At 49.1% G+C, this 95,545-nt stretch carries 72 protein-coding genes and 1 CRISPR repeat array; of the genes, 45 read left to right on the forward strand and 27 right to left on the reverse strand.

From position 1 onward, the window contains the following. Nucleotides 1–11: 11 nt before the first annotated feature. The 14 genes from BZG78_RS06260 (at nt 12) to BZG78_RS06325 (ending at nt 17,681) form a co-directional block, all read left to right on the forward strand. Nucleotides 12–251 carry a type II toxin-antitoxin system ParD family antitoxin gene (locus BZG78_RS06260; protein ID WP_077660733.1) on the forward strand — a complete coding sequence of 80 codons (240 nt, stop codon included), beginning with the start codon at nt 12–14 and terminating at the stop codon, nt 249–251. 187 nt (nt 252–438) lie between these two features. After that, nucleotides 439–1,410, forward strand: coding sequence for a type I-F CRISPR-associated endonuclease Cas1f (cas1f, locus tag BZG78_RS06265; protein ID WP_077660690.1), 972 nt, complete (start codon nt 439–441; stop codon nt 1,408–1,410). Then, a complete protein-coding gene (cas3f, locus tag BZG78_RS06270) occupies nt 1,407–4,853 on the forward strand; it encodes a type I-F CRISPR-associated helicase Cas3f (protein WP_077660691.1) in 3,447 nt (1,148 codons plus the stop codon). Before cas1f ends, cas3f begins: the two co-directional genes overlap by 4 nt. Nucleotides 4,854–4,891: 38 nt before the next feature. After that, complete coding sequence (gene csy1 / locus BZG78_RS06275) at nt 4,892–6,241, forward strand: type I-F CRISPR-associated protein Csy1 (RefSeq protein ID WP_077660692.1); 1,350 nt, start codon at nt 4,892–4,894, stop codon at nt 6,239–6,241. Next, complete coding sequence (gene csy2, locus BZG78_RS06280; RefSeq protein WP_077660693.1) at nt 6,241–7,233, forward strand: type I-F CRISPR-associated protein Csy2; 993 nt, start codon at nt 6,241–6,243, stop codon at nt 7,231–7,233. Before csy1 ends, csy2 begins: the two co-directional genes overlap by 1 nt. A gap of 16 nt (nt 7,234–7,249) precedes the next feature. After that, nucleotides 7,250–8,233: a type I-F CRISPR-associated protein Csy3 gene (gene csy3 / locus BZG78_RS06285; RefSeq protein ID WP_077660694.1), complete on the forward strand. Its 984-nt coding sequence runs from the start codon at nt 7,250–7,252 to the stop codon at nt 8,231–8,233. Nucleotides 8,234–8,242: 9 nt separating this feature from the next. Beyond that, a complete protein-coding gene (gene cas6f / locus BZG78_RS06290) occupies nt 8,243–8,890 on the forward strand; it encodes a type I-F CRISPR-associated endoribonuclease Cas6/Csy4 (RefSeq protein ID WP_077660695.1) in 648 nt (215 codons plus the stop codon). A gap of 150 nt (nt 8,891–9,040) precedes the next feature. Further along, nucleotides 9,041–9,968: direct repeats of the CRISPR family, unit length 28 nt; unit sequence GTTCACTGCCGCACAGGCAGCTTAGAAA. 302 nt (nt 9,969–10,270) lie between these two features. After that, nucleotides 10,271–11,527 carry a type III-B CRISPR module RAMP protein Cmr1 gene (cmr1, locus tag BZG78_RS06295; RefSeq protein ID WP_077660696.1) on the forward strand — a complete coding sequence of 419 codons (1,257 nt, stop codon included), beginning with the start codon at nt 10,271–10,273 and terminating at the stop codon, nt 11,525–11,527. A 3-nt stretch (nt 11,528–11,530) separates the two neighbouring features. After that, nucleotides 11,531–13,381 carry a type III-B CRISPR-associated protein Cas10/Cmr2 gene (gene cas10 / locus BZG78_RS06300; RefSeq protein WP_077660697.1) on the forward strand — a complete coding sequence of 617 codons (1,851 nt, stop codon included), beginning with the start codon at nt 11,531–11,533 and terminating at the stop codon, nt 13,379–13,381. Between the two features lie 2 nt (nt 13,382–13,383). Beyond that, a complete protein-coding gene (locus BZG78_RS06305; RefSeq protein WP_077660698.1) occupies nt 13,384–14,526 on the forward strand; it encodes a type III-B CRISPR module-associated protein Cmr3 in 1,143 nt (380 codons plus the stop codon). Between the two features lie 23 nt (nt 14,527–14,549). Beyond that, on the forward strand, nt 14,550–15,419 hold the full coding sequence (cmr4, locus tag BZG78_RS06310) for a type III-B CRISPR module RAMP protein Cmr4 (RefSeq protein ID WP_077660699.1): 870 nt from the start codon (nt 14,550–14,552) through the stop codon (nt 15,417–15,419). Further along, on the forward strand, nt 15,420–15,842 hold the full coding sequence (cmr5, locus tag BZG78_RS06315) for a type III-B CRISPR module-associated protein Cmr5 (protein ID WP_077660700.1): 423 nt from the start codon (nt 15,420–15,422) through the stop codon (nt 15,840–15,842). Nucleotides 15,843–15,844: 2 nt separating this feature from the next. Next, on the forward strand, nt 15,845–16,948 hold the full coding sequence (gene cmr6 / locus BZG78_RS06320; protein WP_077660701.1) for a type III-B CRISPR module RAMP protein Cmr6: 1,104 nt from the start codon (nt 15,845–15,847) through the stop codon (nt 16,946–16,948). Nucleotide 16,949: 1 nt separating this feature from the next. Beyond that, complete coding sequence (locus BZG78_RS06325; protein ID WP_077660702.1) at nt 16,950–17,681, forward strand: DUF6602 domain-containing protein; 732 nt, start codon at nt 16,950–16,952, stop codon at nt 17,679–17,681. 44 nt (nt 17,682–17,725) lie between these two features. Here BZG78_RS06325 and BZG78_RS06330 read toward each other — a convergent pair whose 3' ends face one another. The 6 genes from BZG78_RS06330 to BZG78_RS06355 all read right to left on the reverse strand — a co-directional run bounded on the left by BZG78_RS06330 (nt 17,726) and on the right by BZG78_RS06355 (nt 25,374). Continuing rightward, nucleotides 17,726–18,073 carry a type II toxin-antitoxin system RelE/ParE family toxin gene (locus BZG78_RS06330; RefSeq protein ID WP_077660703.1) on the reverse strand — a complete coding sequence of 116 codons (348 nt, stop codon included), beginning with the start codon at nt 18,071–18,073 and terminating at the stop codon, nt 17,726–17,728. Then, nucleotides 18,042–18,278, reverse strand: a complete 237-nt coding sequence (locus tag BZG78_RS06335; RefSeq protein WP_077660704.1) for a hypothetical protein — start codon at nt 18,276–18,278, stop codon at nt 18,042–18,044. Before BZG78_RS06335 ends, BZG78_RS06330 begins: the two co-directional genes overlap by 32 nt. A gap of 2,165 nt (nt 18,279–20,443) precedes the next feature. Continuing rightward, on the reverse strand, nt 20,444–21,340 hold the full coding sequence (locus BZG78_RS06340) for a DMT family transporter (protein WP_025744670.1): 897 nt from the start codon (nt 21,338–21,340) through the stop codon (nt 20,444–20,446). 169 nt (nt 21,341–21,509) lie between these two features. After that, the gene (locus tag BZG78_RS06345) at nt 21,510–21,992 is read right to left on the reverse strand and encodes a DUF2780 domain-containing protein (protein ID WP_077460594.1); all 483 of its coding nucleotides are present in this window, start codon (nt 21,990–21,992) and stop codon (nt 21,510–21,512) included. Nucleotides 21,993–22,095: 103 nt separating this feature from the next. Then, nucleotides 22,096–23,700: an ABC-F family ATPase gene (locus BZG78_RS06350; protein WP_077660705.1), complete on the reverse strand. Its 1,605-nt coding sequence runs from the start codon at nt 23,698–23,700 to the stop codon at nt 22,096–22,098. Between the two features lie 186 nt (nt 23,701–23,886). Further along, nucleotides 23,887–25,374 (reverse strand): carboxypeptidase M32, encoded by a 1,488-nt coding sequence (locus BZG78_RS06355; protein ID WP_077660706.1) that lies wholly within the window; start codon nt 25,372–25,374, stop codon nt 23,887–23,889. A 110-nt stretch (nt 25,375–25,484) separates the two neighbouring features. Between BZG78_RS06355 and BZG78_RS06360 the strand changes: the two genes are divergently transcribed. Continuing rightward, on the forward strand, nt 25,485–26,054 hold the full coding sequence (locus tag BZG78_RS06360; protein WP_077660707.1) for a gamma-glutamylcyclotransferase family protein: 570 nt from the start codon (nt 25,485–25,487) through the stop codon (nt 26,052–26,054). Between the two features lie 99 nt (nt 26,055–26,153). Here BZG78_RS06360 and BZG78_RS06365 read toward each other — a convergent pair whose 3' ends face one another. Then, entirely contained in the window at nt 26,154–27,167 is a 1,014-nt protein-coding gene (locus BZG78_RS06365; RefSeq protein WP_077577205.1) for an outer membrane beta-barrel protein, read from the reverse strand. A gap of 314 nt (nt 27,168–27,481) precedes the next feature. Continuing rightward, nucleotides 27,482–28,183, reverse strand: a complete 702-nt coding sequence (locus BZG78_RS06370) for a DUF2786 domain-containing protein (RefSeq protein ID WP_021023265.1) — start codon at nt 28,181–28,183, stop codon at nt 27,482–27,484. 221 nt (nt 28,184–28,404) lie between these two features. Here BZG78_RS06370 and BZG78_RS06375 point away from each other — a divergent pair, with 221 nt between their 5' ends. After that, the gene (locus tag BZG78_RS06375; RefSeq protein ID WP_077660708.1) at nt 28,405–30,771 is read left to right on the forward strand and encodes a DNA polymerase II; all 2,367 of its coding nucleotides are present in this window, start codon (nt 28,405–28,407) and stop codon (nt 30,769–30,771) included. A 99-nt stretch (nt 30,772–30,870) separates the two neighbouring features. After that, nucleotides 30,871–31,134, forward strand: a complete 264-nt coding sequence (locus tag BZG78_RS06380; RefSeq protein ID WP_077660709.1) for a DUF1289 domain-containing protein — start codon at nt 30,871–30,873, stop codon at nt 31,132–31,134. Between the two features lie 227 nt (nt 31,135–31,361). Here the strand turns inward: BZG78_RS06380 and BZG78_RS06385 are convergent, their stop codons facing one another. From BZG78_RS06385 to BZG78_RS06400, 4 genes are all read right to left on the reverse strand, one after another. Further along, complete coding sequence (locus BZG78_RS06385) at nt 31,362–32,087, reverse strand: complement resistance protein TraT (RefSeq protein ID WP_077660710.1); 726 nt, start codon at nt 32,085–32,087, stop codon at nt 31,362–31,364. A 225-nt stretch (nt 32,088–32,312) separates the two neighbouring features. Further along, a complete protein-coding gene (rplY, locus tag BZG78_RS06390; RefSeq protein ID WP_021023262.1) occupies nt 32,313–32,594 on the reverse strand; it encodes a 50S ribosomal protein L25 in 282 nt (93 codons plus the stop codon). Between the two features lie 140 nt (nt 32,595–32,734). Continuing rightward, nucleotides 32,735–34,534: a DEAD/DEAH box helicase gene (locus tag BZG78_RS06395; RefSeq protein ID WP_077660711.1), complete on the reverse strand. Its 1,800-nt coding sequence runs from the start codon at nt 34,532–34,534 to the stop codon at nt 32,735–32,737. A gap of 111 nt (nt 34,535–34,645) precedes the next feature. Beyond that, the gene (locus BZG78_RS06400) at nt 34,646–35,107 is read right to left on the reverse strand and encodes a GNAT family N-acetyltransferase (protein WP_077575970.1); all 462 of its coding nucleotides are present in this window, start codon (nt 35,105–35,107) and stop codon (nt 34,646–34,648) included. 286 nt (nt 35,108–35,393) lie between these two features. Here BZG78_RS06400 and rsuA point away from each other — a divergent pair, with 286 nt between their 5' ends. From rsuA to BZG78_RS06435, 7 genes are all read left to right on the forward strand, one after another. Beyond that, a complete protein-coding gene (rsuA, locus tag BZG78_RS06405) occupies nt 35,394–36,086 on the forward strand; it encodes a 16S rRNA pseudouridine(516) synthase RsuA (RefSeq protein WP_021023259.1) in 693 nt (230 codons plus the stop codon). A gap of 260 nt (nt 36,087–36,346) precedes the next feature. Next, nucleotides 36,347–37,555 (forward strand): Bcr/CflA family multidrug efflux MFS transporter, encoded by a 1,209-nt coding sequence (locus BZG78_RS06410; RefSeq protein WP_077460584.1) that lies wholly within the window; start codon nt 36,347–36,349, stop codon nt 37,553–37,555. Next, a complete protein-coding gene (locus BZG78_RS06415; RefSeq protein ID WP_077660712.1) occupies nt 37,552–38,217 on the forward strand; it encodes a DUF2913 family protein in 666 nt (221 codons plus the stop codon). Before BZG78_RS06410 ends, BZG78_RS06415 begins: the two co-directional genes overlap by 4 nt. 88 nt (nt 38,218–38,305) lie before the next feature. After that, the gene (locus BZG78_RS06420) at nt 38,306–39,682 is read left to right on the forward strand and encodes an MATE family efflux transporter (protein WP_277921243.1); all 1,377 of its coding nucleotides are present in this window, start codon (nt 38,306–38,308) and stop codon (nt 39,680–39,682) included. A 147-nt stretch (nt 39,683–39,829) separates the two neighbouring features. After that, complete coding sequence (locus BZG78_RS06425; protein WP_077660714.1) at nt 39,830–40,501, forward strand: ABC transporter ATP-binding protein; 672 nt, start codon at nt 39,830–39,832, stop codon at nt 40,499–40,501. After that, nucleotides 40,482–42,956: an ABC transporter permease gene (locus BZG78_RS06430; RefSeq protein WP_077660715.1), complete on the forward strand. Its 2,475-nt coding sequence runs from the start codon at nt 40,482–40,484 to the stop codon at nt 42,954–42,956. Before BZG78_RS06425 ends, BZG78_RS06430 begins: the two co-directional genes overlap by 20 nt. A gap of 10 nt (nt 42,957–42,966) precedes the next feature. Continuing rightward, nucleotides 42,967–44,085: a lipocalin-like domain-containing protein gene (locus BZG78_RS06435; protein ID WP_199877169.1), complete on the forward strand. Its 1,119-nt coding sequence runs from the start codon at nt 42,967–42,969 to the stop codon at nt 44,083–44,085. Here BZG78_RS06435 and cra read toward each other — a convergent pair. Then, nucleotides 44,082–45,095 carry a catabolite repressor/activator gene (cra, locus tag BZG78_RS06440; RefSeq protein ID WP_077460580.1) on the reverse strand — a complete coding sequence of 338 codons (1,014 nt, stop codon included), beginning with the start codon at nt 45,093–45,095 and terminating at the stop codon, nt 44,082–44,084. The two genes, BZG78_RS06435 and cra, sit on opposite strands and share 4 nt — an antisense overlap. A gap of 463 nt (nt 45,096–45,558) precedes the next feature. On the opposite strand from cra, the gene fruB reads away from it, so the two are divergent. Genes fruB through fruA form a run of 3 tightly spaced genes read left to right on the forward strand, consistent with a single transcriptional unit; the run spans nt 45,559 to nt 49,467 of the window. Then, nucleotides 45,559–46,749 (forward strand): fused PTS fructose transporter subunit IIA/HPr protein, encoded by a 1,191-nt coding sequence (gene fruB / locus BZG78_RS06445; RefSeq protein WP_021023251.1) that lies wholly within the window; start codon nt 45,559–45,561, stop codon nt 46,747–46,749. Next, the gene (gene pfkB / locus BZG78_RS06450) at nt 46,746–47,702 is read left to right on the forward strand and encodes a 1-phosphofructokinase (protein WP_077660717.1); all 957 of its coding nucleotides are present in this window, start codon (nt 46,746–46,748) and stop codon (nt 47,700–47,702) included. Before fruB ends, pfkB begins: the two co-directional genes overlap by 4 nt. 28 nt (nt 47,703–47,730) lie before the next feature. Continuing rightward, nucleotides 47,731–49,467 carry a PTS fructose transporter subunit IIBC gene (fruA, locus tag BZG78_RS06455; RefSeq protein ID WP_077660734.1) on the forward strand — a complete coding sequence of 579 codons (1,737 nt, stop codon included), beginning with the start codon at nt 47,731–47,733 and terminating at the stop codon, nt 49,465–49,467. A gap of 70 nt (nt 49,468–49,537) precedes the next feature. On the opposite strand, the gene BZG78_RS06460 is transcribed toward fruA, so the two are convergent. The 3 genes from BZG78_RS06460 to BZG78_RS06470 form a co-directional block, all read right to left on the reverse strand. Then, nucleotides 49,538–50,986 carry a glyceraldehyde-3-phosphate dehydrogenase gene (locus BZG78_RS06460; RefSeq protein ID WP_077660718.1) on the reverse strand — a complete coding sequence of 483 codons (1,449 nt, stop codon included), beginning with the start codon at nt 50,984–50,986 and terminating at the stop codon, nt 49,538–49,540. Nucleotides 50,987–51,405: 419 nt separating this feature from the next. Further along, the gene (locus BZG78_RS06465) at nt 51,406–52,092 is read right to left on the reverse strand and encodes a DUF3334 family protein (protein ID WP_021023247.1); all 687 of its coding nucleotides are present in this window, start codon (nt 52,090–52,092) and stop codon (nt 51,406–51,408) included. A 128-nt stretch (nt 52,093–52,220) separates the two neighbouring features. Further along, nucleotides 52,221–55,409, reverse strand: a complete 3,189-nt coding sequence (locus BZG78_RS06470) for an ATP-binding protein (RefSeq protein WP_077660719.1) — start codon at nt 55,407–55,409, stop codon at nt 52,221–52,223. A 436-nt stretch (nt 55,410–55,845) separates the two neighbouring features. Between BZG78_RS06470 and BZG78_RS06475 the strand changes: the two genes are divergently transcribed. From BZG78_RS06475 to nagK, 3 genes are all read left to right on the forward strand, one after another. After that, nucleotides 55,846–56,190, forward strand: a complete 345-nt coding sequence (locus BZG78_RS06475; RefSeq protein WP_021023245.1) for a DUF3802 family protein — start codon at nt 55,846–55,848, stop codon at nt 56,188–56,190. A 30-nt stretch (nt 56,191–56,220) separates the two neighbouring features. Further along, nucleotides 56,221–56,994, forward strand: a complete 774-nt coding sequence (locus BZG78_RS06480) for a tRNA-uridine aminocarboxypropyltransferase (RefSeq protein ID WP_242412991.1) — start codon at nt 56,221–56,223, stop codon at nt 56,992–56,994. A 107-nt stretch (nt 56,995–57,101) separates the two neighbouring features. Then, nucleotides 57,102–58,004, forward strand: coding sequence for an N-acetylglucosamine kinase (gene nagK, locus BZG78_RS06485; protein ID WP_021023244.1), 903 nt, complete (start codon nt 57,102–57,104; stop codon nt 58,002–58,004). Nucleotides 58,005–58,080: 76 nt separating this feature from the next. Here the strand turns inward: nagK and BZG78_RS06490 are convergent, their stop codons facing one another. The 4 genes from BZG78_RS06490 to BZG78_RS06505 all read right to left on the reverse strand — a co-directional run bounded on the left by BZG78_RS06490 (nt 58,081) and on the right by BZG78_RS06505 (nt 63,374). After that, the gene (locus tag BZG78_RS06490; protein ID WP_077660720.1) at nt 58,081–59,160 is read right to left on the reverse strand and encodes a ketoacyl-ACP synthase III; all 1,080 of its coding nucleotides are present in this window, start codon (nt 59,158–59,160) and stop codon (nt 58,081–58,083) included. 121 nt (nt 59,161–59,281) lie between these two features. Continuing rightward, on the reverse strand, nt 59,282–60,652 hold the full coding sequence (locus BZG78_RS06495) for a DASS family sodium-coupled anion symporter (RefSeq protein ID WP_077660721.1): 1,371 nt from the start codon (nt 60,650–60,652) through the stop codon (nt 59,282–59,284). A gap of 250 nt (nt 60,653–60,902) precedes the next feature. After that, a complete protein-coding gene (locus BZG78_RS06500; protein ID WP_077660722.1) occupies nt 60,903–61,568 on the reverse strand; it encodes an ElyC/SanA/YdcF family protein in 666 nt (221 codons plus the stop codon). 114 nt (nt 61,569–61,682) lie between these two features. Then, nucleotides 61,683–63,374 carry an NAD-dependent malic enzyme gene (locus BZG78_RS06505; protein ID WP_021023240.1) on the reverse strand — a complete coding sequence of 564 codons (1,692 nt, stop codon included), beginning with the start codon at nt 63,372–63,374 and terminating at the stop codon, nt 61,683–61,685. A gap of 372 nt (nt 63,375–63,746) precedes the next feature. On the opposite strand from BZG78_RS06505, the gene BZG78_RS06510 reads away from it, so the two are divergent. Next, the gene (locus tag BZG78_RS06510; protein WP_021023239.1) at nt 63,747–64,484 is read left to right on the forward strand and encodes a transporter substrate-binding domain-containing protein; all 738 of its coding nucleotides are present in this window, start codon (nt 63,747–63,749) and stop codon (nt 64,482–64,484) included. A 71-nt stretch (nt 64,485–64,555) separates the two neighbouring features. On the opposite strand, the gene BZG78_RS06515 is transcribed toward BZG78_RS06510, so the two are convergent. From BZG78_RS06515 to BZG78_RS06525, 3 genes are all read right to left on the reverse strand, one after another. Continuing rightward, a complete protein-coding gene (locus BZG78_RS06515; protein WP_021023238.1) occupies nt 64,556–65,038 on the reverse strand; it encodes a YajQ family cyclic di-GMP-binding protein in 483 nt (160 codons plus the stop codon). Nucleotides 65,039–65,091: 53 nt separating this feature from the next. Beyond that, a complete protein-coding gene (locus BZG78_RS06520) occupies nt 65,092–66,147 on the reverse strand; it encodes a 3-deoxy-7-phosphoheptulonate synthase (RefSeq protein ID WP_077575985.1) in 1,056 nt (351 codons plus the stop codon). A gap of 229 nt (nt 66,148–66,376) precedes the next feature. Continuing rightward, nucleotides 66,377–67,846: a protein adenylyltransferase SelO gene (locus BZG78_RS06525; protein ID WP_077660723.1), complete on the reverse strand. Its 1,470-nt coding sequence runs from the start codon at nt 67,844–67,846 to the stop codon at nt 66,377–66,379. A 158-nt stretch (nt 67,847–68,004) separates the two neighbouring features. Here BZG78_RS06525 and BZG78_RS06530 point away from each other — a divergent pair, with 158 nt between their 5' ends. Next, on the forward strand, nt 68,005–68,844 hold the full coding sequence (locus BZG78_RS06530) for a S1-like domain-containing RNA-binding protein (RefSeq protein ID WP_077660724.1): 840 nt from the start codon (nt 68,005–68,007) through the stop codon (nt 68,842–68,844). A 207-nt stretch (nt 68,845–69,051) separates the two neighbouring features. Here the strand turns inward: BZG78_RS06530 and BZG78_RS06535 are convergent, their stop codons facing one another. Genes BZG78_RS06535 through BZG78_RS06545 form a run of 3 tightly spaced genes read right to left on the reverse strand, consistent with a single transcriptional unit; the run spans nt 69,052 to nt 74,715 of the window. Next, entirely contained in the window at nt 69,052–71,688 is a 2,637-nt protein-coding gene (locus tag BZG78_RS06535) for an MlaD family protein (protein WP_077660725.1), read from the reverse strand. Then, a complete protein-coding gene (locus BZG78_RS06540) occupies nt 71,651–72,910 on the reverse strand; it encodes a paraquat-inducible protein A (protein ID WP_158011787.1) in 1,260 nt (419 codons plus the stop codon). The genes BZG78_RS06535 and BZG78_RS06540 overlap by 38 nt, the downstream gene beginning before the upstream one ends. A gap of 2 nt (nt 72,911–72,912) precedes the next feature. Then, complete coding sequence (locus BZG78_RS06545) at nt 72,913–74,715, reverse strand: ABC transporter ATP-binding protein (RefSeq protein WP_077660726.1); 1,803 nt, start codon at nt 74,713–74,715, stop codon at nt 72,913–72,915. A gap of 76 nt (nt 74,716–74,791) precedes the next feature. On the opposite strand from BZG78_RS06545, the gene BZG78_RS06550 reads away from it, so the two are divergent. From BZG78_RS06550 to BZG78_RS06565, 4 genes are all read left to right on the forward strand, one after another. Next, a complete protein-coding gene (locus BZG78_RS06550; protein WP_077460564.1) occupies nt 74,792–75,250 on the forward strand; it encodes a GAF domain-containing protein in 459 nt (152 codons plus the stop codon). Nucleotides 75,251–75,365: 115 nt separating this feature from the next. Next, a complete protein-coding gene (proQ, locus tag BZG78_RS06555; RefSeq protein WP_021023230.1) occupies nt 75,366–76,022 on the forward strand; it encodes an RNA chaperone ProQ in 657 nt (218 codons plus the stop codon). Nucleotides 76,023–76,039: 17 nt separating this feature from the next. Then, nucleotides 76,040–78,067 (forward strand): carboxy terminal-processing peptidase, encoded by a 2,028-nt coding sequence (prc, locus tag BZG78_RS06560; protein WP_077660727.1) that lies wholly within the window; start codon nt 76,040–76,042, stop codon nt 78,065–78,067. A 128-nt stretch (nt 78,068–78,195) separates the two neighbouring features. Next, nucleotides 78,196–78,852, forward strand: coding sequence for a hypothetical protein (locus tag BZG78_RS06565; protein ID WP_077660728.1), 657 nt, complete (start codon nt 78,196–78,198; stop codon nt 78,850–78,852). 70 nt (nt 78,853–78,922) lie between these two features. Here BZG78_RS06565 and pncB read toward each other — a convergent pair whose 3' ends face one another. Continuing rightward, nucleotides 78,923–80,095 carry a nicotinate phosphoribosyltransferase gene (pncB, locus tag BZG78_RS06570; protein WP_077660729.1) on the reverse strand — a complete coding sequence of 391 codons (1,173 nt, stop codon included), beginning with the start codon at nt 80,093–80,095 and terminating at the stop codon, nt 78,923–78,925. Nucleotides 80,096–80,458: 363 nt separating this feature from the next. Between pncB and pepN the strand changes: the two genes are divergently transcribed. The 9 genes from pepN (at nt 80,459) to rmf (ending at nt 95,485) form a co-directional block, all read left to right on the forward strand. After that, on the forward strand, nt 80,459–83,068 hold the full coding sequence (pepN, locus tag BZG78_RS06575) for an aminopeptidase N (RefSeq protein WP_077660730.1): 2,610 nt from the start codon (nt 80,459–80,461) through the stop codon (nt 83,066–83,068). A gap of 107 nt (nt 83,069–83,175) precedes the next feature. Then, complete coding sequence (locus tag BZG78_RS06580; RefSeq protein ID WP_021023225.1) at nt 83,176–83,394, forward strand: DUF2835 domain-containing protein; 219 nt, start codon at nt 83,176–83,178, stop codon at nt 83,392–83,394. A gap of 205 nt (nt 83,395–83,599) precedes the next feature. Continuing rightward, nucleotides 83,600–88,420 carry an NAD-glutamate dehydrogenase gene (locus BZG78_RS06585; RefSeq protein ID WP_077660731.1) on the forward strand — a complete coding sequence of 1,607 codons (4,821 nt, stop codon included), beginning with the start codon at nt 83,600–83,602 and terminating at the stop codon, nt 88,418–88,420. 66 nt (nt 88,421–88,486) lie between these two features. Then, nucleotides 88,487–89,500: a quinone-dependent dihydroorotate dehydrogenase gene (gene pyrD / locus BZG78_RS06590; protein WP_077460557.1), complete on the forward strand. Its 1,014-nt coding sequence runs from the start codon at nt 88,487–88,489 to the stop codon at nt 89,498–89,500. Nucleotides 89,501–89,639: 139 nt separating this feature from the next. Then, nucleotides 89,640–90,194 (forward strand): cell division protein ZapC, encoded by a 555-nt coding sequence (locus tag BZG78_RS06595; protein ID WP_021023222.1) that lies wholly within the window; start codon nt 89,640–89,642, stop codon nt 90,192–90,194. Nucleotides 90,195–90,840: 646 nt separating this feature from the next. After that, nucleotides 90,841–92,973, forward strand: coding sequence for a bifunctional 23S rRNA (guanine(2069)-N(7))-methyltransferase RlmK/23S rRNA (guanine(2445)-N(2))-methyltransferase RlmL (gene rlmKL / locus BZG78_RS06600; protein ID WP_077660732.1), 2,133 nt, complete (start codon nt 90,841–90,843; stop codon nt 92,971–92,973). Next, nucleotides 92,970–93,224, forward strand: a complete 255-nt coding sequence (locus tag BZG78_RS06605; protein WP_077460555.1) for a glutaredoxin family protein — start codon at nt 92,970–92,972, stop codon at nt 93,222–93,224. The genes rlmKL and BZG78_RS06605 overlap by 4 nt, the downstream gene beginning before the upstream one ends. After that, nucleotides 93,211–95,133, forward strand: coding sequence for an ABC transporter ATP-binding protein (locus BZG78_RS06610; protein ID WP_077575997.1), 1,923 nt, complete (start codon nt 93,211–93,213; stop codon nt 95,131–95,133). The genes BZG78_RS06605 and BZG78_RS06610 overlap by 14 nt, the downstream gene beginning before the upstream one ends. A 181-nt stretch (nt 95,134–95,314) precedes the next feature. Further along, nucleotides 95,315–95,485, forward strand: a complete 171-nt coding sequence (gene rmf, locus BZG78_RS06615; RefSeq protein ID WP_077460554.1) for a ribosome modulation factor — start codon at nt 95,315–95,317, stop codon at nt 95,483–95,485. Nucleotides 95,486–95,545 lie beyond the last annotated feature (60 nt).

Below are 95,545 nucleotides of genomic sequence, written 5' to 3' on the forward strand. Positions count from 1 at the left end.
GTTCGATAGTTATGGCGACAACAAGTTTAAGCTTAGGGGAGCACTGGGAAGTGTTTATTAAAAACGAGGTAGCAAGTGGCCGGTACGGCTCTGCTAGCGAGGTTGTTCGTGATGCATTACGCACGCTTGAGGAACGCAAAACCAAACTGGATGTGTTGCGCGCACATCTTGATGAGGGGTCGGCGAGTGACACGTTTGTCGATGATTTTTCAATGGATGAATTGATTAACGACTTGGACACAGAATCTTAACCATTTCACTATTGGTTAGTGCGCGCATTGTAATTGAACATTACTGACATACGTACTAATGAAGCGATCTTCCTTCAAACATTAAAGTGTGCCTTGTTTCACGGGCAGTCGATGCGGTTTGTGTTACCTTTTTGGTGCTTGTGAGTGATGTGCCTTGTCACTCGGGACAATCACGAAAGGGACACCCATGGACGATCTCTCGCCCTCCGATCTTAAAACGATACTTCACTCCAAACGTGCCAATATGTACTACCTCGAGCATTGCCGCGTGATGCAAAAAGACGGACGGGTCCTATACTTGGCGGAAGCGAAACGCGAAAACCTCTACTTTAATATCCCCATTGCCAATACCACCGTCTTATTGCTCGGCACCGGCACGTCAATCACGCAAGCGGCGATGCGTATGCTGTCGCAAGCAGGCGTTCTGGTTGGCTTTTGTAGTGGCGGGGGCACACCGCTGCATATGGCAACCGAGGTCGAATGGTTTACGCCACAAAGCGAGTATCGGCCCACCGAATATCTGCAAGGTTGGTTATCCTTTTGGTTTGATGATCAAAAGCGACTGGATGCTGCAAAGGCTTTTCAGCTAGCTCGTTTGAGTTACTTAAAGCAGGTTTGGCAAGCGAGCCGTGAACTTAAACTTGAAGGGTTCGATGTGGCCGAATTGGCCGGTGCGCTCGACACCTTTGTGGCACGAACCGACAAGGCCAGCAAGTCAGCTGATTTATTGCTTACCGAAGCGCAGCTGACCAAAGCGCTCTACAAACACGCCGCCAACCGCACGCAAAAAAACGGTTTTAAACGTCAGCATGAGGCCGACGATCTCGCCAATCGCTTTTTAAATCATGGCAACTACTTAGCCTATGGCTTGGCGGCGAGTTGTTTGTGGGTGCTTGGTATCCCGCACGGATTTGCGGTGATGCATGGCAAAACCCGTCGCGGCGCGCTGGTGTTTGATGCGGCTGACCTAATCAAAGATGCCATTGTACTGCCTTGGGCGTTTGTATGCGCCAAAGAAAACGCCACCGAACAAGAATTTCGCCAGCAAGTCTTACAAGCCTTTATTGAGCACAAAGCGATGGACTTTATGTTTAACACCATCAAAGCCATTGCGCTGCAAGATTACTCTGAGGATGAGATAACGGAGCAGCAACTATGATGGTGACTTTTATTTCTCAGTGCGAGAAAAAGGCACTGAAGAAAACCCGCCGCGTGCTCGATGCCTTTGCTAACCGAATAGGTGATAACACCTGGCAGACGCTGATCACCGAAGATGGCTTAAACACGGTGCGAAAAATGCTAAGCAAAACCGCCAGCCGCAGCACCGCGGTCAGTTGTCATTGGATTCGTTCGAGGACTCATAGCCAACTGGTGTGGATTGTAGGTAATCGCCGCAAGTTTAACTTAGAAGGGAATGTACCGGTCAATCGCACGGAGCTGGACCTTGGCCACAAGGAATGGGAGCAGGGTTGGCAGCTTAATGAGGTGATCGTGCTGGCAACGGCCATGGCGGGATTGTTTCACGATTTTGGCAAAGCCAATGCGTTGTTCCAGCAAAAGCTTCGTGGCCAAACGACACACCAAGGCGAACCATACCGTCATGAATGGGTATCCTTGCGTTTATTCGAAGCGTTCGCTAAGGGCAAAAAGGATCAGCAATGGCTTGATGAACTCAGGGCTCTGACGCCCGAGACGGCTATTGAGCATGAAGCAGCGCTACTGGCGCAACTATTTACCGAAGCAGAAGGCTATCAGCCTGCTTTTAGTGACTTATCACCATTTGCACGCATCGTGGCTTGGCTTATCGTGTCGCACCATCGGTTGCCGGTGAACTATGATGCCGACAAGGCACCGGTTGAGCTCTCGCAAATTGACCAATGGCTTAGCCGTTGCTTTGGTAGCCACTGGAATGCGCCCAACGCACTTGACCTCGCCAAATATGATACACAGGCGCTTACCGACAACTGGCGCTTTCCTGATGGCACCCCGTTTTTAAGCCAGCCTTGGCAACAAAAAGCGCGTCAATTGGCCCAGCGTGCGCGCCAATATCCGTGGAGCGCTCATGGACAAGTTGATTGGTTATCGCAGCGGTTTGTCAGCCATATGGCACGTTTATCGTTAATGCTGGCGGATCATTATTATTCGTCGCTGCCTCTGGAGAAATGCAAGCCCAAATGGCGGGACGGCCATTACGCGCCTATTGCTAACACAGACCAGTCTCAAGGCAAACGCAAAAACGCGCCACCTAAACAACAATTGGATGAGCACAATATCGGCGTGGCCATTAATGCGAAACGCTTTGCGGAGAATTTACCCTCACTCAAATGGGCATTGCCGGCGATTGCCCAGCACCGTCGCTTTAGCCAAGGCGCCGAAAAAGAGAAGTATCGCTGGCAAGATATCGCCTATCGTAAAACCAAAACCATAGCCACTGAGTCGGAAACGCAGGGCTTTTTCGGCATTAATATGGCGTCGACAGGCTGTGGGAAAACCATCGCCAACGCGCGCATTATGTATGCGTTATCCGATCCTTGGCAGGGGTGTCGTTTCTCGGTGGCGCTCGGGTTGAGAACACTCACCTTGCAAACCGGCGATGCCTATCGTGAGCTGCTGAAACTCGGCGATGATGAGTTGGCCGTGCTCGTTGGCTCGCAAGCCATCCAGCGTTTGCACGAGGTACAAAATACGCCACACCAGTCCACCGGCGGCAGTGAATCCACCGAAGATTTTCTCGAGCAACTGTTTATTAGCTACGAAGGGCAAATCTACGATGGACGGTTGAAACACTGGCTAAGTAGTCAGCCTAAGCTGGAGAAACTGGTCAGTGCGCCGGTGTTAGTGAGCACGATTGATCATCTGATGCCCGCCACTGAAAGCCTGCGCGGCGGTCATCAAATTGCGCCCATGTTGCGTCTGCTCAGTACTGACTTAGTCCTTGATGAGCCCGATGATTTTGGTCTTGAAGACTTACCGGCGCTGTGTCGCTTAGTTAATTGGGCAGGCATGTTAGGGTCTCGGGTGTTGCTTTCATCGGCGACTTTGCCGCCTTCTCTAGTAAAAAGCTTGTTTGATACTTATCGCGCGGGCAGGGCGCAGTTTAATCATGCCCAGTTTGGTGAGAACGCCTCGACAAACGGCGCTGACAGTACGCCTGTGATTTGCGGCTGGTTTGATGAATTTACTAGCGAGATCCAGACGGTGACGAGTAAAACCGATTACGTGGCTTACCACCGTGATTTTGTCTCAAAACGCGTTAAGCGATTAGAGGGCGCACAGCAAGTGTTGCGAAAGGGGGAGACGGTAGACACCTCCGCGATTACCTCTTTGGCTGTTCCTCCAACATCCAGCGAACCTAACCTCGATTTTGGACCGCTAGCGCAACTTATCCATACCCATATCCATCAGTTGCACCATGCGCATCATCAAACTCATGCATCCGGCAAAACAGTGTCGATAGGCGTGGTGCGCATGGCCAATATCGATCCGATGGTAGCGCTGACCCGCACGCTGATGCAAATCTCGCCGGAGCCGGATCATGCGATCTTTATCTGCTCGTACCACTCCCAGTTTCCGCTGGCGTTGCGTTCTTATCGAGAGAGTCGTCTCGATGCGGCGTTAAATCGTCATGAAGAAACGGCGATTTTCGAGCAGCCGGAGATTCGTCATGGTATTGAACACTGTGATGCCAAACATCTGATGTTTGTGGTGGTGGGCACGGCGGTGGTGGAAGTAGGACGCGATCACGATTATGACTGGGCTATTGCCGAGCCGAGTTCAATGCGTGCCGTAATTCAGTTGGCGGGGCGGGTACAACGTCACCGTCAGCAAGCGCCAACAACCGCCAATATTCATGTGCTCGATCAGAATGTACGTGCGTTAAAAGGCAAGTATCCCGCTTATTGTAAGCCAGGCTTTGAAAGCACCGCTATCCCGCTAAAAAAAGGTTACAAGGTCACGCTTGATGAAGGACTAACGGCAATTTCCGCCACGCCTCGCATTCAGGAAATTCCCAAGCTGGAAAAATGCGCCTTTGAGTTTGCTTTGCCGAAAAAAACAGAGGCCAAGCCGGTGACACACTGGGGCGTACAAGAGCATCGTGCGTTGCGCTTTACGCTTGAGCTCACGGGCGGGGAAAAGTATCAGCCTGATTTTTTCCGAACCGGTAAGGAAGCCGAGCTTTGGTGGAATGAAACACTTATCAGTCAAGCCGCTGGACTACGTTTTCCCGGTAAACATGCTAGCTGGAGCGGCGAGCTGATCCGGCGCACCCCGTTTCGTCACAGTCAGCGCCAAGAAAGCTTTGTGCTGGCCTATAACGACGATGACACGCTGACTTGGCAACAGTTAGATACTTCACGTTATCCCTACCAATACGCCGATCACTCATATCGCTTTAAACCCGCCGAAATATCGCTAGCAGCCGGTTGCCATTGGTGGTCTGACGTTGATCCGGAAGCTGTTTATCAGCACTTTGCTGACCAACTGGGATGGTCGATTAAAAAAGCGAGCCAGCATTTGGGCGAAATACGCCTCGCGGCTGAGCGGGAAGGCCAAAACATCACTTGGTGTTGGCATCCACAACTGGGTGCCTTTCGGGAATAAAGAAAAATTAATGGAACAACAGGATRAAGGAAGCGCTTATGGAACACAGCCTATACGATGCGCTGCTGGCATATATTGAACAGCGCAAACAGGCGAAGCTTGAGCCTTTGCAAAAGGCGCGTGATAAGGCCCTAAAAGCCGCCGCCAGCCAAGAGCAAGAGGCGATCGCCAATGCCGATTACGCAGAGAAAGCTACCCCGATCGAAGCGAAATTTGAGCCAATTCACTGGGTCACAGACGCTGCGACGCGAGCCAAGCAAGTCAGCCTCGCCACGCATTGCCCCAAATTCGTTCACAGCGATGCCAGAGCGAGCAGCATGCTGGTCACTGAGGTTGATGAGAGCGAGTCTCGCTACCTCACCAGCTATTCGCTGACCGATAAAGCCATTGATGCGGTCGGCAATGCGGCTGCGTTGGATGTGGCACGTTTTTTAAAAGTCACTGTGGAAGGTGAATCGCTCATTTCTCAGTTACAAGCCGGCCATATCAGCGTGCTTAAGCCACTCACGGATGACGCCACCTTGTTAGAGACGTGGCGTGCAGGTTTTTCACTGGCGCTAGGCGATCAGGTGTTGTCGGCTCATAACTTGATTAAGCAAACCTACTTTCCGGTCGAAGAAGATGAGTATCACCTGCTGTGCCCGCTATATTCATCCAGCCTCGCGCACACGCTCTACACCAAGGTGCGCGCAACACGATTTGGTGAAAAAATAAAAGCGATTCGCGAGGCAAAAAACAAACAGTATTACCATCCAGAGCCGTTACAAGCGTTTCCGCGTACCGTTAAACAAACCTTTGGAGGCTCTAAACCGCAAAACGTGTCACAGCTGAATAGTGAGCGTCATGGCGAGGGCTTTTTACTCAATGTCGCGCCGCCAAGCTATCAGCAACAGCCGGAGGATCCTAGCAAGCAAACCAGTATCTTCAATCGCCGTTTAGCCTATCAAGCCAGTCATTTGCTTCACGATTTTCGCGCCTTTCTGGCAAGCCTTACCGAACGGGACCGCAACTTTGCTACTCGTTACCGGCGTGACCATGACTTTATTCTGCCTCTCACTGACTTGGTTTTTGACTATGCCGAACGGGTTCAGCAGCAAGTCCCAGCCGGTTGGAGCCAAGGCACTGATGATAAAGCGAGCCGACTAAAACGTGAACACGCACTTTGGCTGGATGTGTATAACCCCGACGCGCAATTTCAGCGTGAGCGTGAGGCACAAGACTGGCTGGGCACTGTCGCCTCTGATTTTGCCGCTTGGTTACTGCGCCAGCTTGAGGACAAACAACGCTACCTGCTTGGTGATACGGAATTTGATTACATCCGCAAAGTATTCCTAACCCAGCTAAAAGCGTTTGAACGCGACACGCCTCAATTTGAGGAGACCCGATAATGGCACAGTATCTATTGCTTAAGCACATTGAGGTGCAGAACGCGAATGCTATCGCAGGGCTGACTTATGGTTTTCCGGCGATCACGCACTTTCTTGGCTTTGCCCATGCGCTATCACGTCAACTTCCTGATGCCTTGGGGTTGCGATTAGGTGGCGTGACCGTGGTGAGCCATAAAAACAATGTTCATGCACGGCAGCCCTCAGGGTGGGGCGACTATGTCTTCGCTTTAACCCGCAACCCGGTTACCGCCAAAGGCGAAACGGCGTCGATCAATGAGGAGGGGCGCATGAGTATGCAAGTCTCTTTGCTGATTGAGGTTGAGGGGCTGATTGCCGGTGATAAAGCCGCCGCAGCACAGTTGGTCGCGGAGGTGAAAGATTTAGCGCCTCAGCGGCGGCTCGCAGGTGGACAGATCTTAGCGATTGGCGAGATTGAACTGCTCGCGGATGCAAACATGCAAAAAAAGGCGCTGCGCCGTATCATGCCGGGCTTTGTCCTTTGCGACCGACATGATTATCTCGCTCAACATCACCAACAGCTATTGCAACACAATGCGCAGGCCAGCTTGTTTGATGCTTGGTGTGAGTTTGCCATGTTGACGTACCACGCTGTCGCCGATGATGAACACCTACCTAACGACGATAACCAACCCGTTCCGGCGCAATGGCAGCGCGTGGCCAAACCCAAGCCTGGATATTTGGTGCCGATTATGACGGGCTACCGCGCAATTTCCCCTTGTTATGCCGCAGGTGAGGTCGCCAATGTGCGCGATCCAGAGGTACCGGTAAGTTTTGTAGAAGCGGCGTACAGCGTAGGGGAGTGGCGCAGCGTACATCGTCTCACCGATATCGACGAGGCATGCTGGCGTTATCACGGTGATTACCCTTGGTATCTTGCCCGCGTGACGGCAGCAACGCATGACGAACCCATTGAACCTGACGTTGTGCCCACAACCGATGACAACACTGACTTTGACCCTGACTTTTTGTAATTAAGGAGATTTCATCATGGCTGATAAAAAACTGACTACCCCCTCCGTCCTTGTCTTTGAAGCGAAACTGGTGCCTTCGGATGCACTAATGTATGCCGGCAACTGGGAAAAAGGCGATTGGCAATCCATTCATGTGGGCGAAAAATCAGTGCGAGGCACCATCTCTAACCGCTTAAAAGCGGCCACTGCCAATGATCCCGCCAAGCTAGATGCGGAAGTATCTAAAGCGAATCTACAAACGGTCGATGTTGCGGCACTACCGCATGATGCCGATACGCTTAAAGTGACGTTCTCACTGCGTGTGCTCAGCGGACTACATGTACCGTCAACCTGTAACAATCCGGACTATCAGCAAGCGTTGGCTGATAAAGTGCGTGACTATCAATCAGAAACCGGTTTTAAAGAGCTGGCGCAACGTTACGCACACAACATTGCCAATGGGCGTTTTTTGTGGCGCAACCGTGTCGGTGCCGAGCAAGTTAAGGTTGTAGTTACCGCAGGCGAGAAGCAATTTAGCTTTGATAGTTATGAATTCAGCTTACGTGATTTTGACACGCACTCAGATGTCACCGCGCTGGCAGAGGTGATCCAATATGGCTTAACAGAAGCGCATGCGCTTATTCATGTTGAAGCCTACTGCCAACTGGGCGAAGGGCAAGCGGTCTACCCCTCTCAAGAGCTAGTAATGGGCGGCGGTAAAGGCGACAAAAGTAAATTCTTGTATCAATTAGATGGCCAAGCCGCGATGCACTCACAAAAAATCGGCAACGCGCTGCGCACTATTGATACTTGGCATCCTGCCTATGACGAAGTGGGCGCAATCGCCATTGAACCTTATGGCTCGGTGACTAACCGCGGTGCGGCGTATCGTCAGCCAAAAGAAAAGAACGACTTTTACAACCTGCTCGATGGATGGATGTTAAAAGACAAAACCCCAACGCTTGAACAGCAGCATTACATTATGGCGATGCTTATCCGCGGCGGCGTGTTTGGCGCATAAGGAGGCACAATGCAGTATTACATTGATATCACCTTGTTGCCCGACACCGATATTTCGGCAGATTTTCTCTGGCACAAGGTGTTTCAGCAAGTGCACATTGCCTTAGCGGAAAACAAAATCGGACCGAATCAATCGGTCATTGCTGTGGGGTTTCCGGATTATCGCCAAGGTGATTTCCCACTCGGCCACCGATTGCGCCTGTTTGCACAAACCGAGGCAGAATTTGAGCAGTTAAACATTCATCGCTGGCTATCACGCCTGACCGATTATGTACATATTAAAGCGGTTAAGCCGGTGCCAGAAGGGGTGCAAGACTATGCCTACTTTAAACGTTGGAACTACAAATCGCCGCAGCGACTTTACAAAAATCTCGACCGGCGCGCGGCCGCGATTGCCAGCAAAAATGGCTACGATGAGGAGGAAGTAAAGCGTCGTCTGTTGGAAAACATTAAAACGGACGACAAACGCTGGTCGCTGCCTTTTATTCAAGTGACGAGCCTCTCGAGCCAAAAGCGAGCAGGGCAGCCAAATACCGAGTTTGCTTTGTATATCGAGCGGGAAACAACCAAACAGCCGCCAAACAAGGACCAACCGTTCACCTGTTATGGGCTAAGCCGACGCGAACCCGATCAGCAATCTGCGGTGCCGTGTTTTTGAGGGGGAAACCCCTCTTTACCCCTTCTTTTTGGGCTCTTTAAAAATAAACAGGAAATACAGTTAGTTACGGCAGGCCATTCTTAACAAGGGTAAAAGACGATTTTTATCCTAACGGCCTGTTGTTACTGACGATTATTACGTTATTCTATTGTTCACTGCCGCACAGGCAGCTTAGAAAGCCAAGGGGCCGAAGACAAAGCAGTGCGACAAGTTCACTGCCGCACAGGCAGCTTAGAAACTACGAGCGCGAGATCTGGCTGGCGGATCAACGTTCACTGCCGCACAGGCAGCTTAGAAAGACGGGTTCGTCTGTCGAGAAAATGCGCGATTGTTCACTGCCGCACAGGCAGCTTAGAAATGCGCAGCGTTTCGGCTTCGAGCCGCTTTACTGTTCACTGCCGCACAGGCAGCTTAGAAATCCAGTCTCTCGGCGTCCGTATGCCGAACCTGGTTCACTGCCGCACAGGCAGCTTAGAAACTACGAGCGTGAGATCTGGCTGGCGGACCAACGTTCACTGCCGCACAGGCAGCTTAGAAATAACATGTGCCCCATTGAGACGAACTCGTCAGGTTCACTGCCGCACAGGCAGCTTAGAAAACTCAGACTTTCGCGCAGCTTCAAATCACCTAGTTCACTGCCGCACAGGCAGCTTAGAAATGTCTCATATGAATAACAACTACCCGGTGCAGGTTCACTGCCGCACAGGCAGCTTAGAAATACAAGCAGCCGCACAGCCCGACCCGATGAGCGTTCACTGCCGCACAGGCAGCTTAGAAAGGTCAAAGGTGCGCGCGTCGGTACATGGAAGCGTTCACTGCCGCACAGGCAGCTTAGAAACAGCCGCGCCAGCGCATCGTTAATAGAGAGCTGTTCACTGCCGCACAGGCAGCTTAGAAACATTGAAGACTTAAACACCGCTAGCGTCTTGCGTTCACTGCCGCACAGGCAGCTTAGAAAAATGCGAACGCCAATCAAAGAACATGATGCAAGTTCACTGCCGCACAGGCAGCTTAGAAAAGTTCGAACAGCGAGGGCCGGACTGCCCCGAAGTTCACTGCCGCACAGGCAGCGTAGGTGACACAAGCCCCGGCACGGTGTTGGATATGTGCAAACTGCCAACGGGCGCCTGTCACGATCGAGGTTAATCGTTAGCCTCAATGTCGGATGGCGCGCGGCGCAAATCACACCAAGTTTGTTCGATTGAGTTGGCGCTTATGCCGACCTACACACAGGCAGCTTAAGTGTGTCAATAAGAGGCATACTTAAATGATTGACCCATATTCATTTTTTAACCATATAAACCGTGTTAAATTACTGAGCTGTATGAAAGAGTAGCCATACTTTGCCTAGCTTGTCGCCTGACAAAATGGAGTGTTGGAATGCGAAGAAAAACGAAGCGCAAAGACTTTGCAGCGCTTAATGAGGAGTTAGCCTCTCTGAAGCAGAAAGCGCAAAAGAGTGATGACAATCTCTGGGAAAGCTACGAATGCCAGCTTGTCACTCCCATGTATGGCGGCGGTGTGCTCGCTGGAGAAATTGATCAAGCCATGCCTATTCGCGCGAGTGCGATTCGTGGTCATTTGCGCTTTTGGTGGCGTATCGCGTGTGGTCCGGACAACCCTAAAGAACTACGCAGCGCGGAAGAAGCCATTTGGGGTGGTATTGGTGACCATGGAGCAAAGGCGAGCAAGGTGAGTATTTATGTTGACTGTCCCAAGAATAGGTTGGAGACAATACCAACAAAACGTCTCAATGCTAGAGGCGTGAAGTATCTTCTTGGGGCGGCCGAACAAACATCTTGTTTAAAAAGTGGTTTTAGGTTCACCCTGTCTATTCGTTGCCCAGACGCAATTAAGGAAGATGTCGAGACAACGCTACGCTGGTGGGCGTCTTTTGGCGGCATCGGTGGCAGGACGCGTCGAGGGTTCGGTGCGATAAAGATAGCGGGTATCGACAGCATATCAACGGAAGACATGCCCGATGCCATGACGTTATCTTTTGCCTCGAATGCCAGTGGCAAAAAATATTTCGAGTCAGCGGAAAATGCTTGGGAAGCGGCAGCGTTTTCACTCTATAAGTTTCGACAAAAAGAAGGGATAGGCCGAAATCAGGGTAATCAAGACAAACGTCCCGGACGTAGCTATTGGCCGGAGCCAGATCAGCTTCGGAGAATGATTAAAAAGCATAAAATTAATCATGAACCGGAACACCCCGCGGGAAATGCGTTTCCGAGAGCGGCATTTGGCATGCCAATTATCTTTGATTTTAACGATAAAACCCAAAAAGAGCCGCCAAAGATGACGCTGGCACCGCAAAGTAAAGAGCGGATGGCCAGTCCTCTTATTATTCGACCATACACGGATGGTGACCGATGGTGTGCGATAGCGCTACTTCTACCGAGCTGGCAACGTGCCTTATCAGCCGACTTGGACTTATCGCTTACATCACAACAAGATGAAGAGGCCTACCAAAAAAAATTATCGGCAGCACTAGTAAAAGAGTCCCCGCAGAACTGGCCATCTTCTGAACATGAGCGGGATGAATTGGCAAAGCGCATTCTGCCCATGAACGATAATGGTCGCTTACGTGCTACCGATCCACTCCACGCATTTTTAGATTTTTTCGAAAAGGGATAATTGATGACGGACTATTTAGTCGCGATCAGCGTTGGCCCAGTCCAAAGCTTGATTGAAGCAGGGAGACGCTCGCAAGATTTGTGGTGTGGTTCGTGGCTGTTGTCGCAAGTCGCCGGTGCGATAGCCGCCGAGCTAGATGGCAAACCACATTGCTGGCGTATTTTTCCAAGCCCTCATCTTAACGTCAGTGAGCAGGCTGAGGACGGGGAGCCTGAAGCCAACATCGCAAATGTTGTGCGTGCGGTTGTCAGCGCGAACGATGAACAAGCGTTAAAGCAACAGATTGCACGAGCAAAGCAGGCAGCAACCTCAAAACTCGGGTCCATTTTTTCTGACGTGTTAGACAGAGAAAACTTACGTGAAGTGAGTATCGAACCGGAATATTGGGCGCAACAACAAAACGATATTCTAGAAATGTTTGCGGCATGGATGGCATTTAAACCTGATGACTACCAATCTGCATCCCAGCGTCTTGGGGAGCTGTTGCACGCTCGTAAGCGAACACGTGATTTTTTACCTATGCAAGATAACCGCTCAGGGTTACACAAGTCGACGCTGGATGGCGCGAATAACGCGCTCACGCATGCGTTAACCAATAAAACCGTGGCGAAAAAGCTGAACCTCAGCCCCGATGAGGTTGAGAGAAAGAAACGTATATTAGGGCTGACAGATGAAGAATCACTGGATGCGCTCGGGATCGTTAAGCGTCTTGCCGGTAAACATGAGCAATTTACGCCATTTAGTCGTGTAGTCGTCGACCCTTGGTTACAAAGCTTATCTGATGACCATTTGCAAAGGCTTAATGATCTTTATAAGCCTTTTTATGAAGCGAAGCGCGTTACAGCAGTGAAAGGTAACCAAGGCTGTTATCAAAAATTTCCTTATGACGGTGAATACCTCTTTGCGAGCCGGCTCGAGGCATCCGAATTTGACGATGAAAACGCGTGTAAAGCACTACGCGACTTTTTAACCGATAAAAATGTTGTGGGTCAGTATGGAGAGCCCGTCCCTTACGGCGTGTTACTTAAAGCGGATGGCGACCGAATGGGGGAGTTATTTGCGCAAGCGGATAACCCAACCCAATCCATTAATATTTCAGATGCTTTGCATCGGTTTGCGAGTGATGTGCGCGCGATGATGCGGGAGTTTGGTGGTCATGCGATTTATACCGGCGGCGACGATATTTTAGCGTTCTTGCCACTACACCAAGCAATACCGTGCGCTCAGAAACTGGCTAATCACTTTACCGCAGCTATGGATGCCGTTATCCAAAACAGCTTTAACAACCCACAAATGGTCGCGCCGACACTGTCTGTTGGCTTAGCGATTGGACATTTTGTTCAGCCTATGCGCCAGCTACGTCAGCGTGCAATAGCAGCAGAAAAACACGCAAAAGGGAATGACGAGCAAGCGCCAAGAAATGCACTCGCCGTGCATTTGGGGATCCGCTCAGGCCATGAAATCACATGGCGTTGTCGCTGGGACGATTCAACGACACTTGATGCGTTTTCAGCCTTTGTTGAGGCTTTTTCGCAAGACCTAATACCTACGCGAATTATGCAAGATATGCGTAATATGGCCCACCAACTAAAATGGCTCGAGAACGAAAACGGGCCTGATATCAATGATATTCGTCGCAGTGAACTTGAACGTATGTTGGTGCGTGCCGCGTTTGCGCACAATCATACTACGAAAGAGCGAGAAAGCGGCGAGATGCAAGGGCGTATCCACACACTAAAAGAGCATCTTAGAACGCAGGCATCGCGTTATTCGTTGGATGAACTCGCGAATCAATTGATATTGGCTCGGTGGATGAGTGCGAAAACAGCCAAGGATATTGGAGGGGAAGATTAAATATGCAGTATTATCTTATCAAACCACGAGACCCTCTGATTATTCGCTCAAGTCGGCCATTTGAGGAAATATCGGATGCGCAGGCGGCACGATTTCCGCCTCCTTCAACGGTTGCCGGCGCATTACGCAACATTCATGCACGCAGTACGGGAAAACCGCTGAATGAAGACTTGTTGATGCTTTCGGTGACAGGGCCGTTAGCCGTAAAGATGCCCATTAATGGTAACGCGCCCAGTGAAGAAAACATACTGGTCCCAAAGCCTGCGGATGTGCAGTACGTGCATGATCGTAAAGCGGATACGGTCGTGTTGGCGCGATCAAAACCTGCAAAGCCCAATAGTGGAGAAGGGTGCGATCTACCCAATGGACTTTGGCCGTTATTAAGTGACACCGCGCACCAAGGCAAGCCTGTTTCCGGACCAAATTGGTGGTCGTTACATGATTTATTAGCGTGGCGAAGAGGGGACGCGTTAAGCGTTCAACAGATTAAGCAAAACGGCTGGACCCCGGCTGATCCGGATATACGTACGCATATATCGGTGAACAATCAAAGCCGTCAGGCGGAGTCAGGAAAGATTTTTCAAACCACAGGGTTAACGATGTGGCAAAGACCGAGCAAAGCACAACCGTTTCCTGACCAAAGGATTGGTCTTTTGGCAGGGATTGATGGCGACATCAGTTTGCCTCTGTTGAACCTTGGCGGCGAGCGTCGTTTAGCAAATATCGTGTCCTCGCTTATTTGGCCCACGAGGCCAGATGATTTAGTTGACTCCATTATCAACCGTGGCGCGTTTACGCTCACGCTTTTAACGCCGGCACTATTTAATGGTGGTTGGCTGCCGCATTGGCTGGACCAAGGAGCGCTGATGGGCACGCCCCCGTGCTGTCAAACGCTGCAAGTGCGCTTGCGTGCCGCCGCGCTTGAGCGTTGGTTACCGCAGTCTGGGTGGGACTTGGCCAAGCGACGTCCACGGGCGGCACAAAAAATGATCCCAGCCGGGGCGACCTATTGGTTTGACATTGTTGGCGAGGCACCCGACGCGGATATTGAAGCATTGTGGTTTGCCCATGTGTGCGATGAAGAACAGCATAATCGTAATGGCTTCGGCTTAGCGCTTCCTGCCGCTGACTCGGTCAATTCTTAACATCATTTCAAGGGACGAAATTTATGTCTTTTCACGTCTATCACTTGTTTAGCCATACCATTTTACATTGTGGCGCAGGCCAGTCTGTTGGCATTGTCGATCAACCCATTGCGCGTGAGCGTGCGTCTTATCTCCCGATCGTGCCAGGGTCGACGGTGCGAGGTGTATTAAAAGCTCACGTAAGCGATACAGAATCGGTTGCCGAAACACCTGCCTTACAAGGTCTAAGCGAATCAATCTTTGGTTCCAGCACCTCGAACGGCCGAGCAGGTGCGCTGTCGATCACTGATGCGCATTTGCTATTGCTGCCTGTTCGAACGGTTTATGGGATTTTGGCGTATGCGACCTGTCCATTTATTTTACAGCGATACAAGCAGGATCGAGAACTTGATTTCTCACTCCCGATGCCGTCAGAAAAGCAAGCACTGTGTCCAAATGATAACCCCAACCATCAAGATAATGTGATGGTGTTGGAGGACTTAGATTTAGACGCTCAAACCAGTGGCGATGTAGAACCTTGGGCGAAAGACATTGCACAGTGTATATATCCGAATAACGAAGAGAGTAGGGAGAGCATGCGCAAACGGATCGTCGTATTGCCCGATACCGTCTTTTCGTTTTTGGCTGAAACGGCCACTGAAATTCGCACGCGTATTCGCATTAACGAAACGACGGGTGTGGTAGATAACGGCGCACTTTGGTCCGAAGAAAATTTGCCTGCTGAAAGTATCCTTTGGGGCGTATATTCGGTAGATCATAACCGCTGTCATGAGCAATATGTGCGTGAATTGAACCATATCCTGAAAGAAAAGCCGCTATTACAAATGGGCGGAAATATGGGGACTGGCAGTGGTTTAGTGCAGTTCATCTCCCTAGAAGATAAGGGAGAGTAAATGATGGAATCACGCAGCCAAAAGATCGCTATCGAAGCCTTTGCGCGAATCAAAGACAAAGAACATCAGTCGTATACGGAAGAAACGAAGAAAAAATATGCAACATTAGCGCATAAACTGCCTGCAATGTTACTGCAAAATGGTTTAACCCAAACCACTGGATTTTTACTCGCCAAAAATGAGGCGCACCACAGTGATTTGCTCACAGATTTAAGGCTTATTGTTGAAGCGTTGGCGAATCATCAATACGAAACTAATGAGGATTTTCATAAGGCGATCATTCACTTAGAGCTTCCTCAAACGCTCGCGATGACGCGTAATGTACTCGCGATTGCTGGCTGGCTTCGACGTTACGTGCAAGGTGTGTGGAACATCGGCCCCGATGGTGAAGGTTTAAACCAAACGGCACTTGAGGAGAAATAACCATGGCTGCACTGGTCCGCAAAAAGGTAGACGCGCCGTTTTTTAACAGCAACTGCATCAATCCTAGTTTATTGCTTGAAAAGGGCTTGCTATCGCTTGACGGAGAGAATTCCAAAAAGGAACACCTGCAAAAGCTAGTCGCCTTGCCAGCCTCCGCTGAGTACAAAACGGCATTTAATCGTTGGTTTGACCTAACCGGAGATGACAGCCGATTTCAACAAGCGGCGTTCACGGTAAAAAATCGCCTGTTGATAGGCATGAATGGTAATGCTGGCCTCGAAACAGGGTGCTGTCTCAGCCGTAACTATGGCATGCCGTACATTCCCGGTTCGAGCGTAAAAGGCGTGGTACGTAACTGGGCAAACAGTAACCTAAACGCGTTTTCTGACGATATTGAGGAATTACTGGGCACCGACGACAGTGAACAACCGAGCCGTATCTCGGGCACGGTGACGTTTCACGACGCTTGGTGGATACCCAAAGACGGCGGAAAGCCGTTTGTGCTTGATGTGGTCACAACGCACCACCAAGCCTATTACAATGGCAGTCAAGATGAGCCATCAGATACAGATAGCCCGATCCCAAACCATTTATTAGCGGTGCAGGGTAGCTTTCTATTTGTGTTGGAAGGTGAGCCTGAGGCAGTACAAACATGCCAACGGATGCTAGAAGAAGCACTTAAACATGGTGGCATCGGCGCAAAAACCGCTGCTGGTTATGGGTATATGAGGCCTAATTTACTATTAGCGTCAAACCTGCAACGTGAGAGTGATCAGCGCTTACCTGCCGAAGTAAAAGAAAAAAGAAAAGCGGAGGCTCAACGTAAATTTGAGCAGCAAAAGCAAGATGAAGCCAAAGCTGAACTTGAAAAATCGCCTTCTGACATTGTTAATGAGTTGAGCTTGCATTATAAAACCCAACGGGACAGCCAAGATTATCAGAAAAAGATAGAAGCTTGGATTGATAGCGCAATAGAGAATTGGCAGTTAGAAGATAGACACCTACTGGCATCCTGCCTTGAGGGCGCTGGTTATATTCCTAGCAAGAAAAAGAAAAACCACCCAATTCGTAAAGCGCGATTAAATCAGTTAAAGGGAGTGAAATAATATGCCCCAAAAGTGGAGCTTGCCAGAGCTGCTAGACAACTTGCATCAAGATGTACAACACCAACTATCTACGGTAAGAAAGTCTTTTCAGCACTCAGTAGTGAAAGGTGATGGGGCTGAAAACGTATGGATTGATTTGTTTAATCAGTATCTTCCCGAGCGCTATCGTGCAAGTCGTGCATTTGTTGTGGATAGCAAAAACCAATTTAGTGAACAAATTGATGTAGTGATTTACGATCGGCAATATTCACCCTTTATTTTTAATTATGCTGAGCAGCTCATTATTCCTGCTGAGAGTGTTTATGCGGTGTTTGAAGTAAAGCAGACGCTGAATAAAGCCAACCTAGAAGCAGCAGAGAAAAAGGTTGCGAGTGTCAGAAAGCTGTATCGCACCAGCTTACCCATACCTCATGCAGGCGGAGAATATCCACCTAAAGCGCCTATAGCTATTATCGGTGGATTCTTAGCACTTGAAAACCAATTAGCTCAAGATGAAACACTGAGATGTCACTTACCTAAAGAAAGTGAGCAGAAAGGTTACCTAAATATTGGTTGTGCCGCAGATGATTGTTTTTTCTTCCACGATAAGATCAGTGATGGAGTAAAGATCATTAAGGAGCCTAAGCCTACGACAGCCTTTTTATTTGAGCTCCTATCACAACTACAAAGCTGTGGCACAGTTCCGATGATAAATATACATGCGTATGCTAAATGGCTGAGTAAAGATTGCTAAGATCCTGTTTTTATAGGCATATGTACCCTAGAGTAACGATGCCGCTAGTGTCGATTCGGCGTCGCGCCGATGATCTTTAAATCCGCTTTTCTGCGCTTTTTCATTGTCGCGTAGAAATTCTCGTGGGAGCTAATATTAAGCAGGTAGAGCTCGAGTTTGTTTTCAACCCAAGCGTAGCCAAGCAACACCTCTTGCCTGTCGAGCTTGAACTTGTGCACCCAAAGATAAGAGAGATCGCCTTTTTTCTGGCTGCCGAGTGTGGGCTCTTCAATGATTCTATCTATCTGGTCCTCGACCACTTCACATTGCGCGTCGGACAGCTTGTTCATCTGCTTTTCAAAAACACGAGAGACGAAAACATCAATCTGATTGTCGTGGGGTCCGTCGCTCATAACGTTTTACCTTACCAAGTTTGACTTCTTCAGATGCAATCAGGGCTTCTTGCACAAAGCTATWGGGTAAATCAGGGTTCTCAGTCATGATTTTCCCAATTTTTGCCCAATACTCAATTTGCTTGGGCACAGAGCGCATTTCAGCTTCTGCATGCACTTTTACATCTGACACAAACTCATCATCTAACCGTACACTGGTTGGCATGATTCATTACCTCGCTTATATGTCTGTACAAGCCACTATGCGACAAAATATCGCGCCTTGCAACATATTTAGAACTGGCACATCTGGCGTGACTTAAGACGGCTCTGCTTCAACATATGTGATAATTTGATACCCTTGCGACCCTGCTTTTTTGGCCGTTCAAAAATAAACAATAAATACAAAGCGTTACGGAAACCGATTTTTAACAAGGGTAAAAGACGATTTTTATCCTAACGGCCTGTTGTAACAGATGATTGTTAGGTTATTCTATAGTTCACTGCCGCACAGGCAGCTTAGAGAGCCCACGTTGCGGTCTCGTCGAGCGGATCGACGTTCACTGCCGCACAGGCAGCTTAGAGAAACGCGTCAACGCGCGCGGCGTGCAAGTCGATGTTCACTGCCGCACAGGCAGCTTAGAGAGTGACGGCCAGCCGTGGCGACGGGCGCCGATCGTTCACTGCCGCACAGGCAGCTTAGAGAGGAAGACGTCGGGGAGCAGCTTGGCGTGTTTAGTTCACTGCCGCACAGGCAGCTTAGAGAGGAAGACGTCGGGGAGCAGCTTGGCGTGTTTAGTTCACTGCCGCACAGGCAGCTTAGAGAGGTGCAGCTTCTTCCATCTTCATTATAAAGAGTTCACTGCCGCACAGGCAGCTTAGAGATGATCAAGTATCGATTCATCGCAGCGGAAGGCGTTCACTGCCGCACAGGCAGCTTAGAGAAGCCGGATTGATTGTTCCTTGCCACAAGCCACGTTCACTGCCGCACAGGCAGCTTAGAGATCAAAACAAACATCATCGTGATATTGCGCGAAGTTCACTGCCGCACAGGCAGCTTAGAGATCGACAAGATCATAAAAACACACATGCCAGCGGTTCACTGCCGCACAGGCAGCTTAGAGAGTTATCTTCGCGCGTGACGTTGATTTCTTCGAGTTCACTGCCGCACAGGCAGCTTAGAGAACTTCGTCAGCTTTGAAAAATAATACCAAATCGTTCACTGCCGCACAGGCAGCTTAGAGAGTTAAAAATCCTAGCACGTTTTTTGCATTCATGTTCACTGCCGCACAGGCAGCTTAGAAAATGACGCAATGACACTGTTCTAGGTCCAGTGAGTTCACTGCCGCATAGGCAGCTTAGAAAAAGACGGCGAAACATTTGGTGCACAAGTTGGCGTTCACTGCCGCATAGGCAGCTTAGAAAATTTCGATTGGGCGATTTCGCCATAACGGTTTGTTCACTGCCGCATAGGCAGCTTAGAAAAGAGTCATTTGAAGTAATCGGCAAGCTAACGCGTTCACTGCCGCACAGGCAGCTTAGAAATAAGCGGCGATGACGTTTTGCTCATTGAGCAAGTTCACTGCCGCACAGGCAGCTTAGAAAGCTTTGATGATGCGTGAATGCGCAGTGAAATCAGTTCACTGCCGCACAGGCAGCTTAGAAAATTTCCACCACATCGCCAATGGCGGCTGCTTTGTTCACTGCCGCATAGGCAGCTTAGAAATACAGCCATCACTTAACCTCTTGCCAAATCGCGTTCACTGCCGCATAGGCAGCTTAGAAAATGTAAAGCTGTGTACCAGGGCCGAGCAAGTCGTTCACTGCCGCACAGGCAGCTTAGAAATTTAGCAATAGAACGAGGATGACGAGCACCAGGTTCACTGCCGCACAGGCAGCTTAGAAAGGAGATAGCATCAGCACTAACTAACTTAATGGGTTCACTGCCGCATAGGCAGCGTAGGTGACACAAGCCCCAGCACGGTGTTGGATATGTGATAACTGTCAAAGGGCGCCTGTCACGATCAGTGCCAATTTTAACGACGATGTCGGATGGCGCGCGGCGCAAGTCACACCAAGTTTTTTCGATCGAGTTGGCGCTTATGCCGACCTACGCGAACTTTGACATCGGTGGTGCCATTGGCGACCGAGATACAAGCCCCAGCACTGTGTTTGATAGGTGCACATTGCCAACGGGCGCCTGTCACGATCGGGGATTAATAGTTGGCTCCGATGTCGGATAGCGCCAGTTGCACTGCGCGCGGCGCAAGTCACACCAAGTTTGTACGATCGAGTTGGCGCTTATGCCATTGGTGAAGGAGACTTCGCAAACCAAAACTGGCCTCAAATGAGGCCAGTTTTGCTCGTATTAAACCTTTGAATGTGCGAGTGTTATACGATACGTCGCCGAAAGATGCGATGACCAACCGCATTGAACAACGCGCCTGCCACAATTAACCCACCACCGAGATAGGTCCAAATTGAGGGCACTTCATTAAAGATCCATACCCCAAGCAAGGTTGAGAACACAATTTGTATATAGGCATAAGCAGACGCTTCACCGGCTTGTTGGGTTTGCATGGCTTTGGTGAGCCCATACTGGCCAACCTGGGTAAATACACCGACTAAAACCAATAGTAATGTGAGCGATAAACTTGGCATCACGAACTGTGGCCACATCAGCACGGTCGCGACGGGTAGGGCAACCATGGGAAAGTACAAAATAATTACCGAGCTGTCTTCGGTGCGGCTGAGTTTACGCACAATCACATAAGCCATTGAGCTGCCTAATGCCCCCAGAAGCGCAATAATCACGCTAAACGTGGGCAAGGCCTCCGCAATATTACCGTTAAGGTTAGGTTGCACCATCACGTAAAGCCCGATTAAACAAAGCGCAATACACACCAACGTGGCGCCTTGTAATCGCTCTTTGAGTAACACCAACCCAAGCACAGCAGTAAACACCGGGTGAGTGTATTGCAAAACAGTGGCTTCGGCTAAGGGTAAAGTCGTGACCGCATAATACACACACATCAGCGCGGCTGTACCGAGTACACCACGCAGCAACAGGAGTTGCTTATTGTTACCCCATACCGACAGGCCTTTACGTTTCACATCGGTGTAGCTGATGATGAGCGACACCAGTGCTCGGGCGGCGACAATCTCAAATACCGGGATACCATTGACAGCCACGTATTTCACACAGGCGGACATCAAGGCAAAGCCAAGCGCAGACAGAAGCATAAAGCGGATCCCAACTGGGATCGCAGAGAAAGAGAAGGCAGGCATAATCATACAAACTTAAACAACAGGGCGACTATGATAACGCGTCTCGGTGCGCTTTGCTTGATGATTCGATAAATAAACGCGCGTCAGCGGTTGCCGCGCGTTGTCGTTGTTTAAACTGCCGAGGCATGCGGCGACGGAGTAATTTAATCGGTGTTTAAGTCGCGTCGCGCTATGGCCAAAGTTGGGTTAGCGAGCTTAGCAATCCATCGCTCGCGCCTTGTTGGCCCAAATAGTCGAGCACAACCGGCACAAACTGCTTTAACGTGGCCGCGTCGATACCAAGTTTTTCTGCTGCACGATACACATCACCCATTGAACCGATGCCACCCGCACTCGCATTGTCTCCGAGTAATGACGAAAGCGACGATAAATCAGGGCGTAAACTTGCAAGCTCTTGTTGATCGCTGCCGGTGAGGCCATTCGCTGCCATGGCGAGTAAGGCCCCGGCGCCACCTGTTGCTTGAGCTGGGCTCACATCCACTTGTTCAGTGATCGATTTAACGAGCGGAGATTGGCTCACCTCATCACCGGCAAATTGGGTTGCCATTTGCGTCATCACATCAGTGGTTTTATCGCCCTGGCCGAAAAGGGCATAGCTCGGAGTGGTAAGAAGAAGACTGGAAAGCGTTAACAGTGTGGCCGCGTATTTCATGATCCCTCGCTCGTTATAAAGAATAAGCACGTTACTCTAGGTATAGCGGGACTTGCCGCTGAATGGAAGCCAATCAGCGGCAAATTCAGGCTCAGTCTTGTGATCAAGCCACCGCACGTACTTTTTCTAAGTGGGCGAGGTACTCATCGTAACTGCCGTTAAAGTGGATCAATTGCTGGTCTTTGATCTCAATGATATCGGTCGCCAATGAGGAAACAAATTCACGGTCGTGGCTGACAAAAATCAAAGTGCCTGGGAATTGCTCTAGGCCTTTATTGAGTGATTCGATGGCTTCCATATCCATGTGGTTGGTGGGTTCATCCATCACAATCACATTGATATCTTGCATCATCAGCTTGCCGAACATCAGGCGGTTTTTCTCGCCCCCTGAGCAGCTTTTCGCTTTTTTGTTCACATCATCGGCTGAGAACAACAAGCGACCCAAAATGCCACGAACAATCAAATCATCGTGCTTGGCCGTACGCCATTGCGACATCCACTCAAACACGGTGAGATCGTTATCAAACTCGGCACTGTTATCTTGTGCACAGTAACCAATTGCGGCGTTTTCTGACCATTTGATTGTGCCTTCGCTTTGCGCAAGCTCGCCCACTAAACAACGCAACAGGGTGGTTTTACCCACACCATTTTCGCCAATGATCGCCAGGCGCGAGCCCGCTTCAAGTAAAAAGTGACCGTTTTTAAATAAAGGTGTCTCGTCAAAGGTATGGCCAACCTCGCGTAATTCGACCGCTTGACGGTGGAGTTTTTTGCTTTCAGTGAATTGGATATAAGGGTGCACGCGACTGGATGCTTTGACTTCATCAAGCTGGATCTTTTCCATGCGTTTGGCGCGTGAACTGGCTTGCTTAGCTTTAGAGGCATTAGCACCAAAGCGATTCACGAAGTCTTGCAGCTCACTAAGTTCCGCTTCTTTTTTGGCGTTGCTCGACAACAGTTGCTCGCGTGCCAAGCTAGATGCGGCGACAAAGTCATCGTAGTTGCCTGGATATACACGTAGCTCGCCAAAGTCGATATCGGCCATGTGGGTGCACGTGGCGTTCAAGAAGTGACGATCGTGAGAAATGATAATCATGGTGCACTGGCGCTGTTGCAGCTCACCGGCCAACCAGTTGATGGTATGAATATCCAAGTTGTTGGTCGGTTCATCCAACAGCAAAATATCAGGATTCGCAAACAAAGCCTGGGCAAGCAGCACCCGTAATTTCCAACCCGGTGCCACTTGCGACATCAGGCCAAAGTGCAGCTCTTCTTCAATCCCCGCTTGCAGCAGAATATCGCCAGCACGGCTCTCGGCGGTATAACCGTCCATTTCCGCGAACTGGCTTTCTAGCTCTGCGACGGCCATGCCATCTTCTTCGCTCATTTCCGGCAAAGAATAAATACGCTCACGCTCTTGTTTGATTTCCCACAGCTTGCGATCGCCCATCATCACCGCATCAATCACTGAGTATTGCTCATAGGCAAATTGATCTTGGCTAAGCTCGCCCAAGGTTTGTCCTGGCGTGATGGACACATTGCCTGCGGTAGGCGTGAGCGCGCCACTCATGATTTTCATCAAGGTGGATTTGCCACAGCCGTTGGCTCCGATCAATCCGTAGCGGTTACCGTTACCAAATTTGGCAGAGATGTTTTCGAATAGCGGCTCGGCACCAAACTGCATGGTGATATTGGCGATTGAAATCAAAAGACGTTCCTAGCGAATGTGCTCAACCAGGGCGTGTAGTCATGCCAACAAAGCATCTGACTCACGGCCAAGCGAGGAGGGTGTAAAGATAAATATGACTGAGCGCGCATTGTACAGAAGTGTGATTGAATTAACAGATTAACCTGAAAAAACCAAGGCCAATATCGCTGGCCTTGGGGACACGGATTACAAATACCGCCCTTGAATATACTCGCGGAAGTGGGCGGGGTTGAGGGTTTCGCCGGTGGCATCCTTGAGTATGTTATCGGTTGAGGTAGTGCTGGCGCGTTGCCAGATATGTTGGGATAACCAATCAAAAATGGGCGACAGGTTACCGCTGGCGATAATGCCATCCACATCCAGTTGCTGGCGCATTGCTTGCATCAATTGCGCGGCATACAGGGCACCCAAGGTATAGGTGGGGAAGTAGCCAAAGCTGCCATCGGTCCAGTGAATGTCTTGCATGCAGCCGTTTTTATAGTTGCCGGCGGTGCTGAGGCCAAGGTATTGCTGCATGGCGTTGTCCCAACGCTCAGGAATATGATCAACTTCCATGTTGCCACTGATCAGATCGCGCTCGATGTCATAGCGCAGCATGATGTGTGCCGGATAGGTGACCTCGTCGGCATCGACACGAATATAACCGGGCGCGACTTGAGTTAACACGCGGTGGAAATTCTCGACATGAAAGGCGGGATCGTTTTGGCGGTTAAAGGCAGATTTAGCACGCTGACAAATCAAGGTAGCAAATGCTTCACTGCGGGCCAGCTGCATTTCAAAAAACAGGCTTTGGCTTTCGTGCACGCCCATCGAGCGCGCTTGGCCCACTGGTAAGCCTGCCAGGTCCTTAGGCAACCCTTGTTCATAGCGCGCATGGCCGGTTTCGTGGATCACGCCCATTAATGCCGAGGTAAAATCTTGCTCGTCGTAGCGGGTGGTAATGCGCACATCAGTGGGTACGCCGCCACAAAATGGGTGGGTGCTGACATCCAGACGACCCTGTGCAAAGTTAAAGCCCAACTGCTGCATCACCTGCTCACCCAAGGCTTTTTGTTGCGCTTGGGTAAATGGCCCTTTGGGCATAAGGGGCGGCTGTTGCGCTTGCTTGTCGACTACCGCCTGGATGGTCTCCGGTAGCCATGCTTTAAGCGCACCAAATACCTCATCGACACGGTCAGCGGTCATTCCTGGCTCGTAGAGGTCGAGCAGGGCATCGTAAGGCGCACAACCTTTTTGGTCCGCACGAATATGGGCTTCTTCGCGCGCCAAGGCCACCACTTCTTTTAAATTTTTGGCGAAGCCTGTCCAATCGTTATCTTGACGTTGTTGGCGCCAAGCATGCTCGCATTTGGCACCCGCTAAAGATTTGGCTTTGACCAAGGTGTCAGGCAATACGCTGGCCTGCTGCCACTCGCGCTTCATCTCTGCCACGCTCGCTTTTTGCGTCGGTGTCAGTTGCCCCAATTTATCGTCCAGCTCTGCTAACCAGTCACTAAGCTCAGGTTGGGTGCTTTGTTGATGGCAATAAAGCGCGAGCTCTGCCATCGCGTCGGCACGGGCTTGATTCCCACCATCTGGCATCATGGTGGTTTGATCCCAACCGCAGATTGCGGCAAGGTGCTGAAAATGTGACAGCCGTTTGAAGTGGGCTTCGAGCTTATTGAGTGGTTCCATGATGACTTCCTTGTTAACAACATTGCCGGATATTCTGGCAATTTGTATGAAAAAAGCAAGGCAGCCACTACCGTTCTGTCAGGTTATGCAATAAAGGAGTTTGCAACGTCATGTATCTATTTGGGTACGGGAGTTTAATGAATCCGGCGTCACGGGCGCTGACCGGTGAATCTGGATGGACGTGCCCGGTTACCGTGACCGGGCTAAGTCGTCATTGGAGCAATGTCAGCGAGGCGTTTATTTCGCCTTTGGTGGTGTTACAAGGTGAAGGTCAATGTAATGGGGTGCTGGTCAGCATCGATCCACAGTCATTGCCCGACTTTGATCGCCGAGAGGCAGGCTATCAGCGGTTACAGTTAGCTGAATCAAACATCACTCTGCCCGAAGACGTGACGCTTGATGGCCCCGTGTACGTATATGTTGCCGATACGCAGCGTACCCCAGACGTAGACAAGCCGATTGCCCAATCCTATGTCGATACGGTCATGGCAGGCTGTTTACGCTACTCAGCGGATTTTGCCCGCGCGTTTTTAACCACCACTCAGGGATGGGAAGGCGCTTATCATAACGATCGCGCCGAGCCAAGGTATCCACGGGTGGCAGGAGTGAGCGATCAAGATAAAGTAGACATCGATCGGTTGATGCAGGCGCACTTGACCGCTTTTACAGCGCGCGGTTAATCAGTCATTGATTGTTCATGACAAGAAAAGGCCACCGACAATGCGGTGGCCTTTGCGTATTTATATTTGCATATTTATATGATGCGATCGTCGATGTGATTAATTCACTTCCACATAAACGAACTCTGGCGAAGTGACTTCCACGCGGCGGTTTTTCGCACGACCGTCGGCAGTCTCGTTACTGGCGGTTGGCGCTGACTCGCCTTTGCCCATCACGGTTAAGCGCTCAGCCGCAATGCCCGCGTCTAAGAAGACATCCGCAACGACTTGTGCACGCTCTTCAGAGAGTGTTTGGTTATAAGCGGCAGGCCCTTGGCTGTCGGTATGACCCACAATCGTCGCTGTGGCTTCTTCATGCTTAAGCAACCGGTCAACTAATGGCTGCAAGGAGGCGACCGCTTGCTCAGATAACGTTGCTTTATCAAAGCCGAACATTTCGGTTTCGCCGGCCTCTGAGAGCACAATTGATTGCGGCTCGGCAACCGGCTCTGGCTCTTGAACGGGCTCTGGCTCTGCCATAACTGGCTCTTCAACCATTGCTTCAGTCATTGGCTCACTGGCGGTGCGGCCAAAGTGATAGGTCATCCCGACGGTGACGAGGTTATTATCAACGCTTGAGAAATAGCCATCATCCATATCATTGATGTGTTGGTATTCTAGGCGAAGGTTGAGTTTATCGGTGGCTTGGTGATCAACACCGATCGCGCCCATCAACGACACATCGTCGCGATCACCGGCATTGCTGTTAAAGTTCCACATCGCGCCGCCCACTTTCCCGTACAGTGCGGTATCGGGCTTAACGTGATACGACAATTTGGGGGCAAGTGTCAGCGCGGTGAGATCGCCCGATGCTTTACCAAAGGTATCGAATTCAGTGTCAAAGCGACCTAAATAATCATAGGTGCCTTCAAGCGCAAACCAGTCATTGAAATCATAACCAGTAATGATACCCGCCCCGAGCTCTTGATCACCACAGTCGGTGTCAGACACACAGCTATCTTCTAAAAACGACGGCCCAATACGACCCCCCATGTAAAGACCACTGTCTTGCTGTGCATAAGCTGCGGGTGCGACGGCCAGTAAGAGGCCGAGACCTGTCACGACTTTTTTCATGCCACTCTCCTAATTAAGGATATGAAGTATCTTATTTTACGCATTGTGAATGCTTGTTATTGAGTCACCTTAGACCATGCGATCGCAACTGCCAGCGAGTTGGGCAGACGGAACATAGATAATGTGACATGGATCCTAGGCTAGACCTGAGAAGCGTGTAACACAATAGGCGACAAGCGATTTGACCATGATTTGACGTGTTTAACACAAGTGTCTTATTGGTGAGAAAATACTGACAGAGGCCGGACAAATCGCCGGCCGTTTTCACGTGATGAGAGAGTATTAAAGGGGCGTTGGTTATTACAGAATTGTGGTTATGATTTTGTGTTACCTGTTAGGCGCTTTTGTGGGCCTTGACCGCTTACAGGGCGACTAACTGAAATTTCGCGGCCCTTTTTCATGCCACGTTCGTAGTCATCGGTCATTGCCGCCATGGCGTCTTTGAGTTGCTGCTTAAATGTCTCTCGGTCAATGTTGGCGAACTCTTTATCAATATAGCTTTTGATCTTATCGTCGCTGTCTCGGGCATCAAGCTGTGGCAATTTGTCGAGTGCCCCCTCAAGCCAGCCCGTCGTGAAGGACTGAACACGGCGGGTGACTTGTTGGGTGCTGGTGCCTGAGCCTGCGAAGCTGTTACGAAACTGGCCAATATGTTCATTCATATCGCGATACACCACATCAAATGCAAACGCCGCGAAAATAGCCCGGTCGGCATCACCGATAAATTCAGCCTGCTTGAGCCCTTTGTGGTTGACCAATACGCACTCGACGCCAAAGCGACTATTGATGCCGCGGATAATTTTTAAGATCGATTGGTTAATAGACGCTGGCAACAGCTTCTCAGAGCGCGTTTTACCCATACTGATGAAGTCAATGTCGTCCTGATCGAGGCCATGCTTCCGCATCAGCCGCTCGGCCATTTTAATCGCTTGCGCCGCCTCGTTGACATTGGCGGAATTGCTGAGCTCTAGACATTTAGCAATTTTTTTGAGCGCTTTGCTTTTCGGATCTGACATTCATACTTCCCGATAACGAACAAACGCGCATTGTATCGCGTCCGCAAGCGACAACAAAGGCGAGATTATAATGGGCGTCTCGGCGGAGCACGTTGTTTGGCTGTCACGTGTGTAAAAAGAGGGCCAAAACTGTTTATCTATACAGTAATTGGCCACGTTTGTTACACTGTCCTTATCATTCCATATCGATAACGCCTGTGACTTCATCGACTGCGCCCTATATGCAGCAAGGGTTTGTGATCACGCGCCAGCAGCGTGATTGGGGCCATACCTCAACCATTGTTTTATGGCTTTCCACGCCAGAAGGCCCGATCAAACTCTGTATTGACGATCAGCACAGTGTGTTTTTTGTGCCGTTGGAAGAAAAAGCGCGGGTGGAGGCGCTATTACCTGCTATCGATCCCAATGCCTATTGCAAACCGGTACCGCTAACAACCTTCCAACATACGCCTGTTGCAGCCTGTTATTTCACCAGTGTTAAACGTGCCCGAGAAGGCCAGAAGGTGATAACGGGGGCCGCTATTGCGCTTTATGAAGGGGATTTACGCTTGGCCGATCGTTATCTGATGGAGCGCTATATTTGTGGCAGCTTGTTGTTTACCGGTCAGGCCCGTCAACGTCAGGGCTACCTAGAAGTAACGCAAGGCAAAGCGAAGCAAGCAGACTATACGCCCACGCTTCATCATGTCTCGTTGGATATCGAGTGTTCACAAAAAGGTCAGCTTTATTCGGTGGGGTTAGACAGTGAAAAAGACAGTCGCGTGATCATGGTCGGTGCGCCTCAGAACGATGCCCCGGCGTGGATAGAGTGGGTGGATAACGAAGAGGCTTTATTGGTCGCCCTGGAGCGTTGGTTCGCACAATACGATCCCGACGTAGTGGTGGGCTGGAATGTGATTGATTTTGACTTTCGCCTATTGGTTAAACGCGCGCAACGCTACCAGCGTGATTTACGCCTTGGTCGCGGCGGGGAACGCGCTTTTTGGCGTGATGGTGGTAGCAATAAGCCGGGCTTTATCAGTTTAGCCGGGCGGGTGGTGATTGATGGGATTGATGCGCTAAAAACCGCGACGTATGGGTTCCGATCTTGGGCGCTAGAGGCGGTTGCACAAACGTTATTGGGCGAGGGGAAAGCGATTGATGATCCGCATGATCGTATGGCCTCGATTAATCGCATGTTTCATCAGGATAAAATCGCGCTTGCGACTTATAATTTACAAGATTGCCGTTTGGTTAACCGAATCTTTGATCACACTCACTTACTCGACTTTTTAATCGAGCGTTCACGCTTAACCGGGGTAGAGCTCGATCGCGTGGGCGGCTCGGTAGCGGCATTCACTAACTTGTTTTTACCGCGTTTGCATCGTTCCGGTTATGTCGCGCCTAATCTAGCCAGCGAAGGGTGGATCGCGAGCCCTGGTGGTTATGTGATGGACTCCAAACCCGGCTTATATCACTCAGTGCTGGTGTTGGATTTTAAATCGCTGTATCCCTCGATTATTCGTACCTTTCTTATTGATCCGCTTGGACTTATCGAGGGGTTAAAAGCACAAGAGGCCGGTCAGGAAGCCGACACGGTCCCTGGGTTTCGAGGCGGTGTTTTTCATCGAGAAAAGCACTACTTACCGGCATTGATTGATGAGTTGTGGCAAGCGCGTGATCGGGCGAAAAAAGCCGGTGAAAAAGCGTTTTCGCAGGCAATTAAAATTATCATGAATTCCTTCTATGGCGTGTTGGGCTCATCGGGGTGCCGTTTTTTTGATCATCGCTTGGCATCATCGATTACCATGCGCGGCCATGAGATTATGAAGACCACTCGTGAGTTGATTGAAGCACAAGGCTTTGAGGTGATCTACGGTGACACAGACTCTACCTTTGTGTCATTGGGGGGAGAAAAAGCAAGCGAGGACGCCGATGCCATCGGGCGAAAGCTTGTTAGCCATGTGAATCAGTGGTGGTCTCAACACTTGCAGGAAACCTATGGTCTCGAATCCTTGCTGGAAATTGAATACGAAACCCATTATCAACGCTTTTTAATGCCCACCATTCGTGGGCAAGAAACCGGGAGTAAAAAGCGTTATGCAGGACGGATCGTCAATCCTGATACCGGCGAGTCTCATTTGGTCTTTAAAGGGTTAGAAACGGTAAGAACGGATTGGACACCATTGGCGCAACAGTTCCAGCAACAGCTTTATCAACGTGTGTTTGATGGTGATGATGTCGATGCTTTTATTCGCGATGTGGTCGCCTGTACGCAACAAGGGGAGCGCGATGCCGAGCTGGTGTATCGTAAACGGTTACGACGCCCGATTGCGGAGTATCAGAAAAATGTGCCACCGCACGTGCGTGCTGCGCGGCTGGCTGACAGTGAAAATCAAAAACGTGGCCGCCCTGAACAATACCAACGGGGGGGATGGATTGAGTATGTGATCACGGTTAATGGGCCTGAGCCGTGTATGTATCGGCGTAGCCCGATGGATTATCAACATTATATTGATAAACAGCTTAAACCGATTGCTGATGGCATCCTGCCGTTTATTGGTAAAGAGTTCGACACCTTGGCGCTACCGCAATTGGGGTTGTTCTAAGCACGTTTGATCGTTTGCCTTGTTCGGGCAGTTTTTAACGCGCGACTTGCAATTGTGTCTCCCACCCGCTTGAATGAAAGAATCAGCAGGGAGGATGACGTGGAACAGCTCGATTTCTTCGAGGTGCCGAGTCCGTGCAAAGGCATCTGTCAGGTCAATAACAAAGGTTACTGCAAAGGATGCTTTCGCAGTCGCGATGAGCGCTTTTATTGGTATGACTTTACCAACGAGCAAAAGCGCAATGTGGTTCGCTTATGCCACCAGCGTTATTTGCGCATTATGCGTGCCAAACGCCAACAGACACGGGAAACCGCCTTAGAGCCGGAAACTCTTCCACATCAGCCTTCGCTGTTTGATGAATGACGATTTAGCAGAAATAGCTTTAGCTTGTGCGAATATCCGAATCTCGTGTTACCAAGACACTTGCTTTGATATGGTTGCCTAGTTATTTAATTGACAGTGATATTACTTACTGGAATAAAAGCGACGGAGATTGTAATCGTTGGTAAGAGGATAGTGTAGGAGTTGCTTTGAGTTGCGTTACGTCAATAAAGAACGAGCGCTCTTCATTGAAGAACGCTCGTGCTAAATTATAAAAGACCACTAATTGATTGTGTTAGTCCTTTTTTCAGTTCTGGTTCTGCTTCAGCGAACTCTAGGTTGACTTTATTGGCAGTAGAAAGCACTCGTGTTTGATAACGTTTCCACTGCGTTTTCTCCGTAGATTTTACTACCTTCTTGCTGCTTGAGCCTTGCGCAAGTTGAGAATCAAGAGCCTCAGTAACTACGACACCATCAGATGCGCGCTCAGAAATCTGTAGGTCAGTGATCATTGAGTAATAGACATCTTCGACCATTGCATCAGCGACTAGGCCAATAGCCGCGCCCGCCAGTGATGCTGCGCCTCGACCTGAACCGCCACCAAATTGAGCTCCTGCTAAAGCACCACCAACAGCGCTACCAAAACCTTGAGATAAAAAGTTTTCACTTTCACGCAGGTCAGCTTTACCGACTTGTAAAATATTTGCCTGAATCATGTAATGGGCTTTGCTTGGATCTTCTAAAACCTTATATCCACGGCTTTCAATTTTTGTTTTGATATCAGATTTTATATCAAGGTTGGGCTTGTCTGAGGTATTTCTAATTTGTAGGAATACTGTGCGTTTTGATGGAGCAACTGGATCGAGAAAGACGGTATCGCTCATTTTTGTCTGTACGTCAAGATTACGCTTTTTAACAAGCGTATTTGTTGCGGAGCACCCAGTAAGTACGAGTGTCAATGACATTAATGCGGCAAGAAAGATATTTTTTTTCATGGTGATAGATAGTGTTTATATAAAAAGGGACACTATCCTAATCAACTTATTAGGCAAATTGGAATCTTTCTATTACATTTGCTTTCTGTTTGGTGATCGAGGTCATGTATTTTTGACACCAAAATGACATATCTGTTTTTTTTTTGAAAATGTCATGGTGGTTAAAATATAAAAAAGGCGCCCCTGAGGACGCCTGATCTCATTCCATCTTTATCGACACAGCGATTAGATGCGGATGAAGTCCATGTGTTCAACTTTTGGCTTGAACGGGTGACGTTGGATGTCTTGTGGCTTCACTTTTACTTCTTGGCCATCAATAACCAGGATGATGCCTTCGTAGAATTCAGGCTTGTCCATTTGGTTAACCACAACAGGGTGGTTCAGTGCGATAGATACAGGCTCTTGGTTGCCACCGTAAACAATCGCAGGGAATTTTTTCTGATGACGTAGGCGGCGGCTCGCACCTTTACCCTTTTCTGTACGTACTTCAGCTTCGAATTTAAACATAATTAATAACTCTCTTTAGAGTGAAAAAATAGCACTGAGCGTAGCGACCTAACTCAGTACCCAAAAACGAGCGCGGATAGTAGCACTGGTTGCGCGCGAAAACAAGCGTCATCGGTGCGCAGAAGGCCTGCTTGCGCGTGTTAGTCGGCTTCTGCAAAGGCTTGCCCACGACTTTGTGCCAACATCGCCTGCAATCTGTCTTGGCTAATAAAACTATCGACATCAAAGATCTTCTGGCGCAGATGCCAAAAACGGCCTTGTTTGCGTGCAATGACAAAATCAGGCGGACGAAATCGATGTTGTGACGCTGTCACTTTAGTGGGCGCGGTATCGGTGAAGGGACGATGGCGATCGACTAAATGTGGGCGAACAAACCGCGCTAAAAAGTCGTGTTTCTGTTTCTTGGTCGCAAGTGGCCAGACTTCGTGTAAATCGTTGCCATCGTTGGTGTGATAGGTCACTTTTAACTGCGGTTTTTGGTAGCGGTTTTTGCCCGCTGTGAGGGTCATATCGGCACACGCCACCACAAGCGCGTCTTTGAGTTTGAGTGCCTCACGCAGTTTTTTATCTGGATCGATTAACGGTGCGTCGCATTGGTGGCAGCGGCGGGCGGCAATATCGTTATCGGCGCCGCATTCATCGCAAAATTTAGCGCGAAACCGATAGCCGCAGATTTCACGCTCCCCGGTCTCGTCTTCAAAATCCCCTTGGCATTGGCGACCGTAATGCTCAAGTAAAAAGCCATTGTCATCCAGTTTGCCCCAAAAGCTATTGTTAAACCCGCACGCAGGGCAAGGAATGGTGACTAACTCGCTGTCGCTATCGGGTTTAGGCATACCAATTTCGGGCTGATACAGGTCGTAAACATTGCCGGCATAATCAAGGATAAGACAGTCTTTTTTTCCGGGCGCTAATCGCAATCCACGACCGGCTATTTGCTGATAAAGGCTCACTGATTCTGTGGGACGTAATATTGCAATTAAGTCCACATGAGGGGCATCAAAGCCAGTGGTCAACACCGATACGTTCACTAAGTACTTCAGTGCTTTTTGTTTAAACGCCTCTATAAGGCGATCACGTTCAAGACCAGGGGTGTCGCCGATGATCAGCGCGGCGCTGTCTTTAGGAAGATAAGTGATGATTTCTTTGGCATGGTTAACGGTCGCAGCGAAAATCATCACCCCTTGGCGCGGGCGCGCATACTCAAGGATTTGTTCGACAATTTGCGGGGTGGCACGCGGGGCATTGGCGACGACCTTATCGAGATCCGCCTCACGGTAGTAGCCGCTGGCAGTGCGTGAGACTTGTGAAAAATCATAGCTAAGAAGCGGTGCATCCAAAACATGGGCCGGGGTTAAAAACCCTTCATCCAAAAGATGGCTAATGGGCAGTTCGAAGACGCAATCGCGAAAAAAACGGGTGTCAGTGGTGCGGACTTTACCACTAGTGTGGTACTGATAAATCCAACCTTGTCCTAACCGATATGGCGTAGCGGTTAACCCGAGTACTTTTAGACCGGGATTGACATGTTGTAGGTGTTGAATAACACGACGATAACTGCTGTCTTCGTTGTCAGGAACGCGGTGGCACTCGTCGATCACCAGCAGCGAGAATTGGTCGGCAAAGGCGTCGAGGTTGCGCACGACCGATTGTACCGAGGCGAACACGACCTTTTCATTTGATTCCTTGCGTCCTAAACCAGCGGAGAAAATACCGCCGGTGAGCCCATAGCCTTCATACTTGGCGTGGTTCTGCTCGACAAGCTCTTTAACATGCGCCAAGACCAGAACTCGGCCTTTGGCAATACGCGCTAATTCAGCGATCACCAAACTTTTCCCGGCGCCCGTGGGTAGCACGGCAACGGCAGGCGATGTATGACGGCGAAAATAGTGCAGGACGGCTTTAACAGCGTCAGACTGGTACGGACGTAAGGTATACATAATCAAAAAACGGCCTAAGTGAGGCCGTTTAGTTTACTGACTTGTTCGCTCAGGTACAGACTATTTATACCCAACCGATAAATTTATCCCTAACCGATAAATCACGGTCCATTATAGCCGTTTCGTGAAAATACAATGCTGACGGCGTGGTTGGTAATCAAACTGCTCGTAAAACAGGCGAGCGCCTTTGTTACCAATGTTCATTTCTAAAATCACGGCCACACACTGCCTTGTTTTGGCTTGCTTTTCTACCTCAGGGATCACTTGCGAACCCACGCCTTGACGGCGCCAGGTTTGTTGAATGAAAAACTGATCGATCACACCGACGCTGCCGCCATTTTCGACACTAAAACTATAGGCTAAGACGATAAACCCGATCGTATCCGTTCTTCCTTCGTGCTCAACATCAATCAGAAATACATCGCCACGCTCGGGTTGTGACAATAGTGTGTTAAAGGTAGAAACCACCGGCTCGCGATCAAACGGCAAGGCCTCATGCTCATGTTGTTCGCGCGAGAGTGTGAGTAAGGTTTCCAGGGTATCGACGTCAGGGCGGCGAAGAGAGACAATCATGGTGTTTCCTTTTTATCACTGATTGGTCAAGACGACCGTATCATACTCGCCAAGTCGGTAGGCTCAAYCTCGGTGCGTTTTTCGATTAGCACGATGTGACAGACTCGGCGTCTCAACAAAAAGCGTTTGGTAGTGCTTGCATTATGACTAACGCATGTCACTGACAATGAGAGTGAGTGTATCTTATTGCTTTCAGTTTTGCCGCCAAATCTAGTAAAACTTGATCTGTGTCTTCGTGGCGATGTGACGTATAATCGCCGCAAACATAGGTGTAATGAATGGTAATATGCGGATAGATAAATTTTTATGTGAAACCCTAGGGGTAACACGAAAGCAAGCTGGCCGAGTGCTGAAAAGTGAAAGCGTCACTATCGATGGTGAGATCGTAAAATCTGGCGCCATCAAAGTCGGTAAAACCGCGGATGTGCAATTTGAGGGACGATCGTTAACCCTGTCTGGCCCACGCTACTTTATGATGCATAAACCTGCGGGCGTGGTGTGTTCACACGAAGATGCCTTTAATCCCACGATATTTGTTTTGCTCGATGAAGTGAACGCAGAAAAGCTGCATATAGCGGGTCGCCTGGATGCAGACACAACAGGCCTATTGTTACTGACCGACGACGGCCAATGGTCTCACCGTATCACGTCACCCAAGCATCAGTGTACAAAAACGTACCGGGTGTGGTTAGCCGATCCGATCAGTGCAGATACGGCGAGTCAGTTTGAGCAGGGTGTGATGTTACGCAGTGAGCAGCAAGCGACATTGCCGGCTAAGCTCGAGCAGGTGGGTGAGTATGAAGCCTTATTGACGATTCAAGAGGGTAAATATCATCAAGTGAAACGTATGTTTGCCGCAGTCGGTAACAAGGTAGACGCCTTGCATCGCGAATCTGTGGGTGCGCTTGAGCTCGATGACACGCTCGAGCCTGGCGAATATCGCCCTCTCACCGATGAAGAAATTGCCTTGTTGGCATAATCTTGTTGGCATAATTAAGTGTGACACCTTAGATCCCACCTAGGGCAACGATCGACCCGAAAGCACAGTTCTCGCTGTGCTTTTTCAATGTGAGCGAAGTAATTTTTTAAGCGGGTTTTGAACATCGATTTTAAAGACTGGTGTTAAAGATTGGTGATGAAAAGAAAGACATTCTTTCCCACTACGCAATAATAAATTGTTACACTTTGACCAATCTCACGTTATTTCCCTTTTTCCTGTCTTTTACGTTAAGGAGTGTTATGTCGCAATCATCGGCTGTTACGTCGTCCCCAGCGCAGTTAAGTTGGCTGTTAATCCTGGTGCTTGGGGCCATTGCTGCATTGACCCCATTGGCGATCGATATGTATTTGCCCGCCATGCCGGCCATTGCCGCGGATTTAAACGCGCCCAGTAGCGCGGTAAAGTCGACGCTGGTGGCCTATACCGCTGGCTTTGCGATTGGACAGCTTTTCCACGGCCCAATTTCGGACAGTTATGGTCGTAAACCTGTGATGCTTGGTGGCGTTGCGCTCTTTTTTATCTGCGCTGTGGTCAGTGCGATGGCCCAAGATATTGATGTATTAATGATTGCGCGTACTACACAAGGCTTTGCCGGTGCAGCGGCGGCGGTGATCATTCAAGCCTTGGTGCGCGATATGTTCGAGCGCGAAGAGTTTGCGCGTACCATGTCGTTTATTACGTTGGTGATGACGATTGCACCTTTGGCAGCGCCAATGATTGGCGGTTATCTGCTGACTTGGTTTGACTGGCGTGCGATTTTTTGGGTCCTGGCAGGATGGGCCTGCTTTGTGACCTTGTGCATTATTTTTCGGATCCCCGAAACGTTACCGCGAGAAAACCGTCCGCCCATGCGGATTGGTGCCTCGTTGCGTAACTATGCCCGCATGCTAAAAACCCCCTTTGCGGTAGGAATGATCTTTTGTTCTGGGTTCTCGTTTGCTGGGATGTTCTCGTTTTTAACCGCGGGCTCGTTCGTCTATATCGACTACTATGGCGTCAGCGCCCAGATGTTTGGCTATCTTTTTGCGCTTAATATCGTTTGCTTGATTGTGATGACGTTTATCAATGGGCGCTTGGTCCGCAAAATGGGATCACATTGGATGCTGCGGCTCGGGTTGGGTATCCAGCTGGTGGCGGGCATTGCCATTGCTGTTTTTCAATGGTTAGACATGGGGCTTTGGGGCACGGTGATCCCGGTGATGACGTATGTCGGTGTGATTTCAACCATCGGCAGTAATAGTATGGCGTGCTTGCTGGCGTGCTATCCACAAATGGCAGGTACTGCATCATCTCTGGCGGGTACCATGCGTTTTGGTATTGGATCTCTAGTCGGTGCAGGCGTTGCCGTGGTCTCTGATGGAACACCTTGGGGGATGATTGGCGCCATCGCGATTTGTGCGATACTCTCTGCCGTTTTCTACTGGACGCTAGCACGTAAAGAACCATGAGTTATGTCATCACCATTCAAACCGTTATGGCTGCGGCCTTCGATGAGTTAGCTGCCGCCATCGATGCTAAAAAAGTGGCTGATGCGCCAGCCGCTCGCGAGGTGTTTTTAGGTCGTTGGGTGGCGCAAGCGGTTAAGAAACAGCGTTTTCACCACAGCGTAAAAGCGGATTTGCAACGTTGGACGCAGCGTGCCCGTAGTGCCGGCACTCAAGCCGGATTAGAGGCCGAATTTCGACACATTCAGCAACTCTATACGCAGTGGTTTCCGGTCGATGAGCCGGCAAGCCCGGTCCAGCACGCCCAATTACAACAGATGATTGATAGTGCCCGCGAGGCGGGTTGGATGCTGCACACCCAGACGCCGATTGATCGAAAGATTAAGATTGTCTCTGAGGGACAGCATTCACTGGTGGTATGTCCTGAGGCAACTCAGGCGGCATTCAATGCAGAAGGGCACTTAGCTCATCCTCTTAGCATTTATGTGCGTGGACCAGAAATTGATGTAATGAATTGGGCGCATCAAGCCAAACTGGCACCCACGAAAGTCACGGCCTATAAGTCGATCGTTAAATATCATGCTGAATATCGACTTTGGCCCGACAATCATGCGGATTGCTTAATGGTGATGCCGCGGCAATCTGTGGTGAAAGAATACCGCTGATGAGCATTGAGAAACCGTCTGAGGGCGGTTTTTTCTTGTTTGAAAGCCACGTAAACTAGGCGCGTTGCCTTATCGGTTGGAGTCTGTTGTGAGCGCTGTTTCTCGTCCTTTTTTTGATGTGGTGTTTTTAAAACGCTTACTGTTAATTGCCATTCCCATTGCCCTCCAAACCATGATGTTTTCCAGCCGCAGTTTGGTCGACATCCTGATGGTCGGTCAGTTAAGTGAGGCTGATGTCGCTGCGATTGGGATTGCAGGGAAAGCAATGTTTGTTTCCACCCTGTTAATTTTTGGGGCGATGACCGGTGGCTCTATGTTGGTCGCGCAATACTGGGGCGCGGGCGACAGGCAAGGGTTTCGAGAAAAAATTGCGCTGACCGTGACCCTAACTAATGCCACTGCGGCGTTAAGTGCCTTTGTTTTTTGGGTCTATGCGGACGTCATTATTGGCTTTGCCAGTGATAACCCAACGGTGATTGCCTTGGGGCAAGACTACTTGCAGATCGCGGGGTTATCGCTGTTTTGCTTGGCCAGTGTGTCAGGGCTGGCGGCGGGGCTGCGTGCCATGCATAAACCGGGGATCAGCACTTTTTTTAGTAGCGTGGGGATCAGTGTGAATATCCTACTCAACTGGGTGTTTATCTTTGGTCACTTCGGCGCGCCAGAGCTCGGATCAAAAGGGGCCGCAGTGGCAACGGTGCTTAGCGGTATTGTGGAAGTTGTCGCCTTGTATACCTATTTGTACCGTCGCCAACACCTTGTTGCCTTTTCCCTTGCTGAATGGCGCACGTCGCTCTCACTGGTGGCAGTAAAACGCTTTTTGGCGCTTTCTTTGCCGACTGCGTTTAACTTTTTAATGTGGTCGTCCGGCTTGTTCATTTACCACGCCATTATTGGTCATGTGAACGAAGCAGGGCTAGCCGCGATAGCGGTGATCACTCCGGTTGAGTCGTTATCGCTCTCTTTTCTGATTGGCACAGCCAATGCTGCCGCTGTGTTAGTGGGGAACAACCTGGGTGCTAAACAAACCGACACCGCCTATCATCAAGCATGGCAAGTGGCGGTGTTTAATTTGATTGCAGGCGTCTTTATTGCCGCAGTGATGCTGCTGATTAAACCTTGGGTCTTGGGGTTTTTCCCCGCATTGACTGGTGAAACGGCACAAATTACTGAATATTTCTATTGGGCAATGTGTGCGCTGATTGTGGTTAAAACCATCCCAATGGCGATGATCGTCGGTGTGCTGCGTGCCGGTGGTGATGTGCGCTACTGTCTGGGGCAAGACTTTGTTGCGCAGTGGTTGATCGGTATTCCCGTGGTGCTCGCTGCTGCCGTGGTGTTTGAATGGCCGGTTTATTGGGTCTATGCGTTATTGGCGACAGAAGAAGTCGTCAAATGGGTCGGCTCTGTCATTCGGGTTAAATCGGGCGTATGGCTAAACTATCTTGTCGATGATGCCCGTTGATTGAAAAGAAGACGCAATGGGAAGCTGTCTACCTAGTTTTGCCCTTTTCTCAGCCTCTTAATTGGGGTACATTGCCAAATTAGTCAAACAGTGTGACCTAGTTCTCGTTTATTGCTGTTTTAAAACACTATGAGGGTGTGCATTGGCATGTTAGCAATTAAAGCGCTGTGCAAGGGATATCAGGACGGGGGCGATTTTCATCCTGTGCTTCAAGGCGCGGCGATGTCGCTGTCTTCCACCAGCCAGCTTGCGCTGATGGGAGAGAGCGGCTCAGGCAAGAGTACCTTACTGAACTTAATTGCTGGGTTGGATAAACCCGACAGCGGTGAGATCTGGCTGGATGAGACCCCTTTACACGCGTTAACCGAACGAGCGCGTACTCAGTTCCGTCGTCAGAACATTGGTCTTATCTTTCAGCAGTTCAACTTGCTTCCTACGCTATCGATTGCCGACAACATCCGCTTTTGTCGCCAGTTAAAAGGGCTCAAAGACGATGCGAATTTATGGCGGCAAATTGTCTCTCAGCTTGATTTAATGCCGCTATTAAATCGATACCCGGAAGAAGTGTCAGGCGGGCAGCAACAGCGTGCCGCGATCGCCCGTGCGTTATACATGGCCCCCAAATTATTGTTGGCCGACGAACCCACCGGTAGCTTGGACGAGCGCAACGCGGATGCGGTCATGCGTTTGCTAACCACGTTGACACGTCAGCAAGGCTCGAGCCTTTTATTGGTCACGCACAGTGATACAGTTGCCAGCTACTTACAGGGCAGCATTGGGCTGCAAGGAGGCGTGCTCAGTGTTCGGGCCCGTCGCTAATGCACTATGGGGGCACTATCGCCGCCATCCTTTTCAGATTTTGCTGGTATGGCTAGGGCTAACCCTTGGGGTCGCTCTGCTTGTTGGCGTGTTATCGATTAACCAACACGCCCAGCAAAGCTATCGGGAAGGTGCCAAGCTGTTTAGTAATCCTTATCCGTTTAGCATTCATCACACCCAGCGGACCCAACGTGTGCCGCAGGCGTTTTATATTGATTTACGCCGGGCAGGCTTAACGCAGTGTGTTCCTGTTGATCGCTTGCAAGTCGTGACACCGTCACTTGATGATCTCAATCTTATGGGTGTTGATACCATTGCCATGTTGCCGCTGTTAGCTGAACGTGGCGGTGATAAAGGGCGTGCAAACAAGGGGATATCACCGGTCAATGCAATCACGCCGCCTTATCCGGTTTATGTTGGTGAGGCGATGGCGAACCATAAAGGCTGGAAAGATGGGCAAATGATTGATCTGCTTGATTATCCAGCTATTGGCCCCTTGCGAGTACTCGACAACGATGCCCTGAGTATGGGGACGTATTTAGTTGCCGATATGGCGTTGCTACGTACCTTGTCCTCACACGCCGGTATCGCCGACATCCTGTGTGGGTCCTTAACGCAAGCGGAGCGCCAGCAGATTCGCAATGTGTTACCACCTGCGCTGACATTGACCAAAACACAGGCCACACAGTTAGGGCCGCTCACCCGTGCTTTCCATCTTAATTTGCTTGCCATGGGATTACTGGCTTTTGTGGTGGGCCTGTTTATTTTCTACCAAGCGATTTCGCTTTCAATGACACAACGACAACCGCTGGTGGGGGCGCTACGCCAACTCGGTGTTGATGGGCGTCAACTCTCTGGGGTTATGCTTGCTGAGATTCTCGCATGGGTTGTGCTTGGCGTGATGAGTGGCAATGTGCTGGGCTTGATGCTCGCCAATCAATTACTCCCTGCCGTCGCTACCACCTTGTCTGACTTGTATGGCGCTGATATTGACTTGGTGATGCATTGGCAATGGCAATGGGGATTGGCGAGTCTGTTGCTCGCGATCTTAGGGGCGATGATGGCATCAGCCTGGCCGCTGGTGCGCTTACTTAACACATCGCCGGGGCGCTTATCCCAAAGAATGACACTAATTCGAGGGACACACCAAGAGTATGCGGTGCAAGCGATCATCGCGATACTATTAGGCGTAACAGCTTGGGGCGTGTCTTACTGGGAAAGTAGCCAATGGCAAGGCTTTACGCTGATCGCATTAACCATGTTAAGTGCCGCCCTAGCGTTGCCCTATGCCTGTGGCTGGTTGTTTCATACCTTGGCGCGCTGCTATGCGGGCGCACGTTGGCGTTGGTTCTTTACCGATGCGGCGGCCAGTTTAAGCTACCGAGGAGTCGCTGCGATGGCCTTTATGCTTGCTGTTTCTGCGCATATAGGTATGGAAACCATGGTGGGGAGCTTTCGCACCAGCACCGAAACTTGGCTGCAGCAACGGTTAGCCGCGGATGTGTATGTTCGACCCGGCAATGCTTTGCTACCCAGAATCGAATCCTGGCTTGAACAACAAGAAGACGTGTCGCAATTTTGGGCCACTTATCGACGTGAGTTGGTCGCGCCCCAAGGACGCCTTGAGGTGTTATCGGTTGGTGATCGAGCACTAGAAAAGCAATCGTTAGCCGTCAAATCGGCCCAACCCCAATATTGGTCGCAATTACACCAGCAACGTGCGGTGCTTTTAAGTGAATCACTCGCCGCTAAATTTGACGTAAGTGTCGGTGAAATGGTTAATCTGCCCGCACCGATGGGCGAACGCTGGCACGTGGCAGGGATCTATTACGATTACGGTAATCCTTACGGACAGTTGGTGGTTTCAACGCATAGTGAGGCGGGCGAATGGCTAGCACAAGGACGTCCATCGTTGGCGGTGGTACTCGATAAAGAAGCTCCAAGTGATCATTTTGTTGATCAAATGAATACACGGTTTAGCCTGAGCAATGGTCAGGTGCAAAATCAAGCCGACATTATGCGTTATGCCATGCGCATTTTTGATCGAACGTTTACTGTCACCGAAAGCTTGTGTGTGCTGATGTTGTTCGTGGCGATTAGCGGCTTGTTTTTCGCAACGTTAGCCACGGAGCTATCGCGGCAACGCCAGTATAGCTTGTTGCGTTATTTGGGCCTATCAGGGCGAGAGCTCATTGCTCTGGGGGGCGGGCAATTGGTGATCCTTGGGTTAGTCAGTGCCCTTATCGCGATCCCGCTTGGCTTGGTGTTAGCGAGCATGTTAATTCATGTTGTTCTCAAAGCGTCCTTTGGTTGGACAATGACTATGAATTTTTTCCCAATGACCTATGCAACGACCATTAGCCTTTCAATGCTCGCCTTGATGGTGGCCGGGGCGTGGCCGGTTTACCGTATGCTTAAGCGGACAGCCGCCGCGTCGTTACGTGATGCGCAATAGGAGAATCGCCGTGAGATCAAGTCAGCGAAAGTTAAGCCCTATTGGCCGTGTAGTGTTTGGCTTAATCGGAGTAATGGTGTTGGGGGTCTTGATTGGGTTGGGAAAACAGCCTTCATCGTCGACCGACTTAGCGGATGGCTTTGATGTGTTTGGCCAACAAGATGGCTTTGCCGCTGTTACGCCTGATTATACACCTCTCTATCCGCAGGATATGGCCTCTCATCCTGCATTTGCCACGGAATGGTGGTATTTGACAGCCACACTGACGGATAATGCGGGACAAGAATACGGTGTGCAATGGACCCTATTTCGCCGTGCGCTGAGTCCTCGCCACCAAACAGGATGGGCAAACCAGCAGCTTTATATGGCGCATGTTGCTATTACGCGTGCCGATCAACAGTGGGAAGCCGAGCGTTTTGCCCGTGGTGGTATTGGTCAGACTGGCGTGACGCTGTCACCATTTCAGGCTTGGCTGGATGATTGGCAATGGCAGGGGGGCGATCAACCTTTACCGGCGCAAGTCCGTGCATCATGGTCCGATAAGGATGCAACATTGGGGTTCGCACTCCAGGTGGCTGACGGTGGCTTGCGCGTGAAACAGGGCGAGCAAGGATACAGTATTCGCCATGCCAATGAGCCGTCAGCGTCTTATTACTTTTCTCTGCCACAATTGACCATTGAAGGTCAGCTTATCATCGATGGTGAGACAATACCCGTTTCGGGAAAAGGGTGGTTCGATAAAGAATGGTCTAGCGGTGCGATGGCATCGGATCAAAGCGGATGGGATTGGTTCGGGCTTAATTTAGACGATGGTCGCGCGTTAATGGTCACCCAAATCCGAGGCAGTCAGCCCTTTATGTTTGGCTCATTAACGTATCCAAATGGGCGCATTGTGGCCTTAGCGCAATCGGATATTCGGATGTTACCTATTAGCCATGCCAAAATGCGCGAGGGGATCAGTTTGCCGATAGCCTGGCAGATACAAGTACCAGACGAAGGGATTAACATCACTACGCAGCCACTCAATGCACAAAGTTGGATGGCGCTGAGTGTGCCGTATTGGGAAGGGCCAGTGCGCGTGCAAGGAAGCGCAACAGGCCGCGGGTTTATGGAAGCGACGGGCTATTAATTGAGGCCAACCCAGGCCTGGGTTTGATGTGGGCGCCATATTGGCTGACGCTCGACGGTAATCACGCCAGGCTGGTTATCGCCTTGAGCGGCAGACACCGCAAGGCTTAAGGCAGCATCGCTGATCGCTTCAAATTGCTGCGGCAAAGACTGCACACCAAAAGGCAGAAAGTCTAAAATACGGCTATCACCAAAAGTGGCGAAATACAGGGCGGTGGGGGCGATACCGGTCTGACGAATCGCATCCAGCACACCCTCGCAAAGGGTAAACGATGTCGTTAAAAGCGCATCGGGTAAATCCCCAGCGTCTATCCATTCGGTCATTAATCGCTGTCCTTCTGAACGGCTAAAGGCATTGCCATAGCGTACTTGTCCCTCGACGTGCTGTGCGTGTAATGCCTGAAAAAAACCTTGCTCACGATCTTGAGATATCGCCAGAGCCGGTACTGCACCGATTAACCCAGCTTGATAGACATCGGTTGGGCTGATCAAGCGATCCGTCAGCTGATAAGCCCCTTTCGCATCGTCCGTTAAAACGTTGGCAAATTGTGTGGCATCTAAGCCACGGTCAATCGCGATAATCGGGGTGCCTTGCTGCTGTAGTTTCGGATAAAAGGCATTATCGGCCGGTAAACAAGAGGCCACAATTAAGGCATCAATCTTTCTGGATACTAGCGTCTGTGCAACCGTTTTTTCTCGCTCAGGATCGTCGTCTGATCCCGTAATAATCACCTGATAACCCTGATCATGCGCTTTGCGTTCAAAGAGTTTGGCTAACGTTGCATAGCTGGTATTAGCAAGATCCGGAACCACTAAGCCCAGTGTATGGGTCGTGCCTGCTCGTAATGCCGTCGCTGCGCGGTTAGGTTGATAATTATGTTGCTCGACCACCGCCATCACGCGTTGACGTGTTTGCTCGCTGATCCGGTAACGGTCGGCTTTACCATTAATCACATAACTGGCTGTTGTGCGCGACACCCCAGCAAGGCGGGCTATTTCATCTAGCTTCATAAACGAATCCTTAGTGCGCCGATCGTTATTGATGGCTTTGTGAATGCGATCAAAGTTTGCACATACCCGATCAATAATAGGCTTGCATTATAAGCTAAAACGATTCAGCCTTAAAGCTGAAAGGTTTCAGCTTTGGAAGTAAACCACGTCACCATCACACGATTGTTATTTATTGCGTCGTGTTTCGATAATCGTGGCTAGAATGAATCGACAGTAACGATGAGATTCATTTCATCGATAACGCGGGTAATTGCCGCCAAAAGCTGAAACGATTCAGCCAAATGGTACAGCGAAAGACTGTACACAAAAAACATTATCAGGGTCTGACGTAACGTGAATGAAGACCAATCCCTGATCCCGATATACTGTCATGACAGCGTGGTCTGGCGTGACAAACAACGATTAACCCGTGCACTTGGCACTGACCCTTTGCACTTGGCATTAAAATAAGAGGAAAGCCCTCATGCTGGCACTTAACGCACAAGATATTCATATGCAGCAACATGCTGCCTCCAAGCAAGACGCGATTAAAGCCATTGCCGGTTTGCTGACGCAAAAAGGACTGGTAGAGGCCGGCTATCAAGACGGCATGTTAGCGCGAGAGGCACAAACCAGTACGTACTTGGGCAGTGGGATTGCTATTCCACACGGCACAACCGATACCCGTGATCAGGTTAAACAAACGGGGGTGCAGGTTTTTCATTTCCCTGATGGTGTGGATTGGGGAGACGGAAATCTTGCTTATGTGGCCATTGGTATTGCCGCTAAGTCTGATGAGCACCTTAGTATTCTACGCCAGTTAACCCGTGTGCTATCTCAAGAGGGCGTTGAGGAAGCATTGCAAAAGGTTGAGCGTGCTGAAGAGGTCGTTGCGATCCTCAATGGTGAAACAACCGGCGCACAAAGCCTAACCTTTAAACCAGAGATGATACTGAGCGGCTTTCCAGCTTCAGACATGACTACCCTCCAAGCGGTGGGAGCCGGCCTGCTCAAAAACCATCATTGTATCAATCACGAGGGCGTGAGCCAGTTAGTGGCAGGCAATCCTATTCATTTGGGTCAAGGGCATTGGCTGCTTGGGGTTAATCAAGGCGTTGAACAAACAGGCGTATCCGTTGTGATGCCAGCAACGTCATTGACGCATCACGCGCAGTCTGTAAATGCACTTTGGTGCATAGCAGCGAATAATGCGGCCCATCTTCCTGTCTTGAAAACCTTAACGCAGTGGAAAGCCGACGATCAATTGGCGACCTGTATTGACCTCTCGCCACAGGCGCTGGTTAACGCATGCAGTCCCCAGACGTCAACAGGGGCATCGCCAGCGGCGGCGTCGACCGATGAACGTCAAAAAGCGACCGATAAAGCGATTCAAGAAGGTGAAAACGGTACATTTACCATCACCAATACGCATGGTTTGCATGCACGTCCAGGGGCAATGTTGGTCAACACCGCGAAAAAATTTGATGCGGATATTCAAGTTGCCAATGCGTCTACCCAATCAGACTCGGTCAATGCGAAGAGCTTGATGAAAGTGATTGCCTTAGGGGTAAAACATGGCCATCAGTTGCACTTTACCGCGCAAGGTTCGGATGCAGCGCAGGCGATTTCTGCACTCGGGAATGCCATTAAAGACGGATTAGGAGAACACGCATGAGTGCCATCTTAACCGTCACCTTTAATCCAGCTCTCGATATGACAGGAAGTGTCGGGGTATTGCAACCGGGTGATGTCAACTTGGTGCAAAACTATACCCTGCATCCTGCAGGAAAAGGCGTCAATATTGCACGTGTGTTAAGCGATTTAGGGGCCACGGTGTCGGTCTCTGGCTTTCTCGGTGCAGACAATCAAGACCCATTTTCCCAGCTTTTTGCTGAACAGGGCGTTGCCGATCACTTTTTGCGCGTGCCAGGGGTAAGCCGTACCAATGTCAAGCTGGTAGAAAATACAGGCCGGGTAACGGATTTAAATTTTCCCGGCATGGCGGTAGACCCGACTCATATTGATGCGTTGACCGAGACCTTGCTCGCATTGGCAGCAAGCCATGAATGGATCGTATTGGCGGGCAGTTTACCGCCAGGTGTCACCACCGAACAGCTGGTGATGTGGATTAGCACTTTGCGAGAAGCGGGCAAAAAAGTGGTCGTCGACACCAGTCAACACGCGCTTCGTGCTGCCATTGATGCAACGCCTTGGTTGGTTAAGCCCAATGAAGCGGAGTTAGCACAGTGTCTTAATGAATCTATCAGTAATGAGCAACCTGTTTTATTAGCGCGTGGTGAACAGCTCTTTAACCAAGGGATCGCTAACGTTGTCATTTCGCGTGGGGTTGATGGGGTATTGTGGCGCGATCATCAAGGCTGGCTAAAAGCCGTGGCGCCGGCCCAGCAGGTGGTGAGTACCGTTGGTGCGGGGGACTCCTTGGTCGCGGGTCTGGTCTCTGGCTGTCAAGCTGGGCTGAGTAAAGAAACGGCACTTCGCCGTGCCGTTGCCATATCGGCGCTTGCCGTCACTCAAGTGGGAGTGGGGGTGAGCAATCATGAAAACGTGAATCAATTATCCGAACAAATCAGCGTGTCGCCTGTTGAGTTGTCAGTGCATGCGCAATAAAAACCAATCCATAAGTGGGGTAGAAGGTATGAATCTGGTCATTGTTACGGCATGCCCTAGTGGTGTCGCCAATACCGTTATTGCGGCGGGGCTTCTCGAGCAAGCCGTCGATGCAAAAGGATGGACGGCACAAATAGAGTGTCAGTCGAGTGTCCAATCGACAAAAGTATTGTCAGCCGCAGAGATAGAACACGCCGATCGCGTGCTGCTCGTTGGCGATCCGAAAGAGACGGCRCGCTTTAATGGTAAACCTGTTTACCAAGCAAGCCTTGATGAAGTCATGATGGACGCGCAGGCCGTGTTGACGGCGGTATCGAATCAGGCCCAGCCTTATGAGGCTTCCGTATCCAGTAAAAGTGGTGACGAACAACCGGTTCGTATTGTCGGGATCACGGCTTGTCCGACGGGCGTTGCCCATACCTTCATGGCCGCTGAAGCGATTGAAGAAGCCGCGAAGGCGAGAGGGTATCAGGTTAAGATCGAGACACGTGGCTCGGTGGGGGCAAAAAATAACTTAACTGACCAAGACATTGAACAAGCGGATCTTGTCTTTATCGCGGCGGATATTGAGGTCGATCTCAGTCGCTTTGCCGGTAAACGTTTATATAAAACCAGTACTGGGAGCGCGTTGAAAAAAGCGGCACAAAGTTTGGATGATGCTTTGGCGAACGCCCATGTTCACCAAGCCGGACAAACCAATACCGCGAATAGCACTGCAAACCAAGGTGAACGGAGTGGCGTTTATAAACACCTTATGACCGGGGTGTCACACATGTTGCCTTTGGTTGTGGCCGGGGGGCTAGCCATTGCGCTCTCGTTTGTGTTTGGTATTGAGGCGTTTAAAGAAGAAGGGACGCTTGCAGCGGCCTTAATGGAAATTGGCGGTGGTAGCGCGTTTGCGCTGATGGTCCCGGTACTGGCGGGCTTTATTGCCTTTTCTATCGCGGATCGTCCGGGCCTGGCACCAGGGCTTATCGGTGGTATGCTTGCAGCCTCAACAGGCGCGGGTTTCTTAGGGGGTATTCTGGCTGGTTTCATTGCCGGTTACAGCGCTAAATTCGTTGCGGACAAAGTCAGCTTACCGGCTTCAATGGAGGCGCTCAAACCCATATTGGTGATCCCGTTATTGGCCAGTTTATTTACCGGTTTGGTGATGATCTATGTGGTAGGTGGCCCCGTTTCGGTGGCGATGGAAAGTTTAACAACCTTCTTGCAAAGCATGAATTCAACCAATGCCGTCATCTTAGGCGTGTTACTCGGCGCCATGATGTGCTTTGATCTCGGTGGCCCGGTGAATAAAGCCGCGTATACGTTTGGCGTTGGATTGATTGAAAGTGGTACCTACATGCCAATGGCTGCCATTATGGCTGCAGGCATGGTGCCGGCATTAGGAATGGGTTTATCGACTTTCCTTGCCAAACGCAAGTTTAACGATGCCGAACAAGAAGCAGGTAAAGCGTCATTCGTTTTAGGACTGTGCTTTATTTCAGAAGGCGCGATTCCGTTTGCAGCGAAAGACCCGATGCGTGTTATTCCATCGTGTATTGCCGGTGGCGCATTAACGGGGGCGATCTCAATGTTGATTGGCGCGAAATTAATGGCGCCGCACGGTGGCTTGTTTGTCTTGCTCATCCCAAATGCGATTAGCCCTGTCTTGCTTTATCTCGCCGCCATTACGGCCGGTACCTTGGTGACAGGTTTAGTCTATGCGTTGATTAAGCCGGTGAGCCAAGCATCACCATTGACGGCAACCCAGTCGTCTTAGTCAGACCTAAACGCGCACGTAAAAAAGGCCCTTGATGGGCCTTTTGTTGTTTATGATAACGCTGTGTTGCTTATGATAACGATTCCGGCTGAGGGACCACAGGATAGCGAACCCCCATCATTTGCTCCATACAATGGATGACCTGACAGCTGTATCCAAACTCGTTGTCATACCAAATGTACAGTACGCAGCGGTTACCCTCGGCAATCGTCGCCTGGCTATCTACCACGCCAGCAAAGCGAGATCCAATCAAATCACTCGAGACGAGTTCGGTGGATTGGGTATAATCGATTTGGCCTGAAAGCGGCGAGTAGAGCGCGACGTCTTGCAGGTACGCGTTGATTTCATCTTTGTTGGTGGCGTGATTGAGGTTGAGGTTTGCAATCGCCATCGAGACATTCGGGGTTGGGACACGCACTGAGTTGCCAGTGAGTTTTCCTTTTAGTTCCGGCAATGCTTTTGCTACCGCGCTTGCTGCGCCCGTCGACGTCAGTACCATGTTGAGTGATGCTGAACGACCACGTCGATCGCCTTTGTGGTAGTTGTCTATTAAGTTTTGATCATTGGTAAACGAATGGACGGTTTCAATATGACCACTATCAATGCCAAATTTATCCTGCATGGCTTTGAGCACTGGGGTAATCGCATTGGTGGTGCAACTGGCGGCGGAGATAATTTTGTCATCGTGACCAATGACATCATGATTGACACCGAACACCACATTTTTAAGCGCGCCCTTACCTGGGGCGGTTAGCAAGACTTTGTCTGTCCCTTTGCTATCAAGATGCTGACCGAGTCCTTCTTCATCACGCCACATCCCCGTATTATCGACCACTAAGGCATGGTGAATGCCATACTGGGTATAGTCGACCTCAGTTGGGTTATTGGCATAAATGACTTGAATGAAATTACCATTGGCGATCAGAGCATTACGGGTCTCATCCACAGTAATGCTGCCATTAAATGGACCGTGCACCGAATCACGACGCAATAAGCTGGCGCGTTTTTCCAAATCGCCTTCTTTGCCACCACGGACCACTATCGCACGTAAACGTAATGGATAGCCTGGCCCACTTTTCTCAACCAGTAGACGTGCGAGTAACCGGCCAATACGGCCAAAACCATAAAGCACCACATCTTTGGGCTCGACGCTGTTGCCAGTGCCGATTAAGTGATTCAATTGGCTATGAAGAAAATCAGTAATCCCATGCTCACTGTCATGTGATTGCCAGTACGTCCACGCCAGCTGGCCAATATCAATTTTACTCGGGGCCAGGTCGAGTTCGGCCATCGCTTCGATTAAAGGGAGGGTTTGGCTCGGGGCTAATGTGCCGCCAGTGTAACGACGTGCGACGCGGTGAGCTTTAATAATATCAATGGTACTAGCGTTGATAAGCTGACGGCCAAAGAGTTGAATCTCTACGCCTTTTTGGCGATAGAGCTGGCTCAACAGCGGATACATGGTTTCAGAGTGAGTTTGACTGGTTTGCCAGTCGAGTAGGTAGTGTTCTGGACTCATGAATCGACCTTTTCACGAATGATTGTGGGTGGGCAGGGTGCCCAGTAGGGTAATGGACTGATCATTGCCAGCCTTATTATTTTGTTGCGCAGTCTAAATGACCCAGAATTATTCACCTACTAAAAATAAGTCCTAAAATTCAACCACTCATAGACGATTAAGAACGATAAGAACGATAAGAACGAGTAATAGAGCGGGAAGGTTGTGATCAATGTTGTAACTGATATGAAACAAAAGCGATAAATTCAATATTATTGTGAGCGGGAAAAGATGAAATGTTATTTTGTTTTTTGTCGAAAATTAAGTGGGTAAAACACAAAAAAGTCGCGAACAAGCAACAATAATGGCTACTTGTTCACGAATTGAGGCGTAACTCGCTGATTTTTAAGTTCGATGTTAATTTATATGGGCGTTCGTGCTCAGATCCCGAGTTCATCTAACAAGTCGTTACTGCCATTGTCGTTCTTTTCATTTTTATCGTTAGATTTTCCTTCCAGCTGACGCACGGTTTCTGCCTCTAAAATAGAATCCGGGTCGACTTCTTCGCCTTCTTCAAAATCTTGCAGCTGAATGAATTCAGTGCGTTCCATCGCGAGTTCTAGATAAAAAATATGATTATTTTCGGTGGTAAAGCTGACCCGGCGCGCTTGAGGTTTATCAATATTGCTGTCGACAGACACGGAGATATTTTTGTTCACCGCCATCATCTTCGGCTGGTTTTGCGTGATAGACGTCTGAATTGAGCGCTTAATCTTGCCTGTGAAGTCACCGATGATTTGGTTCATCAGTTCGCCAAGTACATCACCGACTTCATCCGCTGTATGTTGAGTGGCAAGCTCTTCTTCGGGGATCCCCATATGCTGCATATAGTTGCGATAAATCTCTAATGCCGCTTGTGAGGAGAAGTTAATCACGACGAGTCCCGAAAAGCCGCCATCAAATAATACAAAGCACCCGATATCCGGCTTAAGACTGGTTTTGACTATTTTTTGCACCATTGCGGCATGATGCACGGGAGAGTCCGTGGCTTTGGTTAACACTGCTGTGGCAGATTGACATAGTTTGAGCAGGATGTCCTCGGAGGTGACAACTTTGGTTTTTCTCATTATTCACTACCGTTTTGGTTGCTAATACTTACCTTGAGTGTGGCACCGGAACGCGAGGTTTGTACACCGATTTTCTAGATATTCGGATAAGGGATCACACCGATTCATTATTTTTGATGTTGGACACATTAAGTCTCAAGCGTGTCGAGCGCACGAGTCAGACGTATGATCGCCGTTTGCATCTGCGCTAACGCTTTGACAAGTGCTTGTGTGTCCTGTGTGTTGGCAGCATGTTCGGCGTCAAGGCACGCTTGATGCAATTCTGTTGCGCCAATACTGCCTGTCGCGGACTTCTGTTTATGTGCTGTGTCTTTGATATCTTGCCAATCTGTAAACGGCGGCGCTAACTGGCTCAGCGTGTTGATGCTCGGTAAACTGCGCCGGCGAAATATCGCAATGATATCAAGATAAGCGTGTTTCTGGCCGGCGTAGAGTCGTTCGATAACACTTAAATCTAAAACGGTTGGCGAGCTCTCGTGTTGCACAGAGAGGGTAGACGTTTCCTCTTGCGCCTTGTCGGTGGTTGAATGGGAACCTTGGTGAAGCCAGTGACTTAAGCGGCTTTCGAGCTGCTCTAACTCAATAGGCTTGGTGATATAATCGTCCATACCCGCTGCAAAACAACGTGCGTCTTCACCACTGAGTGCATTGGCAGTAATAGCGATAATAGGGACGTATCTCGTGGATGACTGCTGCTCTCTCAATGCGGCTGTGAGTGCATAACCATCTTTATTTGGCATATGGCAGTCTGTTAAGACCAGATCAAAGCGCGTGCTTTGGTAAGCCTGCAATGCTTGCTCACCATCATCAACCATCACAACGTGATAACCGAGATAATGGAGCTGTTGTGTCAAAACGTGTTGATTAGTGGGGTTGTCTTCGGCAACCAGTATATGTCCACGTATCGATTTGCTATGGCGCTCTCTTGCTTGCATATCGGGGGTAATATTTAGTAGCTCGAGAGATTCCCCCAACATGCTAACCTCTGGGCTGTCTAAGCCTAAACACACACGGATCCCATGCACTAAGCGGCGATAAGTGAGCGGTGAGGCAAAAAGCTCGACCAGGTATTTGTTCGGATGGGGATTCAGTGACAGCTTCTCTCGTAGCGCAATGATGTGTTTCACCCCAAGCGCATCAAAACGCGTCTCGTCACTTGTATCTTGAGTGATCAAGAGTACATGTCTGGCAGCGACAAGCGCAGGCGTACTTGATGCCTCCTGTTGCAGGGTAAGCGTCTCGTTTGGATTGGCTGTCGCATGTGCAATACCTAAATGATTGAGATAGAGGTTGATGGCGTGTTTTAGCTCGCCATCGGGTAAATCAAGGTAAATAAACAGTGTGTCGATATCGTCACGACTAAGTGGCACAGGATGAGGTGCACCCAATCTGTCAGTGGTGTAACTTAAGCGAACTTGAAATTCGGTTCCTTTATCCTGTTCACTCTCAACCGTTATCTCACCATCGAGTAAATCGATAATATTTTTACAAATCGCTAAGCCGAGTCCGGACCCACCATACTCACGCGTAGTGGATGATTCTGCTTGGTTAAAGGGTTGAAATATGGTGTCTAATTTGTCGGGGCTGATGCCTATACCATTATCCGCTATTGTGACGTTCAATCCTGTTTTTTCCGGTGTGCCTGTGTCGAACGGTGTGATTTTGACATCGACTTTTCCCAGTTTTTCACGGTGACTGCCAGAAAACTTAATTGCATTGCCCACAAGGTTATAAAGGACCTGTTTAAGCCGGTTAGGATCGCCAATCAGTGAGTCAGGCAGTTCAGGATCAATAAATAGTGACAATGTCACATTTTGTTTTTTGGCATTGTGGCTCACCGTGTCCATCACTTGATCAACCGTTTCAGAGAGAGAAAAGGTAACCTGCTCCAACTGCAGTTTTCCTGACTCGGTGCGGGAGAAATCAAGAATATCGTTAATAATCGAAAGCAATGAAAGGGCTGATTCTCTTACTGTGCTCAGCAACCCGTGTTGGGATTGAGTTAGCGAAGAGCGACGCAGTAGATCCAACATCCCGATAACCCCGTTCATAGGGGTGCGTATTTCATGGCTCATGGTGGCAAGAAACTGCGCTTTAACCCGAGATGCGCTTTCAGCTCGTTCCTTTTCTGCTATCAACTGCTCACGTGCTTGGTTGCGCGAGATAATGTGGGCTCGGAATATCACTAAGCTCTGCGCAATCTTTCCGACTTCATCGGTTCTATCTTGAAAATGACTAGACGGTGGTGTCATGTCACCCGCGACCAGTCGCTGCATCGAATCTGCCAGCGCGGCGATTGGCTGAGTAAAAGACTGATAAATATAAAAATACATGCCGCTACTAACAAACAAAATAAATAACAATAAATAGCCAAGATTCAATTGATTGGAATGAAGAATAGATTGTAAGTCGGTCATTGAGCGGGTAACTTCATTACCTGTGCCTTGTGCAAAACGGGAAAGTGCATTCTCTAGCGCATGATACTCATGATCGCTGAGCGTGCGTACTGCCTTCATGGCAGCGACTTTGGCGTTCGGTTGGTAATTGTTAAAAATGGCAATACCGCTGCGCTTAAAGCTAGTAAAGTGATTGTTTAATCGCGCAATTTTTTTGAGTGAGGCAGGGTCATTAAGCTCGAACTGTGTTAATGACAAATATTGCTCAAAGGTAACCATATCTTCCATAAAGTATTGACGGCTACTCGTGCGACCTTCTAAATACTGATTTAGCTCGGTAAGCATATCGCCATTTTCATCGACGAGTTCGTCGAGGTATTGTAATACCGCTAAGTTGTCGGGTTGCTTTAACTCCTGGGTGGCTTTGAGTTCGGCAACGAGGTTATCAATTGGGCGAGCGACATCAATGGATAATCGCATCAATTGCCTGCGTGCCCATTGCTCAGCCACCGGATCAAACTCGGTTAATACTTTTTGATGTGCGATGCGTTGAAAGCGTTCGTAGAGTTGACTGACTTTTTCGAGTTGTTGTTTTTCATCGGGTTTGATGGTTTTTAGTTCTTTTAGCGCGTTTTCAAAGTCTTGTTGATTCTCTAGAAACACTGATAGCGATTCGTGCCGTCCCATGACATATTTAAGCATGCTAGCATTCATGTCGCTCACCGAACGTAGCATCTGCATCGTAATAATGGCGCTGGGAATTTCGTGATGGGTAGCGCGCTCTACATCACGATTGACACGCTCTTGCATGATATAGCTTGAAACCGATAATCCGAGCACCATCAGCGTGATAAACGTCATGATTAATCCGATTTTGCTGACAATGCTCTTACTAAATGGGCGCGGACGGTTTACCTTCATGGTTTTTTCCTACATCCTTGTGAGCGATTGATTCGGGCGTATCCGTGAAAACAGCTCAGTGTGTGGTTTATTTTCATCACTGCAAACCAAAGCTATACTGCAAAGAAGAGTGGGTCAGCGGTTTGCATGAGTAAAGTGTGGCATGGATAAGCAAGAAAGGCTTACCGTTCACAGTTTTGCCACTGTATGTACACGAGCAATAAGCCAGTACGTGTTATTGCGCATGCTATCTTATACTATAAGGCGTGTGGAATCGTATATAAGGTGCATCGAATAGTACAAGATGCATCGAATCGTATAAGGTGCATGGAAACAGTATAAAGCACGTGATGTGCTGTGAAGCGTGACTCGCTTTCTAATTTCGTCCTCTGGGGGCGCACATCGCGGATGTTCGCGATACAATAGCGATATATGAACAGTCTAAGGACAAGTAACCATGGTAGTAGATTCAGACGGGTATCAGGCACTGATCGAGCACTTTGCGTTCAATCTCACCGTCTTTGAGCAACCCGGTGAAGCCATTGGCGATGAAACCATTGCAGATATCGTGCACGATCTCGTCGCCTCTAACATCATGACCATTTGTGAGCAAAACCCTGGGCTCTCATCCGCGTTAAGGTTTACCATACTCCGTGAAGCCGATCGTGTGGTTGAAGATATGGAAGAAGTCTTAGCCGGGCGATGGGAGCAACCTGTCACGGCAGAGCAAGTGGGCTTTTTAGAAGAGTATGTGGCGCTAGTCAAAAATTTATTTGATGGCGCCATGGTTGAATTTCGTTAGTACTCAGCCACTAATAATCTAGATACTTTGATGTCAAAAATAGCGATGTCAAAAATAGAGCAGAATCACGCGATTCAGCGCCTTTATAAAGCACGCCTCTCGCGTGCTACCCGCCCTTATCTAGCCCGTGGTGCCGGGGTTGATCGTTGTCAGCAGTGCATGCTGGTTCGTCATTATTGTATCTGCGCCCACCGAACGGCTCAAAAGACACACGCCGCTTTTATGCTGCTGATGTATGACGATGAGGTCTTGAAGCCAAGCAATACCGGCCGGCTGATTGCTGACTGTATCGCCGATACCTATGCGTTTATTTGGTCACGAACAGAGCCGGACCCTGAGATGTTAGCGCTTCTGTCCCATCCCGATTATCAACCTTTTGTGGTTTTCCCGTCTCAATATACGATGCCTGAGCGTGTCGTGAGTGCCCCGACTGTGAGCGTGTCAGGTAAACGTCCGCTGTTGATTATTATCGATGGAACCTGGCGAGAAGCGAAAAAGATTTTCAGAAAGAGCCCTTGGCTTGATCGTTTTCCGGTTTTAAGTATTCAACCTCAGGCATTATCACGTTATCAAGTGCGTGATGCTCACGGCGAGAATCAGCTTGCAACGGCAGAAGTGGCTGCAGAGGCACTGATCGCAAATCAAGAGCAAATGGCAGCCGCATATTTGAATCAGTGGTTTGATGTGTTTAGCGAGCGCTATATGGCGGGTAAACGACAAAAGGCGTTGCCAGAGCGAGACGCGTTGTCCCTGCTTCTTCATCGCCAGGCTCAATGTGAGAGACACAAAAATGCCGATGGCTAACGTTTGGTTAAAAAACAACGAAACTTGGCCAGAATCACGGACTTGAGGCTATTTTTGGTGGATAATCTGGTTATATAACGACAAACAAACACGAAGGTGACTTAGCCATGTATTACGGCTTTGATGTGGGCGGCACAAAAATTGAGTTCGGCGCGTTTGACAAACAACTTAATCGTATTGCGACCGAACGTCATCCAACCCCCACGCAGGATTATGCGGCGTTGGTTGAAACCATCGTCCAATTGGTAGAAAAATACGATGTTAAATGGGGAGGGCAGGGAACCATTGGTATTGGTATTCCTGGCTCACAAGCAGAAGATGGAACGGTTTTAACCGTCAATGTGCCTGCAGCCAATGGACAATCGCTACGTGCAGATTTAGAAGCACGCCTTGGTAGAGAAGTCCGTATCAGTAATGATGCTAACTGTTTCGCGTTATCGGAAGCCTGGGATGAGCAAGCGCAGTCGGCGAAAACAGTCTTGGGTTTAATTCTTGGCACTGGCTTTGGTGGTGGTTTAGTCATTAACGGTAAGGTGATTAATGGTAAAAACCAGATGGCTGGCGAGGTTGGTCATATGCGGATGCCGATTGATGCTTGGTTGCGTCTTGGTGATCACCCACCGATGTTTGATTGTGGATGTGGCAACAAAGGATGCTTAGATAATTACCTATCAGGGCGCGGATTCGAACAATTGTATGGCCACTTTTATCAGCCTCTGTCAGCGATTGAGATTATCGAAAACTACCGAGCGGGTGAATCCGATGCAGTGGCATTTGTCGCGTGCTTTTTTGATGTGTTGGCAATGTCTTTAGGCGGTATTTTAACTGCGTTCGATCCTGACATGGTTGTGCTTGGCGGCGGCTTATCTAATTTTGATGAGCTTTATGACGCCATTTCCGAGCGCTTACCTCAGCATTTACTGTCAGCGGCAAATGCGCCTGATATAGTCAAAGCACAGCATGGTGACGCGGGCGGAGTGCGTGGCGCGGCATTCTTGCATCTGACTTAATGGCTCAATGAAACCCTGCTAAGAAAAAGCCGACATCTTGATTGTCGGCTTTTTGGATCTTAGCTTTCTCGTGTTGCTACTTGTTCGACTTTTGACAGTGATTAATTGCGTCGTCTAATAGCTCGAGTGCCGTTTTATCGGTGGGTGGTAGGTCTGCATTTGATTGCGCGATAGGTGTGGTTCGCTCACCCCAGCGAATCAGTCCTGCGCCCCAGGTAAGCCCAGCGCCAAATGCCGCGGTGAGCAATTGACTGTGCGGCTTGACGACGCCTTGTTCTACCGCTTCGCACAAGGCGATAGGAATTGTTGCGGCAGACGTATTACCGTAATGCTGGATATTGATAAATGCTTTATCCAGTTCAATACCGGCATGCTCACACAAGGTTTCAATAATCCGTTTATTCGCCTGATGAGGAACAACAAGATCGATGTCGTCGGCGTTGAGTTGATTGCGGGCAAGCACTTGATTTGCCGCAGAGCCCATACCTTTCACCGCGCGTTTAAAAATATCGCGACCGATAAAGTCAAACGAAAAGTGCCCATTGTCGGGATCAAAACGATCCATAGCGGTGCCAAATGCCGGGATGGCTAATACGTCTCTTCCTGCTGAATCACATCCGAGTTGCGCATCCAACAAGCCTACTTCTTGATCGCTTTTGCTCACCACGACTGCCCCCGCTCCGTCACCGAATAACACGGCGGTATCGCGTTTGCTCCAATCCAAGTACCAAGTAAGGTGTTCTGCACCAATAATCAGTGCGTGCTGGTAATGGCCGGCTTGCAACATTTTGGTGGCCGTTTCTAATCCATAAAGGAATCCAGTACAGGCGGCATTCATATCGAAAGCGGCTGCACGTAGGGCGCCAATATTTCCTTGAACCTTTGAAGCGATGTTAGGAATTAAGGTATCTGGCGAGCATGTCGCGACAATCAATAAGTCTAACTGGCTCGCGTCGATACCTGCAGCCGCCAGGGCTCGATGGGCAGCAACGGTTGCTAAGTCCGAGGTTTCTACATGACTCACTCGACGCGCCTCAATGCCAGTGCGCGAGCGGATCCATTCATCATTGGTTTCTAAGATGGTGCTGAGGTTATCATTACTCAACACAGCAGGCGGGAGACATTTACCCCAGCCAGTAATTTCTGCAAATGCCATAGTCGTTTACGGGTTATTAAGCGTTGCGCTAGTGTAAACCTGAAACTCAATTGAAACAATTTTGATAGACGAGAAGACGCGAAAAACACTACCTGGCGCAAATGCCAGGTAGTGAGTGAGATTACCAGAATAAACGGGTAAAAATGGCAAGAACCACAATACAAACAAGGTTTAAGTACATGCCAACCCGCATCATATCACGTTGTTCAATATGCCCAGATCCAAACACAATGGCGTTAGGAGGGGTGGCAACGGGAAGCATAAAGGCACAGGATGCTGCAATGGCAATTAACGCCGATAGTGCCACGGGGGACACGCCTAAGGCTTCTGCAATGGTCGCGAAGACGGGAACTAACAGTGCGGCGCTGGCGGTGTTACTGGCAAACTCTGTGAGGAATATAACAAACGCGACGACACCAAGCATGGTAAAGAACAACCCGGAGCCGGTCACCGCGCTACTGAGGTGATTCGCCAAGAATACACTGGTGCCTGTTTCTTTGAGTACGTTGCTTAAGCAAATACCGCCACCGAACAATAATAGAACGCCCCAATCTGCGGTTTTTTCCACTTCCTTCCACTTTACCACTCGGGCAGCACCCAGTAGTACGATCGCAGACAGCGCGACGATCGAGTCAAATTTACTGAGACCACCGAGCATGGCATTTAAGGGTTTACTGAAGATCCACGCCGACACCGTAAGCGCAAAGATAGCAATGGTGATTAAACGTGGCGTGGTCCACTCAAAGCCGCGTTTGTCGGCATCAAAGCTGTAGTTAAGATTCGGTTTGGTTAAAAAATACAACACAACAACAGCCACTGGCAGTAGGATAAGCGTGACAGGCAGTCCGAGCTTCATCCAGTCTGCGAAACTGAGGCCTGCTTCTGCAGCGGCGATGGCATTTGGTGGGCTACCTACAATGGTCGCGATGCCACCGATACTGGCACAGTAAGCAATCCCCAACAGGACGAAAACATAGGTGCCATGATCTTTTTGATTATTCACCTTATGTAAGATACCGAGTACCAAAGGAAGCATCATTGCTGTCGTGGCTGTATTACTGATCCACATCGATAGACCGGCGGTAACACCAAAGAGCATCATGACTGCCACTGACATTTTTCCTTGGGCGATGGTTAATACTTTATTGGCAATCGCTTGATCGAGCCCTTGAGCTTGCAATGCTGCGGCTAAAGCAAACCCACCTAGAAACAGAAAGATAATAGGATTAGCAAAGTTTGACAACGCCGCCGGTGTTTCAAACACACCGAGACCCACTGCCATGATCGGCACCAATATCGCTGTCATGCTGACATGGATGGCTTCGGTGAGCCAAAGCACGGCGATAAAGACCAGTAAGCTGAGGCCAGTTGTTACGTCGGCGGCAAAAGGTAAGCTGTGATATAAAACGAAAAACAACGCAATATCAGCCAATAAAATCCAGGCTTTTCGATCGAGCTTCCAGGAGTGTAAAGAAAGGGATTGCAGGTTCATAGGGCGTCCTTTTACAAACGTTATCAGATATTGTACTTATTTATAATATTTGTGTGATTCGCTTGATAACGGGGATTTATAAGCAAAAACAAGCCATAACAGATTACCAAGCGATGGCTAATATACGCTTTATTGGTCAGGGTGTTAATCGATTGCAGGCAGGTTTTTAAACAAATGATTAAAACAATGTAAAAATTGTGATTCGGGCAGCATCGATGGCAGAACGCCTAGTCATAACGTCAGAAGGGGGTTATCGGTTTGAGAGGCCATCTATCGGTGCTTTAGGTCCGGTAAATTTTGGTTTCACATTAAGAATAAAACTGTCTAGTACTGCTTTAGTGCGTGCCAGTATTTCTCTGGCGCGGATCTTGGTACCGGCCCAGCCTCTGGGGCTTGGTACCGCGTAACAGATGGCATCAATATCGTTTACATCCGCAAGAAACAGCGCACGTTCACAATGAAATTTCTGCGTGATGACGGTAAAACGTGCAAGACTAAAAACCGTTTTGGCGCGAACAACGGAATCGAGTGTCCGAAAGCCCGCATAATCAAGATGAATCGCTTCTTCCGCGATGCCCGCCTTGCGTAAATCTCGTTTCATCGTCCAGGGTTCGTTATACGACCGATGAGCGTTGTCGCCGCTAAGAAGCAGGTGGTCAATCTTTCCTGCGTGATAAAGGGCCTCAGCCGCTTCAATGCGATAGGTGTAATAAGGATTTGAGGTTTTGCCGATATATTTACTGGTGCCGAGCACGAGCCCCACTTGTCGTTTGGGCAATACATCGACATCTTTATAGATACGCCCTTTGGCGTTAAGCGTGATTGCGATATCGCTAGCCGCCATGAGAATAACAGTAAGGGCTGTGAGTATAGCCAATGTGATTATCGCCTGACGAACGAGGCGCCGGAGAGCCATGGTGCGTTGTATCCCTTTTTTGACGGACAGCACTCGATAATAGCGGGTGCGGCAAGTAGGTGGAATGGTAGCAAAAAAAGCGCCTGAGTAGGCGCTTTTTCTGTCAGTCTTTGGTTAAAATGAGGTGCGTTTGTAAGCTCGGTATTCAGGCGACCAAAAACTCTCCTCGATGCGCTTTTTCAGTGCCTCATCAGAGAGCTCGGCGGCGACGCCTTCAACAATCGCTTCTTTAGCCACCTCAAACGCAATACGTTTTGATACTTGGGTAATATCCTCCAAAGGTGGGAGCAGGGCGCCGATCCCTCGCTTCGCCAGAGGAGAGCATTCGGATAGTGCTCGCGATGAGGCCATTAGCATGCCATCGGTAACACGAGAAGCCCCGACGGCTAATACGCCAAGCCCGATGCCTGGAAAAATATAGCTGTTGTTACACTGTGCGATGGGGAAGGTTTTGCCATTATCTAAACGGACGGGCTCAAATGGACTTCCTGTGGCAACTAGCGCTTGACCATCGGTCCAACGCAAAATATCAAATGGCGTCGCCTCGACCCGGCTCGTGGGGTTAGATAAAGGAAAAATAATCGGGCGTGGACAGGTGGCATGCATTTGTTTAATGACATCTTCAGTGAATAACCCTGGTGCCCCCGATACGCCGACGAGCACGGTGGGTTTCGCGTTTCGAACCACGTCTAATAGTGAGATGTTGCTATCTTCTAGCTGCCACTCCGCTAGTGCCTCGCTTTTTTGTACCAGCTTTTGCTGGAAGTCGAGCAAGTTTGGCATTGCATCGACTAATAGACCCCAGCGATCGACCATATACACGCGTGAGCGAGCTTGTGCATCTGAAATGCCCTCCGCGACCATTTGTGCAATGATAGCTTCTGCAATACCACAACCGGCAGAGCCCGCGCCTAAAAAGGTGATCCGCTGTTCAGACAACTTGGTGCCAGCCGCTTTACACGCGGAAATTAATGAGCCCACGGTGACTGCTGCCGTCCCTTGGATATCATCATTAAAGCAGCACACCTTGTCTTTATAGCGTTCTAGGATTGGCATGGCATTTTTTTGCGCGAAATCTTCAAATTGGATCAATGCTTCAGGCCAGCGGCGCTGTACTGCTTGGATGAACTCTTCAATAAATGCATCGTACTCTTGGCCGCTAATCCGAGTGTGGCGCCATCCCATATACATGGGATCGGAGAGCCGTTGTGGGTTATTAGTTCCTACATCCAGAACAATGGGAAGCGTATAAGCCGGACTGATCCCACCGCACGCGGTATAGAGCGATAGCTTTCCGATAGGGATGCCCATGCCACCGATCCCTTGGTCGCCTAATCCCAGAATCCGTTCTCCATCGGTGACCACTATCACTTTGACATTGTGACGAGACGCATTGTTTAAAACATCATCAATACGATCGCGGTTTGGATAAGAAATAAATAACCCGCGTCCGCGGCGATAAATATTGGAAAAGTTCTCACACGCCGCCCCAACCGTGGGGGTATAGATGATAGGCATCATTTCGGTGATGTGGTTCGATACCAGTCGGTAAAACAGCGTTTCGTTGGTATCTTGAATATTTCTAAGATAGATATGCTTATCGATATCGTTTTCGAAGCGTTGGTATTGCTGATAGGCGCGCTCGGTTTGTTCTTCAATGCTTTCTATCGCGTCTGGCAATAATCCTTCAAGGTTAAAGAACTTACGCTCTTCAACACTGAATGCGCTGCCTTTGTTTAATAGTGGCGTTTCTAGCAGAGCTGGCCCCGCGTAGGGGATATAAAGAGGACGTTTTTGATTATTCATGAATGATCAGACTCGATGGTTCTTTTCGTTGGGTCGATGACGAATGTTGGGCGTTATCATGTGCCTTCGTGGCGTTTTATGTCCTTTGCCGAACGCTTTTTGTGCGTTAGGTAGCGATAGCCCCAGGCGATTTGCAATAAGGGGTAAAGTTTAGGCATGAATGGTGACCTAATTCAACTTTTTTACCTCAATGTGCGGTGTGGGTATTAGCAAAGTTGCGCAAGAGAAGAGCGAGGGGTCTACACTTTGCCTGTAGGCCACAACGCAGTGCGGTTTAAACTTGCTACTCGGTGACCGACAGCAATTGATTGAAAGCTAATAATAAAGATGTTGGCTGTACACATTTAATGGAAGGTAAAAAGAGGTAGTCCAATGAAGTCACTTATTGCCGCCAGCTTGCTGGTTTTTTCGACCACGACTCTCGCTGCTAATTTAAGCGATTTAGATTATATTACAGAGGTGTATCCCCCGTTCAATTATGAAGAGCGTGGTGAGTTAAAAGGGATTGCCGTTGATTTTCTAGAGGCTGCGACTAAGGCGGCGGGTGAGCCAATTAGCCGTGATCAAGTGAAATTGCAACCGTGGGCGCGTGGTTATGCGACCGCGTTGTCTGAACCCAATACGGTCCTTTTTTCAACCACACGCACCGCAGAGCGTGAAGATAAGTTTAAATGGGTTGGGCCCATTACCGATACCAAAGTGGTGGTTTGGGCGCCAAAAAGCAAAGAGATAACAATCAATAACGCGAGTGACTTTGCTGACTACAAAGTTGGCGTGGTACGAGATGATGTGGGTCAACACCTATTAGAAACGATGGGCGTTGGCAAGAAATCAATTCGTTTATCCCCGAAACCGGACTTGTTGGCAAAACAATTAGCCGCTGGGCGGATAGATATGTGGGCTTATGAAGAAAATGTGAGTGCGTATATCATGAGCCAGAGTAATATCGATACCAGCCAGTTTGAGGTGGTGCATGTGTTAAATGAATCACAGCTTTATTACAGTCTAAGTAACAATACACCAGACAGCTATGTTGAAAAACTGCAAGCAGGCGTTGACCAGGCGATCATGGATGGCACGCTCGATGAGATAAAAAATAACTACAAGTAGCGCGGGGCATCACTAAGAATAAAAACGGGCGCTTCAGGCGCCCGCTTTTAGATAGTTCGAGGCGTAAACCGTTAGTCGCGGAAGTTCTCAAACTGAAAAGGTTGCTCAAAATCACTGTCTTTGATCAATTGAATTACAGCCTGTAAATCGTCGCGTTTCTTACCGGTAACACGGACTTGCTCACCTTGAATTTGCGTCTGGACCTTCATCTTGGCATCTTTGATCGCTTTGGTGATCTTTTTCGCCACTGGCGTCTCAATGCCATTTTTGAACTTCACCTGCTGTGAAAAGCTCTTACCGGAATGGACCATTTCCTGAATATCCATCGCGCGTGCATCAACACCACGCTTGGCCAAATTGCTGCGAAGCATATCCATCATTTGATTCACTTGAAAATCAGCCTCAGCAATCACTTTTACCGCTTCTTTATCCAAGTCAAAATTGGCTTCCACACCACGAAAATCAAACCGTGTTGCCAGTTCACGATTGGCATTATCAACGGCATTTTTGAGTTCCACTTTGTCAATTTCAGACACAATATCAAATGAAGGCATAGTCTCATCCTAGTTGGGGGCATGCTCTGGACATACCCATGTTCAATCAATGGTTATGTATTTTTTCGCGCCATGACAGCGTTGGCAAGTTGAGCCAAAACCTTTTCGGTATCTTCCCAGCCGAGACAAGGATCGGTAATCGACTGACCATAGGTGCGTGAATCGGCACTCCCCATTGCTTGATTACCTTCTTGTAAAAAACTCTCAGCCATAATGCCAGCGATCGCTTGCTCGCCACCATGGATTTGCGCGGCAATGTCTGCACACACCTCCAATTGACGGCGGTGCTGCTTTTGGCAATTACCATGGCTAAAATCAACCACAAGCTTGGTAGGTAAGCCAAAACCTGCCAGCGTGTTCGCGGCTGCCTGTACATCATGCGCGTGATAATTCGGCTGGTGTCCGCCGCGCAAAATAACATGGCCGTCAGGGTTACCGGCAGTGCGATAGATTGTCATGGCGCCATGTTTGTCCGGCGAGCAGAACAAATGCGATTCACGGCTTGCACGAATCGCGTCGACGGCAATAGTAATATTACCATCGGTGCCATTTTTAAACCCAACAGGGCTTGAGAGCGCTGACGCCATCTCGCGATGAATTTGGGATTCGGTCGTTCGAGCGCCGATCGCGCCCCAGCTAATTAGGTCAGCAATATACTGACCGGTAATCATATCGAGAAACTCGGTCGCCGTCGGTAAACCCATTTTATTGATATCGAGCAGTAACTCACGCGCGGTGAATAGCCCCGCACGAATGTCGCCGCTACCGTCGAGGTGGGGATCGTTGATCAAGCCTTTCCAACCGACAACGGTGCGCGGCTTTTCAAAATAGGTGCGCATCACCACCAATAATTGATCTGTGTATTGATCGGCTAGGGTTTTGAGCTTTGCTGCGTAATCACGGGCCGCGGTTGGATCGTGAATCGAGCAAGGGCCGACGATCACGAGTAGTCTAGGGTCTCGGCCATTGAGAATATCGCTAATCGCACGTCGTGCGGTGGTTATGTGGTGAGCAACACTGTCAGTAACGGGGTGGGCAGCTTCCACCTCTGCAGGCGTAGGCATGGTATCGACCACACGGGTTCGAAGCTCGTCGGTTTTCAGTGGCATAGAGGACAGCCTTCCTCACATTTTTATCTGTTGCGAAGCCAGTAAGATAGCAAAAAAAGCGGCCTGTGAAAGCATCAATGTGATATCTGTTGGATTTTTTCTTCCAGAGCGGCAAGGTGTCACGCCTACCAACAGGTTATGCGTGACGATGATTGACGGATTGAATGAAGGTTATTATGTTACCCTGTCACTCAATCCCTTGATCAATCTGTGTGTTTAATACTCAGCACTAGGATGAACAACTCAAGGTGAGATCTTTGTCTTCTTCCGCGGGCCGTTGTGCGAGATGGGCCAATGCCGGATGTGCATCAAAGGGAGCGGCTAATACAGTGATAAGATCGTGCGTAGGTTGCATGTTACCTTGTTCTGCGGCATCAATGGCTTGCTGAGCCAGAGAGTTACGCAAAATAAATCCAGGGTTTGTTGCTCGCATACGGTTTAGTCGTTCAAGCGAATCAAGATGATGGATACGTTGATGGTAATCGCTTAGCCATTCACTCAAGCTGTCGGTATCGGCAATCATGTCTGAAAACTGACTGAGGCTTGGTGCGGTGAGTAGGGCATCGTTTTCAATCTCGCTGAGCCGGCGAAAGAAAAGGGTATAATCGACACCTTCGCTCTCAAGCAATGAAAAGAGCGCATTAAATAAATGGCTATCACCCTGCTGTGCGTCCGATAAGCCCAATTTATCACGCATTGCTTTGCTATATGCCACTTGCAAATGATGTTCATAGCCGCCAAGAATGTCGTTGATCACCGCGCTGTCGAGCAGTGGCGTGAATGCGTAACCCAATGCGGAGAGGTTCCAAAGCCCAATGGCGGGTTGTTGGTTGAAGGCGTAGCGTCCGGTGTGATCCGTGTGATTGCAAATATTGCTGGGATTGAAATCATCTAAAAATGCGTAGGGGCCATAGTCAAAGGTTTGGCCCAGGATCGACATATTGTCGGTATTCATCACGCCATGGTTAAAACCAACGGCTTGCCATTGAGCGATCATTCCAGCGGTGCGCTCGACAATTTCTTGCAGCAATGCCGCATACGGTTGCTCGGCTTTGGCAAGTTCAGGGAAATGACGCGCAATCACATAGTCGGCCAGTGTACGCAGCGCGTCATGTTGTTGGCTAAAAAATAAATACTCAAAATGACCAAAACGGACATGGCTTTCTGTCACCCGCAATAACGTTGCTGCGGTTTCCATTCGCTCACGCATGACGGGCGTGTCGCTCGTGGCCATGGCGAGGGCGTGCGTGGTTGGGATGCCAAGTCCGCGCATTGCTGTACTGGCTAAGTATTCACGGAGCGTTGATCGTAGCACGGCCCGACCATCACCATGGCGACTATAAGGTGTTTTACCGGCCCCTTTTAGATGCCAATCCCACAGTGTGCCGCTGTTATCACGCCACTCGCCCAGTAATACGCCACGCCCATCGCCGAGCGCGGGATTGTATTGACCAAACTGGTGCCCCGTGTATTTCATGGCAAAAGGCGTGCGGCCGGCCAAGGGTTGCTCTGCCGATAATAACGCGCGAAAGGTATCGCTTTTGATGTCTGCATCGGTTAAGCCGAGTTTTTCCGCCAAGGTGGCGTCATAGGTTAAAATTCGTCCGTTATCTAGCGGCGTTGGTGTAACGGACTTACCGAATGCGCTGCCCAACTGGCTAAAACTAAACCGAATGTGTTCGCCATTAAATACTGCCATGTTTCCCCCTTATTTGCTTTAGCCAGCCTAACAGGGTTACGACGACTAACAAGAGACAGAAAGTAAGGGTATTTTTTCTGCGACGCGTCGGATCAACAACGCATCTTACGTGCAAATTGCGTATACTTGGGGGCATTATTTTTTATCGTGTTGAGACAATGATTAAACTAGGCCAATTTAATACGCTTACTGTGGTCAAACAGGTAGACTTTGGGGTGTTTCTGGACGGAGATGACTACGGCAATATTCTCCTCCCCAAGCGTTATGTACCGCAGAATACTCAGCTTGGCGACGACCTTGATGTGTTTGTTTATTTCGATTCTGAAGATGACATCATAGCGACCACCGAAACGCCTTATGTGCAAGTGGGTGAGTTTGCATCCTTGCGTTGTGTTGGTGTGAACTCAGTGGGCGCGTTTGTTGACTGGGGGCTGACTAAAGACTTGCTGGTGCCATTTAGTGAGCAACGCACGCGTATGGAAGAGGGCAAACCGTATGTTGTGCGCGTTTATACCGACAATGCATCAGGGCGCATTGTGGCGAGTCGTAAATTTAACAAGTTTATTAGCGACGTACAGCCCAAAATGCAACAGGGAGATAAAGTCACGGTACTGATCACGGATAACACTGATCTGGGCTATAAGTGTGTGGTCGACAATCAACACTGGGGACTGATTTATCGCGCTGAAGCGTTTGGTAAGTTGTTTATTGGCAAAAAACTCAGCGCCTACGTCAAACATGTACGCGACGATGGCAAAATGGATTTATCGCTACAAAAACCAGGTAAAGCCCGGGTCGATGAGTTAGGCGATAAAATCTTACGTACGCTGGAAAACAAAGACGGCTTCTTACCGCTGAATGATAAAAGTTCGCCTGATGCTATTTTTGCTTTGTTTCGTACGAGCAAGGCAACCTTTAAAAAGACACTGGGTGGCTTGTATAAGCAGCGACAAATCCGGATCGAACACGATGGCATTTACTTAACTAAGTTCGATTAACATGACAAAAAAATGCCCGGTACGTCCTGTTCCGGGCTTAGGGAAAAGGCTCATTGGAGCCCGATGCCAATTTAACTTTGTTTCTTATAGTGTAGTTTGTCATTAGTGATTTTCCAGCGCATGAAGAAAATAATGCGGGCGTGGAAATGAAGATAAAAGGGTATCGCGACAGACGCGCGATACCCTGGGGATCATGGCTTAGGAATCTTATGGCTTGGGAATCGTTGTCCGCCACGCTTTCCATGCGGTTTTCCCTTCATCATGGAGTAAAAAATGCTGTTGATCCTGAGCGATAGGCTGAAGCGGCTTGTCCTCAGGGGTTGAGAAAGCAATCCCGCCTTTTAGCAAACTATCAATGGTACCGCTTTTTAAATCGGCACCGGTTAATCCTATCGAGACATCCACGCCTGATTGATTCCAAAATACAGAGTTCTCGCGTACTAAATAGGCATAGTCGGGAGCAATGTGTAATTCGAATAAAACGCGATCAGCGAGTTCACCCAGTGTTATTTTAGCGACAGTGCCTACTTCTATTTCTCGATACAACACAGGCGTACCTCGGGTCACTGAATGGCGCGCATCGCTTTCTAATATCAAAGTGAGTCCTTGCGGATACTTTGGCGTCTCATGCAGGACAAACTGCTGGGAAAATTCACCTTGGCCGGGCTCGACGGAGATATAAGTTCCAAATAAGGAGTCTAAGTTTTCGGTCTTGGTCAGACTTAGTACGGGTTGCGTCAACCAAAAGTAACTCCCTTGACGCGCCAATGCGCGTTTATATTTCGGGTAGAGCCTTGCGTGTATACGCACCTTCTCCTGGCTGAAATCAGGCGACATGTCGATCACTTCACCCACATCGACGCCTTGATAGCGAATCGCACTGCCTACTTTTACCCCATTGGCTTGGTCGACTGTCAGCATAATATCAACACCATATTGGGCTGCGTCTTGTTTGGAAGGGTAGAGCTTCCACTCTCCGTTGCGTTGATTACTGATCCCCGGCATGTCGCCAAACGCGATGCCGCCATTGAGTAGCGAACGGACCGAGCCTGTATTAATTTCAACGCCACGTAAATTGGCTTTGATATCCAGTCCGGATTGGTTCCAAAACACTGTATTGCGATGAATTAAGTGCTTGTAGCGGTTATTGACAGCGATGGCGATGGTGACGCTCTGACCGTTTAATTGGTAACCCTCCACTTGACCGACAATAAAGTTACGATACATCACGGGGCTGCCTTCGCTGATACTGGGTAAGCGGTCAGCGACAAGCGTAAAGCGCGTTTGGCCTTGTGCGCTTTGGTTGGCATGTTTTGCTTGAATGGATGACATGTACAGCGGATAGGTATCGTTGGCGCCTTTCGCGCCCTTGCTGGTGAAGCTAAGTGCCGGATCGGCAATTTGTTCCATTGCAGGCACAACCACGTCGAGCCCTTTACCCGTTAGCTCACCAGTAATGCCGCCAAGGATGAAAAATTGCGATGCTTGTTTTACGAGGTGACGATATTGCGGGTCGATCACCACATCTATCGTAACATTGTCACTTTCATTGAAGCCGATATGGTCAATAAAGCCGACCTCTATGCCGCGGTGTAACACTTTTGTATGTTGAGAGAGACCATAGGCATCGTCTGCGGTCAGGGTGACGGTTAAGGCATTGTCTTGTTGTTTACGTTGTTGATGGCGGTTGGCAGCGGTGAATAGATGGTCCGATGTAACGGAATCTGCGTCCGCAGAACCTGGCTCAATCGATAAATAATTGCCAAGTACGAGGTTACCGATGTTTTTCAAGCCATCAAAGCCAATTTGTGGTTGCTCGATTTTTATACGCGTGTCTTTGTTCAGTAGCCAGGTCATACTGGGATCGAGTTTGGCGGTGGCGATAGGACCAGGATAATTGTCTGTGATTTCAATACGCGTAATTTCACCCACTTCTAATCCTTGGTAGGTGATCCGTGTGCCTCGGCCCGGCAGACCGTGATCAGCGGGTAAAGCGATGTTTAATGTTTGCCCCCGCGCGGCATGCGCGAGACTCGAATACAATTGAAATGGCTGATTCGCATCCGAACGAGGGCTGTTATTGGGAGAGTCGAACGCAATGCCTCCCGCAATTAAACTTGCCACGCTATCTAATTCGAGTTCGACGCCAGAGGCATCGATCCGTGTTTTAAGCCCACTGACCGACCAGAAACGTGTCTGCTCTTTCAGTAAGTGTGCGAATTGGGGTTCAATCAACGCCGAGAGCGTCACGCCTTGCGCGTCACTGTCGAGCCGATAGCTATAAACCTCGCCGACTTGAATTTTACGGTAATAAAGGGGAGAGCCGACATTAAGAGAGCCCAGGGTCGGTGCTCGCAGTTTCACCGTCGTCCCCGCCTTTTCGGCCATATCTGTCGGTGGCTCGTCGCGTGCGGTAAATGTCAGGCGAGGCTCACCTTTTCCTGGCTGCAAAGCAATGTAGTTACCGGATACTAAGGTTTCTAAGCCACTGATCCCAGTAATGGAGGCGCGAGGCTTGACCAGCCAAAATTCTGTCCCGGAAGTTAAAAGCTGTGTGGCTTCTGGATAGATATTGGCATCGACATAAATACCATCAAGATCGTCAGCCAAGGTAATATTGCGCACCTTGCCGACCTCCAGCCCTTGATAGCGGATAATGGTCCGCCCAGCCTCTAATCCTTGTGCATCACTAAAAAGAATCTGGATCCGTTGCCCGGCTTCATTGATTGACTGAAACACCAACCATGCGGCTAAACCTAGCGCCAGTATAGGGAGTATCCATAGTGGAGACAGGCCATAGGTGGTTTTAATTATCGGTGAGGGTAGGTCTTGTTTGTCGCTCATGATGATCCCATATCAAACGCGTATCAAGAAATTCGGTGGCGAGCATGGTTAATACCACGACAATGCCAAACGCGATGGCGCCCGGCCCGGGGGTAAAGTCCATAATGCGACCACGATCAATTAATGCCACCATAAATGCAATGACGAATAAGTCCATCATTGACCATTTTCCGATCCACTTAACCCCACGATATAGCCACATATGCTGACGAGGTGTAATGGCAGTGCGGCGCCGAAAACTGATTAGTATTAATCCTAGCCCCAAGATCTTGGCCACTGGAACGATGATGCTGGCGGTGAAAATGATCACGGCAATACCAGGCATGCCATTATTGATTAAGCTCGCCACCCCAGAGAAGATGGTGTCTTCAAGCCGAATACCGTTAGAAAATAAAATTGAGATCGGATACACGTTGGCTGGAAACAAAAAAATACTGGCTGTGATCAAACATGCCCATGTCTTTTGCTCACTGCGAATGACACGCCGATAAAGAGGCTGGTGGCAGCGCTGGCACGCACCTTGGTCTGCGGTCTGTGTTAAGCCACAGTGACCACAACGAATGAGTGTGGACGTGTTATCCGATGATGTCGCAGCTAAAGAAAATGTATCCCAGTATCTTTGTGTATTCACTCTGACCAGCAGCACAGAGAGCAAGATCTGGATAACCGCGTAACAGGCGAGGCCGATGGAGAAATGCAATGAGGCATAGTCTTGAATTTTAAAACAAGCGATGGCCAAACTGACCATCAAAACATCCGCCATGACCCAATGACGACTATGGTCAACCACCTTGACCGCAAGACGAAAGCACCGAATCGCTTGACGTCGTCGTGCAAGGTGTAAAGTGAGTAAAGCGCTGGTAAAGATAAGTGGCCCTAGAGAGGCACAAATCACCACGAGCGCAGCCACAAAAGGAAAGTCGGACCAAAGGCGCGCAGCACCGGTCAATACGGAGGCGTTGATCGTTGAGCCTAATAAATCTATCGATAGCAAAGGTTGGAGATGGGCTGGCAAGAAAAGGATAAGTATCGTCAAGGTTAACGCTATTTCACTATTAAATGATAAGCGTCGACCCTGTGCGAGTTTGGTCGCGCAGCGTGGGCAAATGGCAAGATGGTCATAACCCGTTTGACAGCCTTGTAGCACCCGATCACAACCCGGGCACCTTATCTGACTTGGATAAGATACCGACAGGGTGTTGTCTGGTGGTTGCCTTCTCACGATTATTTCCCTGCTACCTGTTGGAGTTGTCCATATAAGGTTTGATAAACACCGGGTGCATTCACCAGTTCGGTGTGTGTCCCTTGTTGACTGACCTGACCTTCATCGAGCACATAAATTAGATCGGCTTCTTTAACCGCTGACAGCCGATGTGCAACAATCAGTGTCGTACGACCGGCCAAAAAGGTTTGCATTGCTTGATGCAGTGCGCGCTCAGTGGCGGTATCGAGTGCCGACGTGGCTTCATCTAAAATCACCAGTTTAGGGTCGCCGAGCAGCATACGCGCAATTGCAACACGCTGGCGCTGACCGCCTGATAAGCGCACCCCTTGGCGTCCCATTGGGGTCTCTAAGCCTTGAGTCAGCTGATTCACGACATCGCCCAGCTGTGCGCGCTCCAACGCTTGCCAGAGCGTCGCATCATCAAACTTACGTCCCAGACTTAAATTATTTCTTAAAGTATCATTAAACAGTATGGGCTGTTGCAATACCACGGCAATTTGATGACGAAGCGCATCCATATTGATGGCATGAATGGAATGGCCATTAAAGCGAATATCACCCTGTTCTACAGGGTAGAGCCCTAACAACAGCTGAATGAGGGTTGATTTACCGCCCCCACTTGCGCCGACGAGGGCCACGCGTTGTCCGGCCGGGATCTGCATGGTGAGACCATCGAGAACCGCTTTGTCATCATCATACGCAAAGTGAAGATTATCTATCTCAACATCGATTGCTTGCGGGTTCTCCCTCCCTGAAACGAGCTCGCCTGGATCGATCCCCTCTGGACGCCGAGTTTCTTCGGGTAATTGCAAGACCTCGTTAATCCGAGTCATCGCTGCTTTGGCGCTATACCACGCAAACTGGATCCCGAGTAGCTCTTGAACTGGCCCGAGCATAAACCATAGATAGCCAAACACGGCAAACATCAAGCCGATAGAAAGATCACTAAAAAAAACCATGCCCATCGCGACCGCGCGAAAGAGTTCAAAGCCGACTAAAAACATTAAGAACGAAAGACGACCCGCCGCCTCAGATTGCCACGCGTATTTATCGGCGCTCACTTTAATATCATTTGCACTGTCATCAAGTTGCTTTAAATAGGTCCGCTCTCGGTTAGCGGCGCGAAGTTGATATAATCCGTCTAGGGTATCGACCAGTCGCTGTTGGAACTGTTCAAAGGCTCGGTTTTCGCGCGTTTTAAGGTGTTTTACGCGTTGGCCGAGGGCACGACTCAGCGCCACCACAATGGGATTAATCAATAAGATAAACAAGCCTAATCGCCAGTCAATCCAAAGCAAAACCACCGCTGTCCCGGTGACAGTGAGGATCCCGATAATAAATTTACTCAGCGTGGTCCCGATAAACTTATCGATGGTTTCCACATCGGTGACAAGGTGAGAAGTCAGCCCGCCACTGCCACGAAGTTCGTACTCTCGCATGCTGATACGGCCGAGTTTTGCAATCAAGTGCTGACGGATTTTATAGGTGATGGCTTTACCCACCAGCGTAAATTGGCGACCTTGTAAGATGTTCAACCCTTGGCTGATGGTGCGCATCAATACCACGATCACTAAGACGGCAGCGATATAGTACGCAGCCTGTTGCCAGCTTTGTGGCAGTATTGTGTTAAGTACCGACAGCCCCCAATCGGGTTTGTCGAGTAGCACCTCGTCGACCAACAATGGCATCAATAGCGGAATTGGCACACTGATGAGCGTGGCAGCAATGGCGACCACGTTTGCCCAGATTAGCCGCGTTCGATGAGGTCGTGCTTGGTCAAGAAGCCAGCGCCAAGTGATCATAAATCAAGATACTCAATTGAAATGTCTTTAGATTCTTTCTATTGTAATGGTCTTGTTGATTGAGATGCAGTGATTTATGGAAAACAAAGCGGATTTTTATCGTTTGTTAACGCAACAAGCGGTGGCTTTATGTGAAGGTGAGCCTAACCTTATCGCTAAGCTTGCTAATGTGAGCGCCTTGCTAAATAGCCAACTTGACGATATCAACTGGGTGGGATTTTATCTGGATGACGGTGACGAGTTAGTGCTTGGACCATTTCAAGGCCAACCCGCGTGTGTTCGTATTCCTTTTGATAAAGGTGTATGCGGTGCGGCTTACCGACAAGATATTGTCATGCGAGTTGAAGATGTCCATGCTTTTGAAGGACATATCGCCTGTGATGCCGCCAGTAACGCTGAAATTGTTCTGCCAGTGCAGGTTAACGGACAACGGCATGCGGTACTCGATATTGATAGTCCAAGTATCGGTCGATTTGACCAAGAAGATGAGCATGGACTGGCTACCTTGGTCAAAGAAATGCAAAAACACTTATGATTTCGCCAATCTTGGTAGTTTTTTAATATCAGGTATCTATAATACGCACCACTTTCATACTTAAATACACGTAGATACGCTGCTGCAGTCTTGCTGCAGCAGGCCAGGAAAAAACATGGAAAATACTGAAAAGCTCGCGAACAGCAAAGAAGTCATTGCCTATATTGCTGAACGTTTCCCTAAATGTTTTACTGTTGAAGGCGAAGCCAAGCCATTAAAAATTGGTATTTTTCAAGATCTTGCGACTCGTCTTGACGGCGATCCCAAGGTAAGCAAAACCCAATTGCGCGCCGCGCTTCGTCAGTACACGTCTTCCTGGCGTTATCTGCACAGCGTGAAACCCGGTGCGTCACGCGTCGATTTAGATGGCAATGCGTGCGGCGAGTTAGAGCAAGAGCATATTGATCATGCGGCTCAGGCTCTAGCAGAAAGTAAAGCACGGGCCGCTGAGCGTCGTAAGCAACAACAGGCGAAAAAAGCGGAGTCTCAGGCGAAAAACGGTGAAAAAGCGCCAGCCAAAGGCAAAAAAGCGGCAGCGCAATCGGCAAAAGGCCGTACAAGTAAACCAAAGCCCGCTAAAATGACTAAGAAAGAGAGTGAGCCACGTCGCGAACTCAGCGCCAACGACGTTGTCGTAGGCAAAGACGTAAATGTGAACATGGGCAATGGTAATTTACCTGCGACCATTGTTGAAATTAATAAGGATGAGGTGCGGGTTCGCCTAACTAACGGATTAACCATGTTAGTAAAAGCGGAGCACCTCAGCGCCTAAAGGAGACTCCTCGACGCATGTTTTGTCGACGCCGCGTTTCGGCGATTGCTGCCAGCCTCATGCTGGCAGCATCTGCCCAGGCCGTAGAGGCCGATTTTCAACTCAGTGAGTTACCTTCACTCTCTGCTGAACCTCAACACGAAACCGCTTCTAAGCGGGTAACCTCTCGTTTTACCCGATCGCACTACAAGCAGTTTACGCTCGATGACGCGTTCTCAGCGGCTATTTTTAAACGCTACCTTGAAACGCTGGACTACAACCGTGTCTTTTTGACTCAGGATGATGTTGACACGCTATCGCGTTGGGAACATCGTTTAGATGACCAATTAAAGGCGGGTGAAACAGAAGCCGCGTATGCAATTTATAACCGGGTTCTCAAAAAGCGCTTTGAACGCTATCAGTACGCTTTAAAAGCACTCGATAAACCGTTTGATTTTTCCGCAGATGAGAGCATGGTACTGGATCGTACTGAGCGACCATGGGCGGCAAATCAAGCGGAGCTTGATGCGATTTGGGACAAGCGAGTCAAAAATGACGCATTGAACTTACGCCTCACGGGGAAAGAGGATGATGCGATCCGCGACACCCTAGGGAAACGGTATAACAGTGCGTTAAAACGCCTCACACAAAGCCATAGTGAAGATGTGTTTCAAGTCTACATGAACGCCTTCGCCCGTGAGGTTGATCCGCATACGAGCTACTTATCTCCCCGTAATGCCGAACAATTTCAATCGGAAATGAACCTGTCTCTTGAAGGAATTGGTGCCGTTTTACAGGTCAAAAACGAATATACCGTCATTCGTTCTCTGGTTGCTGGTGGCCCTGCGTCCAAGTCAAAACAGTTGTCGCCAGGTGACCGCATTATTGGTGTTGGCCAGGAAGACGAATCGGTTGTCGACGTTATTGGCTGGCGTCTGGATGACGTGGTGGAACTGATCAAAGGCCCGAAAGGGAGCGAGGTTCAACTCAAAATTCTTCCTGAAGGCGCTAATGCTAAAAGTTACAATGTCACGTTAACCCGCGATAAAATTCGTCTTGAAGATCGTGCGGTGAAGTCGGAAGTGATCGCGCGCGGCGAAGATAAAATTGGTGTACTCACGGTACCGGGGTTTTATGTCGGCTTAGCCGATGATACCAAAAAAGAATTGGCAAACTTACAAGAGAAAGATGTCAGTGGCATCGTTGTCGATTTACGTAATAACGGTGGCGGGGCGCTGAGTGAAGCAACGGCGCTCAGTGGTTTGTTCATCGACAAAGGCCCGATTGTGCAAGTAAGAGACAGCTACGGTCGAGTGAAAGTCAACGCCGACAGTGATGGCAAAAGCTATTACGATGGTCCAATGACCGTGCTGATAAATCGCTATAGTGCCTCTGCGTCGGAAATTTTTGCCGCTGCCATGCAGGATTATGATCGAGCGGTAGTGATTGGCGAACAATCGTTTGGTAAAGGAACAGTGCAACAGCATCGTTCGCTCAACCATATTTACGATTTGTTCGATAACCCACTGGGTTACGTGCAATATACAATCCAAAAGTTTTATCGCATCAGTGGCGGCAGTACCCAAAATAAAGGTGTCGTACCTGACATTGCGTTTCCATCGCCTGTATCGCCTGATGAAACTGGTGAAAGTATGGAAGACAATGCATTGCCTTGGGATCGTATTGAAAAAGCGGATTATCAGGCACAGTCTTTGCCTGAATCAGTGATTGATACCCTCGCGCAACGTCATCAAGCAAGGATTGCTGACGATCGAGAGTTCGGTTTCATTCGTCAAGATATCGCGCGCTATCAAAAAGAAAAGGACGACAATACCTTGTCTTTAAATGAGAAAGTACGACGTCAAGAGATGGATGACGAAGATGCAGACCGCTTAGCGCGTTTAAATGCACGTCAAGAAGCCATGGGTGAGCCTCGCTTCAAGTCACTCGATGATGTACCTAAAGAGTATGAAGAGCCCGATGCCTACCTAGACGAAGCCGCTAGTATTACGCGAGATCTGGTTAATCTCACGACATCGCGTAACGAGTCATCTCTTAACGAGTAGTGCGCCCGAAAAAGACACGACTGTGATCACTACAAGCCTGGGTCATCCGACCTGGGCTTTTTTTTCACTCAAAATGAGAACTAGGTCTAATCTTAGTAATAAGGCATCACCATCAGTAGGGGGAAGGTATGCGTTATTTCTACGGGATCACACTTGCCATGTTTATGGCATGGCCAGTGCATAGCGAGGATTTAGGGCGCTTTGACGTTCCTTTGCTGCTGGGGCAATGGTACTGGTTTAGTGAAGCAAGCGAAACATCAGCCCCCCATCCTTATAAAGCAATTAATATCTCCTTTAACTCCCACTATGAATTTCGTATCGATATGTTACGTCGTAACGGAAAGCTGGAAACAGCGGCCGGCCAATATAGCGTTACTCAGCAAACACTGAGGCTTTATGATGAGAATGGCACGGATCAGGTACATGCTTATCAATTGAATCATCACCAGTTGCAATTACAGGGGGCTATCTTTACGAAGTTGCTTCCAGACAACCTGAGTGGTTTGTGGCGTTCAAACAGTATTGAAGGTGATGATGTTAGCGAAGACGTAGACGGTGTGTCGCTAAAGTTGCGCCCAGACTTTTTGTTTGCGATGCAAGTAAGAGGCGATAGTGGCCGTTTAGTGACCCATCGAGGCGTCTATTTGGTCGAGGGGGATCACTTAATGTTGATTTACAAAGAAGGGCGTCACTCGTCGCAATACCAACTGGCCGCTGATACTTTGCGATTAACCAATGATGTATTTGGTATGGAAGCGGTATTACAACGGCAACGCCAAGAATAGCAGTGTCAAGAATCGTTCAGCCCGTAAAAGTCGGTTATCGTCATGGCATTTTACGGGCCCAATCCGTGATTCACGGCGACAAATTAAATGCGGCCTTTAGCGCCGATAAATGCGCCTCGTCCTTACAAATCGCCTTGTTCGGTTCATCCGATATTTTGGCAACCGGTTTACCTTGGCAGCTGGTCAGCTTGATCACCACATTTAGTGTTTTCACATTGGGTAGATCACAAGTCAGTTGTGTGCCAATCCCAAACGACGTACTCGCCTTACCCGCAAAGTGTTGATAAATATGAATGGCTTTAGCCAGTGTCAAGCTATCTGAAAAAACGAGTGTTTTATCTTTAGGATCGATATGGTGGTGGCGATAGTGCGCAATGGCTTTTTCGCCCCAGATGATGGGATCGCCGCTGTCGTGACGTAAGCCACTGAATGCCTGAGATAGAGACGCATCAAGATCGCGCAAAAAGGCATCCATATTGATACAGTCGGTAAGGGCGATCCCAAGACTATTCGGATACTCGCGTAGCCATACATTAAGCGCGAGCTGTTGAGAATCTGCTAGATCGCCCGCCAGTTGTTGGTGGGCTTGAAACCACTCATGCGCTTGTGTGCCAACCGGAGGAAGCCCTAGCTGCTTTGCTAACCAGCAATTCGAGGTCCCCTTTAGCGGTGGATAAACGGCGTGTAAACGCGTGACGATAGCCTGATGGACATCGCGCGAAAAACGACGGCGTGTACCAAAATCAACCAGATGAAAGTCATCCGAGTAGCCATCGGCCGGTAAGTGTGCCAGTTTGTCGTCAAGGCGCGCTAAGGCATCCGCGACTCCCAATTCTGGATAGCAAGCGCGATTGCGTAGCTCACAGATAATCGCAAGCAGTGGCACTTCCCACAGAATAACGTCACACCATGGCCCATCGATATGCACAGCAAGTTGTCCCTCTTCAATGGACACCGTCACCTGTTGAGGGTTGAGCTGGAAGTGCGAGAGGTAGGCGAGAAAATCAGCCTGATACAAATCTAACGAGGCGAGATAATCAATCTCGTCCGCTTGGAAACGGAGTGTCCCCATGTGGTGAATATGGTCGATAAGCTGCTCGCGCAGATAGGCAAGGTTTTCATCACTGCGGCAATAAAAGTCCGCACTGACATGAACGTCAGGGTAATGATGAAAGACAGCCTGCTGCATATTCAGTTTATAAGCATCAGTATCCAAAAGCGATGTGATGATCGGATTGTGCATGCGTGAGGAACGCCTTACGGGTTACAAAACGAAATTGGCTTCATAGTACCGTAATTTTCAAAAAATTTAACCGTCGTCACATTATATTTCCGCATGGATTGGCAGGCTTCGTTGACATTTTGTTGCGCTTTTAACCACTACCGTTTGTTTTTAGTACAGCGGCGTGTCTTTGTCTGTCTCCCATTGAGCGGGCGTTAATCCTTTGTCGCCATCGCGTTAAATGTAAACGCAAACATTTGATAACAAACTGTTAAACCTATAGTCATCTTTGCTCAGCCGCGGTATGGTATGGCATGCACATCGTCCTAAAGGCGAATGAATACAATTCGTTGGCTGAGGTACACCCGATAAAAAGGAAATAACATGTCTCAACAACCTACCGCCAAATACCGTGATGACTACCGCGCACCGGACTTTACTATCACGGATATCAATCTTGAGTTCGATCTTGATCCGAATAAGACCCTGGTGACAGCAGTCAGTCAGGTAAAACGTCTTAATGAACGCGCGACGGATCTCGTACTCGATGGTGATGATCTGACTCTGGTGCGCCTGGATATTAATGGTGACACCTGGACGGCATACAGCGAAGAAGCGGGTAAATTGATTATTCGCGATGTCCCCGCCGCCTTTACTTTGACCATTCAAACCCAGCTAGATCCGGAGAATAACTCTGCGTTAGAAGGGTTATACATTTCTGGCGGTGCGTATTGTACCCAGTGTGAAGCAGAAGGCTTCCGTCGTATCACCTACTACTTAGACCGTCCTGATGTACTGGCGCGATTTACCACCAAAGTGATTGCGAATAAAGCGGCGTATCCTTATTTGCTTAGTAACGGTAATAAAATGGCGGCGGGTGATCTTGATGACGGCCGTCACTGGGTTGAATGGCATGATCCTCATGCCAAACCAAGCTATCTATTCGCCTTAGTGGGCGGTGATTTTGATGTCTTGCGAGACACGTTTGAAACGCGCTCAGGGCGCAATGTCGTGTTAGAAATATTCGTCGATAAAGGCAATTTAGATCGTGCCGACCACGCCATGGTGTCACTGAAAAACGCCATGAAGTGGGACGAAGAGCGATTTGACTTAGAATACGATCTCGATATCTACATGATTGTTGCCGTCGACTTTTTCAATATGGGCGCGATGGAGAACAAAGGCCTAAATATCTTTAACTCCAAGTATGTGCTTGCCAATGCAGAGACGGCAACCGATACCGATTACCTGGGTATTGAAGCGGTGATTGGCCACGAATACTTCCACAATTGGACAGGCAACCGTGTTACCTGTCGGGATTGGTTTCAACTTAGCCTCAAAGAAGGGTTAACGGTTTTCCGTGATCAAGAGTTCTCTTCTGACTTGGGGTCGCGCTCCGTCAACCGCATCAGCAATGCACGCATCGTGCGTGGCCCGCAATTTGCTGAAGATGCAAGCCCTATGTCTCATCCAATCCGCCCTGAAAAGGTGATTGAGATGAATAACTTCTACACCCTAACTGTGTACGAAAAGGGTAGTGAAGTCATTCGTATGATGCACACCATTCTCGGTGAATCTGCTTTCCAAAAAGGGATGAAGCTGTATTTTGAACGCCATGATGGTACCGCATCGACCTGTGATGATTTCGTCCAAGCGATGGAAGAGGCATCAGGCATTGATCTTACCCAGTTCCGTCTGTGGTATAGCCAGTCAGGTACACCGGTGCTGACCGTTTCATCCACCTATGATGCGGCTACCAAGCAACTGGCGCTGCATGTGGCACAGCACACGCCGGCGACGGCTGATCAGCAAGAAAAGCAGCCGCTGTATATTCCGCTCGATATCGAAATGTACCGTCAAGATGGCAGTGTGATTGAGTTACAGCGTCACGGAGAGTCGGTTTCTAACGTATTGGCGGTCACACAAGCAGAGCAAACCTATCTGTTTGATCATGTCGATGAGCAACCGGTCCTATCGCTACTACGCGAATTCTCAGCACCGGTTAAACTCGAATATGATTATCAGGACGATGAGTTGGCGTTCTTATTGCAGCACGCTCGGAATGACTTTGCGCGCTGGGATGCGGGCCAAAGCTTACTGGCTAAGCATATCAAAGCGAATGTAGCGCGTGTGCAAGATGACCAACCGATCGATGTGCCCTTATCCGTAGTTGATGCCTTCCGTGGTGTGTTGCTGAGTGACAATACCGATCCTGCCTTGATTGCTGAAGTGCTCAATTTACCTTCAGAGACAGAGGTAGCAGGTTGGTTTGAAACGGTCGACGTGGATGCTATTCACCAAGTGATGGCAGCGTTTAAACAGCAGTTTGCTGATCATATGGTGGATGAGCTTGCCGCTGTGTATCGTCAGTATGCACAAACGGATTATCAAATCACACACAAAGCGATGGGTGAGCGTGCCTTGCGTAATGCCTGTTTGAGTTACTTGGCCCATACAGAAAATGGCAATGGCTATGTTGAGCAGCATTATCAAGAAGCGCACAATATGACAGATACCATGGCAGCCCTGAGCGCAGCAAACAGTGCACAATTGCCTTGCCGAGAGCCGCTGATGAAAGGCTTCAGTGATCAGTGGCAGCATGATGGGTTGGTGATGGATAAATGGTTTATGCTGCAAGGCGCCAATCCAGCCGATAATGCGTTAGAGCAAGTAAAAGCGCAAATGTCGCACCCAGCATTTACGTTGAAAAACCCTAACCGTATACGGAGTTTAATTGGCGCATTTTGTAATCGTAACCCGGCACGTTTTCATGCTAAAGATGGTGCAGGGTATCGATTCTTAAAAGAGATCTTGGTGACTTTAAACCAGTCTAACCCGCAAGTGGCGTCGCGCTTGATTGATCCGCTATTGAAACTGGCGTACTACGACTCAGCGCGTCAACAGCAAATGCGTAATGTACTGCAAGAGCTCGCCGATATGGATAACTTGGCGAACGATTTGTATGAAAAAGTGGAAAAAACACTTGAGCAGTAACCAATAAGTTGGGATAAAATCAAGACGTACGACAAGTGAACCTCAAAAGCCGCCTGGTTGGGCGGCTTTTTAACGAATAAACTTATGAGCGGATTAAAAAGTGAACCATGGAGTACTTTTTTAGCGTCTATATTGCCTATTCTGAGTATCAGCATTACTACAGTGGTGCAGCTGCGAATGTGGTTGTGACCACGGACCAAGGGCTGCGCTTACAAATCCCGGCGTCTCGCTTTCGCCCTTTTCTTTCACAGCTTGGCATTAGGGGGCGTTTTAAACTGACGACGGACGCGCACCACCGCTTTCAATCGTTAATGCGCGTTGCTTAATAGGCGTTGGTTAAAGCCTCATCCAATCTCTAATTAAATAGCCACACCAGTCACATTCTCGCGAAAATCGCGTAAATCCAGCCGTTTATCTATAACGTTTTTGCTATCCAAGCCTTACACTAGACAGTGCGTTTGTTAACGCAATGTTTACCTCTGATGACGACTCACAATGATAATGTTCTAAAAAGGACAACGGAGTGCCAGAATGACCTCGCGTGACCCTATAGTACCAGTGTTACTTGAGAAGGTTTATCAACTCATCGCTGATAAACTCGATGATCCTCAACAACCACTTGTCGATGCGTTAGCCAAAAGGATATTGGGTCAAGTATCTGATGACGATTTGCAGGAACGCAATGAGTCAGATCTTTATGGTGCAGTAATGAGCTTATGGCACCATCTCAACACGTTTGAACAAGATAAAGTCTTTGTTAAAGTTTTTAACCCAAGCCTGAGCGGAAATGGATGGCAATCAACCCATACGATTGTTGAAATCCTCGCTCCAGATGCCCCCTTCCTTGTCGATTCTGTGCGTATGGCCCTTAATCGCTTAGGTATCACAACGCACTTGATGCTGAATAGCCCGATCAAAGCGCGCAAGAATGAGCAGGGAGATGTGGTCGGCATTGGCAGTGAGGACGGCCAATTCCAAAGCACGTTCCATATTGAAATCGACAAGATGTCAGATGACTCAGAGATGGCAGCACTTGAATCTGAGCTCTCTGAAACCTTGACCGATGTTGTAATGGTGGTGAACGACTGGAAGCCAATGCGCGCGCAAATGCTTGAGCTATTAGCATCATTAAAAGAGACCCAATTACCGATTGATGATGAGCGCCGCCAAGAAGCTGTCGAGTTCCTAAGTTGGATCACGGACAATAACTTTACCTTTATGGGCTACAAGTGCTTTGACCTGGTTCCGGTTGAAGGCGATTACGAGCTTCGCGCAAGCAGTGACTGTGACGCACTAGGTTTAGCTAAAAAGCACAAATCCCCCCAGGCTCTGCGTTTATCCGAAATGCCTGAGTCAGCCCGAGCAGAAGCGCTGAAAAAAGAGCTGTTAGTGCTTACCAAAAGTAATGCGAAATCTCGGGTTCACCGTCCGGCTTATGTCGATTATATCGGGATCAAAAAGTTTGATAGCAACGGTAATGTGATCGGCGAGCACCGGTTTACTGGGCTCTATGCATCGTCTGCTTATAACCAGTCGACCGCTAGCATTCCGGTGCTGCGTAATAAAGTACGCCGTATCCTTGATAACAGCGGTTTTTATCGCGAATCACACGCGTGGAAAGCACTGGCTAATATCCTAGAAAACTACCCGCGTGATGAACTGTTCCAAGCGACAGAAGACGAAATGCGCAATGTGGGAATGGGCGTGGTACAAATGCAAGACCGCGACATGCTCCGTGTATTTGTGCGTCGTGATCCGTTTGGTCGTTTTTTCTCGTGCATGGTGTATATCACCCGAGAGCGCTATGACACCGAGTTCCGTCGTCAAACCCAGCGTATTTTTCAGCAATACTTTGGATCAGATCAGACGGTTGAATTTACCACTTTTTTCTCGGAAAGCCCGCTGGCGCGGACGCATTATATTGTCCGAGTGGAAAATAATAACTTCGATATTGATGTGAAAAAAATCGAACAAAACCTCACAGAGGCAGCGTCATCGTGGGATGATCGTTTACAAGAAGCCGTGATTGCTAATTTTGGTGAAAATCGTGGTACACCGATCGCGAAACGGTATTTGCGTGCGTTTCCGCGTTCCTACAAAGAAGCGATGTTACCAGGGTCAGCAGTGGCGGATATTGAACGCCTAGAAGGGCTCAGTGATGACAATAAACTCGATATGTTGCTCTACAGGCCGCAAGAAGTTAGCCATCAATCTAATGCCATTAGCCTAAAGCTTTTCCAAAAGGGGGAGCCGATCCATTTATCGGATGTGATGCCGATGCTAGAAAATCTAGGGCTGCGTGTGATCGGCGAATCGCCGTATGAGGTTGAAACCAGCCAGGGGGATGTGTATTGGATTCTCGACTTCTCTATGTTGCACAGTGCGGGAGCAGCGTTTGATCTTGGTAATGCGCGTGATCGCTTCCAACATGCATTTGCCGACATTTGGCATGGCCGCTTGGATAATGACGGCTTTAACCGCTTGGTATTAAACGCGGGGTTATCCGGACGAGAAGTCACGATTCTACGCGCCTATGCTCGGTATATGCGCCAGATTGGCTTTCCTTTCAGTCAGGCGTATATCGAGGATACATTAGCTTCGCACCCGCATCTTGCTGGGTTCTTGGTCAGGTTGTTTAATCGACGCTTTGACCCTGCGGGTAAGCAAAACAAGCGAGAACAAGATGCGATTATTCACGAGATTGAAGAGGCACTAAACAATGTTGAAAGTTTGGATGATGACCGTATTATTCGTCGATACATGGAAATCATGCTCGCGACCATGCGCACAAACTTTTTCCAGAAAGATCCGGACAATGGCCAAGACAAACCCTATCTATCGCTAAAACTGCAAGCATCGGATATTCCGGATATGCCTAAGCCGGTTCCCGCGTTTGAGATCTTTGTTTACTCCCCTGATGTAGAAGGGGTGCACTTACGCGGTGGTAAAGTCGCGCGTGGTGGACTTCGTTGGTCCGATCGCCAAGAAGACTTCCGTACCGAAGTATTAGGCTTGGTGAAAGCGCAGCAGGTCAAAAACACCGTGATTGTGCCAGTCGGGGCGAAAGGGGGCTTTGTCTGCAAGCGTCAACATCAGTTAACTGAGCGGGATGCGATCATTGCTGAGGGTAAGCGATGCTATCGAATCTTTATCCAAGGGTTACTTGATATTACCGATAACATTGTCGAAGGCACCTTGACGCCGCCTGACCATGTGATCCGTCATGACGACGATGACGCCTATTTAGTCGTCGCGGCAGATAAGGGAACGGCAACTTTCTCTGATTTAGCGAACAGTGTCTCAGCGCAATATAACTTTTGGCTGGGAGATGCTTTTGCGTCCGGTGGCTCGAATGGGTATGACCACAAAAAAATGGGGATTACGGCCGCAGGTGCTTGGGAATCGGTAAAACGCCACTTCCGTGAAATTGATATTAACTGTCAAACCACGGACTTTACCTGTGTCGGCATTGGCGATATGGGCGGCGATGTGTTTGGTAATGGCATGCTGCTTTCCAAGCATATTCGCTTAGTCGCAGCGTTTAACCACATGCATATCTTTATTGATCCCGATCCAGATGCCGCGAAAAGCTGGGAAGAGCGCCAACGTCTCTTCAATTTGCCGCGGTCAACTTGGGAAGACTACGATACTCAGTTGATAGCCAAAGGTGGGGGGGTGTTTTCTCGCCGTGCGAAATCAATCACCTTAACGCCGGAGATACAAAAGCTGCTCGGCACCCGTAAGCAGACGATGGCGCCTAACGATCTGATTAAACAGATCGTAAAAGCCAAGGTTGATCTGCTTTGGAATGGCGGTATCGGCACCTATGTTAAGTCATCGAGCGAAACCCATACCTCGGTAGGTGACCGTGCTAATGATGGTTTGCGTGTCAACGGCAATGAAGTGGGTGCTCGTATCATTGGTGAGGGCGGTAACCTTGGCATGACCCAATTAGGGCGAATTGAGTATGCGCTTAACGGCGGTCGAGTGAATACCGACTTTATTGATAATGTCGGTGGTGTCGATTGCTCGGATAACGAGGTCAACATCAAGATCCTGCTTAATGGGCTGGTGGCAGCCGGTGATCTGACCATGAAAAAGCGCAATGAGTTGCTGGAGCGAATGGAAGACGAAGTGTCTGACATCGTGCTCGAGGATGCTTATAGTCAAAGTGAGTCGATCTCTGTCACCCATAACCAGCAGGCCGCTTTGTTAAAAGAGCAGATCCGGTTTATTCACTATTTAGAGAAAGAGGGTAAGCTCGATCGGGCGCTTGAATATCTGCCAGACGATGAAACCTTGTCTGAACGTAACTTGCGTGGCACCGGTTTAACGCGCCCAGAAATTGCTGTGTTGGTTGCCTACGGCAAAATGGTTCTCAAAGAGCAGCTGGTTGTTGATGATGTCACGCAAGATGCTCACTTCGGACAGCTACTCCCTAGTTACTTCCCTAAAGAGTTACAACGTCACTATCGAGGCGAGATGGAATCTCATCCACTGCGTGGTGAGATCATTGCCACCGCACTGGCGAATCAAATGTCGAATGACATGGGTTTTAACTTTGTGACCCGCATGCAAGATGAGACCGGCGCCAGCGTGAGTGATATTGCTAAGTCTTATGCCATTGCCAGAGAGGTATTTGGTTTTGAGCAGCTATTTGATGATGTGCGCGAACTCGATAATCGTGTGAGCGCCAAAGTGCAGTATGACATCATATTCCGCTGTCGCCGAATGTTACGCCGTGCAACCCGTTGGATGTTACGTAACAAACGCAAAGGAGAGAGTATTGAGGCCCAAGTTGGCTTTTATCGTCCTGCATTGCAAAACTTGGTGGATCACCTCGATCAGTATTTGGTTGAGGGTGAGATCACCGAGCACGATCAACAAGCGGAGGCATTGATAAAAGCGGGTGTACCTGATGCGCTTGCGAACAAGGTTTGTCGCCTGACGAGCGTTTTCTCGGGATTAGATCTTGCCCAAGTGTCAGAACAACTCGACAAGCCATTCGAGCTAGTGGCGCGCTTGTACTATGTACTGGGTGATCGTTTATCACTGCACTGGTTCTTGAAGCAAATCAATAACCAGCCGGTTGATAACCACTGGCAAGCGCTTGCCCGCGCCTCGTTCCGTGAAGATCTTGACTGGCAACAGCGCTTATTGACCGCTCGCATCGTTTCAGAGATGGATTCACAACACGATGCCGAGACAGGGTTAACGCAGTGGATGGATGATCATGCTGTAATCCTGAGCCGTTGGCAAAGCATTGTCGATGAGTTCAAAGTCGGTTCTATGCATGAGTTTGCCAAGTTCTCTGTCGCGCTGCGTGAATTGTCGTTACTAAATTTAAATTGAATTAGTGCGCCAATAACGCAATAATCTAGCCCCGTTTATAACGGGGCTTTTTTATTAGGAGGGATAATGCTATACCGCCTCGCCAGACCGGCTATCTTTCAGTTAGATCCAGAAAAAGCACACGACTTAACCATCAAAACGCTTTCCCGTTTCCATCACACACCGCTTCGCTTTTTATACTCTCAGCATCTTCCTCCTCGCCCAGTGACTGTCATGGGACTGCATTTTACCAATCCAGTAGGCTTAGCCGCAGGGTTAGATAAAAATGGTGAGTGTATAGAAGCGTTTGGCGCCATGGGGTTTGGCTTTGTGGAAGTGGGGACGGTTACCCCACGCGCCCAACCAGGTAATGATAAACCGCGCCTCTTTCGCCTTAAAGCGGCGGAAGGAATTATTAACCGAATGGGGTTTAACAATCATGGTGTTGAGGCCCTGATTGAAAACGTGAAACAGGCGAAAAATTTTACGGGTGTGCTCGGTATTAATATCGGTAAAAATAAAGATACACCCATTGAGCAGGGCACCGATGACTACATTGCCTGCATGCAAAAAGTATATCCGTATGCTGATTATATTGCGGTTAACATTTCCTCACCGAACACTCCCGGGTTACGAAGTTTGCAATATGGCAACATATTTGACGAGTTGCTCAGTGCGTTAAAAAAGGAACAAGGTCAATTAGCCGAAACACACGGCAAATATGTCCCCCTTGCAGTGAAGATTGCACCTGATTTAAGTTGTGATGAGATCCAACACGTCGCTGATAGTTTGGTTCGCCATAACATTGATGGCGTGATTGCGACCAATACGACGTTAGAGCGTTCGCTGGTGGATGGGATGCCGCACTACCGTGAAGCTGGTGGATTAAGTGGCCGGCCGGTACAGTTGAAAAGTACGGAAGTGATTCGTCAACTTCATCGCGCACTCAATGGAGCAATGCCGATCATTGGCGTTGGCGGTATTGACTCAGTGACAGCGGCACGTGAAAAGTTGGAGGCTGGAGCTGATTTAGTGCAACTCTATTCAGGACTTATTTATCAAGGTCCAGGCTTAGTGAAGCAAATCGTTCGTCATATTTAATTTAAAAAATAAAGTCTTAAGGCTAAAAGGGGGAGGGTTTCTTCCCCTTTTTTTTTGCCCTCAACCCATTACACTTCAGTCAATGGCAGTCTTGATATCGCCAGACCCCCAGTTTTTGAGTCTTCGCGGGAGCTGAAGTATGTTAAAACCTAACAATGCATGGAGATGGTATTTCGATGATGCATCGACATCACTGATGCTCGATTTGGGTGATGACATGGTTTTTCGCGTGGCGATCAATGCCAAACATCTCATCCCTGATGCGTTCTCGACATCCCCATTTTCAGTTGAGGACGCATCGCTTTTTCAGTATCTGACAGATCCTCTGTCATTACTGTCACTGTCCGGGCCGCGCCGGGCCGAGCTTGCTTTGAACGCAGTGGCAGCCCATCGCTTCCACAAACCTGTGCTACCCAAAAGTTGGTTTTTTGAGACGCAACAAGAAACGATCGCCGCACCCGAGTGGGGGCAGATTGTCGAACTCACGAGCCAAACCGGGGACAGGGCGCCATTTATTATTATAGAAAACGCCGGTTCAGCCTCGCTATGCATGCTCGCTCGCGAAGCCGATTTTGAACTGAGCGCAAATAAAACCATGGCGTTTTGTGGTGCGATTAAAGTAATGAACGACCGGCTATCGCAATCTAAACACCAAACTAATAGCCAAAAAGGTCGCTTTGCGTTAGTGGGCTGAGTGGCTTTCACTCAGCTCACGTTTTCTTTTATCCAACCTTTCCCCTGATTTGACGTCACTATTCCCACTTCTTTTTGCGCGATTAATGTTTCTGATACCAAACAGGTGCGTCTAAAACCTGTGATCTCTCTTCACGTTTGAGCAAAAAACGTGCACCAATAATGTCTAAAATTGGGTATTTTCGTCGCGTTTTTATCCGCTTTAACGGCAAATCTTTACCGCTTTTTCCTGTTTTACAGCAATAATCCTTTCCTTAGCCGCTATCTGGTATATACCAGTTTTTAGAGGCTAACCTAATTCCTAGTGGGAAATAATCGAATTCTGCACGCCTATCAACCCGCCATGACTCGCCTCTCAAGGCAAAGTGAATGCTTACACGTTATATTTTCTAACACTTCATGCTAGACGTGGCGCGCCTTGATTAGGTCGTGTTTCCACCAGGAAACGTAGTCAGTCAGGGTTTGCTGAGATAGGATTCCTGAGGGAAACAATAATCATCGGGTGATTGATTCTTTACAGAAACAGTGGGGTGGCGATTAATTCACCATTCAACGGAGATTGTTTCGCCTTGGGTCAACGGGGCGGGTCAGATTGATGTATAATCGGCGCCATTATGACAACCACGCCCAGAGGGTGTAGAGACTCAATGAAACACTATCTCGCTATAACCGCTCGAGGTCTCGAGCATTTGTTGGCTCAGGAGCTTGAACAGCTTGGTGCATCCAGCCTTAAGCAAGTCCATGCCGGTGTAAAATTTAAAGCCGACGATTCCACGCTTTATCAATGTTGTTTGTGGAGTCGGGTTGCATCCCGTTTTGTGCTGGTGCTGGGTGAGTTCGCGGTTCGCGATGATATGGATTTATACCTTGGCGCTACGGCGATTAATTGGCCGGATCATTTCCATTCCAGCCAGCGGATAGCGGTTGACTTTAACGGTACTAACCAAGAGATTCGCAATAGCCAATATGGTGCCCTAAAAGTCAAAGATGCGATTGTCGATAAATTTGAAAAAGCCAATCTGCCACGGCCAAGTATTGATCGTGAGCAACCAGACTTACGCATTCACATGCGCTTGTCGAAAGATAAAGGTGTGCTCGGTATTGATATGGTTGGCAGTGGTTTGCACCAACGAGGATATCGTACTCAGGCAGGGGCGGCTCCTTTACGCGAAACCCATGCAGCAGCGTTAGTGTTACGCAGTGGGTGGCAAAGCGGGCAACCTATGATGGATATCATGTGTGGTTCCGGAACGCTTCTGATTGAAGGGGCGATGATTGCCGCGAATGTCGCTCCTGGGCTTAAGCGCAAACGTTGGGGCTTTGAATCACTGCTTGGTTTTGATGACGAGGCTTTTAAAACGATCAAAGCAGAGGCGAGCGTTAAAGCTAAACGCGGGGTGAGCCAATGCCAAACGCGTTTTTATGGGACAGATAATGATGCACGTATGATTGAGACGGCCCGGGCAAACGCCCGACGCGCGGGTGTCGCAGAATTGATCGAATTTAATGTCGCAGATGCCACTGAGGTGGTCCCGCCAGAAGACTTCACCGGAGGGCATATTATCTCAAATCCCCCTTATGGTGAGCGTTTAGGCACGACGCCTGGACTGATTGCGTTGTACACGCAGCTGGGTGACCATCTTAAGCACGCGTTTGCAGGTAACACTGTCTCTTTATATTCCGGCTCGGACGAGCTGCTTAGTTGTCTACGGATGCGTGCCGATGACAAGTTTGCACTACGCAATGGCGCCCTTGATTGTGTAATGAAAACGTATGCCATTACCGCACGTGGCGTGAAAGAGGCAGGAGATGCGGCCCCGACGGTTGACGTTGCCCCTGACTTTGCCAATCGGCTCCGTAAAAACATGACAAAATTGGATAAATGGGCGAAAAAAGAGGCCATCGAGTGTTATCGACTCTATGATGCTGACCTGCCGGATTACAAAGCCGCGATTGATCGCTATCGCGACTTTTTAGTGATCCAAGAATATGCGGCACCTAAGACGATCGCCCCAGAAAAGGCACGTCGGCGATTGCTGGATATGGTGCGTGCTGCCATTGCTGTCACAGGTGTTGATGTGAATAAAGTGGTGCTCAAAACGCGTGAGAAGCAAAAAGGGAATAATCAATACCAAAAGCTGTCAGGTGCCGCGCATACTATGACCGTACAGGAATACGGTGTAACACTTGAAGTTAATCTTTATGACTACCTCGATACCGGCTTGTTTCTCGATCATCGCTACACGCGTCGACTAATTGGCGAGAAAGCGGCTGGAAAAGATGTACTTAACCTGTTTGCTTATACGGGAAGTGCATCGGTACATGCAGCGGTCGGTGGTGCACGGTCAACGACCACCGTGGATATGTCGAAAACGTATCTTGCGTGGGCTGAGCGCAATATGAAGCTTAACGGAATGGTCGGACGTCAGCATCAGTTTGAACAGGCCGACTGCTTGCAGTGGATAGAGCAATCGGACCAACAATTTGATCTTATTTTTGTTGATCCACCGACTTTCTCTAACTCGAAGCGGATGCAGACAACCTTTGACGTACAACGTGATCACATCGATTTACTATTGGCTCTCAAAGCACGGTTGCGCCCTGGGGGCGAAATTATTTTCTCCAATAACAAACGCCACTTTAAGATGGATCTTGAGCGATTGGCCGATGTCGGACTTTATGCAGAAAATATGAGTAAGCGTTCGATCCCAGAAGACTTTGCACGTAATCCCCATATTCACAATTGTTGGATTATTCAGCATCAGGACGTGGTTGCATGACACTCGTGTTATTCAGTACCGAAGGCTGTCATCTGTGTGAGCAAGCCTGGTCACTTTATCAATCACTCGGTTATCAAACGCCACTTGCAACCCAAGATATTGCCTTTGACGATACGCTCTTTGAGCGTTACGGCGTCACTATTCCGGTGATTGCAATTCGCAATCAAGCAGGAGAGGTGAGCGCAGAGTTAGGCTGGCCGTTTGATCACATACAACTACAAGCTTGGTTATCGCAACATGGCATTAATTAAAATTACCGCTGCGCAGTTAGCGTATGGCGACAATCCATTGTTAGACAAAACAGACTTCATTCTTCAGCCTGGAGAGCGTGTTTGTTTGGTTGGACGTAATGGCGCAGGCAAGTCTACGTTGATGAAGGTCATCGACGGACAAGTGCAACTTGATGATGGCACTATTCAAAGTCAATCCGAGCTTAAAGTCTCACGACTGGAGCAAGATCCACCTCGAGATAGCCCAGGTTCCGTGTTTGACTATGTCGCGGAAGGGCTTGCCGATGCGGGCGATAAGCTTAAGCAATACCATCAACTGATCGCAACGATCGAAACCGATCCTAGCGATCGAAACATCGCCGAGCTGGCAAAGGTACAAGAAGCGCTAGATCATGCCGATGCATGGCGCTTTGATAACCAAATTATGGTGGTTCTTGGTGCCCTTGGGCTGGATGGTAATACCGCGCTCAACGCGTTGTCAGGTGGCTGGCAGCGCAAGGCAGCATTAGCCCGGGCACTGGTTTGCGAGCCCGATGTATTGCTCCTCGACGAGCCGACTAACCATCTTGATGTATCGACCATTCTGTGGTTAGAGCAATTTTTGAAAGACTTTCGGGGCGCGATCGTATTTATCTCACACGATCGTTCGTTCATCGGCGCCATGGCAACACGCATTGTCGACTTAGATCGCGGTAAGCTGACATCCTGGCCGGGGAATTATCAAGCCTACCTTGATGGTAAAGAAGAGGCACTACGGGTTGAAGCTGAGCAAAACGCTGAGTTTGATAAAAAACTGGCCCAAGAAGAATCATGGATTCGTCAAGGTATTAAAGCACGTCGTACTCGTAATGAGGGAAGGGTGCGAGAACTGAAAGCGTTACGTCAAGAGCGCGCTAACCGCGTAGAGTTACAAGGTAACGCCAACTTGCAACTGGATGATGCAACGCGTTCAGGAAAAATTGTTTTTGAAGCTGAAAACGTGACATTCACTTATCAAGATGAACCGTTAATTAAACCGCTGAGCTTTACGGTGATGCGTGGTGATCGCATCGCGCTAATCGGCCCCAACGGATGCGGAAAAAGCACGCTGCTAAAACTGATGCTAGAGACGCTGACGCCCGACAGTGGCTCTTTACATGTTGGCACCAAGCTGGATGTGGCCTACTTTGACCAATACCGCGAAAAACTCGATCCGGAAAAGACCGTGATTGATAACTTGGCGGGAGGAAAAACAGAAGTTGAAGTCGGTGGGCGTAAGCGCCACGTGATGGGGTATCTGCAAGATTTCTTGTTCCATCCACGACGTGCACAAACCCCGGTAAAAGCCCTATCGGGAGGAGAGAAAAATCGCTTACTGTTAGCCAAACTGTTCCTCAAGCCTGCGAATCTCTTAGTGCTTGATGAGCCAACGAACGATTTGGACATTGAGACGTTAGAGCTGCTAGAAGACTTACTCTCTCAGTTCCAAGGAACCTTGTTGTTAGTCAGTCACGATCGACAGTTTGTTGATAATACGGTGACGCACAGTTGGATATTTGAAGGGGACGGCACGATCAATAAGTTTGTGGGCGGCTATCACGATGCGCAGCAACAACGTGAACAGTACCTCAAAGCGATTACCCCAAATGATAAAGGTACCCCATCAAACCGTCACGCTGATACGGAACAAAAGACGGCAAAACCGAAAAGTAAACCGCGGAAGCTTTCGTACAAATTACAGCGTGAATTGGAAGGTTTACCTGCGCAGCTTGAAGCATTAGAAAACGAAATTGAAGTTTTGCAATCAGAGATGAATGATCCCGAGTTTTTCTCGAAAAGTCAGGAGATTACTCAACCAAAACTTACCCGATTGGCAGAAGCGGAACACGAGCTTGAGCAAGCATTTGAACGTTGGGAAGCCTTGGAGGCAATGCAACAAGAAAGTGAGTGACGGCGTCACTTTGGGGGGGGAGATGACTCACAGTTTGTCTTTTACAGCAGCGATAGTGCTTGATTAAAAAATGTTCATGATCGAAGCTGTAGTTGATGCTTCATAAAAACGTCATGGACGGGAGCATTCTTGCGAATAGCAAGCGCAGCATTGAACAAGATGGAATGAAGAGGGCGACCCTATGAAAAGACAGAAGCGAGATCGTTTGGAACGCGCACAGTCAAAAGGCTTTCAAGCGGGAGTAAACGGTCGATCGTCTGAGATATGTCCTTACCAACAAACTGATGCAAGAAGTTACTGGCTTGGCGGGTGGCGCGAAGGCAGAACAAGTAAATCAGAGATGATGAAGTAGTCCATTTCCGTAATATGTTTGGCCTTATCATTGGATAAGGCCTTTTTAACACCCATCTAA

The sequence above is a fragment of the Salinivibrio sp. MA351 genome (assembly GCF_001996065.1).
Lineage (GTDB): Bacteria > Pseudomonadota > Gammaproteobacteria > Enterobacterales > Vibrionaceae > Salinivibrio > Salinivibrio costicola.

Excerpts from the sequence above, each read along its gene's own strand:
- BZG78_RS06595 (WP_021023222.1), top strand. The coding sequence starts at position 89,640 with ATGTTAAAACCTAACAATGCATGGAGATGGTATTTCGATGATGCATCG.
- BZG78_RS06370 (WP_021023265.1), bottom strand. The coding sequence starts at position 28,183 with ATGTCAGATCCGAAAAGCAAAGCGCTCAAAAAAATTGCTAAATGTCTA.
- BZG78_RS06365 (WP_077577205.1), bottom strand. The coding sequence starts at position 27,167 with ATGAAAAAAGTCGTGACAGGTCTCGGCCTCTTACTGGCCGTCGCACCC.
- rmf (WP_077460554.1), top strand. The coding sequence starts at position 95,315 with ATGAAAAGACAGAAGCGAGATCGTTTGGAACGCGCACAGTCAAAAGGC.
- BZG78_RS06535 (WP_077660725.1), bottom strand. The coding sequence starts at position 71,688 with ATGAGCGACAAACAAGACCTACCCTCACCGATAATTAAAACCACCTAT.
- BZG78_RS06395 (WP_077660711.1), bottom strand. The coding sequence starts at position 34,534 with ATGTATACCTTACGTCCGTACCAGTCTGACGCTGTTAAAGCCGTCCTG.
- BZG78_RS06610 (WP_077575997.1), top strand. The coding sequence starts at position 93,211 with ATGGCATTAATTAAAATTACCGCTGCGCAGTTAGCGTATGGCGACAAT.
- rlmKL (WP_077660732.1), top strand. The coding sequence starts at position 90,841 with ATGAAACACTATCTCGCTATAACCGCTCGAGGTCTCGAGCATTTGTTG.
- cas10 (WP_077660697.1), top strand. The coding sequence starts at position 11,531 with ATGACGGACTATTTAGTCGCGATCAGCGTTGGCCCAGTCCAAAGCTTG.
- BZG78_RS06340 (WP_025744670.1), bottom strand. The coding sequence starts at position 21,340 with ATGCCTGCCTTCTCTTTCTCTGCGATCCCAGTTGGGATCCGCTTTATG.
- csy3 (WP_077660694.1), top strand. The coding sequence starts at position 7,250 with ATGGCTGATAAAAAACTGACTACCCCCTCCGTCCTTGTCTTTGAAGCG.
- BZG78_RS06425 (WP_077660714.1), top strand. The coding sequence starts at position 39,830 with ATGTTAGCAATTAAAGCGCTGTGCAAGGGATATCAGGACGGGGGCGAT.
- BZG78_RS06605 (WP_077460555.1), top strand. The coding sequence starts at position 92,970 with ATGACACTCGTGTTATTCAGTACCGAAGGCTGTCATCTGTGTGAGCAA.
- BZG78_RS06345 (WP_077460594.1), bottom strand. The coding sequence starts at position 21,992 with ATGAAATACGCGGCCACACTGTTAACGCTTTCCAGTCTTCTTCTTACC.
- BZG78_RS06480 (WP_242412991.1), top strand. The coding sequence starts at position 56,221 with ATGTCAAAAATAGCGATGTCAAAAATAGAGCAGAATCACGCGATTCAG.
- cas3f (WP_077660691.1), top strand. The coding sequence starts at position 1,407 with ATGATGGTGACTTTTATTTCTCAGTGCGAGAAAAAGGCACTGAAGAAA.
- BZG78_RS06325 (WP_077660702.1), top strand. The coding sequence starts at position 16,950 with ATGCCCCAAAAGTGGAGCTTGCCAGAGCTGCTAGACAACTTGCATCAA.
- BZG78_RS06475 (WP_021023245.1), top strand. The coding sequence starts at position 55,846 with ATGGTAGTAGATTCAGACGGGTATCAGGCACTGATCGAGCACTTTGCG.
- BZG78_RS06520 (WP_077575985.1), bottom strand. The coding sequence starts at position 66,147 with ATGCCACTGAAAACCGACGAGCTTCGAACCCGTGTGGTCGATACCATG.
- BZG78_RS06565 (WP_077660728.1), top strand. The coding sequence starts at position 78,196 with ATGCGTTATTTCTACGGGATCACACTTGCCATGTTTATGGCATGGCCA.
- cas1f (WP_077660690.1), top strand. The coding sequence starts at position 439 with ATGGACGATCTCTCGCCCTCCGATCTTAAAACGATACTTCACTCCAAA.
- cmr5 (WP_077660700.1), top strand. The coding sequence starts at position 15,420 with ATGATGGAATCACGCAGCCAAAAGATCGCTATCGAAGCCTTTGCGCGA.
- BZG78_RS06505 (WP_021023240.1), bottom strand. The coding sequence starts at position 63,374 with ATGAATAATCAAAAACGTCCTCTTTATATCCCCTACGCGGGGCCAGCT.
- BZG78_RS06460 (WP_077660718.1), bottom strand. The coding sequence starts at position 50,986 with ATGAGTCCAGAACACTACCTACTCGACTGGCAAACCAGTCAAACTCAC.
- BZG78_RS06415 (WP_077660712.1), top strand. The coding sequence starts at position 37,552 with ATGAGTTATGTCATCACCATTCAAACCGTTATGGCTGCGGCCTTCGAT.
- BZG78_RS06585 (WP_077660731.1), top strand. The coding sequence starts at position 83,600 with ATGACCTCGCGTGACCCTATAGTACCAGTGTTACTTGAGAAGGTTTAT.
- prc (WP_077660727.1), top strand. The coding sequence starts at position 76,040 with ATGTTTTGTCGACGCCGCGTTTCGGCGATTGCTGCCAGCCTCATGCTG.
- BZG78_RS06510 (WP_021023239.1), top strand. The coding sequence starts at position 63,747 with ATGAAGTCACTTATTGCCGCCAGCTTGCTGGTTTTTTCGACCACGACT.
- BZG78_RS06515 (WP_021023238.1), bottom strand. The coding sequence starts at position 65,038 with ATGCCTTCATTTGATATTGTGTCTGAAATTGACAAAGTGGAACTCAAA.
- pepN (WP_077660730.1), top strand. The coding sequence starts at position 80,459 with ATGTCTCAACAACCTACCGCCAAATACCGTGATGACTACCGCGCACCG.
- nagK (WP_021023244.1), top strand. The coding sequence starts at position 57,102 with ATGTATTACGGCTTTGATGTGGGCGGCACAAAAATTGAGTTCGGCGCG.
- fruB (WP_021023251.1), top strand. The coding sequence starts at position 45,559 with ATGCTGGCACTTAACGCACAAGATATTCATATGCAGCAACATGCTGCC.
- BZG78_RS06330 (WP_077660703.1), bottom strand. The coding sequence starts at position 18,073 with ATGAGCGACGGACCCCACGACAATCAGATTGATGTTTTCGTCTCTCGT.
- csy2 (WP_077660693.1), top strand. The coding sequence starts at position 6,241 with ATGGCACAGTATCTATTGCTTAAGCACATTGAGGTGCAGAACGCGAAT.
- BZG78_RS06545 (WP_077660726.1), bottom strand. The coding sequence starts at position 74,715 with ATGATCACTTGGCGCTGGCTTCTTGACCAAGCACGACCTCATCGAACG.
- BZG78_RS06550 (WP_077460564.1), top strand. The coding sequence starts at position 74,792 with ATGGAAAACAAAGCGGATTTTTATCGTTTGTTAACGCAACAAGCGGTG.
- cmr4 (WP_077660699.1), top strand. The coding sequence starts at position 14,550 with ATGTCTTTTCACGTCTATCACTTGTTTAGCCATACCATTTTACATTGT.
- cra (WP_077460580.1), bottom strand. The coding sequence starts at position 45,095 with ATGAAGCTAGATGAAATAGCCCGCCTTGCTGGGGTGTCGCGCACAACA.
- pyrD (WP_077460557.1), top strand. The coding sequence starts at position 88,487 with ATGCTATACCGCCTCGCCAGACCGGCTATCTTTCAGTTAGATCCAGAA.
- BZG78_RS06400 (WP_077575970.1), bottom strand. The coding sequence starts at position 35,107 with ATGATTGTCTCTCTTCGCCGCCCTGACGTCGATACCCTGGAAACCTTA.
- BZG78_RS06305 (WP_077660698.1), top strand. The coding sequence starts at position 13,384 with ATGCAGTATTATCTTATCAAACCACGAGACCCTCTGATTATTCGCTCA.
- BZG78_RS06470 (WP_077660719.1), bottom strand. The coding sequence starts at position 55,409 with ATGAAGGTAAACCGTCCGCGCCCATTTAGTAAGAGCATTGTCAGCAAA.
- BZG78_RS06260 (WP_077660733.1), top strand. The coding sequence starts at position 12 with ATGGCGACAACAAGTTTAAGCTTAGGGGAGCACTGGGAAGTGTTTATT.
- BZG78_RS06490 (WP_077660720.1), bottom strand. The coding sequence starts at position 59,160 with ATGGCATTTGCAGAAATTACTGGCTGGGGTAAATGTCTCCCGCCTGCT.
- pncB (WP_077660729.1), bottom strand. The coding sequence starts at position 80,095 with ATGCACAATCCGATCATCACATCGCTTTTGGATACTGATGCTTATAAA.
- BZG78_RS06355 (WP_077660706.1), bottom strand. The coding sequence starts at position 25,374 with ATGGAACCACTCAATAAGCTCGAAGCCCACTTCAAACGGCTGTCACAT.
- cmr1 (WP_077660696.1), top strand. The coding sequence starts at position 10,271 with ATGCGAAGAAAAACGAAGCGCAAAGACTTTGCAGCGCTTAATGAGGAG.
- BZG78_RS06375 (WP_077660708.1), top strand. The coding sequence starts at position 28,405 with ATGCAGCAAGGGTTTGTGATCACGCGCCAGCAGCGTGATTGGGGCCAT.
- BZG78_RS06385 (WP_077660710.1), bottom strand. The coding sequence starts at position 32,087 with ATGAAAAAAAATATCTTTCTTGCCGCATTAATGTCATTGACACTCGTA.
- cas6f (WP_077660695.1), top strand. The coding sequence starts at position 8,243 with ATGCAGTATTACATTGATATCACCTTGTTGCCCGACACCGATATTTCG.
- cmr6 (WP_077660701.1), top strand. The coding sequence starts at position 15,845 with ATGGCTGCACTGGTCCGCAAAAAGGTAGACGCGCCGTTTTTTAACAGC.
- BZG78_RS06360 (WP_077660707.1), top strand. The coding sequence starts at position 25,485 with ATGTATCTATTTGGGTACGGGAGTTTAATGAATCCGGCGTCACGGGCG.
- BZG78_RS06530 (WP_077660724.1), top strand. The coding sequence starts at position 68,005 with ATGATTAAACTAGGCCAATTTAATACGCTTACTGTGGTCAAACAGGTA.
- rsuA (WP_021023259.1), top strand. The coding sequence starts at position 35,394 with ATGCGGATAGATAAATTTTTATGTGAAACCCTAGGGGTAACACGAAAG.
- csy1 (WP_077660692.1), top strand. The coding sequence starts at position 4,892 with ATGGAACACAGCCTATACGATGCGCTGCTGGCATATATTGAACAGCGC.
- rplY (WP_021023262.1), bottom strand. The coding sequence starts at position 32,594 with ATGTTTAAATTCGAAGCTGAAGTACGTACAGAAAAGGGTAAAGGTGCG.
- BZG78_RS06580 (WP_021023225.1), top strand. The coding sequence starts at position 83,176 with ATGGAGTACTTTTTTAGCGTCTATATTGCCTATTCTGAGTATCAGCAT.
- proQ (WP_021023230.1), top strand. The coding sequence starts at position 75,366 with ATGGAAAATACTGAAAAGCTCGCGAACAGCAAAGAAGTCATTGCCTAT.
- BZG78_RS06495 (WP_077660721.1), bottom strand. The coding sequence starts at position 60,652 with ATGAACCTGCAATCCCTTTCTTTACACTCCTGGAAGCTCGATCGAAAA.
- pfkB (WP_077660717.1), top strand. The coding sequence starts at position 46,746 with ATGAGTGCCATCTTAACCGTCACCTTTAATCCAGCTCTCGATATGACA.
- BZG78_RS06465 (WP_021023247.1), bottom strand. The coding sequence starts at position 52,092 with ATGAGAAAAACCAAAGTTGTCACCTCCGAGGACATCCTGCTCAAACTA.
- BZG78_RS06410 (WP_077460584.1), top strand. The coding sequence starts at position 36,347 with ATGTCGCAATCATCGGCTGTTACGTCGTCCCCAGCGCAGTTAAGTTGG.
- BZG78_RS06525 (WP_077660723.1), bottom strand. The coding sequence starts at position 67,846 with ATGGCAGTATTTAATGGCGAACACATTCGGTTTAGTTTTAGCCAGTTG.
- BZG78_RS06500 (WP_077660722.1), bottom strand. The coding sequence starts at position 61,568 with ATGGCTCTCCGGCGCCTCGTTCGTCAGGCGATAATCACATTGGCTATA.